Annotated in this window: 129 protein-coding genes, 1 other RNA gene, 4 pseudogenes, 1 CRISPR repeat array and 1 riboswitch; of the genes and pseudogenes, 73 read left to right on the forward strand and 61 right to left on the reverse strand. The window is 34.1% G+C overall.

Going from position 1 to position 110,920, the window contains the following annotated elements; genetic code table 11:
- The 11 genes and pseudogenes from BBG48_RS04440 to BBG48_RS04490 all read right to left on the reverse strand — a co-directional run.
- Positions 1 to 466 (reverse strand): annotated as a pseudogene (locus tag BBG48_RS04440) (DDE-type integrase/transposase/recombinase); the annotation flags it as partial.
- A 290-nt stretch (positions 467 to 756) separates the two neighbouring features.
- Entirely contained in the window at positions 757 to 1,959 is a 1,203-nt protein-coding gene (locus tag BBG48_RS04445) for an ABC transporter permease (protein WP_068913707.1), read from the reverse strand.
- Positions 1,959 to 2,384, reverse strand: coding sequence for an FMN-binding protein (locus BBG48_RS04450; RefSeq protein WP_068913705.1), 426 nt, complete (start codon positions 2,382 to 2,384; stop codon positions 1,959 to 1,961). The genes BBG48_RS04445 and BBG48_RS04450 overlap by 1 nt, the downstream gene beginning before the upstream one ends.
- Complete coding sequence (locus tag BBG48_RS04455; protein WP_004824231.1) at positions 2,381 to 3,100, reverse strand: ABC transporter ATP-binding protein; 720 nt, start codon at positions 3,098 to 3,100, stop codon at positions 2,381 to 2,383. The genes BBG48_RS04450 and BBG48_RS04455 overlap by 4 nt, the downstream gene beginning before the upstream one ends.
- Positions 3,101 to 3,111: 11 nt before the next feature.
- On the reverse strand, positions 3,112 to 4,260 hold the full coding sequence (locus BBG48_RS04460) for an ABC transporter permease (RefSeq protein ID WP_068913703.1): 1,149 nt from the start codon (positions 4,258 to 4,260) through the stop codon (positions 3,112 to 3,114).
- Positions 4,250 to 5,533, reverse strand: coding sequence for an ABC transporter permease (locus BBG48_RS04465; RefSeq protein WP_068913701.1), 1,284 nt, complete (start codon positions 5,531 to 5,533; stop codon positions 4,250 to 4,252). Before BBG48_RS04465 ends, BBG48_RS04460 begins: the two co-directional genes overlap by 11 nt.
- Before the next feature lie 8 nt (positions 5,534 to 5,541).
- Positions 5,542 to 6,738: a Fe-S-containing protein gene (locus BBG48_RS04470; RefSeq protein WP_243446739.1), complete on the reverse strand. Its 1,197-nt coding sequence runs from the start codon at positions 6,736 to 6,738 to the stop codon at positions 5,542 to 5,544.
- Positions 6,739 to 6,861: 123 nt separating this feature from the next.
- Positions 6,862 to 7,527 (reverse strand): iron transporter, encoded by a 666-nt coding sequence (locus tag BBG48_RS04475; protein WP_068913698.1) that lies wholly within the window; start codon positions 7,525 to 7,527, stop codon positions 6,862 to 6,864.
- Positions 7,528 to 7,536: 9 nt separating this feature from the next.
- A complete protein-coding gene (locus BBG48_RS04480) occupies positions 7,537 to 8,874 on the reverse strand; it encodes an FTR1 family iron permease (RefSeq protein WP_068913696.1) in 1,338 nt (445 codons plus the stop codon).
- 2 nt (positions 8,875 to 8,876) lie between these two features.
- Positions 8,877 to 9,554, reverse strand: coding sequence for an ABC transporter ATP-binding protein (locus BBG48_RS04485; RefSeq protein ID WP_068913695.1), 678 nt, complete (start codon positions 9,552 to 9,554; stop codon positions 8,877 to 8,879).
- A complete protein-coding gene (locus BBG48_RS04490) occupies positions 9,554 to 9,949 on the reverse strand; it encodes a DUF4418 family protein (protein ID WP_068913693.1) in 396 nt (131 codons plus the stop codon). Before BBG48_RS04490 ends, BBG48_RS04485 begins: the two co-directional genes overlap by 1 nt.
- Before the next feature lie 499 nt (positions 9,950 to 10,448).
- On the opposite strand from BBG48_RS04490, the gene BBG48_RS04495 reads away from it, so the two are divergent.
- Entirely contained in the window at positions 10,449 to 10,910 is a 462-nt protein-coding gene (locus BBG48_RS04495; RefSeq protein ID WP_068913691.1) for a relaxase, read from the forward strand.
- A 366-nt stretch (positions 10,911 to 11,276) separates the two neighbouring features.
- On the opposite strand, the gene BBG48_RS10965 is transcribed toward BBG48_RS04495, so the two are convergent.
- From BBG48_RS10965 to BBG48_RS04505, 4 genes and pseudogenes are all read right to left on the reverse strand, one after another.
- Complete coding sequence (locus tag BBG48_RS10965; RefSeq protein ID WP_158527901.1) at positions 11,277 to 11,453, reverse strand: hypothetical protein; 177 nt, start codon at positions 11,451 to 11,453, stop codon at positions 11,277 to 11,279.
- A gap of 190 nt (positions 11,454 to 11,643) precedes the next feature.
- The gene (locus BBG48_RS10970; protein ID WP_158527902.1) at positions 11,644 to 11,796 is read right to left on the reverse strand and encodes a hypothetical protein; all 153 of its coding nucleotides are present in this window, start codon (positions 11,794 to 11,796) and stop codon (positions 11,644 to 11,646) included.
- Positions 11,797 to 11,980: 184 nt separating this feature from the next.
- Positions 11,981 to 12,622, reverse strand: coding sequence for a hypothetical protein (locus BBG48_RS04500; RefSeq protein ID WP_243446740.1), 642 nt, complete (start codon positions 12,620 to 12,622; stop codon positions 11,981 to 11,983).
- A gap of 62 nt (positions 12,623 to 12,684) precedes the next feature.
- Positions 12,685 to 13,278: pseudogene (locus BBG48_RS04505) on the reverse strand (MobQ family relaxase); the annotation flags it as partial.
- Between the two features lie 77 nt (positions 13,279 to 13,355).
- Here BBG48_RS04505 and BBG48_RS11240 point away from each other — a divergent pair.
- Together BBG48_RS11240 and BBG48_RS04515 are read left to right on the forward strand one after the other, a co-directional pair.
- The gene (locus BBG48_RS11240) at positions 13,356 to 13,640 is read left to right on the forward strand and encodes an IS3 family transposase (protein ID WP_068913682.1); all 285 of its coding nucleotides are present in this window, start codon (positions 13,356 to 13,358) and stop codon (positions 13,638 to 13,640) included.
- Complete coding sequence (locus BBG48_RS04515; protein WP_068913680.1) at positions 13,592 to 14,497, forward strand: IS3 family transposase; 906 nt, start codon at positions 13,592 to 13,594, stop codon at positions 14,495 to 14,497. The genes BBG48_RS11240 and BBG48_RS04515 overlap by 49 nt, the downstream gene beginning before the upstream one ends.
- A 47-nt stretch (positions 14,498 to 14,544) precedes the next feature.
- Here BBG48_RS04515 and mobQ read toward each other — a convergent pair.
- From mobQ to BBG48_RS04565, 11 genes and pseudogenes are all read right to left on the reverse strand, one after another.
- Positions 14,545 to 15,301 (reverse strand): annotated as a pseudogene (mobQ, locus tag BBG48_RS04520) (MobQ family relaxase); the annotation flags it as partial.
- Between the two features lie 250 nt (positions 15,302 to 15,551).
- Positions 15,552 to 15,866, reverse strand: a complete 315-nt coding sequence (locus BBG48_RS04525) for a DUF3847 domain-containing protein (protein ID WP_068913678.1) — start codon at positions 15,864 to 15,866, stop codon at positions 15,552 to 15,554.
- A 113-nt stretch (positions 15,867 to 15,979) separates the two neighbouring features.
- Complete coding sequence (locus tag BBG48_RS04530; RefSeq protein ID WP_068913825.1) at positions 15,980 to 16,465, reverse strand: methyltransferase family protein; 486 nt, start codon at positions 16,463 to 16,465, stop codon at positions 15,980 to 15,982.
- Positions 16,466 to 16,499: 34 nt separating this feature from the next.
- A complete protein-coding gene (locus BBG48_RS04535; protein WP_068913677.1) occupies positions 16,500 to 17,006 on the reverse strand; it encodes a hypothetical protein in 507 nt (168 codons plus the stop codon).
- 48 nt (positions 17,007 to 17,054) lie between these two features.
- Complete coding sequence (locus tag BBG48_RS04540) at positions 17,055 to 17,573, reverse strand: ClbS/DfsB family four-helix bundle protein (protein ID WP_068913675.1); 519 nt, start codon at positions 17,571 to 17,573, stop codon at positions 17,055 to 17,057.
- Between the two features lie 32 nt (positions 17,574 to 17,605).
- A pseudogene (locus BBG48_RS11245) lies at positions 17,606 to 17,886 on the reverse strand (CD1845 family protein).
- A gap of 56 nt (positions 17,887 to 17,942) precedes the next feature.
- The gene (locus BBG48_RS04550) at positions 17,943 to 18,650 is read right to left on the reverse strand and encodes an N-6 DNA methylase (RefSeq protein ID WP_330410071.1); all 708 of its coding nucleotides are present in this window, start codon (positions 18,648 to 18,650) and stop codon (positions 17,943 to 17,945) included.
- The gene (locus BBG48_RS11460; RefSeq protein WP_330410072.1) at positions 18,647 to 18,853 is read right to left on the reverse strand and encodes a hypothetical protein; all 207 of its coding nucleotides are present in this window, start codon (positions 18,851 to 18,853) and stop codon (positions 18,647 to 18,649) included. Before BBG48_RS11460 ends, BBG48_RS04550 begins: the two co-directional genes overlap by 4 nt.
- A gap of 354 nt (positions 18,854 to 19,207) precedes the next feature.
- On the reverse strand, positions 19,208 to 19,558 hold the full coding sequence (locus BBG48_RS04555; protein WP_068913823.1) for a type II toxin-antitoxin system PemK/MazF family toxin: 351 nt from the start codon (positions 19,556 to 19,558) through the stop codon (positions 19,208 to 19,210).
- Between the two features lie 350 nt (positions 19,559 to 19,908).
- The gene (locus BBG48_RS04560; protein WP_319946250.1) at positions 19,909 to 21,399 is read right to left on the reverse strand and encodes a recombinase family protein; all 1,491 of its coding nucleotides are present in this window, start codon (positions 21,397 to 21,399) and stop codon (positions 19,909 to 19,911) included.
- Complete coding sequence (locus BBG48_RS04565) at positions 21,396 to 21,728, reverse strand: helix-turn-helix domain-containing protein (RefSeq protein WP_068913672.1); 333 nt, start codon at positions 21,726 to 21,728, stop codon at positions 21,396 to 21,398. The genes BBG48_RS04560 and BBG48_RS04565 overlap by 4 nt, the downstream gene beginning before the upstream one ends.
- Before the next feature lie 238 nt (positions 21,729 to 21,966).
- Between BBG48_RS04565 and BBG48_RS04570 the strand changes: the two genes are divergently transcribed.
- The 60 genes from BBG48_RS04570 (at position 21,967) to BBG48_RS04860 (ending at position 64,941) form a co-directional block, all read left to right on the forward strand.
- Positions 21,967 to 22,170, forward strand: a complete 204-nt coding sequence (locus BBG48_RS04570; RefSeq protein WP_147292827.1) for a hypothetical protein — start codon at positions 21,967 to 21,969, stop codon at positions 22,168 to 22,170.
- 87 nt (positions 22,171 to 22,257) lie between these two features.
- Positions 22,258 to 22,875, forward strand: coding sequence for a lytic transglycosylase domain-containing protein (locus BBG48_RS04575; RefSeq protein ID WP_068913667.1), 618 nt, complete (start codon positions 22,258 to 22,260; stop codon positions 22,873 to 22,875).
- Entirely contained in the window at positions 22,865 to 23,056 is a 192-nt protein-coding gene (locus BBG48_RS04580; protein ID WP_068913665.1) for a hypothetical protein, read from the forward strand. The genes BBG48_RS04575 and BBG48_RS04580 overlap by 11 nt, the downstream gene beginning before the upstream one ends.
- Positions 23,043 to 23,453 carry a Holliday junction resolvase RecU gene (locus BBG48_RS04585; protein ID WP_068913663.1) on the forward strand — a complete coding sequence of 137 codons (411 nt, stop codon included), beginning with the start codon at positions 23,043 to 23,045 and terminating at the stop codon, positions 23,451 to 23,453. Before BBG48_RS04580 ends, BBG48_RS04585 begins: the two co-directional genes overlap by 14 nt.
- On the forward strand, positions 23,432 to 24,064 hold the full coding sequence (locus BBG48_RS04590) for a TRM11 family methyltransferase (RefSeq protein ID WP_243446741.1): 633 nt from the start codon (positions 23,432 to 23,434) through the stop codon (positions 24,062 to 24,064). Before BBG48_RS04585 ends, BBG48_RS04590 begins: the two co-directional genes overlap by 22 nt.
- Positions 24,064 to 24,657 (forward strand): MT-A70 family methyltransferase, encoded by a 594-nt coding sequence (locus BBG48_RS04595; RefSeq protein WP_068913659.1) that lies wholly within the window; start codon positions 24,064 to 24,066, stop codon positions 24,655 to 24,657. Before BBG48_RS04590 ends, BBG48_RS04595 begins: the two co-directional genes overlap by 1 nt.
- Positions 24,658 to 26,052, forward strand: coding sequence for a DEAD/DEAH box helicase (locus BBG48_RS04600; RefSeq protein WP_068913658.1), 1,395 nt, complete (start codon positions 24,658 to 24,660; stop codon positions 26,050 to 26,052).
- 5 nt (positions 26,053 to 26,057) lie between these two features.
- Positions 26,058 to 27,284, forward strand: coding sequence for a DNA cytosine methyltransferase (locus BBG48_RS04605; protein WP_068913656.1), 1,227 nt, complete (start codon positions 26,058 to 26,060; stop codon positions 27,282 to 27,284).
- Entirely contained in the window at positions 27,281 to 29,812 is a 2,532-nt protein-coding gene (locus BBG48_RS04610; RefSeq protein ID WP_068913654.1) for an ERF family protein, read from the forward strand. The genes BBG48_RS04605 and BBG48_RS04610 overlap by 4 nt, the downstream gene beginning before the upstream one ends.
- A complete protein-coding gene (locus BBG48_RS04615; RefSeq protein ID WP_068913653.1) occupies positions 29,812 to 30,546 on the forward strand; it encodes an adenine nucleotide alpha hydrolase family protein in 735 nt (244 codons plus the stop codon). The genes BBG48_RS04610 and BBG48_RS04615 overlap by 1 nt, the downstream gene beginning before the upstream one ends.
- Positions 30,533 to 31,597, forward strand: a complete 1,065-nt coding sequence (locus tag BBG48_RS04620) for a YqaJ viral recombinase family protein (protein ID WP_068913652.1) — start codon at positions 30,533 to 30,535, stop codon at positions 31,595 to 31,597. Before BBG48_RS04615 ends, BBG48_RS04620 begins: the two co-directional genes overlap by 14 nt.
- Positions 31,598 to 31,607: 10 nt before the next feature.
- Entirely contained in the window at positions 31,608 to 31,799 is a 192-nt protein-coding gene (locus tag BBG48_RS04625; protein WP_068913651.1) for a transmembrane Fragile-X-F protein, read from the forward strand.
- Positions 31,800 to 31,811: 12 nt separating this feature from the next.
- Positions 31,812 to 32,285, forward strand: a complete 474-nt coding sequence (locus BBG48_RS04630; RefSeq protein ID WP_068913650.1) for a hypothetical protein — start codon at positions 31,812 to 31,814, stop codon at positions 32,283 to 32,285.
- Positions 32,286 to 32,287: 2 nt separating this feature from the next.
- Positions 32,288 to 32,794, forward strand: a complete 507-nt coding sequence (locus tag BBG48_RS04635) for a hypothetical protein (protein ID WP_068913648.1) — start codon at positions 32,288 to 32,290, stop codon at positions 32,792 to 32,794.
- 40 nt (positions 32,795 to 32,834) lie between these two features.
- A complete protein-coding gene (locus tag BBG48_RS04640) occupies positions 32,835 to 33,074 on the forward strand; it encodes a DUF3310 domain-containing protein (RefSeq protein WP_068913647.1) in 240 nt (79 codons plus the stop codon).
- The gene (locus BBG48_RS04645) at positions 33,064 to 33,396 is read left to right on the forward strand and encodes a nucleoside triphosphate pyrophosphohydrolase family protein (protein ID WP_068913645.1); all 333 of its coding nucleotides are present in this window, start codon (positions 33,064 to 33,066) and stop codon (positions 33,394 to 33,396) included. Before BBG48_RS04640 ends, BBG48_RS04645 begins: the two co-directional genes overlap by 11 nt.
- Positions 33,396 to 34,082, forward strand: coding sequence for a hypothetical protein (locus BBG48_RS04650; RefSeq protein WP_068913643.1), 687 nt, complete (start codon positions 33,396 to 33,398; stop codon positions 34,080 to 34,082). Before BBG48_RS04645 ends, BBG48_RS04650 begins: the two co-directional genes overlap by 1 nt.
- A 32-nt stretch (positions 34,083 to 34,114) precedes the next feature.
- Positions 34,115 to 34,339 carry a soluble NSF attachment family protein gene (locus BBG48_RS04655; protein WP_068913641.1) on the forward strand — a complete coding sequence of 75 codons (225 nt, stop codon included), beginning with the start codon at positions 34,115 to 34,117 and terminating at the stop codon, positions 34,337 to 34,339.
- Position 34,340: 1 nt separating this feature from the next.
- A complete protein-coding gene (locus tag BBG48_RS04660) occupies positions 34,341 to 34,637 on the forward strand; it encodes a hypothetical protein (RefSeq protein ID WP_068913640.1) in 297 nt (98 codons plus the stop codon).
- The gene (locus BBG48_RS04665; protein ID WP_068913638.1) at positions 34,634 to 35,437 is read left to right on the forward strand and encodes a primase C-terminal domain-containing protein; all 804 of its coding nucleotides are present in this window, start codon (positions 34,634 to 34,636) and stop codon (positions 35,435 to 35,437) included. Before BBG48_RS04660 ends, BBG48_RS04665 begins: the two co-directional genes overlap by 4 nt.
- 12 nt (positions 35,438 to 35,449) lie before the next feature.
- Positions 35,450 to 35,776 (forward strand): hypothetical protein, encoded by a 327-nt coding sequence (locus tag BBG48_RS04670; protein WP_068913636.1) that lies wholly within the window; start codon positions 35,450 to 35,452, stop codon positions 35,774 to 35,776.
- 18 nt (positions 35,777 to 35,794) lie between these two features.
- The gene (locus BBG48_RS04675; RefSeq protein WP_068913634.1) at positions 35,795 to 37,273 is read left to right on the forward strand and encodes a DNA primase family protein; all 1,479 of its coding nucleotides are present in this window, start codon (positions 35,795 to 35,797) and stop codon (positions 37,271 to 37,273) included.
- Positions 37,274 to 37,528: a hypothetical protein gene (locus tag BBG48_RS04680; RefSeq protein ID WP_068913633.1), complete on the forward strand. Its 255-nt coding sequence runs from the start codon at positions 37,274 to 37,276 to the stop codon at positions 37,526 to 37,528. It abuts the gene before it with no gap.
- 6 nt (positions 37,529 to 37,534) lie between these two features.
- Positions 37,535 to 37,774 (forward strand): hypothetical protein, encoded by a 240-nt coding sequence (locus BBG48_RS04685; protein WP_068913632.1) that lies wholly within the window; start codon positions 37,535 to 37,537, stop codon positions 37,772 to 37,774.
- The gene (locus BBG48_RS04690) at positions 37,771 to 38,013 is read left to right on the forward strand and encodes a hypothetical protein (protein WP_068913631.1); all 243 of its coding nucleotides are present in this window, start codon (positions 37,771 to 37,773) and stop codon (positions 38,011 to 38,013) included. The genes BBG48_RS04685 and BBG48_RS04690 overlap by 4 nt, the downstream gene beginning before the upstream one ends.
- Before the next feature lie 2 nt (positions 38,014 to 38,015).
- Positions 38,016 to 38,237 (forward strand): hypothetical protein, encoded by a 222-nt coding sequence (locus BBG48_RS04695; RefSeq protein ID WP_068913629.1) that lies wholly within the window; start codon positions 38,016 to 38,018, stop codon positions 38,235 to 38,237.
- 37 nt (positions 38,238 to 38,274) lie between these two features.
- A complete protein-coding gene (locus BBG48_RS10975) occupies positions 38,275 to 38,442 on the forward strand; it encodes a hypothetical protein (protein ID WP_158527903.1) in 168 nt (55 codons plus the stop codon).
- A gap of 13 nt (positions 38,443 to 38,455) precedes the next feature.
- Positions 38,456 to 38,785 (forward strand): hypothetical protein, encoded by a 330-nt coding sequence (locus BBG48_RS04705; protein ID WP_068913625.1) that lies wholly within the window; start codon positions 38,456 to 38,458, stop codon positions 38,783 to 38,785.
- Positions 38,786 to 38,799: 14 nt separating this feature from the next.
- Positions 38,800 to 39,312: a hypothetical protein gene (locus BBG48_RS04710; RefSeq protein ID WP_068913624.1), complete on the forward strand. Its 513-nt coding sequence runs from the start codon at positions 38,800 to 38,802 to the stop codon at positions 39,310 to 39,312.
- A 373-nt stretch (positions 39,313 to 39,685) separates the two neighbouring features.
- Entirely contained in the window at positions 39,686 to 40,276 is a 591-nt protein-coding gene (locus BBG48_RS04715; RefSeq protein WP_147292829.1) for a hypothetical protein, read from the forward strand.
- An 82-nt stretch (positions 40,277 to 40,358) separates the two neighbouring features.
- A complete protein-coding gene (locus tag BBG48_RS04720) occupies positions 40,359 to 40,571 on the forward strand; it encodes a hypothetical protein (RefSeq protein WP_068913620.1) in 213 nt (70 codons plus the stop codon).
- An 83-nt stretch (positions 40,572 to 40,654) separates the two neighbouring features.
- Entirely contained in the window at positions 40,655 to 41,338 is a 684-nt protein-coding gene (locus BBG48_RS04725) for a hypothetical protein (RefSeq protein ID WP_068913618.1), read from the forward strand.
- Between the two features lie 3 nt (positions 41,339 to 41,341).
- On the forward strand, positions 41,342 to 41,683 hold the full coding sequence (locus BBG48_RS04730; protein WP_068913617.1) for a hypothetical protein: 342 nt from the start codon (positions 41,342 to 41,344) through the stop codon (positions 41,681 to 41,683).
- A gap of 98 nt (positions 41,684 to 41,781) precedes the next feature.
- Positions 41,782 to 41,928: a hypothetical protein gene (locus BBG48_RS10980; protein ID WP_158527904.1), complete on the forward strand. Its 147-nt coding sequence runs from the start codon at positions 41,782 to 41,784 to the stop codon at positions 41,926 to 41,928.
- Positions 41,929 to 42,235: 307 nt separating this feature from the next.
- The gene (locus BBG48_RS04735; protein ID WP_068913616.1) at positions 42,236 to 42,448 is read left to right on the forward strand and encodes a helix-turn-helix domain-containing protein; all 213 of its coding nucleotides are present in this window, start codon (positions 42,236 to 42,238) and stop codon (positions 42,446 to 42,448) included.
- Between the two features lie 173 nt (positions 42,449 to 42,621).
- Positions 42,622 to 43,377, forward strand: a complete 756-nt coding sequence (locus BBG48_RS04740; RefSeq protein WP_068913615.1) for a recombinase family protein — start codon at positions 42,622 to 42,624, stop codon at positions 43,375 to 43,377.
- A 1-nt stretch (position 43,378) separates the two neighbouring features.
- On the forward strand, positions 43,379 to 43,789 hold the full coding sequence (locus tag BBG48_RS04745) for a hypothetical protein (protein ID WP_068913614.1): 411 nt from the start codon (positions 43,379 to 43,381) through the stop codon (positions 43,787 to 43,789).
- A 165-nt stretch (positions 43,790 to 43,954) separates the two neighbouring features.
- Positions 43,955 to 45,589 carry a hypothetical protein gene (locus tag BBG48_RS04750; RefSeq protein ID WP_068913613.1) on the forward strand — a complete coding sequence of 545 codons (1,635 nt, stop codon included), beginning with the start codon at positions 43,955 to 43,957 and terminating at the stop codon, positions 45,587 to 45,589.
- A 197-nt stretch (positions 45,590 to 45,786) separates the two neighbouring features.
- Entirely contained in the window at positions 45,787 to 47,193 is a 1,407-nt protein-coding gene (locus BBG48_RS04755; protein WP_068913611.1) for a phage portal protein, read from the forward strand.
- Between the two features lie 95 nt (positions 47,194 to 47,288).
- Positions 47,289 to 47,867, forward strand: coding sequence for a hypothetical protein (locus BBG48_RS04760; RefSeq protein ID WP_068913610.1), 579 nt, complete (start codon positions 47,289 to 47,291; stop codon positions 47,865 to 47,867).
- Complete coding sequence (locus tag BBG48_RS04765; protein ID WP_068913608.1) at positions 47,867 to 48,793, forward strand: hypothetical protein; 927 nt, start codon at positions 47,867 to 47,869, stop codon at positions 48,791 to 48,793. Before BBG48_RS04760 ends, BBG48_RS04765 begins: the two co-directional genes overlap by 1 nt.
- Before the next feature lie 18 nt (positions 48,794 to 48,811).
- Positions 48,812 to 49,129, forward strand: coding sequence for a phage head-tail connector protein (locus BBG48_RS04770; protein WP_068913606.1), 318 nt, complete (start codon positions 48,812 to 48,814; stop codon positions 49,127 to 49,129).
- Positions 49,126 to 49,506, forward strand: a complete 381-nt coding sequence (locus BBG48_RS04775; RefSeq protein ID WP_068913604.1) for a hypothetical protein — start codon at positions 49,126 to 49,128, stop codon at positions 49,504 to 49,506. Before BBG48_RS04770 ends, BBG48_RS04775 begins: the two co-directional genes overlap by 4 nt.
- Positions 49,507 to 49,517: 11 nt before the next feature.
- Positions 49,518 to 50,039 (forward strand): hypothetical protein, encoded by a 522-nt coding sequence (locus BBG48_RS04780; RefSeq protein WP_068913603.1) that lies wholly within the window; start codon positions 49,518 to 49,520, stop codon positions 50,037 to 50,039.
- Positions 50,036 to 50,440, forward strand: a complete 405-nt coding sequence (locus tag BBG48_RS04785) for a hypothetical protein (protein WP_068913601.1) — start codon at positions 50,036 to 50,038, stop codon at positions 50,438 to 50,440. The genes BBG48_RS04780 and BBG48_RS04785 overlap by 4 nt, the downstream gene beginning before the upstream one ends.
- Before the next feature lie 5 nt (positions 50,441 to 50,445).
- Entirely contained in the window at positions 50,446 to 50,868 is a 423-nt protein-coding gene (locus BBG48_RS04790; protein ID WP_068913599.1) for a phage tail tube protein, read from the forward strand.
- Between the two features lie 20 nt (positions 50,869 to 50,888).
- A complete protein-coding gene (locus tag BBG48_RS04795; RefSeq protein WP_068913598.1) occupies positions 50,889 to 51,218 on the forward strand; it encodes a DUF5055 domain-containing protein in 330 nt (109 codons plus the stop codon).
- Positions 51,219 to 51,250: 32 nt separating this feature from the next.
- Positions 51,251 to 51,670 carry a hypothetical protein gene (locus tag BBG48_RS04800; RefSeq protein ID WP_068913596.1) on the forward strand — a complete coding sequence of 140 codons (420 nt, stop codon included), beginning with the start codon at positions 51,251 to 51,253 and terminating at the stop codon, positions 51,668 to 51,670.
- Between the two features lie 5 nt (positions 51,671 to 51,675).
- Positions 51,676 to 56,268 (forward strand): hypothetical protein, encoded by a 4,593-nt coding sequence (locus tag BBG48_RS04805; protein ID WP_068913594.1) that lies wholly within the window; start codon positions 51,676 to 51,678, stop codon positions 56,266 to 56,268.
- A 14-nt stretch (positions 56,269 to 56,282) separates the two neighbouring features.
- Positions 56,283 to 56,660 carry a hypothetical protein gene (locus BBG48_RS04810; RefSeq protein ID WP_068913592.1) on the forward strand — a complete coding sequence of 126 codons (378 nt, stop codon included), beginning with the start codon at positions 56,283 to 56,285 and terminating at the stop codon, positions 56,658 to 56,660.
- On the forward strand, positions 56,661 to 58,877 hold the full coding sequence (locus BBG48_RS04815) for a hypothetical protein (protein WP_068913591.1): 2,217 nt from the start codon (positions 56,661 to 56,663) through the stop codon (positions 58,875 to 58,877).
- Positions 58,878 to 58,879: 2 nt separating this feature from the next.
- Positions 58,880 to 59,278 (forward strand): hypothetical protein, encoded by a 399-nt coding sequence (locus tag BBG48_RS04820; protein WP_068913589.1) that lies wholly within the window; start codon positions 58,880 to 58,882, stop codon positions 59,276 to 59,278.
- Complete coding sequence (locus BBG48_RS04825; RefSeq protein WP_068913587.1) at positions 59,279 to 60,007, forward strand: hypothetical protein; 729 nt, start codon at positions 59,279 to 59,281, stop codon at positions 60,005 to 60,007.
- Positions 60,007 to 61,908, forward strand: coding sequence for a hypothetical protein (locus BBG48_RS04830; RefSeq protein ID WP_068913585.1), 1,902 nt, complete (start codon positions 60,007 to 60,009; stop codon positions 61,906 to 61,908). Before BBG48_RS04825 ends, BBG48_RS04830 begins: the two co-directional genes overlap by 1 nt.
- Positions 61,909 to 62,268: 360 nt before the next feature.
- Positions 62,269 to 62,607 carry a hypothetical protein gene (locus tag BBG48_RS04835; protein WP_068913583.1) on the forward strand — a complete coding sequence of 113 codons (339 nt, stop codon included), beginning with the start codon at positions 62,269 to 62,271 and terminating at the stop codon, positions 62,605 to 62,607.
- Positions 62,607 to 62,762 carry an XkdX family protein gene (locus BBG48_RS04840; RefSeq protein WP_094754447.1) on the forward strand — a complete coding sequence of 52 codons (156 nt, stop codon included), beginning with the start codon at positions 62,607 to 62,609 and terminating at the stop codon, positions 62,760 to 62,762. The genes BBG48_RS04835 and BBG48_RS04840 overlap by 1 nt, the downstream gene beginning before the upstream one ends.
- Complete coding sequence (locus tag BBG48_RS04845; protein WP_068913581.1) at positions 62,762 to 63,088, forward strand: hypothetical protein; 327 nt, start codon at positions 62,762 to 62,764, stop codon at positions 63,086 to 63,088. Before BBG48_RS04840 ends, BBG48_RS04845 begins: the two co-directional genes overlap by 1 nt.
- Positions 63,085 to 64,350 (forward strand): glucosaminidase domain-containing protein, encoded by a 1,266-nt coding sequence (locus tag BBG48_RS11415; protein ID WP_094754446.1) that lies wholly within the window; start codon positions 63,085 to 63,087, stop codon positions 64,348 to 64,350. The genes BBG48_RS04845 and BBG48_RS11415 overlap by 4 nt, the downstream gene beginning before the upstream one ends.
- A gap of 59 nt (positions 64,351 to 64,409) precedes the next feature.
- On the forward strand, positions 64,410 to 64,634 hold the full coding sequence (locus BBG48_RS04855) for a hypothetical protein (protein WP_243446742.1): 225 nt from the start codon (positions 64,410 to 64,412) through the stop codon (positions 64,632 to 64,634).
- Entirely contained in the window at positions 64,627 to 64,941 is a 315-nt protein-coding gene (locus BBG48_RS04860) for a phage holin, LLH family (RefSeq protein ID WP_068913577.1), read from the forward strand. The genes BBG48_RS04855 and BBG48_RS04860 overlap by 8 nt, the downstream gene beginning before the upstream one ends.
- A gap of 83 nt (positions 64,942 to 65,024) precedes the next feature.
- Here the strand turns inward: BBG48_RS04860 and ssrA are convergent.
- The 11 genes from ssrA to yajC all read right to left on the reverse strand — a co-directional run bounded on the left by ssrA (position 65,025) and on the right by yajC (position 74,376).
- Positions 65,025 to 65,381, reverse strand: a transfer-messenger RNA (tmRNA) gene (gene ssrA / locus BBG48_RS04865).
- Between the two features lie 218 nt (positions 65,382 to 65,599).
- Entirely contained in the window at positions 65,600 to 66,331 is a 732-nt protein-coding gene (locus tag BBG48_RS04870; RefSeq protein ID WP_068913576.1) for a GntR family transcriptional regulator, read from the reverse strand.
- A 6-nt stretch (positions 66,332 to 66,337) separates the two neighbouring features.
- Positions 66,338 to 67,294 (reverse strand): tagatose 1,6-diphosphate aldolase, encoded by a 957-nt coding sequence (locus BBG48_RS04875; protein WP_068913574.1) that lies wholly within the window; start codon positions 67,292 to 67,294, stop codon positions 66,338 to 66,340.
- 34 nt (positions 67,295 to 67,328) lie between these two features.
- Positions 67,329 to 68,267, reverse strand: coding sequence for a 1-phosphofructokinase family hexose kinase (locus BBG48_RS04880; protein WP_068913573.1), 939 nt, complete (start codon positions 68,265 to 68,267; stop codon positions 67,329 to 67,331).
- Positions 68,267 to 69,403: an N-acetylglucosamine-6-phosphate deacetylase gene (nagA, locus tag BBG48_RS04885; protein WP_068913568.1), complete on the reverse strand. Its 1,137-nt coding sequence runs from the start codon at positions 69,401 to 69,403 to the stop codon at positions 68,267 to 68,269. Before nagA ends, BBG48_RS04880 begins: the two co-directional genes overlap by 1 nt.
- A 56-nt stretch (positions 69,404 to 69,459) precedes the next feature.
- On the reverse strand, positions 69,460 to 70,617 hold the full coding sequence (locus tag BBG48_RS04890) for an SIS domain-containing protein (protein ID WP_068913566.1): 1,158 nt from the start codon (positions 70,615 to 70,617) through the stop codon (positions 69,460 to 69,462).
- Positions 70,618 to 70,885: 268 nt separating this feature from the next.
- Positions 70,886 to 71,314, reverse strand: coding sequence for a PTS sugar transporter subunit IIA (locus tag BBG48_RS04895; RefSeq protein ID WP_068913564.1), 429 nt, complete (start codon positions 71,312 to 71,314; stop codon positions 70,886 to 70,888).
- 69 nt (positions 71,315 to 71,383) lie between these two features.
- Positions 71,384 to 72,415 (reverse strand): PTS system mannose/fructose/sorbose family transporter subunit IID, encoded by a 1,032-nt coding sequence (locus BBG48_RS04900; protein ID WP_068913562.1) that lies wholly within the window; start codon positions 72,413 to 72,415, stop codon positions 71,384 to 71,386.
- Complete coding sequence (locus BBG48_RS04905) at positions 72,405 to 73,214, reverse strand: PTS mannose/fructose/sorbose/N-acetylgalactosamine transporter subunit IIC (protein WP_068913560.1); 810 nt, start codon at positions 73,212 to 73,214, stop codon at positions 72,405 to 72,407. Before BBG48_RS04905 ends, BBG48_RS04900 begins: the two co-directional genes overlap by 11 nt.
- Before the next feature lie 150 nt (positions 73,215 to 73,364).
- Positions 73,365 to 73,841, reverse strand: coding sequence for a PTS N-acetylgalactosamine transporter subunit IIB (gene agaV, locus BBG48_RS04910; RefSeq protein ID WP_068913558.1), 477 nt, complete (start codon positions 73,839 to 73,841; stop codon positions 73,365 to 73,367).
- Positions 73,842 to 74,094: 253 nt separating this feature from the next.
- Positions 74,095 to 74,376, reverse strand: a complete 282-nt coding sequence (yajC, locus tag BBG48_RS04915; RefSeq protein WP_068913556.1) for a preprotein translocase subunit YajC — start codon at positions 74,374 to 74,376, stop codon at positions 74,095 to 74,097.
- 119 nt (positions 74,377 to 74,495) lie between these two features.
- Between yajC and BBG48_RS04920 the strand changes: the two genes are divergently transcribed.
- A complete protein-coding gene (locus BBG48_RS04920) occupies positions 74,496 to 75,485 on the forward strand; it encodes a tyrosine-type recombinase/integrase (protein ID WP_068913554.1) in 990 nt (329 codons plus the stop codon).
- Positions 75,486 to 75,544: 59 nt separating this feature from the next.
- On the opposite strand, the gene BBG48_RS04925 is transcribed toward BBG48_RS04920, so the two are convergent.
- From BBG48_RS04925 to BBG48_RS04960, 8 genes are all read right to left on the reverse strand, one after another.
- On the reverse strand, positions 75,545 to 77,275 hold the full coding sequence (locus tag BBG48_RS04925) for a phospho-sugar mutase (RefSeq protein WP_068913552.1): 1,731 nt from the start codon (positions 77,273 to 77,275) through the stop codon (positions 75,545 to 75,547).
- A 140-nt stretch (positions 77,276 to 77,415) separates the two neighbouring features.
- Positions 77,416 to 79,137, reverse strand: coding sequence for a vWA domain-containing protein (locus BBG48_RS04930; protein ID WP_068913551.1), 1,722 nt, complete (start codon positions 79,135 to 79,137; stop codon positions 77,416 to 77,418).
- 7 nt (positions 79,138 to 79,144) lie between these two features.
- Positions 79,145 to 80,041: an AAA family ATPase gene (locus tag BBG48_RS04935; protein WP_068913549.1), complete on the reverse strand. Its 897-nt coding sequence runs from the start codon at positions 80,039 to 80,041 to the stop codon at positions 79,145 to 79,147.
- Positions 80,042 to 80,067: 26 nt separating this feature from the next.
- Positions 80,068 to 80,628, reverse strand: a complete 561-nt coding sequence (locus BBG48_RS04940; RefSeq protein ID WP_068913547.1) for a 5-formyltetrahydrofolate cyclo-ligase — start codon at positions 80,626 to 80,628, stop codon at positions 80,068 to 80,070.
- Positions 80,629 to 80,699: 71 nt separating this feature from the next.
- Entirely contained in the window at positions 80,700 to 82,058 is a 1,359-nt protein-coding gene (locus BBG48_RS04945) for an aminotransferase class I/II-fold pyridoxal phosphate-dependent enzyme (protein ID WP_068913545.1), read from the reverse strand.
- A complete protein-coding gene (gene scfB / locus BBG48_RS04950) occupies positions 82,058 to 83,434 on the reverse strand; it encodes a thioether cross-link-forming SCIFF peptide maturase (RefSeq protein WP_068913544.1) in 1,377 nt (458 codons plus the stop codon). Before scfB ends, BBG48_RS04945 begins: the two co-directional genes overlap by 1 nt.
- A 98-nt stretch (positions 83,435 to 83,532) precedes the next feature.
- Positions 83,533 to 85,356 (reverse strand): translational GTPase TypA, encoded by a 1,824-nt coding sequence (gene typA / locus BBG48_RS04955; protein ID WP_068913542.1) that lies wholly within the window; start codon positions 85,354 to 85,356, stop codon positions 83,533 to 83,535.
- 127 nt (positions 85,357 to 85,483) lie between these two features.
- Entirely contained in the window at positions 85,484 to 86,041 is a 558-nt protein-coding gene (locus BBG48_RS04960; protein WP_068913540.1) for a DJ-1 family glyoxalase III, read from the reverse strand.
- Positions 86,042 to 86,281: 240 nt separating this feature from the next.
- Here BBG48_RS04960 and ggt point away from each other — a divergent pair, with 240 nt between their 5' ends.
- On the forward strand, positions 86,282 to 88,000 hold the full coding sequence (ggt, locus tag BBG48_RS04965) for a gamma-glutamyltransferase (protein WP_068913538.1): 1,719 nt from the start codon (positions 86,282 to 86,284) through the stop codon (positions 87,998 to 88,000).
- A gap of 177 nt (positions 88,001 to 88,177) precedes the next feature.
- A riboswitch (THF riboswitch) is annotated at positions 88,178 to 88,272 on the forward strand.
- A gap of 54 nt (positions 88,273 to 88,326) precedes the next feature.
- Positions 88,327 to 88,851 carry a folate family ECF transporter S component gene (locus tag BBG48_RS04970; RefSeq protein WP_068913535.1) on the forward strand — a complete coding sequence of 175 codons (525 nt, stop codon included), beginning with the start codon at positions 88,327 to 88,329 and terminating at the stop codon, positions 88,849 to 88,851.
- Between the two features lie 96 nt (positions 88,852 to 88,947).
- Here the strand turns inward: BBG48_RS04970 and era are convergent, their stop codons facing one another.
- From era to BBG48_RS05000, 6 genes are all read right to left on the reverse strand, one after another.
- A complete protein-coding gene (gene era / locus BBG48_RS04975; RefSeq protein WP_094754445.1) occupies positions 88,948 to 89,868 on the reverse strand; it encodes a GTPase Era in 921 nt (306 codons plus the stop codon).
- 25 nt (positions 89,869 to 89,893) lie between these two features.
- Entirely contained in the window at positions 89,894 to 90,934 is a 1,041-nt protein-coding gene (gene ispG, locus BBG48_RS04980; RefSeq protein WP_068913533.1) for a flavodoxin-dependent (E)-4-hydroxy-3-methylbut-2-enyl-diphosphate synthase, read from the reverse strand.
- A gap of 20 nt (positions 90,935 to 90,954) precedes the next feature.
- Entirely contained in the window at positions 90,955 to 91,947 is a 993-nt protein-coding gene (gene rseP / locus BBG48_RS04985) for an RIP metalloprotease RseP (RefSeq protein ID WP_068913531.1), read from the reverse strand.
- Between the two features lie 22 nt (positions 91,948 to 91,969).
- On the reverse strand, positions 91,970 to 93,118 hold the full coding sequence (locus BBG48_RS04990) for a 1-deoxy-D-xylulose-5-phosphate reductoisomerase (protein ID WP_068913529.1): 1,149 nt from the start codon (positions 93,116 to 93,118) through the stop codon (positions 91,970 to 91,972).
- A gap of 81 nt (positions 93,119 to 93,199) precedes the next feature.
- Positions 93,200 to 93,952, reverse strand: a complete 753-nt coding sequence (locus BBG48_RS04995; protein ID WP_068913528.1) for a WecB/TagA/CpsF family glycosyltransferase — start codon at positions 93,950 to 93,952, stop codon at positions 93,200 to 93,202.
- Between the two features lie 2 nt (positions 93,953 to 93,954).
- Positions 93,955 to 94,704 (reverse strand): PHP domain-containing protein, encoded by a 750-nt coding sequence (locus BBG48_RS05000; RefSeq protein WP_068913526.1) that lies wholly within the window; start codon positions 94,702 to 94,704, stop codon positions 93,955 to 93,957.
- A 175-nt stretch (positions 94,705 to 94,879) separates the two neighbouring features.
- Here BBG48_RS05000 and BBG48_RS05005 point away from each other — a divergent pair, with 175 nt between their 5' ends.
- Genes BBG48_RS05005 through BBG48_RS05020 form a run of 4 tightly spaced genes read left to right on the forward strand, consistent with a single transcriptional unit; the run spans position 94,880 to position 97,330 of the window.
- The gene (locus BBG48_RS05005) at positions 94,880 to 95,065 is read left to right on the forward strand and encodes a DUF896 domain-containing protein (RefSeq protein ID WP_068913524.1); all 186 of its coding nucleotides are present in this window, start codon (positions 94,880 to 94,882) and stop codon (positions 95,063 to 95,065) included.
- A 9-nt stretch (positions 95,066 to 95,074) separates the two neighbouring features.
- Entirely contained in the window at positions 95,075 to 95,542 is a 468-nt protein-coding gene (locus tag BBG48_RS05010; protein WP_068913522.1) for a chemotaxis protein CheW, read from the forward strand.
- Complete coding sequence (locus BBG48_RS05015) at positions 95,539 to 96,675, forward strand: sensor histidine kinase (protein WP_068913520.1); 1,137 nt, start codon at positions 95,539 to 95,541, stop codon at positions 96,673 to 96,675. The genes BBG48_RS05010 and BBG48_RS05015 overlap by 4 nt, the downstream gene beginning before the upstream one ends.
- Positions 96,668 to 97,330, forward strand: a complete 663-nt coding sequence (locus tag BBG48_RS05020; RefSeq protein WP_068913518.1) for a response regulator — start codon at positions 96,668 to 96,670, stop codon at positions 97,328 to 97,330. Before BBG48_RS05015 ends, BBG48_RS05020 begins: the two co-directional genes overlap by 8 nt.
- Before the next feature lie 85 nt (positions 97,331 to 97,415).
- On the opposite strand, the gene BBG48_RS05025 is transcribed toward BBG48_RS05020, so the two are convergent.
- The 3 genes from BBG48_RS05025 to BBG48_RS05035 form a co-directional block, all read right to left on the reverse strand.
- A complete protein-coding gene (locus tag BBG48_RS05025; RefSeq protein ID WP_068913516.1) occupies positions 97,416 to 98,111 on the reverse strand; it encodes a zinc metallopeptidase in 696 nt (231 codons plus the stop codon).
- A gap of 55 nt (positions 98,112 to 98,166) precedes the next feature.
- Positions 98,167 to 98,460: a hypothetical protein gene (locus tag BBG48_RS05030; protein ID WP_185959839.1), complete on the reverse strand. Its 294-nt coding sequence runs from the start codon at positions 98,458 to 98,460 to the stop codon at positions 98,167 to 98,169.
- 84 nt (positions 98,461 to 98,544) lie between these two features.
- Positions 98,545 to 98,991: a flagellar export chaperone FliS gene (locus tag BBG48_RS05035; protein WP_068913514.1), complete on the reverse strand. Its 447-nt coding sequence runs from the start codon at positions 98,989 to 98,991 to the stop codon at positions 98,545 to 98,547.
- 571 nt (positions 98,992 to 99,562) lie between these two features.
- On the opposite strand from BBG48_RS05035, the gene BBG48_RS05040 reads away from it, so the two are divergent.
- From BBG48_RS05040 to BBG48_RS05050, 3 genes are read left to right on the forward strand one after another with little or no spacing between them, the layout of a single operon-like run.
- Positions 99,563 to 100,243 (forward strand): ABC transporter ATP-binding protein, encoded by a 681-nt coding sequence (locus BBG48_RS05040; RefSeq protein ID WP_094754461.1) that lies wholly within the window; start codon positions 99,563 to 99,565, stop codon positions 100,241 to 100,243.
- Entirely contained in the window at positions 100,218 to 102,017 is a 1,800-nt protein-coding gene (locus BBG48_RS05045) for a COG1361 S-layer family protein (protein WP_068913510.1), read from the forward strand. The genes BBG48_RS05040 and BBG48_RS05045 overlap by 26 nt, the downstream gene beginning before the upstream one ends.
- A complete protein-coding gene (locus tag BBG48_RS05050; protein WP_068913509.1) occupies positions 102,010 to 103,416 on the forward strand; it encodes an ABC transporter permease in 1,407 nt (468 codons plus the stop codon). Before BBG48_RS05045 ends, BBG48_RS05050 begins: the two co-directional genes overlap by 8 nt.
- Before the next feature lie 94 nt (positions 103,417 to 103,510).
- On the opposite strand, the gene BBG48_RS05055 is transcribed toward BBG48_RS05050, so the two are convergent.
- From BBG48_RS05055 to ftcD, 7 genes are all read right to left on the reverse strand, one after another.
- Positions 103,511 to 104,053 (reverse strand): TerD family protein, encoded by a 543-nt coding sequence (locus BBG48_RS05055; RefSeq protein ID WP_068913507.1) that lies wholly within the window; start codon positions 104,051 to 104,053, stop codon positions 103,511 to 103,513.
- Positions 104,054 to 104,067: 14 nt separating this feature from the next.
- A complete protein-coding gene (locus tag BBG48_RS05060; RefSeq protein ID WP_199560382.1) occupies positions 104,068 to 104,925 on the reverse strand; it encodes a tRNA 2-thiocytidine biosynthesis TtcA family protein in 858 nt (285 codons plus the stop codon).
- A gap of 81 nt (positions 104,926 to 105,006) precedes the next feature.
- Positions 105,007 to 105,198 (reverse strand): 50S ribosomal protein L28, encoded by a 192-nt coding sequence (gene rpmB / locus BBG48_RS05065; RefSeq protein ID WP_068913504.1) that lies wholly within the window; start codon positions 105,196 to 105,198, stop codon positions 105,007 to 105,009.
- Positions 105,199 to 105,486: 288 nt separating this feature from the next.
- A complete protein-coding gene (locus BBG48_RS05070; RefSeq protein ID WP_068913502.1) occupies positions 105,487 to 106,806 on the reverse strand; it encodes a bifunctional folylpolyglutamate synthase/dihydrofolate synthase in 1,320 nt (439 codons plus the stop codon).
- 111 nt (positions 106,807 to 106,917) lie between these two features.
- Positions 106,918 to 107,535: a cyclodeaminase/cyclohydrolase family protein gene (locus BBG48_RS05075; protein ID WP_068913500.1), complete on the reverse strand. Its 618-nt coding sequence runs from the start codon at positions 107,533 to 107,535 to the stop codon at positions 106,918 to 106,920.
- Positions 107,536 to 107,547: 12 nt separating this feature from the next.
- On the reverse strand, positions 107,548 to 109,227 hold the full coding sequence (locus BBG48_RS05080) for a formate--tetrahydrofolate ligase (RefSeq protein WP_068913499.1): 1,680 nt from the start codon (positions 109,225 to 109,227) through the stop codon (positions 107,548 to 107,550).
- Positions 109,228 to 109,358: 131 nt separating this feature from the next.
- On the reverse strand, positions 109,359 to 110,252 hold the full coding sequence (gene ftcD, locus BBG48_RS05085) for a glutamate formimidoyltransferase (RefSeq protein ID WP_068913497.1): 894 nt from the start codon (positions 110,250 to 110,252) through the stop codon (positions 109,359 to 109,361).
- A 335-nt stretch (positions 110,253 to 110,587) separates the two neighbouring features.
- A CRISPR array of direct repeats spans positions 110,588 to 110,920; the repeat unit is 28 nt; unit sequence GGATCACCCCCGCGTGTGCGGGAAAAAT.

Here is a 110,920-nt window from a genome sequence, read left to right on the forward strand (position 1 = left end):
CCCAACAATTTCCTCTCTTAGACATTGATTGCCCTAATCCATATTCTTTAACTTTGTTTTGGAATTTTGGACTTGTATAATGAACGCCTTGGTCTGAATGTATAAATGCTTCTTTGCTTAGTTGTACTTGTTTATTGTTCATCAATTTTTCTACTGTATTTATTGCTATGTCTAACGTTAGTCTGTCACTTAATTCGTATGATAAGATCTCATTTGTTGAGCCGTCTTTTATTGTTGATAGGTAAGTTGTATTTTCTGAACCATATTGTATATATGTTATGTCAGTTAAAAGTATTTTTCCTGGTACCTCCTGCTTGAAATTCCTCTTTAGCTTATTGTTTAGTACTTTGTGTTCTTTAGTTGCTTTTGCCATGCGTCTATATGGATTTGCTTTTCTTATTGGACAAACTATACCATATTTTCTCATAATTCTTTGAACTTTGTTTCTATTCATTGTAATGCCATATTGATCACCTCTGTTTTATTATACATAAAAAGAACCATAGATGTAGACTTTTTTATTTGTCTACTTCTATGGATCCATTTTCGTTGAATAAAGAACAATTTTCTGACCTAGTTCAGTATAGGAAAAACTATGAAAACTATTATGGAAAAGAAGTGGAAAGAGCTTAATAAACCGAATATTTTCTATAAAGGGCTCTTGGAGTTGGTTAAATAAACACCGTCTAGTTCTAATTTTTAATTAAAAAATCAGAGACTATCCCTTAAGACAGTCCCTTTTAATATTTCTATATTTTAATCATTATCTCTTTGCATCAACAATAATTCTTCTTTATTCATTTTATTAATAGCGATAATTGAAGATATTGGTCCTAATAAGGTTCCTAAAATTATTACTATTATTAACATTAAAAGCATAAGGAATATATTTGGTCTTAAAAAAGGCATATTCAAAAGTGATGAAAAAGCATTGTTAAATGTTATGCTTAATACAAAGGAAACCACAGAACCTATGACTGCCCCTGTTCCATTAATCAGTATAGATTCACTAAGAACTATTTCACTGAGTTTTTTCTTTGTTGCTCCTAATACCCTTATGGTTGCAAATTCTCTTTTCCTTTCCTTAACTGATAAGGTATTTACAAGACTTAAAATAAAGAAAGCTAGTATCCAAATCAAAGCTATCAATATATATACATATACAAGCATATTTTTTGCTGAATCGGAAACTTCTGTCATTATATTTCTTGGCAATAAGGGATAAACTTTTTCTTTTTTAAATTCTTCTTTAATAAGTTTTTGAATTTTTTTAGGATCTTCATTTTTTTTAACTTTTACTAAAATAGAAGATATATCATCTTTTTTTGCCACTGGATGATTAATAATCTTTTCATATTCCTCAGCTAATCTATGAGTTTCTTCTATTGTCATAAAAACTGAATTGTCAAAACCCATGCCGGTTTTTGCTAGCCTACCTCTTATATCAAATTCTTGATTGAAAAATTTAATCTTATGATTAATATTCCCCACAATATTAGCACCTACAACAACTTGTCCAGCTTTAATTGGAGATTTGATCTGTTTTTCAAGCCATGGTTTAACGCTAAAGTCATCAGAAAAGTCAATTCCTATAACTTGAATGGGAAAAGAGCAGCATCCAGCAGAAAGTGTAGCTAGGTAAACTTGACCACAAGCCTTTTCAACTCCCGGTATTTTTTTTACTCTATTTAATATATCCTTGTCAAAAAAGAATGTATTAGGTTCTCCCCTTAATATTGCGCCTGTAATTTTGGAATCATAACCTTCCGGAACTACTATAATGTCTGCTCCCATCCTATCTGATAGAGATTTCATGCCATTTTTAAGAGAAAAAATTATAAATGATGACATGAATAATATAAAAGTTAAAATTCCTACAAGAAAAATTAAGGTAATTGACCTTGTCTTTTTATTTTCTATATTCTTTTTTGCTAAATTAACTGTGTATAAATCTTTCATTATTTTGCACCGGCAAGAGCATTGTTGCAAGCTTCTATAAATTGCTTGTAGGTTTCTGTTGCCCCCGAAATAACGTCCACTCCTTCAGGACTTCCTTTTTCCACTAATATATCTGGGTATGACTTTGCAAGATTTATAGCTTGTTGGGCTATCTTATATAGTCCTTCATTTTGGCTTTGACCATAAGATTCATCCTTTTCTTTTCCATCTCCATCAATGTTTTGCATTGTGCAAGATTCAATCTTATTGTCTTTAACACTTATATCCACCTTTACAAGTCCGCCTCTTTCATCTTTGGCAGATTCTCCTTGATATGTGCCGTCTTTATAGCTTACGCTTGGAGCTTCTTCTTTTTTATCTCCTCCACAAGCAACTAGGACAAGCCCCAGAGATAAAATTATTAATAAATTTAAAATTTTTCTCATATAAACTCCTTAAGTTTTTCGTCTTTTATTGTAGAATCAAGAACAGGTCTTTTTCTTTTCATTTTTTCTTCTTTTGTAATCTTACCATGTTCAAGAGTTATCATTCTTTCAGATTCTTCACCGACTTCAGGGTCGTGAGTTACAACAATAATTGTTGAACCTGCATTGTGAAGTTTTTCAAATATGTCAAGAACTATATATTCATTCTTTTCATCCAAATTTCCCGTAGGTTCATCAGCTAAAAGTATAGCAGGATGATTAATAAGAGCTCTAGCTATACATACTCTTTGTTGTTCCCCACCTGATAATTGGTTGGGTAAGTGCTTGGCTCTTTCAGCAAGACCTACTGCAGCCAAAGCTTCCATTGCTTCTTGTGCATCTGGCATAGAATGATAGTATTGTGACATCATTACATTTTCCAAAGCACTTAAATAATTAACTAAATGAAATTGTTGGAAAATAAGTCCTATCTTATCCCTTCTAATAACTGTTAATTCCTTAGGTGACTTTTTTGCTATATCTTCCCCATCCAAAATAACTTCGCCAAATGAAGGTTTATCCATGGCACCGATAATGTTCATCATTGTTGTTTTACCAGAACCTGATGGACCCATTATAGAAATCCATTCACCCTTTTCTACACTTAAATTAATTTTGTCAAGGGCTTTAAGTTCACCATAAATTTTTGAAACATCTACAAGTTTTAATATATCCATAAAATTCCTTTCTATTCTCCACGAAGCACTAAAGCAGGATCAATATCAACAGTTTTAGATACCGGTATTAAAGATGCAACTATAGTTATTACTACGCATACAATAATTGTCATAGGTACTAAAAGAGGTAAGAAACTTACCTTTCTGGCAAATACCGAAATACTTACTCTATTGGCAAATATATATCCCAACACAACGCCTAAAAGTCCACCAAAAACCCCTAAAAATGCTCCTTCACCTAAAAAGTCAACAATTACTGAGGAATTTGTGGCGCCCAAAGCTTTCTTAAGACTTATTTCTTTACGCCTTTCAGTTACAACAGCCATCATTGTTGTGGATACACATATCATCATTATGAATAATACTATTATCGTTACAATGAAGACAAGGGCTTGTAATTTGTTCAAAACTATATCTTGTGATGCGGTAACTCTTTTTACCATTTGTGGAGTTAGAGATGCATCCTTTTGCGAAATATTTGATACTATTTTTGAAAGTTCATTTTGTTCGGCTTCTATTGAATATTCTACGATATCAAAATTTTTATCTTTTACAAGCTGTGAAATATCATCAATACTCATAAAAATTAGTTCTTCTTCTTTACCACCTGTTGTTACAACTCCTGAAACAACAAAATTAGTATCTATAGAACCTTCACCATGAACCTTGGGAGTATTTATAATAATTTTATCTCCCTCTTTTAATTCCAAAGCCTTTGAAACTTCATTACCTATTAAAACTTCTCTAGATTTTTCAGGCCATGAACCGTCAATAAGCCAGTATGGAGAATTTTCTTTTGCTCCCTTTAAATCTGTACCTGCAAGCATATAAGGTTGTTCATTAATTTTAGCATTTATATAAATATATGGTGCCTGACCGACTAGCTTTCCTGATGGAATTAAAGATTTAATTTCATCTAACTGGTCATTGGTAATTTTTTTATCAGGATTAGTAGGAATTACCAACATGTTTGCACCATAGGACCTAAATTCCTTACCCATTTGTCTAGGAATATCATAATAAATAGTAACAAGTCCTGATAGAATTGTTGCTCCCATAGCTATAGCAAGCAGTGCTGTTAACATTCTTGCACGTCTTCTTGCTAAGGAAGTCATTATCATTTTTAAATAAAATTTATTTTTACTTTTTTTACCTGCCATGTAGCACCTCCGTTGGATTTAAATTCAAGAGGTATCTTATAGCTGGTATTGAACCCAATATTGTTACAAGAATAATAAGAATTGCTACAATTGGAACTACCATAGCTGTTGGAGCTATTGCTGAACCGAAAACTGTTAGACCAATAATCTGAGTAAGAAGCAACCCAACTCCATAACCTATAACTGTTCCAAATATCGCTGTCAAAATAATTTCCAAAAGAATTATACCGATTATTCTTCCATTTGACGCTCCTATAGCTTTTTGAAGTCCAATTTCATTTGACCTTTCCATTACAGATGCTGTAATAAGATTAGAAATACCAAGTCCTGAACCAATCAAAGTTAATACTGTAATTAAAACCATAAGAAGAGTTGTCTTATTTAAAATATCTCCTTCACTTTCTGCAACTTGACGAATCGGCTTAGCTACAGAATCAGTCATTACTTCTGTTATTTGATAGCAAATAGCTGAAACATAAGCTGTGCAATACCATACTTCCCATTCCTTAACAGTTAATGATAGTGGATTTTTTGCAGCCTTTCTTGCTAAATCATTATCCGGTGTAGTAAGAGCTGATACTTCAACTTTATTTACAACTCCAGTAACTCCAGCAAAATCTTGTGCAGTTTTTAAAGTAGAATATATAAATGCATCTTCATCAGAGCCTGATGAGAAAATACCCTTAACTTTTAATTTTTTATCTAAATAATTGCTCTTTAGCTGGATTTCATCACCAACTTTAAATCCATTTCTGTCGGCAAAAATCTTTCCAAGCATAACTGAGTCCTTATCATCTTCTGATAACCACTCACCTTGAACTTCCCACCAATTTTTAAGTCTAATCATACCAGTATCAATTGATTCTCCAGTAGGCAAATCCATATGCTTATTAAACCATGTTCCTACCATCTTAGTATGCTTAGAATCATTATTACAAGAAACCCAAGTGTTAAGATAGGGTGTATAATCTACAATATTGTAAGCCCAAAAAATAGTTTTAATATTGGGAAGCTCTGATTCCTTTAAATATTTTTGAACCTGCCCTTCTTTTTCTTGCATGCCATACAAATCATCAAGAAGGGAAGCTTCCTTAGGCAATACGTTAATATTTGCTCCATAAGTCTTTAATTCTTGATTAACTTTATCTCCAACACCGAGCATTGTGTTTAACATTGAAGTGGCAAGAGAAGCTCCAAGGGCAACTGTAAATGCAATAAGAGCCATCTTTCCTTTTTGTCTAAAAAGTGCTCCTTTAACTATTCTCCAAAACATAAGCCCTCCTACTTAAATACATAAGACAATGCGTCAAGATCCTTTGGCTCAATTTTTATCTTTTTATCATGGACAATGTATTGGAAAGGTATTGGATTACATCCACCCTTAAAACCTATTGTACCTCTATTCATTACAACGTCGCACAACTTACAAATAATATCATCGCCTCTTTCAAAATATCCTGATGGACCACATATCTCGCAGGCATCAAGTACAACTCCATAAGAACCTTCTGATTTTTTAATACAGAAAAATCTCATTTGTGCACCATCTTTTGCCTTATACAAATATCTGTGCAAATGCATATCTTCTAAGCTGCTTAAAGGAATAACAATCATTCCATTTTCAGTTTGATAATCCTCCGGTGGTGAAAGAGCCTGTTCCTTATTAGCATATGCCTTTCCAGCCGTTAATGAAAAAGTATTGATAAATAAAACGGCAAGGAAAAAAATTGCCCAACTTCTTTTATTCTTCATTCTATACTTTATTTTTCTTAACTGAGCTCTATTACTATATTCTTCAATAACTTTAATATTTTGCTTATATAAAATTACTGGAATAGCTGTCATAATTAACATTGTTGCAAATAAAAACACATTTTCATGATTAGCTATAAATGCAATAACTCTAAAAAAGCTAACATTTCTAGGGATGATTCCTTTAGAATAAAATCTTTGAATTATGACGTTAAATTGGCTGATACCTGAACATATCAAGCTCAAAAAAACAATAATCTTTAAGTTTTTACCTTCAAGTTTAACTGAACACTTATATATGGCAAGTCCTGATAAAATCATCATGATTATCCCAAAAGCAAAGCCTAAAATCCTAAAAAGTACAATAGTTGAAACAGCACTTTCGCCATAATATACAAATTTGTTTGATTGGTTAAATACATATGGTAAATAATAAAAACAAATTCCTACAAGATAAACAACAACCGATGATGAAATGAAATTATCATAAATTTTAGCATTTATCTTATCTTCAAATATCATAAAAATTAATATTAAAAATACTGAGATAACTATGGGCACCATAGACCAGAAATTCAATTCTGTTCTATTAATAAAATTAGGTATATTTCTTATAATTATTGAAACAATTGCTGCAATTACCCCTAAAACTAAAGAAATTATAATAACATACTTTTTATATTTGCTCTGTTTAGTTGTATAATAGGCAAGTATTAAAGAAATCATTAGAGAAAAGGCTATTCCCGTCTCCATAACTTTAATAAAAATTTTTAAAATAATTTCACCCCCTACAAATGCATAGAAGGGGAACGTGAATTCCCCTTCAAAATATTAAAAATTTTCAAAGTTTTACCATTGTGGTCCGTTCCATTCGAAATCAGACCATTCTGCAACAATTGGTTCTGTCCAGAATCTACCTGTTACACCAGTTTCTTTATCTACGTGTAGTAAGTAGTCATTTCCTGGTGCAGCTACTTCGAATTTTACATTATAAACACCAACACCTTCGTCAAATTTAATATTTGCACCATAGTGTGGACCATCAGATGCGTTCATTGGCATGAAAGCAACTTCTTGAACATGGTCTGAACCTTTCTTTTGTATATAAGCTTTTACTTTTAACCATGGAACAAAATCACCAGCACCATAACCTAATGTTGAGCCTTCTTGTGATGCTGTAATGTCGGCTTCAATATGGCAGTCAGCGTCTTCTTTAGGAATTGAGTTGCCTGCTGGTTCCATATCAACTGGTTGGAAATATACACCAGAGACTACTAGAGGTCCTTTAGTTTGGTCATCGCCAATTGGAAATTCTTCAAATCCTGCATCTTCTCCTGGAGCTGCAGCTTTAGCATCTCCTGCTTCTTGTTTGTTTTCTTCAGCTGGTGCTTTTTCTTCTGTAGAAGTTTTAGCTGTATCATTAGCTTTTGTTTCTTCTTTTTTACCACAAGCTGTAACTGTTAATGCGCACACAAGTGCCATAGCAATAAAAAATAAACTTTTCTTTTTTAACATAATATCCTCCTATTTTTTTTCTTGGCCGGCTTCAAGCTCAGCTCTAATTTTTTTGTTTCTATTATTTTGATATATAACAGAAACAATAGTTACTACTAATAGAATAATTTGTGGAATAAGATTTTCATACCTATCGTATATTCCTATAGCTTCAGCAGACCATCCATTCATCCAAGAAACTACAGTTCTGCCAATTACATCAGCTTCTTGTAATTCTCCTACACCCTTTCCTAAGAAAGACAAGCAAAGTATGAACATTAACCAAGAAGTAAATGTAAAGAATGGTTTTAATGGTAGCCTTACAGAAACTTTAGCAATTAAATAATATACAATTGCAAGTATTATGGTAGCAACCAAAAGTCCAACCCACATATGCATTGGATTTTCAGAAATGCTTGTTCTCATACCTTGGAAGAACAAAATAAGTTCTGCACCTTCTCTTGCTACAGCTAAGAATGAAGTGAAAGATAAGGCAAAATAATTACCCCTTGAAACAGATTGTTCAACCTTGTTTTTAATGTATCTATTCCAGACTTCAACTTCAGATTTAGAAAGCATCCAATTAGATACATAAAATAGTACGATAACAGCAAGAAACATTGCGATTCCCTCGAATATTTCTTGTCCCATTCCTGACTCAACTTCTCCCACTGTATTGGCGACAATATTAAATACTCCAGCTAGGACTACTGAAAAAACAACACCTAGCAAGGCTCCAATATATACACCTTTTAAATAAGTTCTATTATTAGTCTTTGTTAAATATGCAGCAATGGCAGCTACAACTAAAATGGCTTCAAGTCCTTCACGAAGTGTAAGTCCGAGGACTGCAAAAAATGTACCAAATCTTTTTAGCAGCTCTCCAATCAATTGACCCGTTGAAAGGCTATTTGCATCTTCTTGACCTTGGCTGCCGGACTTGGAATCTCCAGAGGTTCCATCAAGAGTATGAGCATCTTCATGAAGATAAGTTATAAGTGCATCAATTTCATCTTTAACTTCTTTTGGGTCTGCATCTTCTTTAATAGAGCTTTTTGCTCTATAAAATTGATGTTCAACCATTGAACCCCTTTTGCCTGAAATTGCAGACATAGTTGTTTTTTCAAATCCAATTTTTTCATAGAATTTAAAGTAAGCTACGTTAACCGCATCTGTGGCCGCTTTTTTAGCATCCTTATCTCCGGGCTTGTAAACTTCCACAGCTTTTTGTAAATGTTCTGACATAGCATCAGCAACTTCAACCCAGTTAGCATACTTTGTTTCTGCTGCAAAAGCAGACGTCAAAGTGAGGCTAATCATGATTAATATCATTGCAAAAATGCTAGTCCTTTTCTTTAATAAATTCATCTCTATACCCTTTTCTTTATTAAACTTCCATCTTCCATTTGGTAAAGTATATTACCATATTTTAATATATCAAGCTCATGAGTAACTATAATAAGTGCCGTACCTTTAGAATTTATTTTTTTTAATAAATCCATTATCTCCACAGTAGTGTTTTTATCCAAATCACTTGTAGGCTCATCTAAAATCAAAAGCTTAGGAGAATTAATCATGGATCTTGCTATAAGCACTCTTTTTAGCTCTCCTCCAGATAAATTTCTAGGAAAATCATCTTTCAGATGCAAAATTCCCATCAAATCAAGAAGCATAGCTGCTTTTTCATAAGCAGATTCATCTCTTTTAAATAGATAATAAGGAAGAGATACATTCTCTAAAACATTTAAATTTGGGAGTGTCCCCAAACTTTGTGGCACAAAACCTATGATTTCGTTCCTATATTTGCTAATTTCTCTATCAGAAAAATCTCTTATATTTTTGCCCTTAGCAAAAATTTTACCTTCTGTAGGTTTTAATAAACCGGACAAAAGATTTAAAAAAGTTGACTTTCCGGAACCACTTCTCCCAATTATATTGACAAACTCCGCCTCATTCAAAGTAAAGTTTACATTTTTAACTGCAAAGAATGTATTAGAACCTCTTTTAAAACTCTTACTTAAATTTTCGGTTTTAATTATTGATTCCATTATGAATTTCTTTCTTTCATGCAATAATAAATATTAATTAAAACCAATATTACTGACAACAATGTGCAAAATGGAATGGTTTTTGCCCTGCACGCCATATCAGCTTTCATACACCCACCGATAAGCACGTGAGCATTTAGTATCTCTAAAATACCAAGTGCTATATTTGAAATAGATAATCCTAAAGATATTTTTGAATCTTTAACTATAATAAAAATGATTGCTAACACTGAAATAGCTATACCAATACCCATAGTCATATTTCCCATCCAATGGCATTTCATAAACTTACCATTTTCCATAGGATGACAAACGGGTGTTATAAATTTTGGTGCAAGCACTAACAAAAGACCTATAATTACAGAAATATATCCAAAAATTTTCTTTCTACTCATTTGAATCAATTCCTTTCTACTTATCTTTACAAGTAACATTATAATATGAAAAGGTATTTATGTTTTTTAAAAATTACAGTAATTAAATGTGAATTGTTGATTGATAATTGATAATTAATATCACTTAACAAGAGTCCTTAATTATAATATATGATTTTTTTAATTTTTGCAATAGTTTTTTTTAATATATTTAATAAAATTTAAAAACTCTTGGCAGGCAAATTAAATGTTCAAAATTAATAATTATCATCATAGAGAAATGGAATAACTCTTAACTATTATCCATTATTTTTTAATTTTTTTACGAGTACCAAGAGTAAAGACTATCGGAGAAGATTATACTGAAGAGAAAATCAAAGAAAGAATAGATTTAGCAATTAAAAATAAAGCTAATCCTACTAAAAAGCGTGTAGGAAATGTCATTGATATAACTAATAATAAAAAAACTCAATCCTCTAAAGGCTATGAAGTTTGGGCAAGAAAACACAATATTAAAATAATGGCTGATTCAATAATTAGACTTAGAGAACAAGCAATAAATCCAATTACTCAACTTGATGATCTAATTAAAAAATCTGCCGATGATAGACAAGACTTATTAGATGAAATAAAGGAAATTGAAACTGAGATGAAGAGTATATCACAAGATATTGAAAATGTAAATACTATAAATTATTATCGTGAAGTCTATAAATACCATAAGAAAAATCCTGATGATAAACAATTTGCAGAAGAATATTATAGTGAACTTTCCGTCTATAAAATAGCTGCTAAAGAAATCTTAGAAAACTATAAAAAACTGCCGAATACAAAAGAAATATTAACTAAACTCGATAAACTACAAGAAAAAAGGAACACCCTTATGCAAGAGTATTCTTTGAATAAAGAACAATTTTTTGACCTAGTTCAATATAGGAAAAACTATGAAAATTATTATGGAAAAGAAGTGGAAAGAACTTAATAAACCCTTCGAATATTTTCTATAAAGGTCTCTTGGAGTTGGTTAAATAAACACCGTCTGTCAAGTTTCCTCTATATATTTCTTACGCTAAATAAGATAGTAGTTCTTTTTGCGAATCCTTGTCGTCAGGAAAAATTATTTTATTTTCTTTATTAATATCAATTTTTAAGTTTAAATTTTTTGCAGACTTAATGATTTCATCTACAGAATTATTCTCAAGAACTCCAGAATCTAATTTATATGCAATTTTTCTTCTAGTCCAGTTATTACAAGACTCAGCTACAGAAACTATATCATCTATAGAGAAGCACTCATTAGAGCAAAAATCTTTTATATCATCGGTTGTTGCTTCTCTATAATATTTGTTTAGGTTAAATATTTGATTCGCCCAATAATACGATTTAAAATATAGATTACCATATTGGTCATGTCTTGGATGGGGAAAAAGGACGTATAAATTAAGGACTTGTCACTTTTTTTCTCTCCGCCCCCGCAGGCCGTCAGGAAAACCAGAGCCAAAAGATATCTTCCTTTTTCCCGCAAAAGGTCCTCCTTCCCTGACATAAGAAAGAACAGGTTGCCCTGTCCCACTTGTTTTCATCTTTATCTCTTTTTTTGAAGGTGTTTTAGAATAAATTATTCTGCAATTTCTCCACTAATTTGATCATTGGTAGAAGATGGTTTTACAAAAGTTGGGAACCAACCTTCTTTAGCCGATAATCCGTCTTTGTTATCACCATAGGGATACCTTGTCGTCTTTTGCTGCTTCTGCTTCTGCTTCTGCGTCTGCTTTTTCCTTGTTGTTTTCAGCATTGGCACTGGCATTGTTTGCCGGAGCAGCATTGATGCCTGCATTGTCTTTAGGTCCGCAAGCAAATAAAAGCATGGAGCAATATCCTTACTTTCTCCCCAGGAAGCGTTTTGTCAAGTACCTTTTTATATTTATGGACGCTTATTCTATAAAGAATTTTAAGTTTTAGACAAGAAAAAAACAGTAAACCTTTTTTTGATTTACTGTTCTTGTTTTAGTTTCGTATAAATTACTATTTTTATAAATTACGCAAGTAAAATCACTCTAACCATGTAAGAACTTCTCTATGATATAGAATAAAGTAAAATACTAAGAAACTTATGATTATAGAAAATAAGTAAACATAGCGATTTTTCACTCTTCTAAAAAATAATACTCCGAAAGCAATAGTTCCTATTCCATCCATTAGTAACTGAAATAGAAAAGTATGTGTCATGTAAAATTTTATTGCTATAGCTACCGTTTCCGAAAATAATGCTCCTACAGGCAACGAATATAAAATAGAGTTATAAAATTTATCTCTATTCCAATAATAAAGTGCAAACGCTGCAATCGCACATGGTATAGACAAAATAGTAAACATTATAAATAAAGAAAAACGAAATCCATCCGAAAACATTGGAATAAACATACCAAGAATAACTTGCAATCCATAAAAGCTCAATGTCATTCCAAACATATATAAGGATGAGCTAATTCCTGCACACTTATTAGATGAACTTTTTACTACTATTACAGTATTTGAAATCATCCAAAATCCTAATAGTGTTTGAACAGAAGACCAACTCCATAAAGTATCTAATGAGCAGTAATCTAATAATCGAGTAATACATCCCACCAATATTCCAATTAAAAATATTTTTATATATGATTTTCTATCATCTCTTAACTCCATTTTCATTATATTTCATCTCCAAAAAATTTATAATTACTCATAATATTATAGCATAATTGGGAATAGTTTTATAGCTCTAACTCATTCCTCTTTACCTGTAACAGTTGCTTTTCTTGTTCCTGTAACTGCTCTATACAGGTTTTAACTTTTTCAGCCTGTTCAACTTCTTCTCGTATCTCTAATATTTGATTGTAAAGGCTCTTTTTGTCTTTTTTCAAGGTGGCAAGTTCTGATTTCCATTTGGATATATTTAAGGTCTTGCTTTCTCCTAAATGCTCTTTTAGATGTTTCTTTGCACTTTCAAATAAAATGAGTTCTGCCGTATGCTCGTTATAAAAATCTTCCTGTTTGCTTTTCTTGGTTTTGGTATAGGCTTTGTAGGTGTCCTTGTACTTCAAATATTTTTCTGATTGGTCTATGAGTTGTGTTTTTTCATCAATCTTTTTCTCGGTATCTTTTAAAGCTCTTGTGGTCTTATAATTCTTATCTCGTAAATCGGTAATGCTTTCTTTCAGTTCAGATAATGAATTGATGTTTTTCTCTTTTAGTAATTGACAACTCTCAATATATTTTTCCAAGTCTGCATTGTTGTTATCTGTATTTTTACGGATAAGATTTTCAAAGATGAATAACAGGTTCTCTTTGGGTGGGAGGGTGGATTTTGGTGCTACACTATAAAAGTAGACAAAAAACAAGAATAGATTTATCATAAAAATATACAAAAAAACAAGGAGGTTTTATGGCAAATAAAGGAATAAGATATGACGAGGAATTTAAAAAATCTATTGTAGAATTATACAATAATGGAAGAACACAAGCTTCTCTAATGAGAGAATATGATATTTCACAATCTGCAATATCAAAATGGATTAAACTGTATTCCTCTGTGGAAATTGATAATGGCCAAATCCTTACTGCTAAGCAAATTAAAGAGCTTCAACAAAACAACGCTAAATTAGAAGAGGAAAACTTAATATTAAAAAAAGCGATTGCCAGTTTCACGCCACACTCAAACAAAAATTAGATGCTGTCTACAAACTTAGAAAAGAACATAATATCAACACTCTTTGCAGAGTTTTGAATGTAAATAGAAGCACATATTACAAGCATTTTTTCTCAAAGCCTTCTAATCGAGAGATTGTAAATACTGATATCAAGAGTAAAATTTTAAAAATTTATGTTGATTTCAAAAACTCTATTGGTGGCTACAAAATTAAAAAAGTTCTCCTGCGTGATTATGGTATAAATATAAGTGCTGGCAGAGTGTACAGACTTATGAATTCAATGAACCTTCCTAAAGCTAGAAAGACAAAACCAAAATGCAAGTCTTCTCCAGCTGAAAATAAAGTCTGCAAAAACCATCTAAAACAGCAATTTAACCAAGATGCTCCTAACAAAATATGGGCAAGTGATTTTACTTACGTAAAAGTAAACAGTCATTGGTATTATTTGTGTGTTGTTATGGACTTGTTTTCAAGAAAGATAATTGGCTGGAATTTATCTTCAAAACACGATGTAGATCTTGTAAAAACAGCATTTGAAAAAGCATACGAAAAAAGAAAATATCCAAAATCGTTAATGTTTCATTCTGACAGAGGCTATAAGTACAACTCAACATCCTTTAGAAATCTGTTAGAAAGCTATGGAGTTTGCCGGTCTTTGTCTAAAAAAGGCTATCCTTATGACAATGCCTGTTTGGAGAGTTTCTTTAAGCAAATGAAATCAGAAGAGATAGAAAGGAGAACTTATAAGAGTGTAAAAGAGTTATATTTTTCTTGTTTCGAATACATCCAAAGGTACAATAATAAGAGACCTCACGGTTCACTTGGTTACTTAACCCCAAATGAGTATGAGCAAAAATATAAAGAAAGGAGTGTTTAATTTTTTATATTTTTTAGAAAAAATATTCCAAAAATGTGTCCAAAGTATTGACTGCTACGCAATTTTGTATTTTCGTTTTCTGTTTTTTCTTCTTTTCCAATTCCTCTTATCCAATTTAGTAATGCCTTTATTCTTCTTGAGATTTCTCTTAAAATCATATTGATCCACCTTATCCTGTATGCTATTTTCTTCAAGATATTTATTTGTAATGTCTGCCCATGCTTTTCGCCATTCTTCTGCTTTGTCTTGCTCGTTCCAATCGGTTGTATTGATTTTTCGTGTTTTGTAATTGCCATTTTTGAGTTTTACTTTTGCTCCGTTTTCGTCAAGGATATATTCTTTTTTTGATTTTGCTCCCCATGTTGTATCTTCATTTAGTGGTCGCATAGTAAGTAGGATATGGCAATGTGGGTTTCCATCATTTTTATCATGTAGGGCAATGTCGGCACACATACCCACTTTTACAAAATTTTCTTTTACATATTCTCTGACAAGATTTATTTGTTTTTCTCTGTCTAATTCTTTAGGCAAGGCAATTTCAATTTCTCTTGCAAGCTGTGAGTTTTTATTCTTTTCTACTTTCTCGACACTGTTCCATAATGTTCCTCTATCTGAAAATTCATGTGGTGCATTTTGTGGCAATAGAATTTCTGTATGTGCTATTCCACCTTTTCTTGTAAAGTCATTGACTATTCCGTCATATTCATTTTTTATTTTTTCGCCACTTCGATAGGCAGAAGCTGCTACTGCACTTTTGCCTTTGCCTCTTGAAATAATCTTTATGCAAAGATGATATATCGCCATAAAAGAAAACCTCCTTTCCATTTTTCGGTATGGTTATGGTGGCGATAGATAAGACTTCCTAAAAAAAATCGGATAGCTTTTTATCCGATTTCTTCCCCGAAGTACACAAGGGGTAGGAAATTTATTTCCGTAGGGGAATGTAGTTCCCCTGTATCAGCGTTAGCTGATATGCTTATCTAGCAAGAGCCTTCGGAGAACGCACGCACCTGTTAAGGTGTATATGTGCGCCCTTGTAAACAAGGGACTATTCTTAGATGTCCGTTTCTTCATCTTCGTTTTCTGTATTTTCTACTTCTATTTGTTCTCTTTTCTCTATTATTTTCTGTATTTTGATATTGGCTTCTTCTTTACGAATTAGAGATGTGATTAGCTGATAAAATTCATCTTTGCTTAAGTTCTTGCTTTCTGTAAAGATACTTTCAAAGACTGCTCCTTTTTCATATATTCTTTTATCTCTCTTTTTTCTTTCTTCCTGTTTCTGTTGACTGATGAGTTTTTTTCTTTTGTTTTGTAACTGCTTGATTTCTTCATCTGCCATTAAGATTTTTTCTTCTATGTTTTTCATTTTCTGTTTTCCTCTCTTTCTATTTTTAAATAAAAGAAAAGACGATAGATTTTTTGATTTTCCATCGTCCAATTCATTCATTATTTAGTTTTATATGCCTTGAAAATTTAATCTTATACCCGTCTAAACCAAGGTATAATCCTGTTTACTTTTTTACAGTATTTCACATAATCGTATCCAAATTTTTCTAATAGCCATTTTTCTTCTGTCCATTTCATAAGTATTGTCAAGGAAATGTAAAATACAACGGGAAGAATAAGAAGATATATATTGTGAGCTATTATCAAACCTCCTGTAAATATCATCAAAAATGCCGAATATATAGGATTTCGCACTATGGAATATGCTCCTTGTGTTACTAGGTTACCCTTTTTTATATCCAAAGCTATCTTTTGAATAATTACCGCATATACCCATAATGTCAATCCACCTAAAATAAATAGTGTTCCCAGAATAATTGCTATATATTTTACACCTTGCAAATTCCCTTGTTTTAAAAATCCGGTATTTCTTATAGCAATTCCTACAACTGTTAAAATAAAGCAACAAATAACATAAGCAGGACCTACTCCGAAAACAGGTAATTTTTTATTTTTCAATATATCACGCTCCCATACACTTAAAATCTGTAATTCATTTCCATAGAAAAACAACAACTACCGCATGAATTGCCGATATGATTGGTATTAGTAAAAAAGGTACAAGTAAGAAATGTTCGTGAATCGCCAAATGTTTCATCCAATTCTTGAATTCATAATCCTTGTGTCCCTCTGTACTGGGAATGACAATTTTCTCTTTATATTTGCCTTGAAACAATAGACAGTCTAACAACAAAAAATCCCCTGCATTCAATATACTCCACTGAATATACCCCATCCAAAATAAATTCCAAAAGCCAACAACTTCCGAATGTAAAAGACTTATCGCCGAATAAACAAAACAAGTCCCAATAATCGTTATAGTCAATAACAAATTTATTCTTTTCTCTTGTTTTGTCATCTGCTTAGGAGCTGATTTCTGAATAGACTTTGGATAGGAATCAAAAAATAATCTTGGATTTATAAGTACCAAACTAGCCACTATTCCATTAAAAATAGCTGCTATAGCAATTCCATAAAGAATTGCTCCCATGAAATCCATAAAACCAACTTCTTTTCAAATTTTACCTTTAATTACATCATCCAAAATTTATAGTACTATCTTTTTCCATTTCCTAATTTTTGTTCTAAATGTTCCAAATGGTGCAACAGTATTCACATGAATAAACTTATATACTTCCCATACTGCTGTTTTAGTTGCTTCATCAGCCCATTTTCTCATGTGAGGTTTAAATAATTCTTCCTCACTTAATGTATCAATCATTTCATAAATAGAGTCGATGTTTTCATTTAATTTTACTATCAACTCATTTAGAGATAAAGGAGCATAGGTATCTGTAAACCATTGATATAATTCACCCAATTGATTCCATTTAAAGTTTTCTGATGGTGTCTTTACTTTTAGTCCATTTCTTTCATTTTCTTCCCATTGAAGAACTAAGGTAGTCCACCCTAATTGATAAGCAAGATTTTCAGCCGGTGTTCTATCAACTTCGATTATTCTCTTATCTTTTAAAGATTCAGGAATATTATCAAATTCAGAAATATATTTTTCAAAGCTTTTATTTATCTCATTTTTCAATTCCTCTTTATCCTTGTATGTTCTCAAAATATCTCCTCCACAAGTTTCTAATTTGCTCTTCATATAGCCCTAATCTTACAATTTACCGCTTCAATTAAAGCAATGCAAAATGCTCCTATCATCGGTAAGCCATATGGACTTACTAAAAAAGCTATTACTAATGCTTGTATTCCTATTACAGTATCATGATAGATAAAACTTGCTACCCCCCTATTACACAAAAGGACATTAGAAAATATAATATCGTTGTTCCAATACCTAACAAGAATGTTAGAAAAGCTGTTAAAATTGACAGTACCAGTGAAACAGGAAAAAGTATAATTTTTAATATTATTCTCATCGTTCATCCTACTAGCTGGTGTACTGTTTACAACACTTATTTTTGTAATAAATGCTCTAAACAGCACAACAACTACTTAATTTTTTAGTTTTTAACTTTGGTAGAAGTTCTAAAACCCTTGTATTTACTTGACTATTTGCCTGTGTCATTATTATGACACGAAACCCACAGGCTGGGTCATATACTTTATTGGCTTCGTGTTTTCCCACTACTGCAATTCTTGTGAGTAGTTCTGAAACTTCTTGTGGTGTATAAAATTCTCCTCCGGATTTTCCTGCGTTGGACGCATACATTGTAATCAAATATTCGTACGCATCTCCAAAGGCGTCTATTGTATTATTTTTATAGTCGCCCAGTTTCATTTCGCCTACGCCATTTAGTAGTTTAGTGAGCTTGTCATTTCGTTTTGCAACTGTAGCTCCCAATTTATTAGAATTTACGTCAAAGTCATCTAGCAAGCCTACAAAGTCATGCTCACTGATATGACCTTTTGAGGACTCTTCTATATGTTTAAATACTTGTTCTATAAATTCGTTTAGATGTTCTTGTGTCCACTGTTTGTCTGCATTTGCTTTTTTTCTGAAATTTGAAAAAAGTTCTGATGGAAGGATAAAATATCCTTTTTCGTCTACTAGCCCTGCTCTTGCCTCCTGTACATCTTCGTCAGTCATGTCCTCATAGTTGAAATCCGGGTTTCCTGCCTCAATTTCACCTTTATTTACATAATTTGTCATGTTTTCTGAGATATATCTATAAAACATCATGCCATTACATAGGATTTAAAATCCCAGCCATCTACACTGCCTCTTAAATCATCAGCTATGCTCCAAATTGCTCTATGTAGTTCTGTTCTTTCTACTTCTTTTTGTTGTCTGTCATAATTTTCACTTCCTATATTTTTATTTGTTATTGCATGACGAATAATTTTTATTGCTTTAATTATATTGTATATTTCTAAAATTATCAATTTATACTATTATCTATTTAAAAAAATCACTATGTTTAAAAAGGTGCAGTTGAGTTTTACTGACAAAATACTTTGTACTTTATAGAAAATTTATACATAAAATTATAATTCATATGCAAAAATTTCAAAAGTCGCAAAATATGAAAACAATCAAAACCACATATCTACAAAGCTTTTTCCAACAATTGGATATTTCCAAATTGACATCCCTTTGTCTTTGTAATTAAAAGTTCCCCATAAAAAATCTTTAATGTACTGCATATCTCTTCTCCTTTATTTTGCATAAAAAATAGACCTGTTTAAAGTCTAGTGTCTAAAGACAAATAATTGCATAAAACCCGCACTCTCAAGCGACTAAACTAAAAACTTAAAAATCTTAAAAAAAGATTCTTTCAATTTCCCTATATCTTCATCATCTAAGTCATAAATTTTTTTACCATAAATTCTACTTTTATGAATTTCACGTATCTTAATAACCTTTACAAAAGCTTTGTCATATGTTGGATTTTCCTGATATTTAGTACAAACTATCGTAAAACCGTCTATGTACTTTTTGCCAGCCTTTTTACTTGTAATAGGAGCAACTAAAAACGTATCATCATTTGAAATGCCATTTAAAAGCACTGCATAGTGCTTACCGGATAATTCTCCGCCTTGATTATTTTTGAAATCAACTAAATATACACCTAAAACATCGTATGTCATATACAATATATACATTCGAAATCAAAATATCTGTAGCAAAGCAATTTGGACTGTACCTTAAACTCATATCTACTTGCATAGTGGATATTTTTTCAAAGTTTGAGCTGTAAATTTCTTTTATACTACCATTAGACCAAAAGAATACATTCCCTTTTTCAGTTTTTTTAATGAAATTATCATAGTTACTATTATTTGCTATATCATAAATAGATTAGACAATATTTTTTAATATAGTACAGCTTAAGTACACCTTATGAAGTGAAAAATACCATAAAAACACAACATCAAACAACATAAGAAAATATATAAAAACGGCTAATTTCAAATACTTTGATTGAAATTAGCCATTCTTATTTTACTATTGGTGGAGATAAACCCTCAATATCCGAACTCGTGATACTGAGGGTGTTGCTCCCTGTAATATTGAAAGTACAAGTGATTGTCCTGCTACCATCAGGTTTGTCATAAACGAATACAGAGTTTACTAAGGCATCTATGATACGAGTTTGATATTCTATATCGTTCACATCGCCATTCTTAAACGATTCGAGCCAAAAGATAATTCGCTCCTTCGTTAAGAGTGGCTTTTTCATTTCCTCCTTAGTAATTCGCCCCTCAATAGTCCTTTTTTCAACTTCTAATTCTTCTAACCTATCTTTTGTAGTTTCTGTAAAAATACCCTGCTCTATGGCTGATAATAAATTTTTTAATTTTTTATTTGTTTCCTTCAGTCTGTCTTTTAGACCGGTTAATACAGATGTGTCTTTTAATTCTTTTTCTACTATCTGCATTGCTCTTTCGACAATATTTTCGATAATCTCAGAAATTAGTATTTCCTGAACTGTAAATTGTACTATTTGCTTTTCAAGAGGTTCTTTCTTTTCGTTCTTTTTATTACATTTATGTTGTCGTTTTCTACAATTACATTTGTAATATCTATGGATTTTTCCTGTCTTAGAAGTACCACTTTCTCCTATCATTGGACTACCACAATGACCACAAAAAATCTTAGTAGATAATAAGTAATCAACCTTTGCTTTATTTTTAGCACGAGCCGAATAAGTGTGTTTTAGTGAAGCCTGTACTTTATTAAATAATTCTTTACTTATTATTGGCGGTATGGCGTTTTCTAATACAACATCATCGTGAGTATATATTCCTATATATCTTTCGTTCCTTAGTATTCTTCCTAAAGAGTTCTTGTTGAATTTATTGCCCCTTGAGGTCTTATAACCTTGCTCGTTTAAGTAATTCACTATTTGAGTGGCTGATTTACCTTCAGAATACATAATGAAGATTTCCTCTACTGCTTTTGCACCCACAGGTTCGATTTCATATTTTCTATCTTTTCCTATCTTATACCCAAGAGGTAAAGACCCCATAGCTATTCCTTGTAAAGCATTTTCTTTTAGACCTCTCTTTATACTTCTTGCGAGATTTTCTGAATAGTATTCGGCATATCCTTCGAGTACACTCTCAAGAATAATTCCTTCAGGTGTATCGGGCATAGGTTGTTTTGCATAGAAGATTTTAACGCCATTCTTTTTTAGCTTTGCTTTATATATAGCACTATCGTATCGATTACGAGCAAATCTATCAAGTGTGTACATTATTACAGCGTCAAAATGACCTTTTTCACTATCCTTGATAAGTTTTTGAAAAGCCGGTCGATTATCTGTTTTTCCTGAAATAGCTCTATCTATATATTCATCTACTATTGTTATAGCATTTTTCAATGCAAATTCTTGACATTCCCTAAGTTGCCCCTCGATAGATTCTTCTCGTTGGTTGTGGCTCGAATATCTTGCGTATATTACAGCTTTAATACGACCACCCCCTATATATCAGTATCTACCTTATTTTCAAACTCATAAACCATTGCCATAAACTCGTGTTTGGTTCTTCGAGATAGAGTTCTATAAATACGAAGTATATCTTCTTCGTCTGCGTCTGAATGTTTAATTGGAATTACTTCTTCGTCATCAGCGAAGAAATCCATCACGGAACAAGCAAGATGTTTTGCAAATTTTAACATCATTTCTTCGTTTGGTATAGAACCATTTTTAATCGCAGTTACCTTAGAAGTCGATATACCGAGGTCTTTACATACCCTTGTTAGGGTAGTGCCTTGCTCCTTACAAATTCTATTCAAATTATCACTAAAAGACATCGAAATCCTCCTTTCAAAAATAATTCGTAAAAATAGAATTTTACTATTGACAATTCGTATAATAAGAATTACAATAACAACAAGAAGTTCGGGATATGCGAATTGACAATAAAAGACCAGCCTCTCAAAAATGGCACTTTTTGAGAAGTTATTACGAAAAATTTCTTATAAGAATAATAACAATAATTCGTCTTTTTGTCAAGGCAAATTCATACTTCAAGAATTGGAGAAAGGAGGATTGCAGATGAATGTCAAAGAAAGAATGAGCGAGCTTGGGATTAGTCAGGTGGATATGATGATTGAACTTCGTGAGCGAGGTTATGAAGTTCAGCCACCTATGATGTCAAGTATTCTTCGAGGAGTTTATACCTATCCAAAAGCAAAGCTAATTCTTGCTGAGTGTAAAAAAATACTACTTGAAAAAGAAAACGAACTTGTCTGATTTTCAGATTTATAACCTCGCAAGACCATTGATTCAAGTGGTTACAAATTTTTATGAAAACGAAAAGAACGAGGAGGAATTTCAAAAATGGTTAAAAAACCGAAACTCAACAGATACAAAGTGAAGGTAATACAAGCGTGGACTATCATATTGATTCTCTTAGCAGTTGCTTTTATTATCGGAAGATTTACTGCCCCAAATAAAACAATAACGGTCAGTAAGCCGGTAGAAGTTCCTATATATGCGTCAGAAAGGCTACCTGACACTAAGGAAAACTTTCATTTCAATATCCCACTATCTCATAGCTTACAAGACTACCTGTATGAAGTATGTGCTGACGAAGAAGTACCTATCACTTTGATTCTCGCAATGATTGAAACCGAAAGTAACTTCAATCCTGAAATAATCAGCTCTACTAATGATTATGGGTTAATGCAACTAAACAAAATCAATCATGAATGGTTAAATCAAGAATTTAGAGCGGCTGATATGCTTAATCCTTATCAGAATGTGTTCTGTGGCACAAAGGTAATCGCAAGTTATGTAAGAAAATATGATGGCGATTTTAACAAAGCATTGATGGCTTACAATATGGGCGATTTTGGGGCAAACAGGGCTTGGGATAACGGAATAACTTCTACTAAATACAGTGAAAAGATACTTGATTTGATGAAGAAATATGAGGTGGAAATCAATGCTAAATGACATAACAGTTGAAACCTTTGTGGGTAAAATCGAGCGTCATATTAGCAAAGATTATGTGGATTTCTATAAAGCACAAATTCAAGACCTTACAAATTGCATAAAAGAATTAGCTAATTATATTGCTGATGAATCAATCCACGAAGAAGTTAAGGAGGTGTTATCCATTTATGGTTACAAATAGAAAATTAGGAACTGATTTCGAGCAAGCATTATGTGAATTGCTGTTTGAAAAAGGCTTTTGGGTACACAATCTTGCTCAAAATCAAGCAGGACAGCCCGCTGACATCATAGCGGTAATCAATTCAAAACCATATCTGATTGACGCTAAGGTTTGCTCTGATAACAAATTTCCTCTTTCGAGAATAGAGGAAAATCAAAAATTGTCAATGGAACTTTGGGGAGATTGTAGAAACAAAACAGGTTGGTTCGCTTTTCTGATAGACGATGAAGTTTTTATGATGGCTTATGCAAATATAAAAGAAATGCAAATGAGCAACAGCTTTAAAACTGTACTCACATTATCAGACATAGTTGATAAAGGAATGACTTTTGAAAAGTGGGTGCTGATATGTCAATAAAAGACTGGACAGGAAACAACAAAGCCACTTTCACTTGCAATGGTGCGAGTAATCACTCCGTTGAGGACAGGGAAGAAAATGATTTCTATGCGACTGACCCAAAAGCAGTTGAAATGTTGTTAGAACTTGAGAAATTTAACTCACCAATATGGGAGCCGGCTTGTGGCAAAGGTCATATAAGTAGAGTTTTACTAAACCACGGATACAGAGTTATGTCATCTGACATTATTGACAGAGGTTATAACGGAACACTTGTGATTGATTTTCTAAATTGTCAAGAAATAAAAGAACCAATTCATTTTGGGGATATTATTACCAACCCACCTTACAAATATGCAAAAGAATTTATAGAAAAGGCATTAGATGTAGTATCAGATGGTAAGAAAATTGCAATGTTTCTAAAACTTACATTTCTCGAAAGTAAATCAAGACGAGAATTATTTAATAAATATCCGCCAAAGGTAATTTATGTATCTTCGAGTAGATTACAGTGTGCTAAAAATGGGGATTTTGAAAAGTACAAAAACGGAACAGGGACAGCAATAGCATACGCTTGGTTTATTTGGGAGAAAGGTTATAAAGGTGATTCGATTGTGAGGTGGTTTAACTAATGTATGTTGATATTTTTAATACAAATAAAAACTATAACCTTATACTTGCAGACCCACCTTGGAAACAATCTAAAGGTGGCAAAAAAGCTGTTAGAGAAAATAGCAGTGGAAAACCTCTTGATTATCCTGTTTGTTCATTAGAAGAAATTAAAGAACATTTAAAGGTTGCAAGTGAACTAACTTCCGAAAACTCAATTCTGTTTCTATGGACGATTGACAAATATCTTTTTGAAGCAGAGCAAATAGCTAAAGAGTTAGGTTATAAGCTACACGCAAGAATGATTTGGAATAAAGTAACAGGAATACCGGTGGCATTTACAGTTAGATATGGACACGAATACTTGCTTTATATGTACAAGGGTAAGCTAATACCCGTTGATACTAAGGAGCGAGGAAAAATTCACACTGTCTTTACTGAGCAAGCCACTAAGCATAGCAGAAAACCTGAGGAGGCTTTCAACATCATCAATCGTTTATATCCTACGCTTGAAAAAATAGAACTCTACGCAAGGGAAGAACGACAAGGGTTTGATTGTTGGGGGAATGAAGTCAGTAAAACCTCTTGGATAGACAGTTTGTTAGGAGGTGTTTGATTGAATATAAAAGTATCTAACACTCTTACAATTGAAAATCCCACAAATGAGATAAAAGCGTGGTGTAGAAAAAATTTAACTATTGCAAATCCTGAGTATGGGAAAAAAGCTCGTATGCACCTTTGGCTTGGAGATACACCAAAAACCATTGCATTATATGAAATCAGGGGCGATACATTTGTTCTTCCTTTCGGAGTTCTTTCTTCACTCCCTGATGATGTCAAGAAAAACGCTTCATTTGAGAGCGAATTTCGCACCATAGAGCGAGTTAAATATAACGCTAATGTAAATCTCTATGATTACCAAAAAATCGCAGTAGACGCAATGATAGAAGCTAAATATGGCATACTACAAAGCCCTGCCGGCAGCGGTAAAACTCAAATGGGGATAGCACTTGCTACAAAACTTGAAAGAAAAACCCTATGGCTCTGTCATACGCTTGACTTAATTAAGCAAAGCAAAGAAAGAGCTGAAATGTATATCGACAAAAAACTGCTCGGAACTATTACTGAAGGTAAGGTCAATATAGGGTCAGGAATTACTTTTGCAACAATACAGACAATGTCGAAACTGAACCTTGATAACTATAAACACGAATGGGATTTAATTATCACAGATGAAGTTCACAGAGTTGCTGGAAGTCCGACCTCAATAACTCAGTATCAAAAAGTGCTTAATAGTTTATCTGCAAGGCATAAGTATGGGCTTTCGGCAACAGTACATCGCTCTGACGGAATGATTAAAGCAACATACGCTCTTGTCGGAGAAATTGCATATAAAGTTCCTGACGAATTGGTAGCAGACAAAATAATGAAAGTCGGAATATTACCGGTCGGAACAGGTATTGAAATCAGCAGAGAAGCCCTCAATACAGACGGAACTCTCAATTACACAAAACTTATAGGCTATCTTACTAAAAATGAAGATAGACAGCGAGTGATAGTAAACGCTCTACTCGAAAACGAAGGGCATTCTTGCTTGATACTTTCGGACAGACTTGAACACTTAGAAGATTTAATCGCCCGTTTACCTACTGTAACGCAGATGGACGCAGTAATGATAAGTGGCAAGATGACAAGCAAAAAAGGTAAAGCCGAACGAGAACAGGCTATCGAAGATATGAGGTCAGGCAAAAAGAAATACCTATTTGCCACTTACTCTTTAGCAAAAGAGGGTTTGGATATACCAAGACTTGAGAGATTATTTCTAACAACACCTCAGAAAGATTATGCGGTTATAACTCAAAGTATAGGACGAATTGCAAGAACTTTTGAGGGAAAAGCGGCACCTATTGCTTATGACTTCGTAGATGACATCGGTTATCTCGTAAAAAGCTACAAGAAAAGATGTACGACCTATCGGAAAAATGGTTGTTACTTCGTGGAAGGAGGTTGAAACCAATGGCAATAAAATTACTAATTGGCGGTTCTCCTTGCACGCATTGGTCTATAGCACAAAGAAACAGAGAAACAACAGCGGAGGGCTTAGGTTGGGAATTGTTTCGAAATTACCTCATTGCAAAAGACAAATTCAATCCGGACTTCTTCCTTTATGAAAACAACAAGTCCGCAAGCAAAGAGATTAAGGAACAAATTGCGAAAGAACTTGGTGTGGGAACAAACCCATTTGCAAGATTTACTTATATCAATTCCGCATTGGTTTCGGCTCAAAATCGCCAAAGGTTTTATGTTACTAATTTCGGAGAAATTGAGCAACCTGCTGATAGAGGTATTTTACTCAAAGATGTTTTGGAGACAGACGGAGAAAATGTGTCAAAAAGTGAAAAAAGCTATTGCTTAACAGCAACATACAACGGAGCGACCCTAAGTAATACTCTTGACCGGAAACAGAGGACAATGGTGGCGGAGCCGGTAATTTATCAGAGACCTCGTGGTAATAACCCCGGTGGAATAAAAACAAATAAAACTCCTACTATGACAGCCAACTCGTTTGTAGACAACAATCTTCTGATTGAAAAAGTTGGAATTATGTGGAAAATGGACGGCTCTCCCGGTGCTGACAGTCAAGGCAATCGAATACACTCAATAAACGGTAAGAGCGTAACTCTTACAGGAAATGCAGGCGGAGGAGGGGCTAAAACAGGGCTTTACGCTGTTCCCAATGATAAAAGCGACAAGGTAATAGAAGTTAAAAACGGACAAGTTGAGATAAACGGAAGATTCCATAAACTAAAACTTGAAGATGGTTTTTATATCTTTAGAAAACTTACTATTACTGAATGCGAAAGATTACAAACGCTTCCTGATGGTTATTGTAAGGCTGTTTCAAAAACTCAAGCTTACAAAGCTCTCGGTAACGGTTGGACGGCAGAGGTCATCATACACTTACTCAACCACGCTCTCTCAGATGTATCGAGAGATGAAGAAATAATTGTTCTCTCTCTCTATGACGGAATTGCAACAGGTAGATACTGTTTGGACAAAATGGGGTTCACTAATGTTACCTACTATGCGTATGAAATTGATAAACACGCTATGTCAGTGGCAATGGATAACTACCCTAACATCATTCAGTGTGGAGATGCTTTTGCAGTCCGTGAAGAAACTTGGAAACCACCTCAAACTCGCTCAGAGTGGCTTGATGAGTTATTAGGAGGTGGGCTATGAGAATAATCACTTATGACTGTGAAGTGTTCTCTTACGACTGGCTTGTAGTTTTCAAAGACAAAGAAACCGGAGCTTATACAGTAATTCACAACGACAACGAAGCTCTAAAAATGGCTCTCTCTGATGATATATACATTGGGTTCAACAGCAAACACTACGACCAATACATCATCAAAGCGATTGCAGCTGACCTTACTCCAAGCGAAATCAAGCAAGTGAATGATTACATTATCAGGGGTGGTCAAGGTTGGGAATGTCCTTTACTACAAGGCTTTTACTTCGGATTTCAAAATGTGGACATCAAAGATGATATGCAGATGGGGTTATCTCTAAAATCAATCGAAGGTCATCTTGGACTATCAGTACAAGAAAGCAAAGTGGACTTTACACTCGACAGACCTTTAACAAAGGAAGAACTTGAAGAAACCATCTTCTATTGTAAACACGATGTTGATTGTACTGAAAAAATAATTGACATAAGAAAAGACTACCTCAAAAACAAAATCCAAGTAGGCAGACTTGCTAATTTACCTGACGCCAAAGCGATGAGCTTAACCAATGCAAAAGTAACGGCTTCAATGCTGAAAGCGTCAAAGAAACCTCACGATGACGAGAGACAGTATAAATATCCTGAGAACTTGAAAAAAGAATACATTCCAACAGAAGTATTTGAGTTCTTTGACAAAATGTATGACCCATCAATATCTGATAAGGAATTGTTCAGTGGTAAACTCACTTTTCAAATTGGAGATTGTCCGGGAGTAATAGGATACGGAGGAATACACGCCGCTATTCCTAATTACTTCTTTGAGGAAAAAGATGGTCGAGTAATCAGGAACAAAGATGTGGCGAGTTACTACCCTCACTTGATGACAATTTACGGTTACACTTCGAGGAACATTCCTTCGGCGGAAACCTTTGAGAATGTGCTTGAAACTCGTATGAAAGCAAAGGCAAGTGGAGATAAAGCTACAGCAAACGCTCTAAAGCTGGTTGTAAATACGACCTATGGAGCATTGCTCAATCAGTATAACGACCTCTATGACCCTCTTATGGGTAGGTCAGTTTGTATAACAGGTCAGTTGTTCCTTTTGGAGCTGGCAGAACATTTGTACCAAGACATTGAAAGTCTCAAAATAGTTCAGCTCAATACAGACGGAATTATGGTCGAGTGCGACCGTACTGACTTAGACAGAGTGAATGAAATTTGCGATGAGTGGCAAAAGCGAACAGGTTTTGAACTTGAAGAAGATAGCGTAATCAAACTCGCTCAAAAAGATGTGAACAATTATGTAGAAGTGCAACCTGACGGAACTTCAAAATCAAAAGGTGGCTATCTTGTAAAAGGCATTTCAACAGTTGGAGCATTTAATATCAATAACTCGTGCGTCATAGTCGCAACCGCATTGAAGGAGTATTTCATCAATGGTACTCCGGTGGAAGAAACAATCGAAAACTGTAATGACATTTTCGAGTTTCAGATTATAGCAAAGGCAGGAGCGAAATATCGTGAAGCCTATCATCTTGTTGGCGATGAGCAAATTCCTGTTCAAAAGGTCAACCGTGTTTACGCAAGTAAAGACGAAAGACACGGAAAGATTTTCAAGGTAAAAGATGAGGACGATTCTACAGCGAAGATTGAAAGTCTACCTGAGCATTGTGTCATCGACAACGATAACAAATTGAGCATAAACGATATAGATAAAACTTTCTACATTGAGATGGCTAAAAAAAGAATAAATGATTTCTTAGGGATTAAACCTGAGAAGAAAACAAGGAGGAAAAATCAAATGGCAACAAAAAAATCTACAACAGCAACTGAATCTACCACTGTTTTTGAAACTATGAATGTGTACCAAAAACTAATCAAGGCGAGGGAATTGTTCTTAAACGCAGATATTCAGAAAACAGGAAAAAATATGCACCTGTCTTTCAAATACTTCGAGCTTGATGACATCGTTCCAGCGGCTACAAGAATTTTCAGTGAAATTGGGCTTATCGCAATTACTAATTTTACTGATACAACGGCTATTATGACCGTTGTCAATACTGACAATTCTGATGAAACGATAGACTTTGCTTCTCCATTTAATCAGATTCAGCCAATTATTTCAAAAGAGGGTAAAGCTGCTACTAACGAAATGCAAGCACTCGGTTCTTCCATCACTTATATGAGGAGATACCTCTATATGATGACTCTTGACATCTGCGAAAGTGACAGCATTGACGCAAATATTGGTAAACCGGTAACAGCCCCAACTGAGAGCAAAACCCCCGCTTCTCCTGAAAAGAGAGAAGAAATCAAAGAAAATCTGACAGTCCCTGCTGACAACGCTACCCCATTACAGATTAAAGGTTTGAAGGCGGTACTTAAAAAGCTGAAAGACGCTGACCCAAGTAAAGAAGAAATGATTGCCAAAATTGCGGTCGAAACTCAGGGCTTTACTGTCATCAGTAAAGCCGATTGTGAAAAGCTGATTGAAAGAGTAACTGAAATGGTGGAAGAACCCAGAAAAGAGGAAAAATAATGAGATACATTGCAATGTGTTCTTGTGGAAAAGATTCCTTAGCAATGGTTCTAAAACTAATTGAAACGAACACCCCTCTTACAGAAGTTCTCTTTTATGACACAGGGATGGAGTTTGATGTGATTTATAAAAATTGGAATAAATTAGTAAAGATTTGTAATGACAAACAAATAAAGACAACTCTTTTGAAATCGCCTATTCCTTTTGAAGAAAAAGCATTCGATATTCCTGTAAAAGCGAGAGATGGAACAATTCACAAAGGTTATTCTTGGTGTGGTGGTAGATGTCGCTGGGGAACTACGGACAAATTAAGGGCTATGGATAAATATTGTGAATCGGAGCCAACTATTTGTTATGTCGGAATAGCAGCAGATGAGAAGAAAAGAATCGAACGACCAAGAAAACCATATAAAAAGTTACCATTAGCCGAATGGGGAATGACTGAGCAAGATTGTCTGGAGTATTGCAGAAATAACGGATGGAATTGGGAAGAATACGGTGTTGATTTATACGACATTTTGGATAGAGTTTCTTGTTGGTGTTGTCGCAATAAAAATAAAAAGGAATTGCGTAATATATTTAACTATTTACCAAGATACTGGGGAAAATTAAGAGATTTTCAGTCCAAAACCAAACTTCCTATGAAAAGGTATTACAAGAACAAAATAGAATATGGCTCAGTGTTTGAACTTGAAATTGAATTTAGAAAAGAGGTAGAAAATGAAAGAAATTAAATGGCTTGAGGACAATCGTATTCAGATTGAACCACCGAAGAAAACGAAGAAAATCACAGGAACAAGGTTTGCCACAATATTGGGGCTAAATCCTTGGTCTACTGAATTTGAAATGTGGTGTACAATCACTAAGACCTATGAGAAACCGTTTGAAGATACAGTCTACACCGTTGCGGGGAAAACAATAGAGCCAAAGCAAGCAGAGTATATGAAAAAATCCTATGGAATGGATTTAATCTCTCCTGGGGACAGGTATGGTAAAGACTATTTCAACAAAACTTGGGGCGACTTCTTCCCTGATAACACCCACTTAGGTGGAATGTGGGATTATCTTGGTAAAGACGAAAATGGAAAAGTTGATACTGTACTTGAGATGAAAACCACAAAAAGAGCTGAGGATTGGCAAGGCGATATTCCTGAATACTACGCTCTACAAGCGGCTCTTTATGCGTACCTACTCGGCGTGGACAATGTTATTATGGTGGCTTCTTTCCTTGATGAAAAGGATTACGATAAACCTGACAAATTCAAACCGAGCATTAAAAATACCATTACAGTAGAGTTCAGCCTGTCAGAAAGATACCCTGATTTTGCTCAAAAAGTCGCAAAGGTTGAATCGTGGTGGAGTTCTTATGTAGAAACAGGTTTCTCTCCTACTTTTGATGAAAAGAAAGACGCTGAAATTCTGAAGGCTCTCAGAACAAATTCCATAGATACCACATCTGAGGACATTGGTTCTATAATCGCCGAAGCAGAGGAACTTAAAGCAGAAGTCGATGAGGTTGAAAAATCCATCAAGAGTAAGGTTGATAGGTTAGATACTCTTAACAAAGCTATTAAAGAACACGCTATCAAACAGTTTAGAGATGGAGACAAAAAAGTTGAGCTTAAAGGAACTAATTATCAATTCTCTATTTCAAGGTCTGAACCTAAGCCAAAAGCAATATATAACGATGACGCTATGAAGTCAGATGGTGTGTACGAAAAGTATGTAACTATGCAGACAGGAGAACCTACTTATAGATTAACAGTAGGTGCTATTAAGAAATAGGAGGAACAAAATGGGATTCGCAGAAATTTTAACCATCATATTTGTATTGCTAAAAGTTTTTGGAGTAATTAGCTGGTCTTGGTGGATAGTGTTTTTACCCGAAATCATTGCAGTAGCGATTTATATACTTTTAGTAGTTATACAAATCAACACAGCTCATAAAATCAAAAAACAGCACGATGATTTTTTCAATAACTTTTAAGGAGGATAGACAATGAAATTTCAAAAATTTGTAAAATCCATCGGTTCAGATGGAATCATATATGTTCGCAAGAATGATGAGCGTTGGTTAGCGTCAGGAACAGCATTTATGAAGATACCTGATAATATCAAGAGTATCACAGCAAAAGAGATACTTTCAATGCCTGATTATGTGGAGAGTGTAATAAATTACGACAGTTTCACAGACCCTTGTGAGCTGCACAAAGCGATTATGCCTACGCCAACAGGAGCAATCAGGGATTGCATAAGAATTTATGCCACCGAAAATGCTCTTAACACAATCGCTATTTGCAACAACGATTACTCACTAATTGAAAAGAAAGACCAAGTAGAGATGTATGTAAGAATTGACGCAACTACAGAAGGAAAGGCACTTGTGATAAAAAAACCTAAAACTCTCGAAGAAGAAGCAATAACAATAGGTGTGATTTTCCCAACAAGATACGATGAACAGGAGGACAAATAATTATGGCAAGAATACCAATGACAAGTGGATTTACTCTTATTCCTGAGGGGGAATATGTATTCCGTATTTATGACGCAACTTATGATGAAGATTTTGGAAAAATCGAAATCAAACTTGTAAACGCACAAGGGGCTACTCATACTGAGCGTTTCTCAATCAAAGATAAGAACGATGAATACAACGAAAAAGCTCTAAATGCGTTCTCATACTTTGCTAAAACGGCAATGAACGATTTTGGTCTTGATGACATAGAGCCAACTGACCTTATCGACCACTACATTTGGGCTGAGGTAGTTCACACAAAACTTCCGTCAAACAAAGACCCTAACAAAACTGTTACTTTTGCAAATCTTGGAGACAAAGCTCCGGCTGATGGATTTGACACTGAACCTGTTGGTCGTGCATTGACTTTGACAGGCGGAGAAGCTAAACCATCTCCTGCTACTTCCCCTAAGAAAGAAGCTCCTCCTCAATCCAAAGGATTAAACCTTGATGAATTGCTTGGATAATACGAGAGGGGTATTATCCCCTCTCCATAAGGAGGAAGCTATGGGAAAGAAAACTACTGATATGGTTGAACACCCTCCTCACTACGAAACAGGTAATTTTGAATGTATAGATGTAATGCTCGAAACGCAAGGTAAACAAGCTACAATGAGTTTCTGTATATGCAATGCTTTCAAATATATCTATCGTGCAAAACGCAAAAATGGGATTGAGGACATAAAGAAAGCCAAGTGGTACTTGGATAAATTCATCGAATTGGAGGAAAGAAAAGATGAAAGTTAGTGAATATCAAAATTTAGCCGCTCGAACCATTAACCCTGAATTAACAAACAACGAGTTAGAGAAACACGCTCTATTTGGTATGGTCGGGGAAATAGGCGAAATACATTCTATTTATCAGAAAACCTATCAGGGGCATAGAATAAACCCTGAACATTTGAAAAAGGAATTGGGAGATTTATTGTGGTTCATATCTGAATTTTGTACCGCTTCCGAGTGGACAATGGAAGAAATTATGCAAATGAACATTGATAAATTGAAAAGTAGATACCCTGAAGGTTTTGATACAGACAACAGCTTACATCGAAGTGAGGAGGACATTTAATGTTAAAAACTGAAAAAGTTGATGTTTGGGGGTTTGAACACGCCATCAGAGGAATGCGAAATCCGATGAATAGTTGGGAAAAGTCGGACAGCCATCTTTCGCTTTTGCCTACATCATTGTGGGGAGATGGGAAAAACTATCAATATAAAATTGGGGAAAATGACCTTGAACTTATGAGAAAACTTTTCAAAGCTGGAACAGAACACAGAAAATATCTCAGACAGATTATGGTTTCGATGGATATTATTGCCCCTCTTTATTGGTGGAAAGAGTTCGACACTTATAAGGTCGGAACAATCACAAACAGTTGTAGTACAATGCACAAAGTTATGTCAAAACCTTTTGAAAAAAGCGATTTTTCATTTGAAAAAGCTTTAGTTGATGAAGATTATTTTGACGAATTGTTTGAAGTCTTAAATGACCATAGAGTAGTCTATTTGAATTACGATGAACTCTTAAAAGAAGGAAAACTGGCGAAAAATGTTACTAAAAAGGAAATTTTCGATTCCTTAATTCAACTTCTCCCTTCTTCTTACAATCAAAGACGGACAGTAACGATGAATTATGAGAATGTGTTCTCTATCATCAAACAAAGAACTGGTCATAAGCTCGATGAGTGGCGAGAACTGATAGATATTTTGGAAAAGTTACCATATATAAAAGAAATAGGAGAACAAAGTGTATAAGTTAAAAAATATAAAAGAAATAGGAGAACAAAGTGTATAAGTTAAAAAATATAAAAGGCAGAGTAAACTCACTTCTTAGAACAGGAGAAGATTTTGTCAAGAATAATCTCTCAATCAGTGCGGCACAGCACATTATTGATACAGGAGAAATGGTAGAATCAGACCGACCTGACTACCCTATCTGTATCAATCACGAATGGTATTTTGAGGGCGAAGAAATTGTAAAGAAACCGAAAGAATCTAAAAAGGAGAAGTAAGATGGCGAGAGCATATTATACAGAGTATGTCAATCATTGTATGAAGTTCTATACAAGACACCCTAAACCTAAAACAGACAACTTAATAGAGGTGTCAAATTGGCAGGCTTGTGAATTAGCTCTTGCAGACTTTTCTTCTGAGGAAAAAGAAATACTGATTTTCGTCTACCAAGAAAGAGATACGATACCTGATAATGTATATAACATTTCTAAAAAGAAAGGTATCAATCAAAACAAGGTTTGGAATTTAATCATAAAGTTGGAACAAAAAATTGCAAAGATAAGAGGTCTGATATGAATGTGAACATAAATTATGGAAATATTCCTGATGAACTCAAACAACTAAATCAGTGGGTTTGCACCTTAGAGGGTAGCAAAGTTCCAATGAAATCTTGGGAAAACGAAGCGGCTTCATCAACTAATCCTCATACTTGGTCGTGTTTCACAGACGCTTTATCTTCTGTCGAAAAGCTATACTACGACTACTTAGGATTTGTGTTCAACGATAACGGGATTGTCGGAATTGATATTGACGCAGGTTATGATGACGAGGGTTTGATGAACGGTCTAAGTGCTGACATTATCGGTAAATGTGGGAGTTACACAGAGAAATCCCGAAGCGGTAGAGGTTTTCATATATTGCTTCGGGGAACTCTCCCCTTTAATGGCAAAAACAATCTTAATGGGGTTGAAATATATAAAACAGCAAGGTATTTCATAATGACCGGTCACACTCTCCTATTCGATAATATTGTAGAAAATCAGGAAGCTATTGATTACATTGTTGAAAAATACTTCCCTAACACAAGAGACAATTCAGATAAAGTGAATGTAGGTAGAGACAAAATTTACTCCCCTGTTTGGGAGAAGCCTGTAGTAGAGGGGAAAATAAAGCTACGACCTGTCTATCCTCGTATTCCTAATGGTAGTCGCAATATCTGTCTGACTTCTCTCGCCGGTATGTTGCATAATCAGGGTTACAGCAAGGCTCATATATATGACGAACTCTTGTATGCAAATACAGTCGCTTGCGACCCGCCTCTCGATAAAAATGAGTTGAGAACTATTTGTAATAGTGTAACGAGGTATAAGCGATAAGGAGTAATAAAAATGAGAACAAAAGATGTATTGAAAGACATAGAAGAATATTCTATTTTTATGCAATATTTATATTTAGGGGAGACAATAAAATTTAATAACGGTATGACCACATTAGAATTGGTTATGGACGAAGAATTAGAAATATATGCTAAAAATCTATTATTCCCTAATTTGCCGCCATTATTATATTCCAATGATTTGTCTCTCACGAATGTTTTATTTGGAATCATTCCGAAATTAAAAAAAGAAAAGCCAGAAAAACATAATTGTTTTTCTAATCGTTGGGAAGAAATAAAGGAGCTTTGTTTGATTCAATTAAGCCTTAATTTATCATAAAAGGAAGGAGATGGTAAAGTGCAGGAATTATTTCAAACAAGAAACGGACGAGTGATTATGGACGAGGACTTGTCTGTAAAAATGTATAAAATAAAACACTACCACCCGGAAAAAGCTGATGAAACTTCATCAGGTTTTGAATGGTCTGAAATGGGTATGGCAAATCTTTTCGGACTTCTCTATGCTCAGGAAGTTCGATATTGCCCTGAACATAAAAGTTGGTACACCTATTTTGAGGGTGTTTGGAGAAAAGATGAAGGAGCAATTCTCGTATCAGAAAGAATCAAAGATTTTGTTAGACTTATGATTTTATATTGTGGAGAAATTGAAGATGACGACCTTAGAAAGTCTTATACATCTTTCGTAAACAAGATGGGCGACAGGCGTATGCGAGACAGAATACTGAAGGACGCAACAGGAGAACTTCGTATCTCAGCTGTTGAGTTTGATAGTAACCCATATCTTATAAATTGTCTCAATGGCACTTACGACCTTAGCGACTTCTCTTTCAGAGAGCATAATTGGGAAGATTTTCTCACAATGCAAACCACATTTAAGCACACTATCTCTCGTGAGATTAAATGCGACCGATGGGAAAAGTTCATTGATGAAATAACAGAAAATGACAAAGAAAAAGCTGATTTCCTTCAGAGAGCGTTAGGATATTCAATGCTTGGACTAAGCAACGAGGAGTGTATGTTCATTCTTCACGGTAAAACGACACGAAATGGTAAATCCACCCTACTCAACACGATTGAAACTATGCTTGGAGACTATGCTAAAGTGGCACCGGTGGGAATGATATGTCGTGGAGATAGACAAAAAGACGCAGAAGCGGCTTCTCCTACCCTTGCAGGGCTTAAAGGTAAAAGGTTTGTAACGATGTCCGAAAGTAACGAATATGGAAAACTCGATGAAGAAAAAATCAAACAGCTTACAGGTGGAGAAAATATTTCAGCAAGGGCATTGTACCAATCAGGTATCACATTCAAACCACAATTTACTCTATGGCTCTCTTGTAACGACTTACCGATGGTAACAGATAAGTCCTTATTTGCTTCCGAGCGTATCAAAGTTGTGGAGTTTAACAGACATTTCAAGCCGGAGGAGCAGGACACACATCTCAAAGATGAACTCTGTAAGCAAGAAAATTTAAGTGGAATTTTTATGTGGCTTGTTCGTGGCTACATTCATTATAAAAAGCACGGTCTAACAATGGTAAGCCATCTGAAAGATGTTGTAAGTAAATACGAAAGAGATAATGATATTGTACTGCAATTCCTTGAAAATCGTTGTGAACAAGCTGAGGATAAGACTATCAGAGCAAAAGACTTGTATCAAGCCTTTAAGGTTTGGGCTAAATCTGAAGGTGCTTATATCCTATCAGCAAGAAAATTCAATTCTGAAATGGAGCGACACCCGGAATGGTTCGATAGAAAATCGACTTCAAGTGGATTTGTGATTTATTGGGGATTGAAACTTAGGGAGGTAATGTAAATGACTAATAATGAAATCAATACTGTTACTTTGAGCAAATCAAGCTATGACAATATGCGTGGTACAAATGACAGAGCGAGTATGTTGTTACGAGAAGTGGTTGGTAGTATGAGTATTGCTGATGACACCGATGATTTATATCTTGATGTTAATAGAATCATCAAAACCATAGAAATTTTATATCCTGATACTTATACGAAAAAAGTATCGGCTCTAAAAGGACAACGCACTAAGAATTTTATAAAAAGGGGGTAGAACTTAATGGCACAAAAACTACTCACAAGAGAAAAATACAAGAAATTGAAGAAAATGGATAGGCAAGAAGCTGAAGGTTTTATCCTTGCTTTATATCAGGAAGCCTATAACAATGGTAAAGCCGACAACCCTACTTTGGACTTTGAGAAACTCTACGAAAAACTTTTGGAAATCAAAGGGGTAGGTAAGGTTAAGGCTGATTGCATTGTTGAAACTATCAAAGAACTTATGGAGGAAAAGAAATGAAAAAATATAGAAAGAAACCTATTGTAATAGAAGCTATAAAATATGATAAATCTTCCATCGGAAAAGCCCAAGACTTTTGCAACAAAATGAAATACAACCCTCATAATAATGAATATTATATCGAAACTTTAGAGGGAACTATGCTAATCAGTGAGGGAGACTATATCATCAAAGGTGTGAACGGAGAGTTTTACCCTTGCAAAGCTGATATTTTTGAGAAAACTTATGAGGAGGTGTGATTATGATGTTAAGTCCGAAAGAAGATTTTAAGGATTGGATAGTTGATAATTGGTTTCATGTTGAAGATAGTTTAGGATTTTCAATTTCGACTTACCTACAAGACAATGATTTTGATAAAACAGATGTTGTCGATAGAGGTGATTTGACAGAGTTTATATCAGAAAGATTAAAAGAAGGATTGCTTAATGTAATCGACACTTATGAGGACTTTAAGTATGAATAATAAATTAGCGAGTTATCGAGCATACTTTTGTGACTATGTGTATGACCTATTACAAGATGACGAGGATAACACAAGAGCTAACGCAATCATAGACTTATACGATGAACTTCTGGATATTGCTGAAAAATTAAGCAGAGAAAACTTCGGTATGAAAACTACTATTAAGAATTTAAGAAGACAGCTTGATAAAAATTATAACCAATAACAAGGAGAAAAATATGGGAACTAATTATTATGCTATAAGTAAAAAAGCAAAACATGACAAACCACTGCACATAGGTAAATCATCTATGGGTTGGAAATTCTTATTTTATAAACTTAAGGATTACGAAAACTATTTCACTCACGAAACCATTAACACATATGAAAAGTGGAAAAAGTTGTTACAAGATAAGAATGTGTCGATTGTTAGCGAATACAATGATGATATTGATTTTGATAGTTTTGACAAAATGGTAGAGATAAAACAACATTGTAACAATCCCGATAATTTTAAGTATAATCTCAATGTTTATGGATATCGATTTTCCGAAGATGAATTTTGTTAATAAGGAGGTAGAAAATGAAAGCAGCATTTCCTAACTTGGAACTTATAGAACACAAAGCGACAGAGCTTGCATTACTTGATAAAGCACTCTCCTCTCCGCCTGAGTTTGACTTAATTACTTTCCCTCAGATTTGGGGCAGCACTTGCACTGGATTTGACCTCACATCAGATGGCTTACCTGCTGTTAGCGGCTCGGCAATGACAAAAGAATATACCACAGTCGCACACGAACTTAAAACTGATGTTTACTATATCTTCTTCGGTGGTCGTCCTTGTTATAAGGTTACAGAAGCAGGAAAGAACTTTTTCAGCGACTTAAACTCACGAAATATGGCTTCACTCAGTAAGGCAAAAGACAGATATATTGACCAGAAGTATAAACCCGGAGAAGAAATTTTGACAATTATCGCAGAGCTTAGAGGGGATATTGAAGAATTACACTCGTTACTCAGTTACGAATTTTATTGCGAGATGAGAGATAAAATTGATGAAATTGAAACTCTAATTTTAGAAGTAGTGAAACCTTAAATCAGTTTCGATTTACTACTTCACGATAGAAATTGACGAATTATCTTAATCGGATTGAAAAATTATAAAAAATGACATTTCTTAAATTGCATTAAAGAGATTGAAAAACAATCTTTTTATGAAAATGCTATGAAGTAGTAAAAGTAGTTCAAATATAGGTTTTGTGTGTAACTTCTTTATATAGAAAAAATCCCTATATATAAAAGTTATACGCAAAAGCCGATTTTCAACTACTTTCACTACTGTAAGAAGAATAATAAGAAGAAAGGAGAAACTAATGGATATTGATAAATTAGTAGAGAACAAGGAGACTGTTTCTGAGGAGACTGTTCAAGACGAAGATGTGCGTATCTCTCCGAGAACAGGAAAGCCTGTGCAAACTAAATATGCTCCTAAGAAAAAGCGAAAGTCTGAGAATTGGAAGAAGTCTCCTGTTATTGGTATGAATGGGTATGACCTTAAAGAGGGAGATAATACTAAGTATTTACAGATAAATCTTGAGCTTTTTAATATGCCTGAGATTGATTTGCATAATGTTGATGAAGTAAGTAAACGACTTAGTGATTATTTCGAGTTGTATGCGAAGTACGACACAAAGCCTACTGTTATGGGAATGGCAATGAGTTTGAATGGTATGGATAGAACGACTTTAAGGTGTGTTGCAAAGGATTTACCCATTGGTGGGAATGGATATAAGTCTGCGTTGCCGAAACCCGTTACCCTCGCTATAAAAAAAGCGTACTTTTTGCTCGAAAATTTGTACGAAAACTATATGCAAAATGGCAAGATAAATCCGGTTGCAGGTATCTTTCTCGGCAAGAACAACTACGGTTATCAAGACAAGACTGAATATGTCCTCACACCCAATAGTAACAATGAAGATGAATACTCAGCAGATGACATCAAGAAACGCTATCTTATTGCTGAGAAGTCAGGACAAGGTGGCGACTTACCTGAGGACTAAAAATCAAAATCGACTTTCGACTTTCGACTTTCGACTTTGAATACATTAGTTCACTTGCTCTCCCATTGTGGAGAGCTTTTTTATGCCAAATTTTAACGAAAATCAAGAAGAAAAGCCCCTGAAATACAGAAAAAGGCTCGAAAGTGCCTATCTTCAAGGGTTTGACGCTATTTTTACAATAAAGCAACCGGGAAGCTCTGCGAGGTTTGGGCGTGTTTTGTGTTCCTTCTTTATATATGCAAACGGACAACAAAACAACACAAAAAAGATTATAAATTTATCTAAAAAGTATTGACAAGCAAAACAAAAAAGATTATACTATTATCAAGTTAAGATAATTTTATAATCCTAATCGGATAAATTAAAGGAGGTATAAATATGTTATTTACAAATTTAAGGGCTTTATTAATTCAGGAAGCAAACAAAGAAAAAGAAGAAACAACATTGTTTATTAAAAAAGGTTATTGTTTTAGTTGGAGCGAAGAACACAGAAAAGAAAGCGACAACGGATTAAGACGCCACAGCACGGCAACAAGATGGGAGCAATACCAAAACGGCAACATAAGCCGAGAAAAAGCCGAAGAATTAGCAATAAAAAGAGCTATGAAACAACACGACAAACAATTAAATGAAGCGTTGAAGCTTCTCCAAAGTGTAGAAAATGCCGAAGAATTGAATTATATCAATATATCTATTGATTGGGTAAGCTCTCGCACTTGGGGAAATAACCCCCATGTTGAAGCGTTTATTGATGGGAAGATGTTCACAGGTTCGGCGAGTGGTTGCGGATACGATAAAGAATCGGCGGCAGTGGCTCAAGCTCTAAATAAAAGTTATAGAGTTTTGAAAGTTCTTTACACACTGAAGGAAAACGGATTACAAGAAGGTAAAAATACAAACGGCGATATATTGGGATATGGTTCAGGTTATGGAGTGTTTCCGGCTTTTGAGGGTGGCGTAGGTGTGAATTGCTTTTGGCAAATTTTAGAAAAAGTCGGTTATAAAGTTGAAAGCCACCACGGAAAAAGAAGCGATTTTTATAATATCACAAAGGAGAGTTAAACAATGAGCAATAAATTAAATGAATATATGCTGAAGCTGTCCGGCGGCTTCTCCGGAATGATGAAAAGAGCTAAACCGATGAAGGGCGATTTTGAAAGGTTATGTAATGAGTACAGAGAAAACAAGCGAATGATTGAAGAGTTAGAAGCAATGAACGAAATAACAAAGGGCGAAATATTGGAAATAATGGGCGATAATGAAATAATGATACAAGGAGCAGCAAAGGCAAGTTATAAAGTTGTTAATTCTTGCCGCTTCAATTCTTCAAAGTTCAAAGAGGATTACCCGGAATTATACGGGCAATATAGCAGCGAAACAAGTATAAAACGATTTATAGTTAGTTAGGAGGTATAGAAAATGTTTATATTAGGTTGTATATTAGCTTTTCCGATCGCACTACTTGCGGAAGTTGTGAAAATGAATAAGTAAAAAGGATGTAAACAATGAATAAATATGAAGAAGCTATTGATCTATTAAAATATTATTATGAGCAATCAAGAAAATACAAAAAATTACAAAAATATAATTGTGATAAATATATAAAAATACTTGAAGAATTGGTTAGTACTACAGCACAAAACAAGGAATAAGTAAAGATTAGCCGCCCGGAAAGGGCGGTTATTTTTATTTGCATTTACTTATCAAAGGTTGATGTATAATTTAATCTTGATTAGATGTAAATTGATAGTTGCGGACAGGTTCGCAGCTTTTTTTTTATTGCTTCGAGGGGCTACCCGGTGGGGGAATAGCACTAAGCGACAGGCTGCAAGGGAGTATGCTAAATACCCTCAAGAAATAAAAAGCCACTAAAAAGATTATTATACTATCCTTTTTGTATTGACATTCACTCTCCTATCTGCTACAATACAATCAAACACAATTTAAGGAGGTCTTACGATGGTTAAGAACAATATAGAAGTCGATGTGAAAATCAAATGCCTTGAAGCAGGTTTGACCCAAAATCAACTTGGAGAAGCGATTGATTCAACCGGTCAGTATGTAAACCGTATCATCAAGAAAAAAGATGGTATCGTCAATAAGACATTTGTGGATATGCTTGAAGCTCTTGGATATGATATTGAGCTTACTTATGTCAAGAGAGAAAGCTGATGAAGTAGTAAAAGTAGTTCAAAATCGGTTTTTGCGTAAAGTTTCTCTATATAGGAATTTTCTGTATATATAAAAGTTACCGCAAAATCCATAATTAAACTACTTTTACTACTTCAAAACGACATTTAAGATTAAAAGTTATCTGATTAGGATAATAAGGAGGTGTATATCTCGTGAAAAATGCCATTGGTTATATCAGGGTGTCTACTGAGGAGCAATCTTCTGATGACAAATATGGTATTGATACACAAAAAGAAGCTATAATAAATTATGCTGGCTCTGAGGGTTACAGAATTGTCCATTGGTGCGTTGATACAATCAGCGGTGCAAAAGATGGCAGAGAGGAACTTGACAAGATTCTATACAAACCTGACACTCTACCCTACCACGAAGCTGTAATTGTTTTTAAGAATGACAGGATTGCTCGTGATACGAAGTTGTATTTTTATTACTTCTACACTTTGGAAAAAAGGAACATATCTCTCCTATCCACAGAGGAGCACTTCTCTGAGGGAGACGATTTTGCAAATGTATATCGTTCACTCCTAATGTTTGTAGCGGAGCAGGAAAGGAAAAATATAGCACTTCGTACCGGTAAAGGTCGCTCTCTGAAAGCGAGGTGTGGCGGTTATGCTGGTGGAAATAAACCCTATGGGTATAATGTGATAGACGGAAATCTTGTAATCAATCCTGAGGAAGAAGTTATTGTACGATTGATATTCAATCAGTTTGACAATGGTGCCTCTTTAACTGATATTTGCGAAACACTACATAACAAAGGGTATCTTTCCAGAAAAGGAAAGAGATTTCAGATTTCTACAATCCGTAGTATTATTGGAAATAGAAAGTTATATCAAGGAAAATATAAATATGGGAATATGGATTGGGTAAATGGAGTACACTCTCCTATTCTTATTTCGGAGGTTTAGTATGAAAAAGATATTGAGTATGCTACTTATAATTTTTTTAATGGGAACTTTAGTTGCCTGCGATGATTCCGAATCAGTTTCGGAACAAAAAGTAACAGAAAATGTTATTTTTGAAAATAATACACTTAAAGCAACATATACAGGTATTTCAGAACAAGGTGTAATGCTTGTTAGGCTTGAGAATAAGACTGAAAATGAGATTACAGTTTTACCTATGGATTCATCTGTTGATGGAACTATGATACAATTTTCAAGTGGTACTCTTGCTACTATACAAGGGAACAAGATTTTTAATCAAGGTTGGATAATAGGCAGTGTTCCTAAAGAGAACATAGAGTTTAAGATGTCTGTCCTTGATGAACAGATGAAAGAAATATTTATAACTGATGTAATACAAATTTATATGGAGTAGATGAAAATGTTTATTATAGTAATTTTACTCATCTTCCCTATTGTTCTGTTATCTGAGATAATAAAGCAAAACGAAAAATCACATCGGAGAAGAAAATAATCAATGGTGCGTTATCGCAAAGAGAAATCTCTAAACGATAACGCATTTTTATTTTGAGGAGGAATTATGGAACAACTACTTGGAAAAATTTTTGAGAAAATTAAAAAGACCCCTAATGCTATAAATGTGTACGAGGACTTATACTTTATGTGTAAAGAAACAATGAAAACAAATGTGCAACTTGGGGTCAAATATGCTAAACTGCTCTCCTTTTCTATAGAAAGTCAAATTCTAAAATCAGAAAAGGAAGAAGATATAATATTTTTATTCGGACTTCATAAAAAAGTGCTACTTTTGGCTGCACCTTATGATTTTGATAGTTATTTATTATATGTTGAATGGGATAGAGAACCCGATAAGAAGTTTTATGCCCCAAGACGAGAGGTTTTACTCCCTACCGTTCAAGCAATGCAAGATTTAAGCGATGATAAGTTAGACTTACTTACAATCTCAATGCCACCGGGAACAGGGAAATCAACTTTAGGGATATTCTATCTTTCTAAAGTAATGGGTAACTTTCCTGACGGTCAAAATCTTGCTTCTGCTCATTCAGGTATGCTAACACGATCGTTTTACGAGGGAGTTAATCAGATAATCACTGACCCCGAATACCTATGGAAAGATGTTTTTCCGGGTGTTTATATTGCTGCTACAAACTCAAAAGAAGAAACGATTGACCTTAATAAAAAACATCGCTTCTCTACTCTAACTTGTAGAGCAATAAATGCTTCTTTAACAGGTGCTACAAGATGTGATAAGATTTTATATGCCGATGACCTTTGCTCAGGTATTGAAGAAGCTATGAGTAAAGACCGTTTGGATAAATTGTGGTCGTCATATACTAACGACCTTAAATCTCGTAAAAAAGAGGGAGCTAAAGAAATTCATATTGCCACAAGATGGTCGATTCACGATGTAATAGGCAGACTTGAATTACAATATGGAGATGACCCACGAGCTAAGTTCATTGTTCTACCTGCTCTTGATTCTGAAGGCGAGAGTAACTTCAATTATGGTTATGGAGTGGGTTTTAGTAAAGACTACTTTGAGGATATGCGAGTAAATCTTGATGAAGCGTCTTTCAAAGCACTTTTTATGAATCAACCTATTGAGCGTGAGGGTTTATTATATCATTCAGATGAATTGCGAAGATATTTTGAACTACCTCTCGGAGAACCTGACGCTATTATAGGTATTTGTGATACCAAAGACAGAGGTAGCGATTATGCTTTTCTTCCTGCGGCTTATGTTTACAGAAATGATTATTATATTGAGGATTGTGTCTGTGATAACGGACTGCCTAATGTTGTGGATGCAAGACTTGTAGATATTCTAATAAGACATAAAGTTGGTATGTGCAGATTTGAAAGTAATTCCGCCGGTGGTAGGATAGCTGAAAAAATTCAAACTGAAATAAAAAAGCGAGAAGGTATAACTCGTATTACAACAAAATTTACAAGTACAAACAAAGAAACTAAGATTATCGTCAATAGTGCTTGGGTTAAAGAACATTGCTTATTCAAGGACGAAAGCCTATATAAGAGAAACAGTGATTATGGCAAAATGATAAATATGCTTGTCTCTTATACAGTTGCCGGTAGAAATAAAAACGATGATGTTCCTGATGGAATGGCAATGCTTGCTGAATTTGCTCAGAGTTTGTCAGGAGCTAAAGTTGAAATCTTCAAAAGACCTTGGTAATCGAAAGTAGATTAAAAATTTACACGAATATTCTATATTATCAACATATTGTGGATAATATAGTTGACAAGCACAATATATTGTGATATATTTCAATGTGAAATAAACCAAAATTTAATGGGTGCATAATTGCACGAGGTAAATTAGACCTCGAACAATTATGTACCTTTTTTTATTTCGCAGAAAGGAGGTTAATCGTGGGGCATAACATTGATAGTGCAAAAACACCTTATCTCACAAGAGATTTGAACGGTCGTAGAATCATCTCATCAAGTGTGAGTAACATTACCGAATCAAATGTAATCGAAGTTTTGGATAAAGCATTTGCTACACACGAGCTTAACCGAAGCGAAATAGATTATCTTTGGAAATATTATCGTGGGCAGCAGCCTATCAGATATAGACAAAAGGAAGTGCGACCTGAAATATGTAATCGTATTGTAGAAAACAGGGCAAACGAAATAGTTTCGTTTAAGGTAGGTTATCTTTGCGGAGAGCCTATTCAGTATGTAAGTCGTAGTAGTGAAGAAAAAGTCGTTGAACAAATCAATAAACTAAACGAAATGATGTTCGCTGAGGACAAAGTTTCTCAAGACCAAGAATTAGTGGAATGGCAAATGATTTGTGGCACAGCTTTCAGACTTGTTTTACCCGATGATGTAAATGAAATTGATGAAGCACCTTTTGAAATTTATACGCTCGACCCAAGAGATACTTTCATTGTTTATTCAAATGATATTGGGAACAAACCATTGATGGCGGTTAAGTACAGTGTAGATGAACACGACTTGCTTAGATATTCAGTATATACGGAAAGTCAGTATTTCTTGATAGAAAATGGTTTAATTAAGGCTAATAAGTCACACGCACTTAATATGATACCAATTTTTGAATATCCAGCTAACAATGCAAGGCTCGGTGCATTTGAAATAGTGCTTCCGTTACTTGACGCAATCAATAATGTTGTCAGCAACAGACTTGATGGGATTGAGCAATTTATTCAAGCTTTTATAAAGTTTGTAAATTGCGATATTACGAAAGAGGAATACAAAGAGTTCTTAGAACTTGGTGCAATTAAAGTTAAATCAGTTGACGGTCAAAGAGCTGATGTAGATATGGTTACAACAGAACTCAGCCAAGACCAAACTCAAACTCTAAAAGAAGATTTATATAATGCTGTGCTTACAATATGTGGTATGCCAAACCGAAATGGCGGGTCATCTACAAGTGATACAGGAACAGCTGTATTACTCAGAGATGGCTGGTCTCTTGCAGAAGCAAGAGCTAAAGATTCTGAACATATATTCAAGAAGTCAGAGAAAAAAATGCTCAAGTTAATACTTAGGATTTGTAGAGATTTAGCAGGGTTTGATTTGTTGCTAAAAGACATCGATATGAAATTTACAAGAAGGAATTACGAAGCTATTCAAAGTAAATCCCAAGTTCTTGTATCTATGCTACAGCAACCTAAAATCCACCCTCGTCTTGCTTTTTTACATTCAGGATTATTTACAGACGCAGAATCAGCGTATGCAATGAGTAAAGAGTATTACGATGAATTGATGATTGAGGAACAAAAAAAAAATAAAAGAAACTCAAGTTGATTAGTGAGGGAACACTTATAAAACGCAAAGGTCAGACAAGACCATAAAACAGAAAAACTAAATGGAGTGAACCATATAAACGCAAGGAGGAAAATATGAATTTCAAAGATTTATTAGGAGACGCTTATAAAGAAGGTATGACACTTGAGGAGATTGAAGCTGCACTTAGTGAAATTACTCCACCCGGAGATAGCTTGGCTGAAATCGAAAGACTGAAAGCTGCTTTATCTAAAAGCAATAGTGAAGCAGCCGGTTATAAGAAACAGCTACGAGAAAAACTTACAGAGGACGAGCAGAAAGCTCAGAAAGACGCTGAGGAAAAAGCCGAACTTGAGGAAAAGTACAAGAAACTTCTTCACGAAACAGAGGTGTCGAAAACTAAGGCTAAGTTATTAGCTTTGGGTTATGAAGAAAAGCTTGCGGAAGAAACAGCTGAAGCAATGGCTAATGGAGAATTGGAAAAAGTATTTTCTAATCAGCAGAAACATCAGCAGAATTTGGAAAAGAAAATTCGAGCAGAAGTTTTGAAAGACACTCCACCGCCCGTTGGTGGAAAAGGAGATGATACGATGACGCTTGAAAAGCTACAGAAGATGTCTCCTGAGGAACGCTACGAGTTCTCAATTAAAAACCCACAAGAATATAAAACACTTTATACAGGAGGTAATGAATAATGGCACATAAGATTTATGATAATTTCTACCTATCAAATGAGGTAGAGGACCAGTTCAATTCACACTTGAACTTACAGCAGTTTTGTACAGTAGATAACTCTCTTGTCGGCACAGTCGGAATGAAAAGAAAAATCAATGTATATTCTGCTACCAGTGGAACAGAAAAACTGAAAATGGGAAAAGGTAACACTAAGTCAATCGAGGTTTCTCATACTCAGAGGGAATATGAAATCGAGATGGCTCAAAACCGTTTTGACTATTTTGATGAACAGGAAATGACAGACCCTATGCTTGTTCCTGTAGGTACAAAACATATGGGAACAGATATGTTTAATACTGTCAACGGAGATATTTACGGAGAGTTTAAGAAAGCTCCGATGGTAGTTGTTTCACAGGCGATAGGATTCGATTCATTTGTGGACGCAGTTGCTTCGCTTGATATTGAAAGCACCGACAATGACCCTGCGACTGTTGCACCGATGACATTTGCGTTCGTACACGGTACAGATGTTGCAGAGCTTAGAAAATCTCTCAAGGAAGAACTCAAGTATGTAGAATCTTTTGCAAGAACCGGCTATGTAGGTACAGTTGGTGGTGTAAATATTTACACTAAGAAAGACGCTACAAAAGGTACTATCGTAGTTGCTACTAAAAAGGCAGTTACAATTTTCAATAAGAAAGGTACTGAAATTGAGCAGGAAAGAGACGGCAATATTCGCAAGAATAGCATTTTCTCAAGAAAATACTATCAGGTTGCACTGACAAACGAAACTAAGGCTGTAAGAATCATCAAAGGAACGGCTGAAATATCGTCGGACACAGAGGTTAAACCTGATAAGGTTTACTATGCGAAAACAGATAGCGGATATATCGTAGGAACACCTACAGCAAATCCTAAGACTGAGAAATTCTACGAAATTAAGTAGTTAAAGGAGGTGGATAATATGACTTATAGTGAAAAGTTGACCGTTCTGAGAACAATGGTAGGCGACCTCGATACTGATGAAGTGTTATCCACCTATCTAAAAATCTCAGGGGCTAAAATTTTAGCAAAAGCATATCCTTATGATGAGACAGTGGAAGAAGTTCCTAAGAAATATTCAGTTCTTCAATGCGAAATTGCAGCATATCTACTTAACAAACGAGGTGCTGAAGGACAGATTTCACACTCGGAAAATGGAATATCTCGTGCGTATGAAAATGCCGATGTTCCCCCTTCAATGCTCAAAACAGTTACGTCATACTGTGGGGTGGTTAAATGAAAACATTGAATAGGAATAAAACAAAGTTTTACTATGCTTTGTATGAGAGTAAGCAACCTGTTAAGGACGAATATGGAAATCCTACAAGTGAATATGAGATAGTACATTCTGACCCTAAAAAATATTTCGCTAATATATCAGCGGCTAAGGGAGAAACACAAACAAGACAATTCGGAGAAAGCGAGGATTACGACAAAGTAATAGTTATGGACAATAACTTGCCGAGGATTGATGAGTATTCTGTTTTGTGGATAGATAGATTACCTCAGTTTGATAATGATGGTAAAACTACTACACCTTACGATTATGAGGTTAAGGAAGTTGCAAGTAGCTTGAATAGTGTTTCCATCGCAGTCAGCAAGGTTAATGTTTCATAGAGGTAGTCATAATGGGTAAAAAAGTCATCGTTTGTGGCTTGTCTGAAGGAGAAATAGATAAAGCCATTAGAGAGCTTGAAAAATATAAACAGGAAATAGTAACTAAGACTGACCTTTTAAGAAATAAGGTAGCCGAGTTAATTGAAAAGAAAGCACAAATGGGATTCAACGGAGCTATTTTAGATGATTTGGTAAAAGGTGGAGTTCGATACGCTAATGTTGATGTTTCAGTAGACAGTAAGGGTTCTACTACACTTGTTGTAGCAAATGGAGAGGACGCAATATGGGTCGAGTTTGGAGCAGGTGTATATCATAATAGCGGTGCAGGAAGTTCGCTACACCCACGAGGTTCAGAAGTTGGATTTACGATTGGTAGCTTCGGTAAAGGTTTCGGAAAGAAAGGAGTATGGGGTTTCTATGAAGATGGAGAATTAAAGCTCACGCACGGAACACCTGCAATTATGCCAATGTACGAAGCAATGAAAACTACTTGTCAAGAAATCGCAATGATAGCTAAGGAGGTGTTCAGATGATTGATGTGGAAAATGAAGTTTTTGACATAACATCTAACAAAGTCAGAGAACAATATCCTAAAGTCTATATGACAGGAGAATATGTTAAATCTCCTCCTTCGTTTCCTTGTGTATCAATTCTTGAGGTAGACAATCAAATATACCGAAATACACGAACATCAGGTTCTATAGAAAACCATTCACAGGTTTTATATGAGGTAAATGTCTACTCAAACAGAAAAACAGGCAAAAAAAGTGAAGCTAAAAACATATTGTCAATTATTGATAAAGAGATGGAAAAATTAGGCTTTACAAGAGTAATGGCAAGCCCTGTGCCTAATGAACAGGACGCAACAATATATCGTATGGTTGCAAGATACCGTGCGGTTGTATCAAAAGAAAAAGTAATTTATAGGAGGTAAATAAAATGGCAATTAGCACCTACAAAATCTTTTTAATGTACAAGGATAGTTCCGATTGGCAGAAACTCATTGACATTAAAGAGTTCCCTGACCTTGGAGGAACACCTGAAATGTTGGAAACAACTACTCTTTCAGACAAAATGCAAACTTATATTCCGGGTATTCAAAGCCTTGACGCTATGGAGTTCTCAGCGAACTATACTCTTGAAGAATATAAGAAGTTAAAGGCACTTGAGGGTACAGAGAAAGAATATGCAGTATGGCTTGGTGGTACAGAAGCTGGAGATAACCTTACTCCTACCGGCTCTCAGGGTAAATTCAAATTCAAAGGTCAGCTTTCTGTATTCCCCGTTGGCGGCGGTGTAAATGAAGTCGTTGGTATGACTATCACAATCGCACCATCTACACCAATTTCACAAGAAGCATAATAATTCGGAGGTAAATAAAAATGGCAAAACAATTAAGATTTAATTTCAAAGAAAAAGATTACACTTTGGAGTTTACAAGAAAAACCGTAACAGAAATGGAGAAAAAGGGCTTTATTGCTTCTGAGGTTGAAGATAAGCCGATGTCCACTCTGCCTGCTCTCTTTGAGGGTGCTTTTCTTGCTCATCATAGATTTGAGAAGAAAGAAACTATCAATGAAATTTTCTCAAAGATGACAAACAAGGAGGAGCTAATCGGTAAGTTGGCTGAAATGTATAACGAACCTATTATAGCTCTTGTTGAAGAACCGGCAGAATCAGAGGGAAACTTGAGCTGGACAGCGAGCTTCTAAGTAGTTCACTGTCCACCCATAATACAGATGATGTGGGAAGCGAGCGTGATAATCGCTTCGCTTCCCTTTTCCCATATACGGATATTTTCAACAAAAAATTTCCTTACTATCTCTCAATAGGTATGACCCCTGAGCAATATTGGGAACAAGATTGCCTGTTGGTTAAGTATTATAGAGAAGCTGAGGAAATCAGGCGAGAACGCAAGAATCAGGAAATGTGGTTGCAAGGAATGTACTACTATGACGCTCTTATGAGAGTATCTCCTATTCTTCGTGCTTTCGCTAAAAAAGGAACAAAACCTCAACCTTATGTAGAGGAAGCATATCCTATTAGTAAAAAAACTATAGAAGAAAAAAATGTTAAAAAGGAAAGAAACAATCAGCAAAAAGCACTCCGTTATTTGCAAGCATATACGGTTGAGAACAATAAAAAATTTGAAGAAAGGAAGTGAGTAATATGTCCACAACGATAGAATCTCTTGAGCTACAAATACAGTCAAATTCAACATCGGCAACAAACGGCATTGACGCTCTTTCCGCTTCATTATCGAAATTAAAAAACGCAATTAAGGGCGGTGTGGGATTATCAAGCGTAGCTAATCAGGTACGCAATCTTAACACCGCCCTTAATGGCTTTGATGAATCTTCCATCTCAAGAATTGATAGGTTATCAAATAGTTTATCAAAATTATCTTCTCTTGGAAAAATTAAGATTTCTTCATCTATAGCAAGTCAGCTTAAAAGTATCGGAGGAGCTACGGCTATTTTAGGTACTACTGATTTTTCAGGTCTTGATAGATTAGGGGTAGCATTATCCCCGTTGACATCAATAGGAAAAGCAACAGGCTTGAAAAGTGTTATTAGTCAGCTTGGTAAACTTCCTAAATTGGCAAAAACCCTAAATAGCATAAATTGGAATCAATTTACATCTCAGATAAAAATGCTTTCGGACGCTTTGAAACCGTTGGCTAATCAGTTAAATGTGGTATCAAATGCTTTTAATAGACTGCCTTCTAACATAAGACGAACCGTTAATGCTACTAATACTCTCCCTGACGCTAATCAAAGAGCTTCAAAGAGTTATGTTGATTTGTGGGCAAAAAGCAGAATGGCTATGAATACCATTCGATTAGCAGCAAGAGCAATAGCAAGTTGGATAACTGAATCCAATACTTATGTTGAAAACTTAAACTTGTTCACAGCGTCTATGGGGAAATATGCAGCAGAAGCAAAAAGTTTTGCTGAACAAGTTGGCGAAATAATGGGAATTGACCCCGGAGAATTTATGCGAAATCAAGGTGTGTTTATGACAATCACTGAAGGTTTCGGAGTGGCAAGTGAAAGAGCATACATTATGTCCAAGAACTTAACTCAACTTGGATATGACTTATCTTCTTTCTTCAATATTTCATTTGCTGATTCTATGCAGAAATTGACTTCGGGTATATCAGGAGAACTTGAACCACTTCGTAGATTAGGTTATGACTTGTCGCAGGCAAGACTGAAGGCAGTTGCTCTATCGTTAGGTATAAAAAAATCATTTAATGATATGACACAGGCTGAAAAAGTGCAGTTAAGATACTATGCAATTATGACACAGGTTACTAAGGCTCAAGGCGATATGGCTCGTACACTTAATGCTCCTGCTAACCAGCTTCGTATTTTGAAATCACAGTTGGTTCAAGCAGCTCGTGCATTAGGTAATATTTTCATTCCTGCTCTAAATATGGTGTTACCTTATGCTATCGCTTTGGCAAAAGTCATTAGAATAATTGCTGATTCAATCGCAAATCTTGTAGGGTTCAAACTTCCTGAGGTGGATTACAGCGGAATAAAAGTCGGTGGAGACGCTATAGGAGACTTAGCTAAAAATGCTGATGACGCGGGAGATGGTTTAGGTAAAGCTGGGAAAAAAGCAAAGAAGTTGAAAGACGCTTTGCTTGGAATAGATGAATTAAATATTATTTCGGAAAATGAAGCAAATGCTCTTGATGATTTAGGAGATTTGGGCGTTGGTGGTGGAGACTTAGGTTTTGAGCTACCTGAATATGATTTCTTATCAGGGGTAGTAAATGCCAAAGTTGATGAAATAGTGTCAATGATAAAAGGTGCATTAAGCGAGATTACGGCTGTTATATCAGGTTTCTTATTGGCGATAGGAACAATTCTTGTTGTAACAGGGGCAAATATTCCACTCGGACTTGCGTTAATGGCAGTCGGTGCCATTGGGCTTGTGGCTACCATAGTACAAAATTGGGGAGAAATGACAGAACGATTAGCAAGAACTCTTACAGTCATTACAGCACTCTTAGGTGGTTTCTTATTAGCCGTAGGAGCAATTTTGGTTCTATCGGGAGCAAATGTACCTCTTGGTATAGGTTTAATGATAGTAGGTGCGGTTTCTTTAGCAACGGCTGCTATTATAAATTGGAAGTTCTTAAATAAGGACTTGATGAACGCCCTATCAATCCTAACAAGTATCGTAAGTGGTGCGTTGCTTGCGGTTGGTGCTTTGATGGTTTTTACAGGAGCAAATGTACCTCTTGGTATAGCTTTAATGCTTGCTGGTGCTGTGGGATTAGCCACAGCTATAGGACTTAATTGGGATAGTATGTCCGAACCTATGAGGAAAGCTATTGGTACGCTTGAAGCAATCGTAGGTGGTGCATTATTGACATTTGGTGCTATTCTCGCTTTAACAGGTGCAAATGTTCCTCTCGGTGTCGCTATGATAGCAGCAGGGGCAATCTCACTTGTTTCGGCGGTTGCGTTAAATTGGAATAGCTTAACAGGAGATTTGAAAAAATCTATTGCTACAATAACAGCATTAGTAAGCGGAGCATTGATTGGAATAGGTGCTGTACTTGCTTTCACGGGCGTGGCGACACCTCTTGGTATTTCAATGATAGCAGCAGGGGTTATAGGAATTGTCAGCACGGCTGCTTTGAATTGGAGTTCTATTACGGAAAAGGTAAAGAAAGTGCTTAAAGAAATCGGCATAGCAATGGGTGTATCATTATTGGCATTAGGTGCGGTACTTGCTTTCACAGGTGTTGCTCTACCTGTAGGAATTGGCTTAATGGCAGCTGGGGCTACATCACTTATATCAGGTGTTGCACTTAATTGGGATTCGCTAACTGAAAAAGTAAAAAAAGTATTAAAAGAGATAGGGATTATTGCGGGCGCCGCTTCTTTGGCTCTTGGAGTAATTCTCTGCTTAACCGGTGTTGGAATACCTCTCGGTGCGGCACTTATAGCAGCAGGAGCAGGTTCTCTTGTTTCCGGAATAGCTCTAAATTGGGACGCCATAGTTACAAAAGTTGGAGAAGGTCTCAATGCCATTGCTAATAAATTCGGAGAGTTTAAGGATTGGGTCGGAGACAAACTCAGCCAAGCAGGAAATACAATATCAGAGTGGGCTGGTGGTGTTAAAGAGTTTTTTGTAAAAGGTAAAGATGGTAAAAATGCTATAGACAATATAGCAGATACCGCTACTGAATGGGGAAAAAGTTTCTTAGATGGGCTTGGGAGTTGCTTCTCAAACGCTAAATCTTGGGTTAGTAATAACATTGTTTCTCCGATAACAAAAGCTATTGATAAAACCCCTATTCCTGAATTTGCAATTAAATTGAAAAATACAGCTTCGGAATGGTGGAGTAATGCTAAAAGCTGGTGGTCTGAAAACACAAAAGATGGACTTAGTTTAGAGACAGGCGTTCAACTTGTTAAAAGTGGCTGGAACTCAGTTACAAGTTGGATTGGGAACTTACCTCTTGTAAAACAAGGAATAGACCTTGCTAAATCAGGTTGGAAGTCTGTAAAAGATTGGGTTGGTGATATTCCGATTGTGAAGCAAGGAATAGGTCTTTTGAAATCAGGTTGGCAAACAGTAAAAGGTTGGGTTGGTAATGTCCCTACCCTATCTCAAGGAATATCACTATTGAAGTCAGGTTGGCAGAATGTAAAGAATTGGATAGGCAACATTCCTACTCTTTCACAAGGGATAGGTTTACTAAAGTCGGGGTGGACTACGGTTAAGAATTGGATTGGTAACATTCCTACCCTATCTCAAGCCATCAATCTGATAAAAAGTGGTTGGACTACAGTCAAAAATTGGGTTGGCGACATTCCAATACTATCTCAAGGAATATCACTCTTGAAGTCGGGGTGGACTACAGTCAAAAATTGGATTGGTAATATTCCTGTTATTTCACAAGGTATCAGCTTGATTAAGTCAGGTTGGAATACAGTGAAAAGTTGGATTGGAGACCACATTGTGCCAACAGGAATTTCACTATTCAAAAGTGGTTGGACATCTTTAAGCTCGTGGATAGGCGATAAGGTTTCAGTCGGTATTTCGCTATTCAAAGATGGTTGGAAATCTATCAAAGGTTTCTTCGGTTTATCTACCGGAGGATACAACACCGGACACGGGTTCAAGATGTTTGCTAAAGGTGGTTACATCGGTTCAGACGGAAAAAGTGGTTCTTGGAACTCAATCCCTATGTATGCAAACGGAACTTCAAATGCAAGGCTTCACGGTTCTTTGTTCGTAGCCGGAGAAGCAGGAACAGAGATGGTCGGACATATCAATGGACAGACCGAAGTTCTAAATCAATCTCAAATTAAACTTGCTATGAGAAGTGCCGTGATTTCAGGTATGGCTCAGTTCGCAGGATATTTTAGAGCTATCAATAGTCAAATAGGTATAAGTGCTAATGCGATTATACGCTCTGTACTATTAAACACTGATGTACTGAACTCAGCCATCGTTAATACAGGTGGTTATGACCCTACAAACTCATTAGCTCAATTCGTGTATGATGATTCGCAAAGAGCGTACAATCACTCGTTGTCAGATGAATCTATGGCTCGCACTATGAAAGAGTTCTATAGAGAATATGTAGAACCTACTCTGAAGGAAATAGCAACTGACACTAAGAGACAGGCTGATAAGGAAGAACAAACAGTTGTTCAAATTGGAAACAGAACTATTACGGACGCTGTTGTAACACAACAGAGAGCAAATGGGTTCGTATTTGCAGAATAAGGAGGTGGTGGTAAATGTCTTATATTGCAATAAACGGTTATCAATTACCACCTCCTAAAAGAGGTGTAAGCGTAGTCGTAACTACGGTAGTAAATGCAGGTAGAAACGCTAACGGCTCAGTAGTCGGTCAAAGGGTCGGTAGAGACCAATATAAAATTGACGGACTTGAATGGGCGTGGCTAACAGCTGATGAATGGGAAGGAATACTCTCAGCATTAAGCGATTTTTTCGTAAATGTAACATTTAACGACCCTGTATCTAATTCTAGTAAGACATTGAAAATGTACTGTGGGGATAGAACAGGCGAACCATATTGGGTTGATGGGAGTGGTAGACCAACTCATTACAGAAATTGTAAAGTGAATTTGATTGACACAGGGGAGGGAAAATAAATGCAGAAAGTTTCTAAGACTTATAAGCAGAGTATGAAATCTCCTCTCCGAGAGAGAGCGTTTATAATGCTCTCTTTCGGACTTGTCAATCAAGAAGCTCAGGCAAAGGCTTCTATCAACAATGGGGATTACTCTTATTATTCAAATTTAGATTTATTCGGAGAGCGTAACGATGACACAATATATGCCACACTTGAGGAGAATTTCACAAAAGTTGATGGTTCTATGTATTTCTTACCTCGTGAAAATGTAGGTGGATATTACAATACAGGCTTGGTCTCTAATAAACTACTTACCGAAGCTCTTTGTGAAGTAATCATAAATCTAAATACAATAGAAACTGATTTCAAAGGATTGACTATTCTTTTCGGAGACAATTACCCTATTGACTTTGATGCAATAGGTAGTACCGGTCAGACTATTCAATTCAGAGATAATACAAAATCAGAATGGACTACGGAAGAAGTTTTACAAGATACTACATCTGTAAGATTTGTATTTTACAAAATGAAGAATCCTAACAGTAGGCTTAGAATATATGCAATTAAATTTGGTTACGGATTAGTCTACTATAATGATTCAGTATTGGATTCATCTCTTGATAGTTATGTATCGCCAATAGGTGCAGATATTCCTCAAGTGGACTTCTCAGTGCAACTTAAAAACTACGACCACTATTTTAATGTAGACAATCCTAATTCAGCTATAAATTACCTTGAAACAGGGCAAGAAATGGATATAATGTACGGTTATCAGTTGCCTAATTCGGACAAAATTGAGTGGATTCAAGGAAATCATCTTCTTTGTTCAGCTTGGGAAAGTGATGATAATACAGCTACTATAAGGTGTCAAGACATCTTCCGAAATATGGATTCAGAGTACACTAAAGGTCTGTATAGTGAAAGTGATAAAAATTATTACATTTTGGCTCAAGAAGTTCTAATGGACGTTGGGATAACAAAATATTATATTGACCCAAGACTTAAAAACCTTTACACCAAGAATCCGATTCCTCGTGTAAAACATAAAGAAGCCTTGCAAATTATTGCAAATGCTTGTAGATGTACCCTTGCTCAGTCAAGATTTGGAGAAATACAAATTAAGTCGAATTTCATTCCTGAGGTTACTATTACTACCAATGGCGAAACTTCTTTCTCCAAAGCAACAAATATAACTAAAGATAGTGAGAAAGTCGAATATGGCACTCTTGCTAAAAACTACACTAAAACAGATGGAACAATGTTTTTCATACCACGAACAGGTATTGCTGAATTAGAAACGGGTTATATTTCGAGCGAAATATCTGCTGATAATTGTCTGTTTGCAAATAATCCTATTATCACTTTCTCAATGGAAGGTGTTAGAGCATATCACGGAATGAAACTTGTTTTCGGGCAAAATCTACCAAAGAGGTTCATTATCAGAAGCTACAATGAGGGAGTGCAGGTCAATGAGTATGTTATTAAAAGTGATGAAATAGATAAAACTATGGTGGTTTTGAGGGATTTTGACGATTGTAATAAAATTCAGATTGAGTTTATCGAAACTGAGATACCATATAATAGGATAACTCTAAATCATTTCAGTTTAAGCGATGTAGCCGATTTTACAATGAGTAGATTAGATATGACGTCATCTCCTAAAGCAATAAAACAGGAGCTTGTAAAAGAGGTAATCGTACCTTGTTACACTTTTCAAAGAAACAATAAGGAAGAAAATCTTGTTTACGAAGATGTAGACATAACTATAGGGCAAATAGAAACATTCTATATCCAAGACCCATCTTATGGTTATTTTGTAAAACTCAATGAGCAAACAGGATTAGCAGATGTGATTGATTGGGGCAACTATTATGTAACCGTGAGATACAAAGTCACAGGTTCATACAAACTTGAGATACAAGGTTATCGCTATAAAATTATAGAACGATATGCTACAAAGCACTTAAACTCAAGAGGTAAAACTATCAAATGGAAAAATCCACTAATTAGCAATATGACAATGGCTAATGAACTTGCGAATTGGCTTGGCAATTATTATACAGCCGGTATTGAGTATGAATATGATACAAGAGGAAATCCTGAAATAGACGCAACAGACATTGTCTATCAGGAAAATGAATTTCACGACAATATGAAAGTAAATATTTACAGACATACTTTGAAATTCAAGCAATCATTCTCAGGTAGAGTTACAGCTCGAAGAATTGGAGGATAAAAATGTGGAAACAACCTAAGACAGATTGGAACAAAGATGATTACTTTAATGCTGAGGATTTCAACAGGATTAAAAACAATTTAGTTTACCTGAGGGGGCTTTCTGTCAAGTTATACAAGGAGTTTAACATTTCTTCAGTTGGGATTGATAAAACTTACAAGGATTACTTCTATGCCGATGAAATCAATCTCTTAGAAAGCAATTTTGAAACGATAAACCAAAAGACTTTGAACGCAGCGTATGGAGAAAAAGTGATTTACAAAGATAATGGTAACACAATGACTTACAAAGAATTAAATAGGCTTGAAAATGCTATCTTCGATTTGTACGGTAAGTTTATGAATCAAGCAGATGGGAGAAGGCATTTTACATTTAATTTAGGAACGAGAGGAGGTTTATAAATGGCTTGGGCGATATTACCAACAAATTATAAAGACATAGTTTGGAGTGGACTAAAAAGATACACTCAAATCGACAATGATGACGGCACAATATCGTTTAGAGATGATACTCATTATACTTACAAAGAGCAATCCTTTTTTGGTGCAAAAGAAGCAAATCAGATAAACGAAGCCATCAATTACATTATGACAAAGTTGGAAAACGGAACGAATCTATATACAGAGTTCCAAACTTTTTTCAACAATCAAAGGCAGTTGTTTATCAATGCTAAAGATGAGGTTATCACAGATATAACACATAAAACTGATTCAGATTATGATTTATTCAAAGGGCATTTAGATGATTTGAAGCAGCAAGGTAATTCTTCTTTAACCGAAATAGAGAGCAATTATCAGCAAAGAATGAGCATATATGAGAATCAGCAAAAAGCATTGTTTGATTTGTGGTTTTCAGATATCAAGGCTCAGTTATCAGGAGATGTAGCCGGAAACTTACAGAAACAAATTGAAACATTGGGTACAAAGATAGATGGATTTTTACCAAATGATATTACTTTCTCTACTGACGGAAAAACTATCACGGAAAAAGTAAATGATAAGAAAATAGTTACCGAATTTATTTCGGACACAACAATCGTTCAAAAATTATATGTAAATGAAGTCTTAAATTTGACTAAGACAATTACATTTTTGAATGGTGGTAAAAACATTAAGGAGGTAGTGGAATAATGAGTTGGGCAGAAGCTAAATGGATTGTAGATAATATTCTACAGAAAACAGGACAACAGCCAAATAATATGAGGAAATTTGTGGCTATTCCTTTATCGAGTACAACAATAGGTTTAACTTTTTTAGAACCGGAAGATAGTTATTTGGACAACAACCTTATTTGCTCTGTAGGTGGAGTAATGATAAGAAAGTCAGAAACAGGTTTTCCGGCTACACCAAACGATGGAGACCTTGTATTAGTAAACACTGAACTTGGAAAATATAATACAGACAATTTTATTGTTGAAGGATTGATTGAAGGTAAAACATACTACTTCTCTGCTTTTCCTTTTTCAACTCAGGGCGTTTACAATACTTCTTCTAATGAAGTAAATCGTGAAACAGCTGTTCCTTCTAATGGAGAAAGTGTTACTGTAAATATTACTATTGATGACACCTCCGCTTTTGGAAATGTTGAAGTGAAATGTGTTGATGAAACAAGCTCATCTTCTACTCAAAGTGCTACATTATCAGCGATAAAAAGAATAGCGACATTTACTGTTACAACAGGACATAGGTATCATATAGAATATGGAACTGTCGATGGGTATTCAAAACCAAGTAATACATCTCCAAAGACATCTGTTGCAGGTGGAAGTAGTTCTTATACAGGAGCTTATTCATATTTTACTTCCACAATCAATGTAACCTACCCTATAGGAGCTACGGTTAAATGCGTAAATGGAGATATCATTTATATAGCTCCGACAACATCAGGAAATCATTCTTTCAAGGTTCATAAAAGCGGCATTTGGACTATCACTGCAACCAAGAGTGGGGATTCTGTTTCAACAACAGTTTCTATTACAGCTACAGGACAGACTAAATCGGCTGAATTATCTTTTGTAAAGATATATGGAATATCTCGTAATGTGTCGTCATCGTCTCCAAATTGGACAAGAACTGATGACGCTATCGGTAAAACAGCAACCGCTTCTGTAGGAACACAACCGGGTAACAGTAATTTTAATAATTGCTACCCTTGGTCTGAAATGACAAGACAAACACTTTCAACGGGCGATGTAATGGTAAAAATACCTGAGTTTTGGTTCAATCGCTCTGTGCAAAATGGAATTGAAACCATTCAAATAGCAGATAAGGCAACACAAGGTTTTGTGAAACACCCCGGTTCAGGTAGTTTTGTAGGAGCTTATAAAACATCAAGTAACAATAAATCCGTGAAAAATGCAGCCCCAACGGCGAATCAAACAAGAGCTACTATGAGAAGTAATGCAAAAACCAAAGGTACAGGTTGGGGAATTATCGATTTAGTTACTGAATCGGCAATACAGATGTTGTACTTGGTTGAATTTGCTACAAATAATTCGCAAAGTGCAATAGGTATAGGGTATTGCGATGATAACTCGTCTGCTATCTCGTCAGGAACTTGTGACAATGTTCCGGGGCTTACAGGTAGACCTGCCGGTACTGATGGTAAAGTTGATGTTATCTACAGAGGTATCGAAGGAATATGGGGTAATGTTTGGGAATTGGTAGATGGAATAAACATAAATAACGGAGAGTATTATGTTTGCACAGACCCAAGCAAATACGCAGATGATACAAGTAGTAATTACACGAAGTTAAGCTACAAGGGTGTAACAAACAATGCTTGGATTACATCTGAAGGTATAGATGGAACACTACCTTGGGCTATGCTACCTTCAGCAACGAGTGGTGGTTCTGAAAGCACATATTATTCAGACCATGTTTATGCTTCTTCAAGAGGTTGGTTTGTGGGCTGTCGTGGCGGTGCTTGGAGCCATGGTTCTTTTTGCGGTATGTTCTTTGCTCACTTGTGCCTTTCGTCGTTTGACACGAGCTCGGGCATCGGCTCTCGCCTACTTTATAAGCCCTCCTAAGGGGGTATGGGGGATTTCTCCCCCATTCTATCAAGAACTTTGTTGAAAAACTTGGAGTAAAACTTAAAGGCAATTATCAGTTGTTTCGTATTCAAGAGAATAACAAAGGTCGTAAGATTGATTTTGTAGGTAGATGTTTCGGCAGAGGATTTACTACAATCCGAAAAAGACAAGCATTAGCCCTTATGAGACAAAGTAGATACATACAAAAACTTATAAGAAAGAACAAACCAATCTCGTATCGAACTGCGGCAGGATTTCTCTCAAGATGTGCCTGTTTCAAACATACGAAATCAGCGGGTCTTAAAAAGAAGTATTATGACACGATAAATATTGAAAAATTAAAGGAGGTTATCAGAAATGAGAGTAAAAGGAGACATCTCTCCCAATGTATGCAGTATTGAACCCTTTGGTGGAGAGGTAGGAAAAGTTGAAGTTAGGCTTAGGGAGAATATTAAACCCTATGAAGAAAAGAACGAGGAAACCGGCGAAGTGATTTCAGGATTTGAATACGATGAGTATTTGTTCGTACTCGATGATACAGAAAATCTTTCAGAAAACATACAGAACAATTTTTCAGATTGGCTAACGACCGGTAGAACTTTAGAAATTGACCCAAGAGCTACACTTTATATTACAGCAAAAACTACAGCTATTGATGAATATACAGAAGAACTGATACAGGGAGGTATTTTATAATGAGTACATTGGTAGAAAGTTTGAAGCGATTGTATCTTAGAGGACGATTGACAAAAGAACAAATTGGAAAAAGAGTTACAAAAGGTACAATTACAGAAACAGAGTATGAGTACATCACAGACGAAAAATATGCAAACACGGAGGAAGCAAGCTAATGATTTCAGAGCAAACATTGATAATGAATATGGTCGGAGCAATATTTGCCAGTGGTGGATTTTGGGCTTTTCTAACCTACATTATTCAGAGGAGAGATAATAAGGATAGTGCGGAGACACAGATGTTAAAGGGTTTAGGACACGACAGGATATGTCATTTAGGTTCTGAATACATCAAAGAGGGTTGTATTTCAAAAGATGACTACGAAAATCTGCACGATTACTTGTTTATCCCTTATAAGAAACTCGGAGGTAATGGAACGGCAGAAAAAATAATGAAAGAAATTGATAAATTACCATTATGTACATTGGAGGATAGAGCGTGAGTAAAGATATTTTCATAAGTAAAATTGCTGAATATGTTTCTAAATACGCACCTAAGTATGGTATTAAAGTACACTCTCCTATCATTGCTCAGGCGATATTGGAGAGTGGCTTCGGAACATCGGAACTTGCTAAAAATGCTCACAATTATTTTGGTCTAAAATATCGACAAGGGAGATGTAAAACTTGCATAGGTGTTTATGGAAAAGTAGGAACGGAGCAAAATAAAGACGGAAGTTATACGGCTTCACAAATGAATTGGTGTAAGTTCAAAGATATGGAAAATGGTGTAATCGGATATTTCGACTTCATCAATATTTTTAATTACGCCAATCTCAAAGGGGTAACAGACCCTAAAAAATATCTCGATAATATAAAGTCAGATGGGTATGCAACATCACACAAATATGTAGACAATCTGATGAATATTATAAAGCAATACAATTTAACAAAGTATGACAAAAAGGAGGAAGTAAAAATGGGAAAAAGTTCACTTTCGAGCTACACAAGGATTACATCTAATAAGAGTAGTCCAAGAAATCACTCTATTGACCGTATTACCCCACACTGTATAGTAGGTCAGTGGTCGGCAAAACATAGTTGTGATTATTTTGCAACAACAGGCAGACAGTGTTCTTCAAACTATGTTATCGGTAAAAATGGAGACATCGGACTTTCCGTTGATGAAAACGATAGAAGCTGGTGTTCCTCAAGTGCCGAAAATGACAATCGTGCTATTACAATAGAATGTGCGTCAGATACAGCACACCCTTATGCGATGACAAATGCCGTATATCAATCTCTCATCAATCTTTGCGTTGATATTTGTAAAAGACATGGTAAGAAGAAACTCTTATGGTTTGGAGATAAAAATAAATCGTTATCTTATAAACCTAAGAATGATGAAATGGTTATAACTGTCCACAGATGGTTTGCTGCAAAATCGTGTCCGGGAGATTGGCTCTATTCAAGACTTGGTAATCTTGCCACAGAAGTTACAAAAAGACTTGGTGGAACAATTACAGAAAACAAACCACCTGTACTGCCTACTGATAAAATATTTAAGCCTTATTTAGTTAGAGTTCTTGCTGATTCTCTAAATATTCGTAAAGGTGCAGGAACAAACTATGCTATCGTTGGTGCAATCAAAGACAAAGGCGTATATACCATTGTCGGAGAAAGTAATGGAACAGGGGCTTCCAAGTGGGGAAAACTTAAATCCGGGGCTGGCTGGATTTCGCTTGACTATGTGAAGAAAGTCTAATGCGTAAGAAAAATCGCCCTATAGAGTTTTCTAAGAAAATTTTAGTCGTTGCAGCGGTTGTGAATGTAGCGGTCATTATCTTTACATTCATTATGATATGGAGAACCAACGATTTAACCCCCCTCTCATATCTGATACCGGCAGTAGCTGCTGAAACGGCTACCGGAACAGGATTTTATTACGCAAAAGCTAAAGTTGAGAACCGTATCAAACTTATGAAGCAGTATAAGGTTGAACCTACGGGCGAATCGTTTACAGAAAAAGGAGGATATTATAATGGTTGATTTAACACAGGTTGTAGTAGCGGTTTTAACTCTTATCATCTCGATGGTATCAGCTTTCCTCGTATCATATCTCAAAACTAAGATTGATGCGGAGAAACTTGAAAACATTAGATTTTGGGTCAACATCGCAGTAGAAGCGGCAGAGCAAATTTACGCAGGCTCAGGTAGAGGAAAGGAAAAGAAAAAAGATGTTTTGAAATTCTTACAAAGTAAAGGCTTTACCTTGAACGCCGAAGAAATTGAAAAAATTATCCAAGCTGCTGTTCTTAACTTAAAAAGCAATAAAAAAGAAGAAGCCCATAATTAGACTTCTTCCATTATAAAAACAAATCCAAAACAATGTTTGACGAAAAATAAAGTGTCTAATACAGAGTTCGGATTTGCACAATCTGGTGGAGATGACGGGAGTTGAACCCGTGTCCAAAATCTTTCCACATAAAGCCTCTACGTGTGTAGATACTAAGTTGAGTTTCGCTATTGCAAGAGTGCTTAGTATCAAAACTTTTGCAAAGCTACAATCGAATTGATGCAGTGTAAATCCCGATTATCTATTTACAAGGTGGCCTGCTATCGACGCCTTATCCCAAGTCGCAGGGGTCAAGGGCAAGACGAGCTGCAACTAGGCAGCTAGTGCAAAATTATCTTCTGCGTTTAACTTTAGTGTCCCTCGTGATTAACGTGTTCAAGAGACTTTGGCACGACACGCAGCCTTATACTTCAAAACCCTGTCGAATCCTTTACATCCCCATATATTTAATATTATAACACATATTTTTTTTTATAGTTAAAAATAATTTTACAAATTTATTAAATTTGGCAAATTACAATGCTAAATTTGTTTAAAATTTTAAATACTGACCTCTTTGTTTTTCTGTTTGTTGTAATGATTAACATTAAAAAAATACTCTAAAATATCATTATTAAATAGACATTTTAGAGTATTTATATTTACTAAAAATTGTATTTTAATTCGGGATTGTAATTTGTGTCTGATATATAAATTGGTCTGACCTTGCCAGTGTATGTGTCATTTCTATGATTGCACCTTTTGCATCATAGCTGTATCTTGTAACGCTCAGGCAGGCTGTGTTGTGAGATACTTTTAATGTATCCGCCTGTTTTTGTGTTAAATTTATTGCTGAATACTGCTCTACTACTTTAAAAATCTTTTTATGAAAATCCTGTTCAAATATATCATACAGCGGCTTTTTTACAAGATTTTCTCTTGTCAATGTAGAAAATTTTGAATATGGTAAATAGGTTGTCTCAAGTAGCATTGGTACACCGTCTGCCAGTCTCAATCTCTTAAACTTTATGACCTTGGCATTATTCTCAAGGTTCATATTTTCCTGCACATATTTTTTTGCAATTTCAATACTGTAGTCCAAAATTTCAGATGTCGGTTTTTTCCCCATGGCGATGGTTTGGTCTGTAAAGCTATAGTATGATGACAAGTCCTGCTTGGAATTATTCGGCTTTGCTACAAATGTACCCTTGCCTTGGATTTTTATTATATATCCATTAAGCTCAAGCTCTGATAATGCCTGTCTGACAGTAGTCCTACTGACCTCATACATATCGCAGAGTTGTCTTTCTGATGGGATTTTTTCAAAAAATTCCATCTTGCTTATCAATTCAATTAATTTGTCAACTAATTGAAAATAAAGTGGTGTAACTGTATCAATTTTCTTATTCAATTAAATCTACTCCCAAGGTGTAGCAGTTTCTTTCAATGCTCTATTTAAATTTTCTATATTTTGTTTGCCTTCAGAATTTATCCAGTCAATTCCTTGCTGTTCAGATTTTAAAAATTCGTCAACACCGCCTGCCCAAGTAGCTCTGCCACAAAGTACACCATTAAATTTAGAGCCAGCTCCTTTTGCAAAATGTAATGTGTCTATAAACATTTCATTAGTTACACCGGCAGACAAGAATATAAATGGAACTTTGCATAAATCACTTTGTTCTTTAAAGGCTTTTTGTGCCTCTTCCTTTGAATAAACAACTTCGTCTCCAAATCCTTCAACAAACTTCATATTTACAGGTACTTCAAGCTTTAATACGTCTATGCCGTATTTTTCATCCGAGAAGTCTTTTATTGCATCATTTACTTTATGCGGTTTAACTTTTGCATATTCTTTTGATTTTGTATCTTGAATATTTGCATCATATGAAACTATTTCTAAGAAAAATGGTAAGTCATAGGCTTTGCATTCAGCACCAACTCTTTCTATAAATGCTTTTTTTTGGTCGTTTATTTCATCGCCCTCGTCCACATCGTAGTACAATAAGATTTTTACAGCATCTACTCCAATTTCTTTTAATCTATATACTGATAAATCGGTTATAAGTCTTGGTAATCTACCTACTTCTGTATGGTCATAGCCTGTAATTTCATAAGACATTAGTAGTCCGCAATTGGCATCTTTTACTTTTATTGCAGCCATACCGTAGATTGGGTCTAGCAATATTGCAGAGGCGTATTTTGTAAGATTTTCAGACACTGCTTTTTTAAATGCAATAATTTTTTTAGTCCTAGTTTCTGTATCAAGTCCGGTAATCATTGACTCTATAGCTCCTCTTTGGTCTATGGCAAGAGCCGCAATTACTTTATTTTCATTTGATAATTTTCTTAAATATTGTTTTTTATTTTCGCTCATAATCTTCTCCTAATGAAAGTTTATTATATACATATTAATTTAAGCTACTGACTTTTATCTGTTGTTGTAAATCTTTAACTACCTCTAAATCTATATAACCGGTTTTTTGGTTCATCGCATTAGACATACCACAAGCGTTAGAAAGCTTTAATGCATCTTCAAAGCTCATTTCATTGTCTATTCCATATGCAAGTCCTGCCACTGAGGAGTCACCTGAGCCAACCGGATTTACAACTTTAATCTTAGGTATGTCAACTTTATACAGTCTATCACTACTCTTAACTATAGCTCCATCTGCTGAAAGGCTTACAATTACATTATCTACTTGATTGATGTCATTTTTTAATGACGCTTTTATATCAAAATCTTCTTTTAGCTTTTGAGATTTATCCAATAAATCCTTAAACTCATCCTGATTTGGCTTTATAAAATCCGGTTTTGTACTAAAATTATTTACTACATCTTCAAGCAATTTTCCTGATACATCTGTAATAACTGTGCAATTTTTTTCTTTTGCTATTTTTACTAAATTTTCTACATAAGAATTATCCAAGCCTTTAGGCGATGAACCTGATATGCAAACTACGTTTACTTTATCGCAAAGCAATTCATATTTTTTTAAAAACTTAGCTAAATACTCATCATTTGGCACTTCACTGTATTCCAAAATCTCTGTTTGCTGATTATTGGATAAAATTGCTATGCAATTTCTTGTAGGCTTGTCTGTAAAGAGAAAATCATTTTTAATATTGTCTTTATCTAATTGATCTTTTACAAAATTACCTAAATCTCCACCTAAAAATCCTGTAGCAATAACCTCTGCTCCTAGAAATTTTAATACCCTTGCTACATTTAAACCTTTTCCACCTGCTGTTTTAATTGTATTATTGCATCTGTTAGTGGCATCAAGCTTAAAATCATCAAGCTTGTAGGAAATATCGACTGACGGACTGAGTGTAACGGTTAATATCATTAAATTCTCCTTTGTCCGTTTACATATACTTCAAGGACGTTAAGTTCATCGTCTAATATATTTATATCAGCAAATTTGCCCTCTTTAATACTGCCTATTTCGTCATCAAGTCCAACAGATTTTGCCGGTATAAGGCTTGCCATTTTTACTGCATTTAGCTTATCTACTAAGCCCCAGTTATATACATTTTTAACTTCGTCATTTAATTTTGCAACAGAGCCTGCTAATGAACCATTTTCTATTGTGGCTGCTCCATTTTTTACTACTACATCAAATTCGCCAAGCTTGTAGTTGCCTTCAGGCATACCGCCTGCCATCATGCAGTCTGTAATAAGTAGGGTTTTATCTGTAGATTTGGCTCTTATTACTACATCAACTGCTGCCGGATGTAAATGGTGTCCATCGCATATAACTTCGCTGTAGGCATCTGTAGTAAATGCTGCACCTACCATACCCGGATTTCTGTGATGAAGTGGGCTCATACCGTTGTAGGTGTGAACGAAAATATTTGCTCCTGCATCTACTGCTGCCTTTGCTTGCTCATAGGTTGCATCGCTGTGTCCAAGTGCAACTTTTACGCCTTGGTTTACAGCATAACTGATAAATTCCTCTGTATGCTCTCTTTCAGGAGCAATTGCTATTTTTTTAATTAAATTTCCTGATTTTTCTTGCCATAAATCTAATTTTTCAGTGCTTGGGTCTGACATATATTTTGTATTTTGTGCACCCTTGTGCTTTTCTGTGAAAAATGGTCCTTCTAAAAATATTCCTTGGACTTTTGCTCCTTCGCATTCGTCCTTATATTTTTTTACATTTTCGCAAGCCGCATTTAATTTTTCTACGCTGTCTGTCAAAGTGGTGGCTAAAAATGAAGTCACTCCGTTTGCAAGTATACCTTTAGATATTTCAAGTAAACCCTCCTTATCAGCATCCATGATGTCATGGTTGTGATATCCGTGTATATGGGTATCAAAGTATCCCGGAGCTACAATCTTTCCTGTGTAATCTTTTACTTCCACACCATTTTCGGGAGAATTAGTTATCTCAGTAATTTTTTCGTCTTCAACTTTTACATATCCATTAAAGATTTTATCTTCCAAAAATATTTTATCTGATTTTATATAAAATTTTGTCATTTTAATTTCCTTTCAAAATAAGTTGTCAAACATATTTTAAAAATCTCAATCTAATACTAATCCAAATTGTGGATTGTAACTCCTTTTACAACTCTGTTTACTGTGCCGGTCGCACTTGGGGTATCGGGAGTATTTTTAACCTTTAGGCTGGTCATTACTGCTACAGTCTGTGCTACAACTATATAAGGCATCGCAAGATATACGTCCGGCAATTTTTCATCAGAATTTAATACAAATTGTTCAAAATCTGCGTCAAGCTTATCGTTTGTAATAGCAATTATATTTTTAGCTATTTTATCTCCATGGATTTCATTTATGATATCCACGTCATATTGTCTAGTATAGAAGTCTGTAGAGACAAAATCAAATACCAATGTATTTTCATTTACAAAGGATTTTGGACCATGTCTAAAGCCCATTGACGAGTCAAAGCAGGTTGCAATCTTGCCAGCTGTAAGCTCTAAGATTTTTAATTGAGCCTCTCTAGTAAGCGCAGCAAGTGAACCTGAGCCAAGATATACTATTCTGTCAAAATCTTTTTCTAAATATTTGCTAATTTCTGTTTCTCTATTGACTATATCTTCAGATAATTGACTGATTTTTTCTATAAGGTTTGATTTTTCTTCATCACTATGAGCTTTATCAAATACCATCAAGGCACTTAAAAACATAGAGCTAAATGAACTTGTCATTGCAAAGCCTTTGTCATTTGTACCCTCAGGCATTAACAATACATAAGCATTGTCTTTATCTTTTAAATCCATAGCCAATTTCCCATCAGGAGCACAAGTTATAGCCAAATGGTAAATGTTATCTACTAATTGGTTGGCAAGATTTACCGCTGCAACACTTTCAGGAGAGTTTCCACTTCTTGCAAAGGATACAAGTAGAGTCGGCACATTTAGTAAATACTGCTTAGGATTGCTAACTATATTGGTTGTAGCAATTGTCTCAAATACAAATTTATCATCTTGTAAATTATTTAGATAAGGAAATAAAGTGTCTCCTACATAAGCAGATGTGCCCGCTCCTGTAAATATAACTTTTATCCTTCCATGTTCATCATTAAGTTTTTTTAAAAAAGTGTTTATAGAATTTTTTTCATTTTTATAATTTTCTAAAGCTTTTCTCCACATCTTAGGTTGTGATTCAATCTCTCTAACTGTGTTAATAGCCTTTAGCTGTTGTAATTTTTCGTCTGTAAAATCAAACATAAGTCCTCCATTTAAAAAATTAAAATTGGATACTACCAGTCAAAATATATTTACCCTAAATTTCGATAATAATCTCCCAGTTATCTAAATAAGAATTATAAAATTGATGAAAATATATAACTGGTAATTACCTGTTAATAAATATTAACTCAATTTTTAAAAAAAGTAAAGTGCCTAATGATAATTTTTATTATAAAAAAGCTAAATATTTCAATTTTTATTCAAAATAAAAAACCTTAACTTTTTTAGCTAAGGTTTTTATAATACATTATATTCCGTCTGTCTCTTCTTGTTTATTTTCTGCCGGCTTTTGATAGAATGTTATTCCGTTTTGTCCGTCATCAATAATACTTTTTACATCTGCGTCCATATCTTCAGTGTCTTCTTTTATAAGAGCAGAATAAACCAGTGGGAAGTTCATGCCTGTAAGCACTCTTACAAATTTATTCGCTCCAAAATTTAGCACACTTCTTGAAAATGGAGTGCCACCAAGTAAATCAGTTATAAAAATTATTTTTTCATATTTTTTAGATAATTCATCGTAAGTAGCTTTTAGATTTTTATCTAAATCTTCATAGCTTTGGGATTCAAGATAATCTACCACCCTTATGTTATCCATTTCCCCTATTACTAATTTTAAGCCACTGTATACACCCTTAGAGTATTCGCTGTGAGCTGTTAGAATTACACCATACATAATATAATCCTTTCTTTTTTAAAAAATACAAACTCTGCAAAAAGGCAAAGTTTGTATTTTAATTTTTTATTAGAATATTCCTAATTTTCCACCAATTATACCAAGTATCAATAATAATGCTATACAAGAAATAGGTGTCATCTTTTTCTTAGTCATTAGTAAATATAAGCCTAGAGTAAGAAGAAGTGGGATTAAGTGAGGTACTATACCATCTAATATATTTTGAATGTTTATAGTTACTGGAGTTTCAGTATATTTATTGTATGTTACTTTAGAGTAACCATTTCCTAAATCTTCTACAGCAGAAGTAGAGTCTATAGGAGTTTTTTCACCTTTATCATTCAAAACCACTTTATCATTTTCATCAAACTTGTATAAATCTTTATCAAATTTTTCTACATCTTCATTTGCCACTACTGCCTCATACTTTGTAGGAGTAAATGTAGTACCGTTTGGTATTTGAGTTTTAATTGTAGTCCCACCATAAAGTGCTGTTAAAGAACCAACAACAATTACACCAAGTATAGATGCTGCTCTTGTAAACTCTTTTGCATTTTGAGTAAGAAGAGATATAGCATTTGTACCCATCTTGTAAGACCAGTTCATCAGCCAGTATCTTATAGCAAACTGAGCAACGTTGAATATTAACAAGAACAAGAATGGTGCAGCAATATTTCCCTGCAATGCCATATTTGATGTTATACCAGCTGTAATTGGTACTAGTGTGAACCAAAATAGTGCATCACCTATACCGCCAAGAGGTCCCATTGCTGCTACTCTGACAGCACGAATTGTTTGAATATCTGCCTTATTTTGCTCTAGTGATAAAACTATACCCATAACAAAGGTTACTAAGAATGGGTGTGTATTAAAAAACTCAAGGTTGTGTGCCATGGAGGCAGCCATATCATTTTTATTGTCTCCATGGATTTTCTTTAGTCCAGGTAAAATGCCGTATAGCCAACCAGCAGCCTGCATTCTTTCATAGTTAAAAGATGCCTGTAAGAACAAAGAACGCCAAACCATCTGATTTAATGTCTTTTGGTCTAATTGTGGAGCTGGAGTAAGATTTTCGTATTGGGAAGGAATATTATATGCCATCTTCTTCACCTCCTGATATATTTGTGTTGCCCACATTATTTTTTAATTTAACCTGCATCTGATAGTCATAGATAGCTACGGCAAATCCAATTACTGCTATTAGTAATATTGCAGAACCACTTAAAGCAGGTATAGCTCCAAATAAGTTAGCTATAGCAAAACCTGCAAAATAAAATGGCCACAATTCCCTTGATACCATAACCTTTAATAGGATAGCAAAACCTACAAACCTCATCATACCGCCGGCTGCGGACATACCGTCCATGAACCATTTTGGTATTCTTTTTGACAATTCTTCTCCATAGGTTGCACCTGCAAAGAAGAATATTAGAACAATTACACCAAATATTGCACCAAGTGCTGCCATAGCTAAGTAGTTAATACGTTCTATGGCTTTAGGGTCTGCATTTTCTGCTGCCTTATCAGCAACAGACATTACAGGTGCCATTGCTGTAAATATCAATGTAACTGCATATTGTCCAAGTAAAGCAAATGGAACTGCTGCCGCTACTGCTGCTGCCGGTTCAAACCCTGCCGCTATAGCAAATACAGCTGCCATTATACCACCGATAACCGCATTTGGTGGCTGAGCACCTCCTACCGGCATATTACCAATGGTCATCAATTGGTAAGTAGCACCAACAATCAGACCGGTTTGCACATCTCCAAGTATAGCTCCTATAACAGGCCCCATAACTATTGGTTGATACAATGATTCCAAAAAGCTGAATTGGTCTATAGCTGCTATAAATGTTACTGCAAATACTAAGAAAATCTGAATAGCACTATATTGGTCCATAAATTACCTCCTTCTTAAATAAATTATACTTATTTAATATATATAACTTCGCAATAAAATTAATAATAAAATATAATAATTATAGTAAAAAAAGCTTTATAATAGCAATAATTATATATGAATTATTTTTTTGCGAAAGTTATAAACAATTTAACTAAAAAGTTTTTCTATATCTTCTGTGCCTTCTGAAGGAACTCTTCTTATTTCAAGCTCAACGCCTAACTCTGTAAGCTTTTTAAATGCGGCTACATCTGAGTCATCTACAGCGATAACCTTTGCAACCTGTCTTTTTCCCTCTGCCATGTGCATATTTCCGATATTTACTTTTTTGATAGGCACTCCGCCTTCAACTAATCTTAGTACATCTTGAGGTGTTTCACAAACTATAAATATAAGTTGTCTATCAGCAGCTTTGCCTATAACATCTATAGTCTTTTGTATAGAAAAATATCTTGTAGCGACACCGTTTGGAGCAGCCATGTCCATTAGACCTTGACGCATTTTGTTAGTAGATACTTCATCATTGGCAACTAGGATTAAATTAGCTCCAAGCACGTTAGTCCATTGAGTTGCAACCTGTCCATGTAATAATCTGTTATCAATTCTTGTTAATAAAATATTTGGCATGATTTTTCTCCTTAAAATATTTCATTTATATTTAAAATATAGTAATTTTGTAAACGTATTCAATTTAAGTTCATTATATTTTAAAATAAAATTTTTTTCAATAATCTTTTTCTGCTGATTTATTGGATTTTCAACTGGTTCTTTTACATTTTGTCCTTGTGGTCATTACCAATATATTGAATTAGTAATGTTTAATCCTTGGTAAATTTTTTTTAAATTAAACTGGTATTTTTTTGCGAATAATAAAAAATTTTTAATCCATTATCTTAGTTACTACATATCTACTTATAGTGATTATATTATCCTTTGATACCATCACCTCTAATGTATCTTTATTAACCTTGGTGACATTTCCATAGATGCCCCCGCAAAATTCAATTCTTTTACCGGGTTTTAAATTTCTATGTAAATCCTCATAGTATTTTTTCCTTTTGCCTATATTTTTGTAATTCAATAAATAATAAATTACAGCAAATACAATTAGAAACATTGCTAATACTAGAGATGTATTTACAATACTTGATAATGTAAACATTAACACTCCTTTCACTTCACTTTTATTAAAATATATAATGTGCTACCTATTTGATTAATTTACCCAAATATTTTATAATATAAAACGTTAATACTTTATTAAAACATTTTGGAAAAATTATGAATATTAAAAAACTTGTAGCTAAATTAGATAATAAATACAGTTATGAAGATGTTATGTATATAAAAGAGTTTTTGAGTGCACTAGACTCCGCAGGTAAAAGTGAAAACACTGTTTCAGCATATTTTAGAGATTTAAAAGTGTTCTTCGACTTTAAATTTGACGAGCCTTATCTTAAAAATTTAAAATTAAACGAACTAGCACCCATTAATATCAATATGTACTACAGCTATTTAATTTCTGAGAAAAATAACAGCTCACTTTCTATCACTAGAAAAAAATATGTGCTTAAATTATTTTTTGAGTTTTTAGTAGAGCAAAAAATACTAAAGGACAGCCCTATCCCTAAGGAGAGTGTAATAAAATCCGCAAATAAAATTAAATCTAAAAATCCCACTTATCTTGAGATAGATGAAATAAGAAAGTTAAATAGCATTATTATTTCACACTATGAAGACGAATTTGTAAAAGCTAGAAATTTTTTTATAATAAATTTATTTTTGCACACTGGACTGCGAATATCAGAATTACTTTCGCTGGACATAAAAGATATGGAGCTAAGCAGTAAAAGGCATTATTTATCAGTCATCGGCAAAGGTGACAAGGAGAGGATAATCCCAATTGATATAATTGCTTTATCTGAGGAGCTTAGCAATGAACAGAATTTAATACAAAATTACTTTGATTTTAGAAATACTATGAAATCAGACGACAATGCTCTATTTATTTCAAATAGAGGAAAAAGGCTAACTCCTAGGTATATTCAGCAAGAATTAAAACATTTAACCGCACTTGCTGGCATTGACAAAAAAATTACACCTCACAAGCTAAGGCATACTTTTGCTACCTTTTTTTTGAGAAATGGTGCAAATATAAGGCTGGTGCAAGAGGTCTTGGGGCACGCATCTATTTCTACCACACAAATTTACACGCATACTGATAAGCAAGATTTGATGAAAGCTATGAAAGAAAGTAATATTAAATATTAAAACAAAAATATCCAAGGAATATAAAAAATTTTTTTATAACTTGGATATTTTTTATTAATTTATTTTACAGTATCAAGCAGAGCTAATACAGTTTTTTCAATTGTATTTAACAGCTTTTTTGCTTTTTCCATGCTGTCTGATTTAGTGTAGATATACAATTTTATTTTTGGCTCTGTGCCTGATGGTCTTAGGGTAAACCATGAACCGTCTTGGTATTTAAATTTTATTGCATTTGTTTTTTCTATATCTATTTTAGAGGTTTGATTTTTTTCTAAATCTGTTTTTTCGCATTTATCATAGTCAGTGATTTCTACAAGTTTAGAATTTCCAATTGTCTTTGGATAGATATTTCTTATTTCATCCATCATTCTGCCAATTCTTTCTTTGCCTGTGATGCCCTCTTGTACTATGGATACTGTATTTTCTGCGTAGTAACCATATTTTTCAAATAATTCATTTAATACATCAATTAGAGTTTTTCCTTGTTTTTTATAATATGCAGCCATTTCAGCCATCAGCATTGCTGATGATACTGCGTCCTTATCTCTTACAAATGCACCTGCGTTGTAGCCGATTGACTCTTCATAGCCAAATACATAGGTTTTTTCGCCGGTTTTTTCCCATATATTTGGCAATTCAGATATGTTTTTAAATCCTGTCAATACGTCAAAGGTTTCTACACCAAATGCAATAGCAATAGCTTGTCCCATTTCACCTGTAACTATAGATTTTACTATAGCAGCGTTTTTAGGTAGCTTATTTTTATCCTTCAATGAATTTAAAATATAGTTTATTAACAATACACCTGTTTGGTTTCCATTTAATGCTATAATTTTGCCTTCATGTACCACTTCTACAGCTAGTCTATCAGAGTCCGGGTCTGTTGCTATTAATAAATCAGCTTTTACTTCTTTTGCTAAATTTTCGCAATATTCAAATGCCTTTAAATTTTCCGGATTAGGATATTCAATAGTCGGGAATGTGCCATCAGGGTTTTCTTGTTCTTTTACTACATGAACATTATTAAAGCCCTTTTGCTTTAATATAGTTCTAACAGCAATATTTCCCGCACCATTAAGTGGAGTGTAAGCAATAACTATATCTTTGTCAAGTTCGCTGTCAGCTCTCATGGATAATGACATAACTTGGTTGTAATATGCCTCATCAACTTCTTTACCTACATAAATAAGCAAGCCTTTATCAATTGCTTCTTGCTTGTCAATTAATTTTTCAGAGTCAAATATATCTCTTTTTTCAATTTTTTCTAGCACCATATTTGCGATATTGTCTTTAATCTGAGAGCCTTCTTGCCAATAAACCTTATATCCGTTGTATTCTTTTGGGTTATGGCTGGCTGTAACATTTATACCTGATGCACAATTGAAATATCTAACTGCAAAAGAAAGCTCCGGTGTCGGTCTTAGTGTTTCAAATATATATACCTTTATCCCATGAGTAGCCATGACTAATGCTGCTATTTCAGAAAATTCTTTGGAATTAAGTCTTGAGTCGTAGGCTATAGCTACTCCACGTTTTACATAGTCTGCTCCGTGAGTTTCTATCACTTCGGCTAAGGCATGAGTAGCTCTTGCTATTACATAAGAGTTCATCCTATTTGTGCCTGCTCCCATTTTGCCTCTAAGTCCTGCTGTACCAAAGGATAAATCTTGATAAAATCTGTCTTGTATATCTTTTTCATCACCTTTTATTAATTCTAATTCGGCTTTCATTTTTGGGTCAAGGTTTTCATTTTCCATCCATTTTTTATATTCGCTCATGTAATCTTTCATCAAACAGCCTCCACATTTTTTGATTTTAATAGATGTATAATTTAATTTCTATTATATTAAATAATAACTATTATACCATATTAATAATAATTATAAAACAAGAGCATTCAATCTTAATAGACTAAATGCCCTTTATCGTTTTAATTATGAATTAAAAGAAAATCTTTTAAAATTTTTCCAACCTCTTCACTGAACCTTTCAATATTTTTGATATATATAAAATCTGTACCATATATTAATCTAAGCACTGGCATATCCTTATCATCACCACTAAATATACCAATAATTTTTAAATTTTCATATCGTAATCTTCTCAAGGTATCAGCGGTGTCTTTTACTGCCATTTCTCCTTGGTATGGTGTTTTCATTCTTTGACCGATTTCAAAAATCACCTGCACATCATACGGCTTAGCATCAGTAAACACTATCATTATTCGATTTTGCTCATTTTTTTGCTTAGTCATTTTGCCTATTACATCTATAGCAAGTCCGTCTCTGTTACCTCCGCTACAGTAATAATCAAAGCATCTTTTGCAATCCTTGTCCTCATAGGTTTTAAGATATTTTATTATACTGTAATCCAAAAAGTTGTTAAAGCTGGTAACGGAATTTTTTATTCCTAATTCCTGCAAGGCTTTAGATACAATATAGGCTTGTATGGATAAATCTGATTGCTTATCCAACAATGAGGCACTGGCATCTAAAACTATGTCTACTATAGGAGGCTGTATCTCATGTTTTCTTTCTTTTTTAAATATATGTCTATTGTTAAAAGCCTGCGCTTTATACACATCTCTTGCCACTAACTTACCGGCAGAGGAGGTAAATATCTCCATATCGTCTTGATTTAATATTTGTAAAAGTATAGTTTTTAATTTTTTTATTTCATTTTCATATACAGCAACATTTTTATTGTATTGAGTGATATTTTTATTTACTTCCTCTGTTACCTGCTCATTTCTGTATTTATCGTGTATTGTCGATGGCTCTGCTTTGGTAAAAAATAGCTTATGACCTTTGTGTATACCCTTTACATATCTTTTTTCCAGCTCTTTTGTAGTCACTAGATTATATAGTGGCTCACCATAATAGTTTGCAATTTTTTCAAAATTTTTCTCTTCATTTCTCTGACTGCCTTTTTCGTTAATGGTATGAGAGTCTTTGGAAAAATTTATCTCAATTATGCTTTCATTAGGGTTAAATTCTGATGATGTATAGGTGTCAAAAAACTCAAATATTTTTTGTTTTTTATTTGTCTGATTTTCTAAAAACTTTTCTAATTCAGGTTTTTGTAGCTCTTTTTCAGTATTTAACTCTTTTTCGGTCTTAAAAAATTTGTTTAAGATATTAACAAACTCTTTTATAAATTCTATTGTATTATCAATACCTCTAAATTTTTTAACGTCCATTATCAGTTCAACCACTCTCCTATCAAAAGTAAGTGGTAAGCCTAGTATATATGAATAATAGCAAAGCCTGATAGCATTGTAGAGCTTATCCTTTTGCTTGACATTATTTAGCTCAAGGAGTTTTTCTTTATAGTTTTTTTCTCTGATGCTGTATATATTCTTTATATACTCAATTTCAGCGTTTACACAGGTTTCCTCTATGCAGACAAAAAATAAATAAAGTATTTCCTTGTATGAATTAATAGATTTTTTTAAAGTGGTAGAAAATTCTTCTATCATAGAGTAATCAAGGGTAGCGTAGAGTGAGCCTAAGATAGCTGAGCCATACAGCAAATCATAGTCGAAATAGTCCTCAGTAAGCAGGCTTGTATCTACATTTTTGCCATAAGCCTTTGTAATAGTCCAAACTATATTTGATACTCTATTTTTTTCGTAATAGGTTAAATCTTTCATTTCGCACCTAAAGTTTTAGATTGTCTGAAACATTTAAATTAATCAAATCTGTTACAAGCTGTCTTTCGTATTCATCAAATACCTTCCCTGAGATAAATATTTCTAATGCTTTTTTTATGTTTAGTCCGTTTCTATTTAACTTTACCGCAGAAAATAGTCCTCTTAAATCGACTGCTCTTGATGAAATTTGACCATTTTTAGCCTTGTCCTGAATAGACAAAAATAAATCTGATAAAATCGATATGCCCTCTTCGTTCACATTTTCAAATTTACTTCTAAAAATTTCCAGCAACAAGCCTTTGGATATATCAGGCATTTGTATTACTGCAAATCTTGATACAAGTGCCTCATTTAGCTCCTTTGTGCCTAGATAGCCATAGTTTATAGTAGAAATAAATCTTGCCTCTTCTTTTAACTTAACAATGTCATAGCCTGATACATCTATAAGTCTCCTATAGTCTAAGGCTGAGTATAATACTGAAATCGCCTCATTTTTAGCCATATTTATCTCGTCTAATACACCAAAGCCACCGTATCTTGCTACATTTGTAATAGACCCCGGTCTAAATACTACCTCTCCTTTTTTATAGGTATCAACTCCGATTAAATCGTCCGCATCGATATAATTGTGAAAAGATATCGTCCATTTTGGGCGACCAAAGGCAAAAGCCAAATTGTCACTGAGGATATTTTTACCAGTTGCTTTTCCCCCTACTAGTAGCAAATTTTGCCCATTTAAAAGGGAGTAGATACATTTTTCCCATACATCTACTCCAAAGAAAAAATCAGTTGGTTCAAAAATCCTGTCTTGAACTTCTTCATCAACCTTATAAAAATCTCTAAATTTTTGTAAATCATTTAATAAATTTTCACTTATTCCATAGCTTTTTAATTTATCAATCATATTAACCTCTTAAAACCACTTTACAATTATACAAGCTTTCTTTTATCAGTAATCACAATGTCTACTGGTAAGTCATATTCATTTGTGTCAATTTTTTCTACTATGCATTCGTCAAAGCATATACCAATCTTATATGCTTTTGTTTTGCCAAAAAATCTGTCATAAAAGCCTTTGCCATACCCTACTCTATATTTTTGCAAATCAAAGCATACGCAAGGCGTTACTATCAAATCTATTTTTGCTGGGTCGATTTCTTCAATTAGCTCTTTTTTTACCTCAAGTATCCCTTTGTATCCATGCTCAAGATTATCAAACGATTTAATAGCTGTAGCTTTCATTATGCTTTCTTTAGCATTTTCCACATAAGGTAGGCATACCACTAATCCCATATCTATACATTTTTTTATTAGATTGTGCGTATTTACCTCACTACCAAAGCTGGCAAAAAGCATGATTGTATCAGCTTTTTTAAAGACTTCCTCATTTTCCAGCTTTTTTATGATTATTTCACTTTTTTTATCTATCTCCTCTTGAGTTAGGTTATCTCTAATACTAAGCATTTGTTTTCTAAGCTCTTTTTTAGTCATAACTTTTCCTTATTAGTTAAACTGAATAAAAAATATTTTTATATCATATTAGATACACTTTTTAATAAATTTTACTCAATAATTCTAGTTGGCGATGTAGAATTTATATATTTAATTTGCGTTAAGTGCTTATCTTCTATTATTTCTCCCTTTTGTATAAAAATACTACCCGGAGGATAGATAAATAAATTCTTCTCAGATTTTTTGCCAATGTTTTCTTTTATATAGCTATACAGCTCATTTTCTGCGCCTAAGTCCGGTTTTTCATTACTAATTTCAAGTCTGCAAATGTATTTTAATGCGTTTGCCAGTCTTTTAATGTCACCCTTAGTGTGAAAAATATTCAAAATAAATACCATATTTTTTTCTGAAATCATTTCAGGTATTATTTTAAACTTTTTTGACAAAATTTCATAAGCAAAATTAATGTCAAAATCCTGAAAGTTTACAACTATTCTTGTAAAATCGTCATTTGGCAAAATGGTTAATTTTGTTGAATATATGTTAAAATCCATGCTCTTTTTAAAATATTTTACAAGTTTTTCTTGCTCTTTGTAAATCTTACTGCAATATCTTACTAATAAATCAGCTACCAGTTCCATATTTACAAGCATAGGATATGATGGACTGGTAGTTTGATATATGTTTATACTTTTTTGCAAATTTGCAAGCTCTTCGTTGCTCAAACTATCATTTGCTAATAACAAAGCGGTTTGATTAATACTTGGCAAGGTCTTGTGAAAGCTACATACTGCGACGTCTGCTCCCTGCTCTACAGCAAATTTTGGAAATCCATCATAATAGGCAAAATGTGCCCCATGTGCCATATCCACAATTAATTTCATATCATACCTATGCACCAGTTTAGCAACAGCTTTAATGTCTTGCACTATGCCATAATATGATGGAGATGTAATTACTACTGCTTTTGCCTCTTGATTAGAAATTAATATTTGTTCTAATTCTTTCAAATCAATTTTTTCAGGGTAGTTATAAGTTGAATTATATTTCGTATTTATAATCACCTTTTGTAATTGTTTGATTTCACAAGCATTGTGCACTGATTTATGTGAAATATCTTGGATTATTATTTTTTCTCCAAAAGATGTAAACGTAGAAATAGAGGCTAAAACGCCAACACTTGAGCCATTTACTAAATAAAAGGCTCTTTTTGCACCGTAGATTTTTGCAATATTTTTTTCCGACTCCAAAATTACTTCTCTTGGATCAGCAAGATTGTCTGTATATTCTATCTCTGTTGTATCAAGGCTAAAAAAACTTTTTTCAAATTTTTTTAGCCTGTTGTATACAATTTTTTGCTCCTTTGTATATCCGTTTTTACTCTGCAAATGATTATGCCCCGGCATACAAAAGTAGATGTATTTTTTATTAGTCAATTCATTCAATCTATCATAGATTGGCAAATTCATTAATTAGCTCCATTTATCGCTTTATAGGCTTCTACCATTATTGCACATTCAAGTCTTTTTCTTTGCATTATGCAACCCGTTTCGTATGGCTTTTGTATATCCTTGTTGAAATGTAGTGCATTTGCATGACATCCACCTGAGCAGTAATATCTTGCCCAGCAATTTTTACATTCGTCCTTAGTAAATACATTGGCAGATTTAAATGTTCCCCTCATTTTTTCAGGTAACTGGAGATTTTCATCCAAAATATTTCCCATTTTAAATTCTTCTTCTCCAACGAATTGATGACATGGATATATATCTCCTGTAGGTGTGATTGCAAGATATTCTCCACCTGCACCACAGCCCCTTACTCTTTTTATAACGCATGGACCTTGCGATAAATCTACCATAAAGTGAAACAGTTTAAATGGCTCGTCCTTTGCCTGCATATCTGCATAATCTTTTGCTAAGCTCTCGTATTCAGCTAAAATTGCTGGCAAATCCTCTTCTCTAATAGCAAATTCGTCCTCACCAACAACAGGCTCAATAGATGTCAATTCAAAGCCTAAATCCTTATAATGTTTAACGTCTTTAGAAAAATCTAGGTTATCCCTTGTAAATGTACCTCTTACATAATAATATTTGTCTTTAGGTCTTTGTTCTATTAATTTTTGAAATTTTGGCACTATGTATTCATAGCTACCTTTACCGTTTATTAGAGGTCTGTTTTTGTCGTTTATTTCTCTTCTGCCATCAAGAGACAGCACTACATTGTGCATATTTTCATTGATGTAATTAATTATATCATCATTTAAAGCTAAGCCGTTTGTTGTAATAGTAAATCTAAAATATTTACCCTTTTTTTCTGCCTGAGCGTTGCCGTATTCTACTAATTTTTTTACTACTTCAAAATTCATCAGTGGCTCTCCGCCAAAAAAGTCTACTTCAAGATTTTTTCTTTTGCCACTTTTTTCCAATAAAAAATCAAGAGCTTTTTTGCCTACTTCTTCGCTCATAAGCTCTCTATCTCCGCCAAAATCTCCTTGAGATGCAAAGCAATATGTGCATCTAAGGTTACAGTCATGAGATACATGCAGACACATCGCCTTTATGACGTCCTCAGCCAATATTGAAAGGTCATCTATATAGTCACCTTCTACAAAAAGTTGACTATTATTTTTTAAATCCATCAATTCATCATAGGACTCTTTTAAATCCTGCTTGCTATACTGCTTATATTTTTTCGTTATATATGAAAACTCCTTATCATAGGCGTCTTCTACTATATCATAGCTGATGTCATCAAAAACGTGCACTGCACCGGAATTAATATCCAGCACAATATTTAGACCGTTCATTTTATACTTATGTATTATATTATTTATGTTTGCCATCTTTTATCCCTATTAAATATACAAATTTTGTGTTGTTTAAAAATTTAATAATCGAAGACTTATAAACTTTACATAAGTCTTCGATTATTTATTTAAATTTAATTATTCTTTCTTGATTTTGCTCTAAGCTGTTTATCAAGTATTTTCTTTCTAAGTCTCATAGATGTTGGAGTAAGCTCAACTAATTCATCATCAGTGATAAATTCCAGTGCCTCTTCAAGAGACATCTTTAATGGAGGTGATAATCTAAGTGCCTCATCACTGCCTGATGCTCTCATGTTTGTAGCCTGTTTTCTCTTACATACATTTACTTCTATATCCTCAGGGCGTGAGTTTGAGCCTACTATTTGACCTGCGTAAACTTTTTCACCTGCTCCTAAAAATAATGTACCTCTTTCCTGAGCGTTGTAAAGTCCATAGGTTACAGAAACTCCGCTTTCAAAACATACTAATGAGCCACGGGTTCTTGTATCTATATCACCCTTGTAAGTGTCATATTTATCAAATAAAGTATTGATTATCCCGTTACCCTTCGTATCAGTCAAAAATTCAGAACGATAGCCTATTAAGCCTCTAGTAGGTATAGAGAACTCCAGTCTTGTAAATCCTCCCTTACCCTTGGTCATGTTCTTCAGTTCGCCTTTTCTCATGCCCAGCTTTTCCATTACAGAGCCTACATTTTCTTCCGGTACATCTATTACAGCTATTTCCATTGGCTCTAATTTTTTGCCATCAACTGTTTTAAATAAAACTTCAGGTTTAGATACTTGGAATTCATATCCTTCTCTTCTCATTGTTTCCATAAGTATTGAAAGGTGAAGTTCCCCTCTTCCCGATACCTTAAAAGTATCTGCTGAGCCTGTTTCTTCTACTCTTAAAGATATATTAGTCTTTAATTCTTTGTTTAATCTTTCTCTTATTTGTCTTGAAGTGACAAATCTACCCTCTGTACCGGCAAATGGAGAGTCATTTACCATAAAGTTCATAGCAATAGTAGGCTCAGAAATATTTACAAATGGTAAAGGTGTTAAATCTGACGGGTCTGTAATAGTATCACCTATATTTAAATCTTCTATACCTGATACGGCAACTATCGAACCCATTTTTGCCTCTTGAACTTCCACTTTATTTAGTCCGGAATATTCGTATAATTTACCAACTCTAACCTTTATCTTTTTAGTTTCGTCTAAATCATTCACCAAATAAAGGTCTTGGTTATCCCTAAGCACACCATTTTCAACTTTACCTACACCTATCCTACCAATATATTCATTGTAATCTATAGTAGAAATAAGCATTTTAGCAGGAGCATCGAAATCACCGGTAGGAGCTGGTATATATTTTAGTATTGCCTCATAAAAGTCCTGCATATTATCTTTTTTGACATTTAAATCATTAGTAGCCCAGCCATTTACAGCCGATGCAAATATAAATGGAGAGTCAAGATAAGACTCCGTCTCATCTAACTCTAATAAAAGCTCCAGGACTTCCTCAACAACTTCTTCTGCTCTTTGTTCAGGTCTATCAACCTTATTTACACAAACTAAGACAGGTAATTTTAAATCAAGAGCTTTACTTAGCACAAATCTAGTCTGAGGCATAGGACCTTCAAAAGCATCTACAACAAGTATTACTCCATTAACCATCTTTAGTACACGTTCTACCTCTCCACCAAAGTCAGCGTGCCCCGGAGTGTCTATTATATTTATTTTTACATCTTTATAAGTTATGGCTGTATTTTTTGATAAGATAGTGATACCTCTTTCACGTTCCAAATCATTTGAGTCCATAACTCTTTCTTGCACCTGCTGATTTTCTCTGAAAATCCCACTTTGACGAAGTAGTGCATCAACCAATGTAGTCTTACCATGGTCAACGTGTGCTATAATAGCTAAATTTCTAATATCTTCTCTTGCTTGCAAAATAATTTCTCCTTTTGGTAGGCTTAAAGCTACTCACTTATTTAAAAACAAATATAACTTCAAAAGTCACTTTTGAAGTTATATTATTACTACAAAATTGATTTTTTAAAACACTTTTTCAAAAAAATTACATTAAATCAAAAAGAAGTTGTTTTTCAATCTCTTTTCTTTTTTCAAACCCTGCTATCTCTTCAATAATAGCAAGTGCAAAATGTACTGCTATAGCAGGTCCTCTTGATGTCAAAATATTTTTGTCCTTAACTACATTTTGTTCAATGTAATTAAACCCACTTTGCCTCTCTCTAAATACTCCTGGGAATGAAGTAATATTTCTACCCTCTAATACTCCGGCATCATATAAAATAGTAGGAGCAGCACAAATAGCATATAGATTTTTATCTTGGTCATTTGCATTTTTAATGAAATCTAATAAAGTTTTATCAGCTCTCATTATTTTTGCATTACCTATACCACCCGGAAAGACATATACATCATAGTCCTCAGCTTTAATATCTTTAAATAATTTATCTGCCTTAACCAAAATATTGTGAGAACCCATAACCTCAAGCTTGTCCATTATTGAAACCATATCTATAGATATGTCGGCACGTCTAAGATAGTCAACAACTGTAAGAGCTTCCACTTCTTCAAAGCCATCTGCCATAAGCAAAGCTACTTTTTTCAAATTCGCACCTCCAAAAATTAATATTAGTTTTAAACAATATATTGTTTATTTTATCACATTTTTAGTAAAATTTCAAATATATATACAATTAAATAAATTTATGAACTTTTTTGAATAATGTGTGTATTTTCTTAAATTTATAGTAATTTTTTTAAAATTCTGTTGCACTAAAGTTAAAAAGGCTTTATAATATATTTGCAAACCTTTTCAATCATAATTTTTTAAGGAGGGATTTATTTTATGAAAAGAATTACCAAACGACTTCTAAGCTTGGCATCAAGTGCAACACTGGCATTATCCATGATTTTTTCAGTAGCTGACAGCTCATTTGCTGCTGCATACAGACCACAAAAAGACACAACTACCGGTCTTGTAATGTCAACAAATTTTTTGGCAAATGAAGTAGGTAAAAAAGTTTTAGACAATGGTGGAAACGCTTTTGACGCAGCAGTAGCAGTAGGATATATGCTGGCTGTAGTACATCCATCAGCAGGAAACATCGGTGGCGGTGGATTTGCAGTAATACATACAGCTGACGGTAAAAACACTACACTAGACTTTAGAGAAGTTGCACCACTTAAAGCACAAAGAGATATGTATCTTGATAAAGACAAAAACCCGATTGACGGTTTAAGTGTTACCGGATACAAATCCGCCGGTGTACCTGGAACAGTAGCCGGATTAAATGAACTACTTGCAAAGTATGGTACAAAGAGTCTTGATGAATTAATTCAACCAGCTATAGATGCTGCAAACAATGGTTTTGCTATCTCAGAAAGACAAGCGGAAACATTTGTTGAAGAATATGACAGACTAAAAATTCATCCATCAACTGTTAAATACTTCTTCAAAGCAGATGGAAAATCCACTTACAAAGATGGAGAAATATTAGTACAAAAAGATTTAGCAAAAACTCTTGAAAGAATTAAAAAAGATGGAACAAAAGGTTTCTACGAAGGTGAAACTGCTGATTTAATAGCTAAAGATATGGCTAAAAACGGCGGACTTATCACTAAAGAAGACCTTAAAGCATACAAACCTATATGGCGTGACCCTATAAAAGGAACATATAGAGGATATGATATCATATCTATGGGACCTCCTTCTTCAGGTGGAGCACACGTTATACAAATATTAAACGTACTTGAAAATGCTGACGTAGCAAAAATGGGATTTGGCTCAAGCGAAAAAATTCACCTAATGGCTGAGGCTGAAAGATATGCTTACGCTGACCGTTCTGAATATATGGGCGACCCTTCATTTGTAAAAATACCACTTGCAAAAATAACATCTAAAGAATATGCAAAGAGCATATACGATGCTATCCAAAAAGCTGGAAACGTAGCAACTCCAAGTGAAAAGATTAAACCAGGACAATTAATGAATGAACCTATGCACACTACTCACTACTCTATCGCAGACTTCAAAGGTAACGCTATAGCAGTGACATACACTATCAACTATACATTTGGTAGCGGTGCTACAGTAGATGGTGCAGGATTTTTACTAAACGATGAAATGGATGACTTCTCAATTAAACCGGGCGTACCAAACGTATATGGTCTAGTTGGTGGAGATGCAAATGCTGTAGAGGCAGGCAAAAGACCTCTAAGCTCTATGACTCCTACAATAATCCTTAAAGACGGTAAAGTTTACATGGTAGTTGGTAGCCCAGGTGGAGCAAGAATAATCACTACAGTATCTCAAGTAATTTCTAACGTTATCGACCATAATTACAATATCAGTGAGGCTGTTGAAGCATCAAGATTCCATATGCAGTGGCTACCTGATGAACTAAGAGTAGAAAAAACTACATTAGTTAAAGACGTTCAGGATAAACTTGAAAAAATGGGATACAAGATTGCAGTAAAAGATGATATGGGTGACGTTAATGCTATTATAGTAGACAATACCAACCATACTATGTACGGTTCTAAAGACCCTAGAACTGAATTCTAATACCTATTTATAGTAATACCAATATTAATTTAGTCAATTTTAAATTATAATAAAACCTTACAAAAAATATCTGTCCAAATGGGCAGATATTTTTACTTTTTATTTATATTTTAATTTTTTTAATTACTTTGATTATAATTATTGATTTCATGATATTTTAGTGGTATACTATAACCAATCAGAGTAGGTAAAGAGCGTCAAGTGTTAAGAAATGGGAAGTAGTTCTTAAACGAAGAATGTCAATTCTACGATTCTTTATCGCATCCGCTGTACTTATAATGCCTGCTTTGAAAATTATTTATAATTTCATAAGGAGGATTTTTTTATTGCAAAAAACATTTTTTGACACAAAAACAATAGTGAGAGCGGCGTTTTTTATTACATTAAACATCGTTTTATCTCGTATGTTATCTATTATGATAACTCCGCAGCTAAAGATAGGCTTTAGCACTTTACCTCTAATTCTTGCAGGTCTTTCCTGTGGTCCGGTTATAGGTGCAATTGTAGGCGTCATATCAGACATAATCGGTATAATGATAAACGCACAAGGTCAGCCACATCTAGGATTTACTTTTTCAGCTATGTTATCCGGATTAATTCCCGGCTTGGTTGCTATGTACTATATCAAGGACAATCATAAAAGAAAGCTTGTAGGTATAATTATCAGCGTAGTTATAGTATTTGCTTTAACTCATGTCGTATTAAACACAATTTGGTTAAGTCAAATATTAGGCAAGGCTGTTACAGTAATGTTACCTCTTAGAGCTTTTAAAGCTTGCGTAGAGGGTGTACTGACAATAATTTTATGCTATGCACTTTATGATTTTGTGATGATAAAAAAATCTATTTAATTTAGTTTTATTTTAAAGACTAAATTATAATGTAAAGTTTGTAAAAAAGAGATGTATTAATCAATTGATTAATTACATCTCTTTTTTATAATTTATTTATTTCTCAGTTATATATCCAAAATTTTTAATATAGTTTGCGTTGTCTCGCCAATTTTCTTTTACTTTTACCCATGTTTGTAAAAACACCTTTGCTCCAAAGATATTTTCCAGCTCTACTCTTGCAGCTTTGCCTATGCCTTTAAGTTTATTGCCATTTTTTCCGATTATAATTTTTTTATGAGACTGCTTTTCGCAATAAATCACTGCTGAGATTTCTATTAAGTCTTTTTGGGCGTTGTCTGTGAGTTTTTCAATTTCTACTGCTACTCCATGAGGAATTTCCTGCTCAAGATATAAAAGTATTTTTTCTCTTATTATTTCGCTGATTAGTACCTTATTATTTTGGTCTGTGGAAATGTCATCTCCATAATACTTATGAGAATATGGCATATATTTTTTTACTGTCTTAATTAGCTCGTCCATATTTCTATTTTTTCCGGCACTTATAGGTATGATGTCATCAAATACGCCAAGCTCATCATACATTTTGATGTTTTCTAATATTTCCTCATTTTTAAGTAAGTCGATTTTGTTTATTACAAGTATTCTTGGTACTTTGCTGTTTTTTATATTTTCTATCAATTGCTTATCTGTAGAACCAATATTTTTGGTTTCATCAACTATCATCATGATTAAATCTGTACCTTGAAATGACAGCTTAAACTCACTTTCCATGTATTCTCCCAATTTATTTTTCGGCTTTTGCACTCCAGGTGTATCAAGAAAAATTATTTGAGAGTCTGTGTCGTTGTAAATGCCTTTTATTCTTGACCTTGTTGTCTGAGCTTTATTGCTTGTAATAGATATTTTTTCACCTACTATTGCATTAAGTAGTGTTGATTTGCCTACATTTGGTCTGCCTACTATTGTAACAAAGCCTACTTTTGCTAACTCATTTTTATTTATTAAATCCGACAATTTATATTCCTGCCTTTGCTCATATTTATTCTATCAATTTTTTTAACTCCGGTATTATGTCTTGCTCTTTAACTTTTTTTATTATTTCACCTTTTTTAAATAGTAAAGCCTCTCCTTTTCCACCTGCTATACCTACATCTGCATCTTTTGCCTCACCCGGACCGTTTACAATGCAACCCATCACTGCAATAGAAATATTTTTGTTGCTATTTTTAAACTCCGTTTCTACTTTTTCGGCTAACCCTATTAAATCTATTTGTGTTCTAGCGCAAGTTGGACAAGAAATAATTTGTGGTCCATAGGAATATCCAATATTTTGTAATATAAGCTTACCTACTTTTATTTCTTCTACAGGGTCGGCTGTGAGTGATACTCTTATTGTATCTCCTATGCCGTTAATTAGTAAATATCCAATGCCCATTGATGACTTGACTGTACCTGAGGTTTTTGTACCTGACTCAGTTATTCCTACATGAAGTGGATAATCAGATATGCTTGCAAATTCTTCGTAGGCTTTAATTGTATCAATTATATTTGAGGCTTTCATTGAGATTACTATGTCATAAAAATCATATTTTTCTAACAATTTTATATTATATATAGCGGACTCTACCATTGCATGAGGAGTTCTTGCAAATTGTTTTTCTATATTTTTTTCCAAGGAGCCCATGTTGACCCCTACTCTTATAGGTAGGTTATATTGCTTGGCTTTTTTTGCCACTTCTTTAACTCTTTCATCACTACCGATATTTCCCGGGTTTATCCTTAAAGCATCTATACCATTTTCAGCAACTTCAAGGGCAAGCTTATAATCAAAATGTATGTCTGCAACTATTGGTATATGAATTTTATTTTTAATTTTGCTTATAGCTCTTGCTGACTCTAAATCGGGGATAGATGCCCTTACTAGCTGACAACCCTCATTTTCCAATCTAAGGATTTGCTCAATTGTTGCGTCTACATCTTTAGTTTTTGTATTTGTCATAGATTGTATAATTATCGGACTATTCCCGCCTATTGACAAATTTCCACAATTTATTTTTTTAGTTGGTTTTCTGTTAATCATTTTTTCACGTTTATATAATTTTATTTAAAAATATTTAGCACGTCTTTATAAGTTATAAACAGCATAAATGCTATTAAAAGTGCCATTCCTGCCATATTTACTGCATACTCTGCCTTTTTGCTTGGTTTTTTGCCTGTTACTAATTCAAAAAACGCTGTTAAAAATCTAAAGCCATCTAACGCAGGAAATGGTAATAAATTCATTATTCCTAAGTTTAGTGATATAAATCCAATATAGTATAAAATTGTAGAAATGCCCTTTTCTGCACTTGTACCAATTTGTCTAACTATGCCTACAGGTCCGCTGACGTATTTTAAATCCACCTTGCCGGTAAATAATTTTCCAACAAATTGCAACATTTGTACTGATAAATCATAGGTTTGTACTATTGAATATTTAGCTGCTTGTAATGGGTGCATTTCGTAGCTTGGGGAAATACCTATTGTTTTTCTACCACTTGTATCGTTGGATTTTCCAGTAAGCTGTATTTGTTTTCCATCTCTTACAATATCAATTTTTAAATCAACTGGCTCACTATTTATTACCTCAGACACTTGTCTCCACTGGGTGATAGTTTTGTCATTTATAGCTATTATTCTATCGCCCACTTGCATTCCCATCTGCTGTGCCGGTGAGCCCTGCACTATATCACCCGCTACATTTACAGGTATCCCCATAAATAAAAATAATATGAAAGTGATAACTATTGTAAGCACAAAATTCATAAATGGTCCTGCAAAAATTATCGCCATTCTTTGAAGAGGGGTTTTATTGGAAAAGGCATTTGGGTCTTCACTTGCCTCGTCTTCGCCTTCCATTGATACATACCCGCCCATCGGTATGGCACGCAAGCTATATTGCGTTTCAGCTTTCATTTTTTTATATAGTAATGGTCCCATTCCTATAGAAAATTCGTGAATAGTGACCTTGTTCCATTTTGCGACCGAAAAATGCCCTAACTCATGTATTGCAACAACTATCCCAAATACTAAAAGGGCTATAATAATTTTCAAAAATCTTCCTCCTAAAATGACTTTATTTTACATAAGCTTTTACATATTCTCTTGCCCATGTGTCAGCATCAAGAATTTGCTGTAAGCTTGGTTCTTTTATAAAATTATGTTTTTCTATTGCACCATTTACAATTTTACTTATATCATAAAATCCAATTTTGTCACCTAAATATAAATAGACCAGCTCTTCATTGGCAGCATTAAGCACACTTGTAGCTGTACCTCCTGATTTTAAAGCCTCCTTTGCAATTTTAATGCAGGGAAAAGCCTCTTGTCTAACATCTTCAAAAGTCATAGTTTTACCTAATAAATCAAGTGCATCCATGGACACTATGTTTCTATCAGGATAATTTAAAGCATATACAATAGGTCCTCTCATGTCAGGCACTGCTACTTGCATCTTAATAGAGTTGTCATTAAACTCAACCATTGAATGAACCAAGCTTTGTCTATGGATGTATACCTTTATGTTTTTCGTACCAAACAAATGATATGCCTCAATAATTTCAAAGCCCTTATTCATTAAAGTGGCACTGTCGATGGTGATTTTTCTGCCCATGCTCCAATTTGGATGCTTTAATGCGTCAACAGCTTTTTTTGTGGCAATTTGTTCAATAGTCAAATCTCTAAATGCCCCGCCTGAGGCAGTCAAAATTATATTTTTTATACTCTTAGTATCTTCCCCAACTAGACTTTGAAAAACTGCACTGTGCTCAGAGTCTACAGGGAGTATCTTTACTCCGTTATCCTTTGCCGCCTTCATCACAAGGTCTCCAGCTGTAACTAGAGTTTCCTTGTTCGCCAGTGCTATATCAATTTTCTTTTCAATGGCTTTCAAGGTTGGAATAAGTCCTATCATACCAACCACTGCTGTGACAAGTAAATCACTACCCTCATAAGTTGCCACTTTTATTAAACCATCAAGTCCGTTTACAACGTCTATGCCCTTTATATTTTCACATTTAAGCATTTGTTCAAATTCATCGGCACTATTTTTATCAAAGACGCATACTAGTTTTGGAGCAAATTCTTTAACCTGCTCCAACAATAGTTTTACATTTTTATTCGCACTTATTGCCAAGACATTGAACTTATCCTTGTTATTTCTTACAACATCTAAGGTCTGTGTGCCAATTGAGCCTGTAGAACCTAATATCGAAATGTTTTTCATAAAAAATTCCTAATTATTATTTTAAATACAAAACAAAAATTCATTATAATTTTATATAATTTTCTTTTATTTAAGCTTAATTTATTTCTTTTTATACATAGCAGATTTTATAATAAATTTTGGTAATTTGCTCATTCTCCCTATTCGTTTTGGTTCTTGAATTAATCTATACAGCCACTCTAAGCCGGCTTTTTGATAAACTATCGGGGCTCTTTTAAGCAAGCCTGAATATACATCAAATGAACCACCAACACCTACAAATATTTTTGCATCTATATCCTTCATATAAGTATCTATAAATATTTCCTGCTTTGGACCGCCAAAGGCAACAAAGAGCATATCCGGTCTTACCTGATTTATTTCTTTAATTACCTGCATTTCTTCTTCATTTCCCTTTGAGCCGGTATGGATACCCTTATAGTAGCCGTGGTGAGTGCCGGCAATTTTTAAATTATGGTATTTCTTCAAAATATTTTCTGCCGCTTTTTTTGCAATTCCATCCTTAGAGCCTAGCAAATATACACTTTTACCTTCTTCATTTGCATATTTAAGCAGATTTTCCATAAGGTCAATTCCGGCAACTCTTTGCTTAAAATTTTTACCTCTAAGCTTAGAGCCGATTAAAACCCCCACTCCGTCAGCCACAATCAAATCAGCATTTGCAATAGTCCTACATATAACATTATTCTTTTCACATGTTAATAACAGCTCAGGGTTCGCAGTTACTATAAACAATTTTTTATTTTCTTCTATAGAGGTTTTGGCTTTTTTTACTGCCTCATCCATCGTTACATTGTCAATATCCACTCCAAGGACATTTATCTTTTCATTCATAATTATTTTAACTCCAAAATTGGTTTTATATTTAGTTCTTTTGCGATGTCATAAGCTTTTTGCACATATTCATCAGCTAAAAATTCCGGTCTGTGACAATCAGAATTTACAATATACCTCAGCTTGTAATCCTTAGAAATTTTTAAAGCATCAATGCTTGGGTAATCCGCCCCATGTCTAAGCCCATTTGCATTTATTTCTACAGGCATATCATATTTTTCGCAAGCCTCATAAATTATCCTCATAGCTTTTTCAGCATATTTGTCAAAAATCCCATGGTTATAGCCATTTAACCCTAAATCCGGATGGGCAAATAAAGTATAAATTCCACTTGCGATTGCCTCAGCGGACTCATTTGCATACATCAAAAGAGCGTCCTTATCCTTAGGATTAAAGCTGTCATATTCTTTGTGTTTTCCTATTGTATGTTGCCCTAGAACAAAAATCTTATATCCAAATTTAGCCCTATATCTTTCATAATCCTTTAAAGAGTAAAGATAATGTTCACATTCAAAACCCTTTATTATATCTATCTTGCCTGAGTATTTATCAATAGCTTCATCTAAATCATAATTAAACTGTTCAAACTCTTCATAACGCATCCTGTATCTATCTTCATTGTCCTTGTGTGGTACATGGTCGGTAATGGCTATGGTTTTAAGTCCTTTATTTATCGCCTCAACAATATAATCCTCAGCATTGCCTACAGCGTGATTACACCATTTAGTGTGTGTGTGATAATTTGCTAACATTTTTCACCTTAAAATTTAAAACTAAAATTTTTAATATTTACATAAAATACATTATACCATAAATACTTAAATTAGTGCAGAAATTATTATTTGTATAAAATAAAATGTTGAAATTGAGCAAAAGTGTGGTAAAATATACTTAGTAATAACTTAAAAATATTTTAGTGAGAACAAAATGAAAAATTACAAAAATCTTATGGAAGACGAGCTTATAGCTCAGATTAATTTATACTCTAAAAAAAGCAAAGCCGAAGGACTAAATGACAGCGAAAAACAAGTCCAACAGGAGCTTAGAAAAGAGTACCTACGAAGAATTAGGCAGTCATTAAAATCAGAGCTGGATAAAATAGATATTGTATAAGGGGGACTTATGAACGATAAAACCTGCATTGTATTTAGAATTGGTTCTCAAAAATTTTGTGTTGACATTGAAAAAGTAAAAGAAGTATCAGCCGGTAAAGACTCCATCTATGTTCCCGGGTCTCCGGAGTATATAATAGGAGTTATCAACCTAAGAGGAAGTATCGTACCTATAATCAACCTAGCAAAAAAGCTTAAAATTAATTCAGATGTTACAAACACACAACACCCTATTATCGTTACGGAAATGGACGAGTTGCAGCTAGGATTTTCAGTGGATGATGTAGTTGGTATAATCCATGTCAAAGAAGAAGAATTTTCTCAGACCCCTTCTATTCTCAATGTGAGAAGTAATTTCCTCGATGGAGTAATAAGAAGAGATGAAGAAATGATAATACTGCTTGATTTAGATAAAACTATGAGCGATATAGAGCTAGAGCAAGTTAGAACATTGCAAGAGGAACAATCGATACTATGATTTCAGAAAATAACAGCACTTCGATAAATCTTGCACTGCAAGGTATAATCGAATCTGTTCAGCAAGGTAAAGAAGAAATATTTGCAATTTCAGAAAAGATTGGAATTGATAATAAAAAAGTTTTAGTTCAACTGGAAAAGCTTAAATCAAAAGTAAATAAACAGACTAAAGATAGAGACGAATTGAAACTTTTAGCTCAAGAAAGTAGAAAAAAATTGTCCGATGTGAGCAGCAATTTTAATTTATACTCTCAGCAAGATATCGAACAAGCCTACATTGAGGCAAATAAGCTACAGTTAAAATTAACAAAAAAAGAAAATGAATTAAAGCTATTGCTCAACAATATTGAGAGCTTGGAAAGCAGACTCAGCGAAAATGAAGAGCTCCATAGTAAATCCACTGATATCTTAAATAAAATAGACGTTATCAGCGAATATCTAAGCTATGATTTTTCAAAAAAAGACAATGAACCTCAAAATAACACCATAAAATGGATAATGCTTATGGAAAATGAAAAGGGTCGCATATCAAGAGATATACATGATGGTCCGGCTCAGTCAGTAGCATCATTGGTAATAAAGACAGACATAATTAAAAAACTTCTTACAAAAAACACATCTATGACAAATATACAAAATGAGCTTAACGATTTAAAATATCAGCTCAGAAGTGTCATCAATGAAATTAGAAAAATTATCTACGATTTAAGACCATCTTCATTAAATGAGCTTGGAATAATTGACAGCATAAAAGGACTAATTTCAAAGACTAAAGAAAATAAACAAATTAACATTGAATTTCAACTAATAGAAAATTCACAAATCAAAAGTACCACATCCCAAATAACTTGCTACAGAGTCATACAAGAGTGCCTTACGAATATTGTAAAGCACGCCAAAGCAGAAAATGTCAACATTTGCTTGGTTATAGAACCAAACTATATAAAAATTAAAGTCAATGATGATGGTATCGGGTTTGACATGACAGAGGCAAAAGGCAAAGATAACTCCTTTGGTCTGTCCTCTATTAAAGAGAGAATCACCCTTATGAATGGCGAAGTAGATATAACTTCTACACCTGATGGTACAACAATAAACGCATCTATCCCAAATTTAGGAGAAATATATGTATAACAAAAATAAAATTAGAGTAATGATTGTAGATGACCACGAGCTGATTAGAGAAGGTCTTTCAAGAATTATAGACATGGAAGAAAATATAGAAGTAGTATATAAGGCAAAAAGTGGTCAAGAGGCTATTGATAGCCTTAAAAACATATCCGTAGATTTAATACTATTAGATATAAATATGCCAAACATGAATGGTATTGAAACTCTAAAAAAACTTAAAAAATCACATTCTAAAATAAAAGTAGTAATGCTTACAGTCTACGATGATGTAGAATATGTTTCTCAAAGCGTAAACCTTGAGGCTGACGGCTATATCCTGAAAGACTCCGACTCAGATACCTTAATCAAAACCATTAAGATTGTCTATGAAGGCGGTAGCTATATTGAGCCTACATTAGCATCTAAACTAATAAAATACATCACCGATGATAAAAGCCAAGATAGACATCAAAATAACATGGCTTCACTTACAAAAAGAGAAATACAAGTCATAAAACAAATAGCCCTAGGACTAAACAACAAAAATTTAGCACTGACACTTAATATCAGTGAAAAAACAGTGAAAAATCATGTATCAAGTATATTAAGAAAGCTTGACCTGCAAGACCGTACACAAATTGCAATATTTGCTATCAAAAATAAAATAGTAGAGCTATAAAATAAACCTGCATATTAAAAGAAATCATGACCAATCAATTATCCATTCGTTGATTAAATCATGATTTCTTTTTTTATTTTTAAAACTAATCTCTGTTCCTTCCGCCGCCAAAAATTATTATTATACGAAGTAATGACAATATAGATGCTGCAACTCCGGCAACATAGGTAAGTGCCGCTGCTCTTAAAACCTGCTTTGATGCCCCTACTTCACCTCTAGTAATTATACCTGATGACTCTAAAAGGTCAAACGCTCTGTCAGACGCATTATATTCAACTGGCAGTGTTACTAGCTGAAATATCAAAGTTGATGAAAATAATAAAATGCCTAATGGTATCAAAAAATTAGCTGAGCCTAAAAAATAACCTAGCAATAAAATTGGAAAAGCTATATTTTGTCCAATGTTTACTACCGGCACTATAGCTGTCCTAAGATTGTAAGGTGCATATCCTTGTAAGTCCTGCACTGCATGACCACATTCATGTGCAGCAACACTAACAGCCGCTATAGAACTAGAATTAATGACTGATTGAGATAAAGAAATTGTATTGTTTCTTGGGTCAAAGTGGTCAGTCAGTGAGCCGGCAATAGGTACAATTCTTATATTCGATAAACCATTTCTGTCTAATATTTTTCTAGCAGCCTCTGCTCCTGTCATTCCTGAAGAAACTCTAATCGCAGAATATTTTGCAAATGTAGCTCTTAATTTAGTGCTAGCAATCCCTGCAATACCAGCACCAATTAATATAAATATGATTGTCCAATCATAGAAAAAAGGCATATAAACACTCCTTAAAAAAATTAATTTTATAAATAATTGAAAATTTTTTCAGCTATTAATCTGCCCTACCATTTATTTTTGATGAAAAAGCAGATTTTATTTCTTCAAAAGTTGCAAAAAATAGCTCACATAAAAGCTTAGATATTTTTTTATGAGCCTTATATCTGCTCAATGCTCTTCTTACCCTAGCTGAATAGCTATCAGAAATAAGAGATAACCCGCTTATTATAAATATAACCCCCGGTGCGACTGGTAAAAGACAACCAAGTATTCCAATAAAAATCAAGAAAATCCCCGTAATTTTTCTTTTGATGCCATTTTTTTTAAGTCTAATAGTTTTAGTTTTCATTTATTACTCCATATATAAAAATAGGTTTATATTTTAGTTTATATTTGGAATTATACCTATTTTTATTTAAATAAAACTTAAATACTAAGCCTTGCCAAAATCTCCTAGACTTCCTTGTACGTTAATGTCCTTTTTACCATATGTCCCTAAATTTGTTACATTTTTATTAATTTCCGACTTAAAATTTGCACCAACTGACGACCACGCATCCCTTAGCTGGGAAAAAATATTTATAATAGAGTCTATTTTATCTGTATTTTTATCAATAAATTGCTTTGTTAATTGGTTATTAATGTATAGATATATTGATTTGGTCTTTTGAGAAAATTCGTCTGTAGATAAAGACGCCATTAAATTTGATATTATATCTCTTATTTTATCTAAGATTTCATCAGAGCTGTCGTATTCTTTGCCGTCTATTGACTTCTTTAAATCCTCAGTAAGTTCAATTAAGGCTTGATATTGTAAAGCTACAAGGTCACATTCATTACTGGTAGCTATTTTCATCAATAAATCATCTTTATAAGACATTTTTGCCCCCTATTAATCTATATGTTAAAAAATTTTCATGCAAAATTATTTAAATTAAAGTTTTTTTAATCAAAGTGTTATATAATTAAACCAGCATTTAGTAATTAAAAAATGTAAACACATAAAAATACTTGCAAGCTGACCCGGTCTTTGACCCCACACTCGCCTGCTGGAGCTTTTGCTTGAGGTTTGCTCTCACTAATTGCTCTCTCACTTTAAAGTGGCAGGACTTACTTCTAAGATGCACCATGCTCACTTTAGGCTTTTTGCTAAAGCTTACGTGGATTCTTTTGCCTGCATCTGGCTTGAACTTTCAACCGCAGACCTTGCAAATATATTTAGAGTTTAACATAATTTGACAAAAGTGTAAATAATTGTAAGCTCATTTTAACCTAAATAAATTCAATATGGTATAAAATGTTAAAGTAAAATTTTATTATGATAATCATTATTAAGAAATCATTTAGTAATTGGTGGTGATAGTTTGCAAGAAAATCAAACCGAAAATTTGAAATCAAAGGACGAAAATAAACCTTTTATACATATAAGTCATGTAAGAAAGGTCTATCGTATGGGCACCGAAAAGGTCGTTGCCCTTGATGATGTGTCATTAGATATCTATAGAGGAGAGTTCGTATGTTTCCTAGGTAAGTCAGGCTCAGGTAAATCAACCTTTTTAAATATGGTAGCAGGACTTGAAAAACCTACCAAGGGTGAAATATATATTGGCAAAGTTCCTATTCATAAATTAAATGAGGAGCAAATAACTTTATTTAGACAAAAAAATATCGGATTTATCTTCCAGTCATATCAGTTAATACAAACTCTTACAGCCATAGAAAATGTCGCTTTGCCACTAATATTTAGAGGGATGGACTCAAGTAAATCAAAGCAAATTGCCCAAAAATATTTAGACCAAGTTGGACTACAAGGATATTACAAAAGAAAACCTGGTCAAATGAGTGGCGGTCAACAGCAAAGAGTGGGTATAGCTAGAGCATTAGTCGGCAAATCAAAAATAATATTTGCTGATGAACCTACAGGCAATTTGGATTCAAATACTACAGTAGATGTTATGAACCTAATAATGGAGGTAATTAGAAAAAATAATCAGACTCTAATACTGGTAACCCATGATACACAAATAGCAAATTACGCAGATAAAGTAGTAGAGCTAAAGGACGGAAATATAATAAATATCAAATACAACGGGAAGGAAAAAAACAATGAACCTGCACAAAATCAAATTTAAACCTATTTTAGTAGCTATGCTTATGATTTTTAATTTATTTAGTATAGCATATGCTGATGGCGAAGATATCTCTGATATTAACAACTGGGAAAAAAAACAGCGACAAGAGGAAGAAGAAAAACGACAGCAGCTATCTAGAGATTACAACGTAGGAGTTACCCTTGAGGCAAGTTTCCCTACCCTGTCAAAAGATAAAAACTACGATATCAGCATCGTAGTAAATAACAACGGCGGAGTAAATATAGAAAAAGCAACAATGAAAATTTCTTCATTACCAGAAGGCATCTCATTAAAAAGCGAAAGTAGCCTTACTCAAGATGTTGGCGTAGTAAACGTAGGTCATAAAAGCCAAGTAACATATAACATAGTTACAAGTAATAGCATCAAAGACGGCACTTATCCTATTACCTTTGAACTCAAGGCGAAATATGGCACACAATATGACAATTATAAAGACTACTCCACTACAAAAACATTTTATATAAAAATCAAAAATGACAAGGTAGCTACTGATAATACAAACTATAAACCATTTATAATATCAGACGTATCCCATGTAGCCTCTATTAATGAAGGAGAAGTAGCAGACCTATCATTTAAAATTACAAATCCAAACAGCGAAGCTATAGACTCAGTCAAGATAACAGTAGAGCCTGAAGAGGGACTGGTAAACAGTACACAAGCTATATTCATAGAAAATAATTTTTCAGCAGGAGCTAGTAAAACTTATACAGTTAAATTATTTGGAAAAGATAAAGCACAAAAGAAAAACTATTCCGTAAAAATGACTGTAGAATCCGCTTTACCTCCTTCATCAACACAAAATACTTCAGACGATGACAAAAAAACAAAATCATTACCTTCATCGTCTCAATATACAGGCATATTTTACAATGCACCTAAAGAAAAAGACCCTTCATCAGATAAAGATAGCACAAAAAATAAGCCAATGATAATGGTTCAAAATTACACTTACGGAAATCAAGAGGTACTTCCAAACAGTAAATTCCCACTTACAATGACATTTATTAACACAAGCTCAAATAAAGCAATGACTAATATAAAAATTTCATTATCAGACGATGGTACATTTACACCTGTAAACTCTTCCAATTCATTTTTCATAGGCAAATTGTCACCAAAAGAGTCTGCCTCAAGAAACCTAGTCTTATCAGTAAAACCTGATGCAGAAACTAAAACTTATCCATTAAATATTGACTATATTTACCAAGACGAATCAGGAAATGAAATCACTGCAAAAGATACCATCTCAATACCAGTAATGCAAAAAACCTTACTCCAAATTGATGAAATTACTAAACCACAAGATGTAATGATCGGCGAGCCTGTAACAGTTAGCACATCATTTTATAACCTAGGCAAAACTAAAATATCAAATATTAAAGTAGTTGGAAGTGGAGATTTTGAAGTAAGTGGAGAACCATCATACTTTGTAGGTTCATTAGAGGCTGGAAAGTCTGACTCCTTCTCATTAACAGTTACTCCAAAGGATGAAAAAAAAGTCACAGGCACATTTACATTTACCTATGAAACCCTAGATGGTCAAACCCATACAGTAGAAAAACCATTTGACTTTGAAATGTCACCAATAGAGCTACCACCTATGGATGATGAAATGATGCCTAAAGAGCAACCCAAGAAAAATTATGTAGCATATATAATTGGAGGTATTGCAATCATAGCTGTAGTGGCAGTAATTATTAAAAAGAAAAAGAATAAGAAAAAAATGCAGGAGCTTGATTTAGATGAATAATATAGAGCTATTAAAAATGGCTATTACCAACCTATTTCGAAGAAAAGCTCGAAGCATACTTGCTATACTAGGCGTTGTTATAGGTACTGCATCAATAGTTACAATGGTATCTATAGGACTTGGTATATCAAAAAACTTCAACGACTCTATAAAAGGTAACTTTGAGCTACACATGATTAGAATATACGGAGTTACACCTAAAAAAGTAGAAGGTCAAAAGCCACTAAAATTAAACGATGATGCAATAAAATCAATTAAAGAAATTAACGGCGTCACATCAGTTACTCCTGTAAAAAGGCTATCAACAAGAATAATCTTAGGTGATTATTCCGGAGATATTAACCTTACCGGAATGGACCCTGAATTTTTTGAAAAAATGAATCTTGAATTTAAAAAAGGTAGAGCATTTTCTGCATCTGAAAAAAATAAAATAGTTGTTGGAAGTCAAATCCCAATAATGCTTGAAAAATATAAAACCGGAGAATATGTAAATTACGACCCAGATGGAAATTATAAAGACATAAAATTAATATCCACAAAAGTAGAAATAACCAAAGACCCAGATTATAAGATATCCTCTCAAAGAAAACGCATGATGTCCTCCGGTTCAGGTATTAGTGCTGGAGAAAATGGCAATACACCTAAATATGAAATATTTAGATTAGAATCCGTAGGAGTAATATCAAAGGATTCTTTCGCCTACGATGCCTTCACCTCCTTAAAAACCATTGATGAAATAATAAAATCCAACACCAAAGCTGAAAATGAAGCAAGTAACAGTGGCGGAGGTCAAAATAACCAAAAAAATCTAGATTATGAAGAAATATCTATATATGTAGATAACATAGAAAAAGTGGAAGATATCAGCACCACTCTTAGAGAGTCAGGCTACCAATTTTACTCTATAATGGATGAAATTAAGCAGACTCAAAAAATGTTCTTTATGATACAAGCTGCACTTGGCGGTATAGGTGCAATATCACTAATAGTAGCAGCAATAGGTATCACAAATACCATGATAATGTCAATCTATGAAAGAACAAGAGAAATCGGCGTAATGAAAGTCATAGGTGCTAGCCTAAAAGACATTGAAAAATTATTTTTGAGTGAGGCTGCGGCAATTGGACTAATCGGTGGATTTTTAGGTTCAATATTTAGCTTGATACTTTCATTTATAATGAACTTTTTCTTTTCCAACTCAGCTATGTCCAGCGGTCTTATGCCCGGTATGGGTATGGGAGGACCATCTGACCAAGCACAGTCATATATCTCATATATGCCTTGGTGGCTGATAATATTTGGTATACTATTTTCTACAGCTATCGGCATACTTGCTGGATATATCCCAGCAAAAAAAGCAATGCAACTTTCAGCCTTAGAAAGTTTAAGAAATGAATAAGATTTAATCTTTACTAAATACAAAAAACACCACACAACCTCAAAATTGTGTGATGTTTTTTATTTTATCTTACTTATAGTAAACCAATCAAAGGCTATCCATTTAAAATATTGTATTTACAAAGCAACTGGTTAAAGTTCATATTGCAATTTTTCATAGCAAGATTAAATGTAAAGACTCCCGAATTTTTTACTATCTCAAATAAATAGCAAACCTCGTAATCACAGTCTGACATACTTTTGTGATATAGCTCTTGTCCATCAATATCAAAAACCAATTTTCTTTTGCCAATGGAAAAGTCAATACTACAAATATTTTTTACCCCCGCAGATTTAACAGCTATAAACCTGATATATTTGCAGTATGTAGGCAATTTAGATAAATTAATTAAAATTGTTTCCTTAGTTATGTTTTTTTTATCAACACTTTGATTATCACTTATATGAAACAGCGCACCTGTACGTGAACTATGGTTATTGTAAAAAATTAAATCTCTTTCATTTACTAGTAAGCCTCTTTTATCAAGTATCGCAGCCATTAAATCTACATCAAAATTTTTTTCTTCTGTAGCTGATTTACACTCAATTGTAGAATAAAGTAAATCACTTTCATCCAAAACCTCATGTTTTACGTACACGTCCTCACCAACTTTTAATATTCTTCTAAAAAACTAAACTTCTTCCCGTTGTTATTATAACCTAATACACAATCCATGTAAACATTTTTAGTCGAAGAAAAAATACTTTTCTCAACCAATGGATTTGTCTTTTTCATCTCTTGTATAAGATTTTTAATTTCATAACGCTTTGAGCCGGTCTTTTTAGCAGCTACCATACAGGCACAATTGAGCATATTTAATCCGGCATTTTTTGTATATTTTATTACACTGTCCTCGCGTATATAATACATCGGTCTGATTAATTCAATATTTTCAAAGTGAGCTGACCTAACCTTTGGCATCATAGTCTTATAAGAACCTGCATAGAGAACATTTAGCATTACGGTTTCTATTACATCATCATAATGGTGTCCAAGTGACAGCTTGTTGCAATTTAACGATGTTGCAATGTTGTATAAAGCTCCTCTTCTCATTTTTGCACACATATAGCAAGGGTAATCCGAAGAAATTTTATCAGCAACCTCAAATACATCTGTATCAAAAATTTTTATAGGAATTTGAAGATACTCACAATTTTCTTCCAAAAGCTTTCTTATATCCTTGTGATATCCAGGGTCCATGACAATGTATTCCACGTCAAACTTTATGTCGCTATATTTATGAAACACCTGAAATAGCTTTGCCATAAGCACAGAGTCCTTGCCTCCTGAAATCGCTACAGCAACCCTGTCTCCCTCTTGTATCAACTCAAAATCTCTAATTGCCTTAGTAAATTTACTCCATAGCTCTTTTCTATATTTTTTTATTATATTTTTTTCTATTTGCTCCAGTGATAGTCTTTCACTGTCCACATCAATTGTCTGACAAAAATTTGTTGCTAAGCTCAAAATCGTACCTCTATATAAAATTAGTCAATTACAAAAAAGTTTATAATAAAAAAGACTGCTTACGCAGCCATTTTATTTTTTGTATTACATAGCTCTTTGAACTTTATTAGAACGCAAGCAAGCTGCGCAAACCTTCATTCTTTTTGGAGTACCATTAACTATTACTTTAACTTTCTGAAGGTTTGGTTTCCAAGTTCTTTTTGTTCTTCTAACAGAGTGAGATACATTATTACCACTTCTAGTACCTTTGCCACATACTTCACACACGAATGCCATCTATATACACCTCCCGAATTTATCTATTTTTTATCCATTAAATCTAAATCTTATTGATTTTACCACATTAATCAAAAAAAATCAACTGTAAATGCACAGATAATTTATTTTTTTGTATTTTTAATATAATATATATAATTTTGCGTTTGTAAGCACTGTTTAAGATAAGTTATAAAATAAACTGTATTATCCAACATTAATTTAACAAGCTAACAGAGTTCGCCACTACATTAAAATTTTATTTGATATCATGGTCGAACTTTGTTCGCTCAAAATTTCATTTGTCAGTTATACAAATTTTCTTATTATCTTTCTCATGTCTCCAATAAGATACAAAGAACCTGCAACTAAAAGCATATCGTCATTATCGCAATATGCCCTTGCTTTTTTAAACGCCGTTTCATAATCGTCCTCAGCCTCAGTTTTTATATCCAAATTTTTAGTCTTAACAAATTCGTCTATTTTTATTTTTAAATCCTCTGCACCGGTAGCTCTGTCACTATGTGGAGATACAGTTATAATATTTTTTGCAAATGGAGCAATAATTTCTATCATTTGAGTCACTTGCTTATCTGCCAAAATGCCTAAGACTAAAACCATTTTTTTATAAGAAAAATATTTTTCAATACTTTTTGCTAGGTTTGTAATTCCATCAATATTGTGTGCCCCGTCAATTACTACTAAAGGCTCTTTTGACATTATCTCTAGTCTACCTATCCATTTGACATTTTCAAGTCCTTTGAGGATTTGCTCTTTAGTTATATGTTCACCAGTAGAGTTTAATGTTTCTATAATATTAATCGCTACTGCTGTATTTAAATATTGGTGTACTCCAAGTAAACCTAGTTTTACATCATATTCATCATTTTTAGTTTTTATAGTAAACTGCTGGTGTGAAGAATTTTTTTGGGCATCGTCCTTAGTTTTTATTATATCCCCTTTCGATACCTGAATTATTTTTGAATTATTTTCTGCTGCTGCTTTTTTAAATACATCATAAGCCTCTTGCTCTTGTGGATATAGCACAACAGGTACATTCTTCTTAATTATACCTGCTTTTTCATAAGCAATCTTAGCAAGTGTATCTCCAAGTATATTCATATGGTCAAAGCTGATAGAAACAATCGCACTTACAACCGGTGTCATTACATTTGTAGAGTCTTGTCTGCCTCCCAGTCCTACCTCTATTACTGCATAATCCACTTTTTGCTCATAAAAATACAAATACATTGCACAAGTTATGATTTCAAATTCTGTAGGCTCTTCATACCCAAGTTTTTTTATTTCACCAACTGCTTTTGCTACCTTAGTCACCATATCAGCTAGGTCGTCTTTAGGAATATTTACTCCATTAATTTGTATTCTTTCTTCAAATTCTTCTAAAAATGGTGATGTATACATACCTACTTTGTAGCCGGCTGCAATCAATATTTCTGTGGTCATAGCTGTTACAGAGCCCTTGCCATTTGTACCTGCTATATGGATACATTTTATTTTATCCTGAGGTTCGCCTAGAATTTCTAATATTTTTAGTGTTCTTGGCAAACCTAGATTTATTCCAAATTTGTGAGCACTTTCTATATAATCCATTGCTTGAGTGTAATTCATAATTTTCTCCAAAAAATATATATAATATAATTATTTACATATTATACTATACTTTTTTAAAAATAAAACGCCGAATTTTATTCGACGTTTTATAATATACAAATGTGAAAACTAAAGTTCTACTTTCGCAAGTATATCCTTTTCTATTTGGTCTACTTTGCTTTCAAGTTCTTTTACTTTTTCAGTCATTTCTTTTACAAATACTTCATCCTTTATAGAGCCAAGGTTGATTTTTACGTTGTAAAATGCTCCATGGACAGCGGCTCTAGCTTGCATAGCTGCACAAGCACCATCAGTTACAGCATTTGAATTTCCTTTTTCAATTACTTTTTGAGCAAGCTCTAGCAATTCAAATGCGTCTTTACCAACGTTAAATGGTGTAGTAGATGCACCCTTAAATGCGTCTTGCACTTTAGCTGTTCTTTCTTTTTTCTGCTCATCAGTATCCTTAGGCATTTTGAAAGCAGCCATTATTTTGTTGAAAGAATCAGAGTCTTCATCAATATAATTTACAAATTTTTCTTTTAATTTAGCTGCCTTTTCCTGTACTTCTTTCATTTCAGCTTCGACTTCTTCATAGCCTTTTTTGCCTATAGTTAGGCTTGTAACCATTTCTATAAGAGCTGCCGCACTAGCTGCTGATAAAGCGGATATGCTACCACCACCTGGTGCTGGAGAGTCAGACGCTGTTTCATATATAAAATCTTTAACAGATAATTCTCTTAACATTTTTCCTCCAATTTAGAATAATCCTGTAATTGTTCCCTTTTCATCTATATCCATTCTGTTTGCAGCAGGTACTTTAGGAAGACCAGGCATTACCATGATGTCTCCAGCCTCACAAACGATGAATCCTGCACCGGCAGATACTCTAACATTCTTGATGTTGATTTCAAATCCGGTAGGAGCACCAACTAGAGCTGCGTCATCAGAGAAAGAGAACTGAGTTTTAGCCACGCATATTGGCAATTTATCTAAGCCAAGTTCTTCAAGACGTTTAACTTGTTTTTTAGCGGCTGTTTCAAATACAACACCTTTTCCACCATAGATTTCTCTGATGATTGTGTTAAGTTTGTTTTCAATAGTATCATTTATATCATAAAGTGGTCTGTATTCTGATTTTTCTGTTTCAAGCATTTTAACTAGCTTTTCAGCCATTTCTATGCCGCCTTCGCCACCTTTTTCCCAGCATTCGTTAAGAGAAACTTCAACACCATATTCGGCGCATTTCTTTTCAAGTAATTTGATTTCAGCCTCTGTATCGTTAGCAAATTTGTTTATAGCAACTAATACTGGTAAACCGAATTTTCTCATGTTTTCGATTTGTTTTTGTAGGTTTGCAAATCCTTTATCAAGAGCCTCAAGATTTTCAGCACCTAATTCAGTCTTTTTAACTCCACCGTGCATCTTTAATGCTCTTATTGTAGCAACTATAATTGCCGCATCCGGTTTAAGTCCGCCATATCTGCACTTGATATCTAGGAATTTTTCACCACCAAGGTCAGCACCGAAACCTGCTTCAGTGACAACTATATCACCAAGTTTTAGACCTAATTTTGTAGCTATTATTGTGTTGCATCCATGAGCTATATTGGCAAATGGTCCACCATGGATTAATGCTGGAGTATTTTCAAGAGTTTGCACAAGATTAGGTTTTATAGCATCTTTAAGTAGCATAGCCATTGCACCATTTACCTCTAAGTCTGCTGCTGTTACAGGCATATTATCAAGATTGTAACCTATAACTATTTTCCCCAATCTTTCTTTTAAATCCATTATATCATTTGCAAGACAAAGAATAGCCATAACTTCTGATGCAACAGTAATCATGAAACCGTCTTGTCTTGTAAATCCGGAGGCTTTGCCACCAAGACCTACTACAACACTTCTAAGAGCTCTATCGTTCATGTCGATAACTCTCTTCCAAACTATTTGTCTTGAATCTATTCTTAAAACATTTCCTTGTTGGATATGGTTGTCTATAGCTGCAGATAATAAATTGTTAGCAGTTTGAATTGCGTGCATATCACCAGTAAAATGTAGATTTATATCTTCCATAGGAACTACCTGTGCATATCCACCACCAGCTGCTCCACCTTTAACACCAAAAACTGGTCCAAGAGATGGTTCTCTCAATGCTATGATAGCTTTCTTGCCTATTTTATTTAACGCTTGTCCAAGACCTATAGAAGTAGTAGATTTTCCTTCACCGGCTGGAGTAGGAGTGATAGCTGTAACTAGTACAAGCTTCCCATCTTTATTTCCTGCCACTCTTTTTATAGCGTCAAACGACACCTTTGCTTTGTATTTTCCGTAAAGCTCTAGATCGTCATCTTCAATTCCAATACTTTTTGCTACATCTGTTATTGGTAACATTTTAGCCTGTTGTGCAATTTCTATATCGCTAGGTACATTGCTCATAAATTAAACTCCTTATTATTTTTATATGAATTAATTTTAAATAGCTTTGTTTAAGTATTATAAACTAAAGCTTGAGATTATGTTTGACTAAAGCAAAATTCACTCAAGCTTTAATTTAGTTTTTTATTAAATTAACCTAGAAGTCTCTTTTCCATTATTTGGCTAAGGTCAAAGTTTTCTATTTGTAGATAGTATTCAGCAACAGCCATTAAAGATGCCATTGGAACTGTACCTATAACTTCAGAACCCACTACATTTACGCCATATCTTCTAGCTTCCATTTTTACCATTTCAAACGCTTGGTATACAGCAGTTTTTTCATAGTTTACAAGGTTCATAGAAACCTGAGTCTGATTTCTTTCTTCAAGCTTAAGACCGATAGCTTTTACAAACCTAAGTCCACCACCTATAAATCTTACTTTTTTAGCAATAGCAGTAGCTATTTCAAGATTTGGAGTATCAAGGTTGATATTGAACGCTACTAGAGAAACTCTAGCACCTATAGCAGTAGCACCGCTTTTTTCATTCATCTTTCTTGGACCATAATCAGGTTCCCAACCCTCTTGGTTAATTTTTTCAAAGAAACCTTCGTATTGACCCTTTCTTACATCAGCAAGATTTTTTCTTTCAGGCTTAGTAGCAGCATCTTCGTATAGATAAACAGGAATTCCAAGTTCCCCTACTTCTTTGGCAACTTCATTAGCTAACTGTACGCATTCTTCCATAGTAACATCTTGTACTGGAGTAAATGGAACAACGTCAGTAGCTCCCATTCTTGGGTGAGCCCCTTCATGCTTAGTCATGTCTATTAGCTCTGTAGCAACCCTTATTGCATTTATAACAGCTTCTTTAACCTTTTCCGGTTGTCCTATCATAGTAACAACTGTTCTGTTGTGGTCTTGGTCAGAAGAATAGTCAAGTAATTTAACTTCTTTAACTTTTCTTACTTCATCAACTATTTTTTCAACTTTATCTTGGTCTCTACCTTCGCTGAAATTAGGTACACATTCAACTAATTTTGCCATTTTTCCTCCTCTTTGATGCGTTATACATCAAATAATTTTAAATTTTATATTTTTTTAAATCTATTTACTTTTATTTACTTGCCACAGCCATATTACCATTAACAAATAAAAAAATCGTCTAATTGCAAATTTTTTTTTAAAAAAATGTTTTCATAGCAAAAAACGATTTGACGCAATTTTGACGATATATTTTGATAAAATAGATTTAAAATTAACAAACATAGCCTTTACTTTATATGTTTTATTATACTTAATTAATTTGTATTTTTCAATCGATTTATTGGAATTTAATTTTAAAAAAACTTGCAAACAAGTAAAGCTAATCATTAATAAAAAGTCAAACCCCGCGTGTGCGGGAAAAATCAATTTTGCTCTTTGAGAAATTTCTTGACTTTAGGATCACCCCCGCGTGTGCGGGAAAAATCAAATACATTAAATGTAGATTCTGATTTGCTTGGGATCACCCCCGCGTGTGCGGGAAAAATTAGGGGATTTCATTTCTGCACAAAAGTTTTAGAGGATCACCCCCGCGTGTGCGGGAAAAATAATCAGTAGGGCAATTGATAAAACTTGATGATAGGATCACCCCCGCGTGTGCGGGAAAAATGGATATAACTGGTCAAAGATTCCGCTTATACCAGGATCACCCCCGCGTGTGCGGGAAAAAT

It is taken from the genome of Criibacterium bergeronii, from assembly GCF_001693775.2.
Taxonomy (GTDB): domain Bacteria; phylum Bacillota; class Clostridia; order Peptostreptococcales; family Filifactoraceae; genus Peptoanaerobacter; species Peptoanaerobacter bergeronii.

Coding starts and splice junctions, on each gene's coding strand:
- BBG48_RS04445 (WP_068913707.1), bottom strand. CDS start 1,959: ATGAAAGATTTATACACAGTTAATTTAGCAAAAAAGAATATAGAAAAT.
- BBG48_RS04450 (WP_068913705.1), bottom strand. CDS start 2,384: ATGAGAAAAATTTTAAATTTATTAATAATTTTATCTCTGGGGCTTGTC.
- BBG48_RS04455 (WP_004824231.1), bottom strand. CDS start 3,100: ATGGATATATTAAAACTTGTAGATGTTTCAAAAATTTATGGTGAACTT.
- BBG48_RS04460 (WP_068913703.1), bottom strand. CDS start 4,260: ATGGCAGGTAAAAAAAGTAAAAATAAATTTTATTTAAAAATGATAATG.
- BBG48_RS04465 (WP_068913701.1), bottom strand. CDS start 5,533: ATGTTTTGGAGAATAGTTAAAGGAGCACTTTTTAGACAAAAAGGAAAG.
- BBG48_RS04470 (WP_243446739.1), bottom strand. CDS start 6,738: ATGATTTCTTTAATACTTGCCTATTATACAACTAAACAGAGCAAATAT.
- BBG48_RS04475 (WP_068913698.1), bottom strand. CDS start 7,527: ATGTTAAAAAAGAAAAGTTTATTTTTTATTGCTATGGCACTTGTGTGC.
- BBG48_RS04480 (WP_068913696.1), bottom strand. CDS start 8,874: ATGAATTTATTAAAGAAAAGGACTAGCATTTTTGCAATGATATTAATC.
- BBG48_RS04485 (WP_068913695.1), bottom strand. CDS start 9,554: ATGGAATCAATAATTAAAACCGAAAATTTAAGTAAGAGTTTTAAAAGA.
- BBG48_RS04490 (WP_068913693.1), bottom strand. CDS start 9,949: ATGAGTAGAAAGAAAATTTTTGGATATATTTCTGTAATTATAGGTCTT.
- BBG48_RS04495 (WP_068913691.1), top strand. CDS start 10,449: ATGGCTGATTCAATAATTAGACTTAGAGAACAAGCAATAAATCCAATT.
- BBG48_RS10970 (WP_158527902.1), bottom strand. CDS start 11,796: ATGCTTTTATTTGCTTGCGGACCTAAAGACAATGCAGGCATCAATGCT.
- BBG48_RS04500 (WP_243446740.1), bottom strand. CDS start 12,622: ATGAAAATGGAGTTAAGAGATGATAGAAAATCATATATAAAAATATTT.
- BBG48_RS11240 (WP_068913682.1), top strand. CDS start 13,356: ATGGCAAATAAAGGAATAAGATATGACGAGGAATTTAAAAAATCTATT.
- BBG48_RS04525 (WP_068913678.1), bottom strand. CDS start 15,866: ATGAAAAACATAGAAGAAAAAATCTTAATGGCAGATGAAGAAATCAAG.
- BBG48_RS04535 (WP_068913677.1), bottom strand. CDS start 17,006: ATGGATTTCATGGGAGCAATTCTTTATGGAATTGCTATAGCAGCTATT.
- BBG48_RS04550 (WP_330410071.1), bottom strand. CDS start 18,650: ATGATGTTTTATAGATATATCTCAGAAAACATGACAAATTATGTAAAT.
- BBG48_RS04555 (WP_068913823.1), bottom strand. CDS start 19,558: ATGACATACGATGTTTTAGGTGTATATTTAGTTGATTTCAAAAATAAT.
- BBG48_RS04565 (WP_068913672.1), bottom strand. CDS start 21,728: ATGTCTTTTAGTGATAATTTGAATAGAATTTGTAAGGAGCAAGGCACT.
- BBG48_RS04575 (WP_068913667.1), top strand. CDS start 22,258: ATGGTTAAAAAACCGAAACTCAACAGATACAAAGTGAAGGTAATACAA.
- BBG48_RS04580 (WP_068913665.1), top strand. CDS start 22,865: ATGCTAAATGACATAACAGTTGAAACCTTTGTGGGTAAAATCGAGCGT.
- BBG48_RS04585 (WP_068913663.1), top strand. CDS start 23,043: ATGGTTACAAATAGAAAATTAGGAACTGATTTCGAGCAAGCATTATGT.
- BBG48_RS04595 (WP_068913659.1), top strand. CDS start 24,064: ATGTATGTTGATATTTTTAATACAAATAAAAACTATAACCTTATACTT.
- BBG48_RS04605 (WP_068913656.1), top strand. CDS start 26,058: ATGGCAATAAAATTACTAATTGGCGGTTCTCCTTGCACGCATTGGTCT.
- BBG48_RS04610 (WP_068913654.1), top strand. CDS start 27,281: ATGAGAATAATCACTTATGACTGTGAAGTGTTCTCTTACGACTGGCTT.
- BBG48_RS04615 (WP_068913653.1), top strand. CDS start 29,812: ATGAGATACATTGCAATGTGTTCTTGTGGAAAAGATTCCTTAGCAATG.
- BBG48_RS04620 (WP_068913652.1), top strand. CDS start 30,533: ATGAAAGAAATTAAATGGCTTGAGGACAATCGTATTCAGATTGAACCA.
- BBG48_RS04625 (WP_068913651.1), top strand. CDS start 31,608: ATGGGATTCGCAGAAATTTTAACCATCATATTTGTATTGCTAAAAGTT.
- BBG48_RS04630 (WP_068913650.1), top strand. CDS start 31,812: ATGAAATTTCAAAAATTTGTAAAATCCATCGGTTCAGATGGAATCATA.
- BBG48_RS04635 (WP_068913648.1), top strand. CDS start 32,288: ATGGCAAGAATACCAATGACAAGTGGATTTACTCTTATTCCTGAGGGG.
- BBG48_RS04640 (WP_068913647.1), top strand. CDS start 32,835: ATGGGAAAGAAAACTACTGATATGGTTGAACACCCTCCTCACTACGAA.
- BBG48_RS04645 (WP_068913645.1), top strand. CDS start 33,064: ATGAAAGTTAGTGAATATCAAAATTTAGCCGCTCGAACCATTAACCCT.
- BBG48_RS04650 (WP_068913643.1), top strand. CDS start 33,396: ATGTTAAAAACTGAAAAAGTTGATGTTTGGGGGTTTGAACACGCCATC.
- BBG48_RS04660 (WP_068913640.1), top strand. CDS start 34,341: ATGGCGAGAGCATATTATACAGAGTATGTCAATCATTGTATGAAGTTC.
- BBG48_RS04665 (WP_068913638.1), top strand. CDS start 34,634: ATGAATGTGAACATAAATTATGGAAATATTCCTGATGAACTCAAACAA.
- BBG48_RS04670 (WP_068913636.1), top strand. CDS start 35,450: ATGAGAACAAAAGATGTATTGAAAGACATAGAAGAATATTCTATTTTT.
- BBG48_RS04680 (WP_068913633.1), top strand. CDS start 37,274: ATGACTAATAATGAAATCAATACTGTTACTTTGAGCAAATCAAGCTAT.
- BBG48_RS04685 (WP_068913632.1), top strand. CDS start 37,535: ATGGCACAAAAACTACTCACAAGAGAAAAATACAAGAAATTGAAGAAA.
- BBG48_RS04690 (WP_068913631.1), top strand. CDS start 37,771: ATGAAAAAATATAGAAAGAAACCTATTGTAATAGAAGCTATAAAATAT.
- BBG48_RS04695 (WP_068913629.1), top strand. CDS start 38,016: ATGATGTTAAGTCCGAAAGAAGATTTTAAGGATTGGATAGTTGATAAT.
- BBG48_RS04705 (WP_068913625.1), top strand. CDS start 38,456: ATGGGAACTAATTATTATGCTATAAGTAAAAAAGCAAAACATGACAAA.
- BBG48_RS04710 (WP_068913624.1), top strand. CDS start 38,800: ATGAAAGCAGCATTTCCTAACTTGGAACTTATAGAACACAAAGCGACA.
- BBG48_RS04720 (WP_068913620.1), top strand. CDS start 40,359: ATGCCAAATTTTAACGAAAATCAAGAAGAAAAGCCCCTGAAATACAGA.
- BBG48_RS04725 (WP_068913618.1), top strand. CDS start 40,655: ATGTTATTTACAAATTTAAGGGCTTTATTAATTCAGGAAGCAAACAAA.
- BBG48_RS04730 (WP_068913617.1), top strand. CDS start 41,342: ATGAGCAATAAATTAAATGAATATATGCTGAAGCTGTCCGGCGGCTTC.
- BBG48_RS10980 (WP_158527904.1), top strand. CDS start 41,782: ATGAATAAATATGAAGAAGCTATTGATCTATTAAAATATTATTATGAG.
- BBG48_RS04735 (WP_068913616.1), top strand. CDS start 42,236: ATGGTTAAGAACAATATAGAAGTCGATGTGAAAATCAAATGCCTTGAA.
- BBG48_RS04745 (WP_068913614.1), top strand. CDS start 43,379: ATGAAAAAGATATTGAGTATGCTACTTATAATTTTTTTAATGGGAACT.
- BBG48_RS04750 (WP_068913613.1), top strand. CDS start 43,955: ATGGAACAACTACTTGGAAAAATTTTTGAGAAAATTAAAAAGACCCCT.
- BBG48_RS04760 (WP_068913610.1), top strand. CDS start 47,289: ATGAATTTCAAAGATTTATTAGGAGACGCTTATAAAGAAGGTATGACA.
- BBG48_RS04765 (WP_068913608.1), top strand. CDS start 47,867: ATGGCACATAAGATTTATGATAATTTCTACCTATCAAATGAGGTAGAG.
- BBG48_RS04770 (WP_068913606.1), top strand. CDS start 48,812: ATGACTTATAGTGAAAAGTTGACCGTTCTGAGAACAATGGTAGGCGAC.
- BBG48_RS04775 (WP_068913604.1), top strand. CDS start 49,126: ATGAAAACATTGAATAGGAATAAAACAAAGTTTTACTATGCTTTGTAT.
- BBG48_RS04780 (WP_068913603.1), top strand. CDS start 49,518: ATGGGTAAAAAAGTCATCGTTTGTGGCTTGTCTGAAGGAGAAATAGAT.
- BBG48_RS04785 (WP_068913601.1), top strand. CDS start 50,036: ATGATTGATGTGGAAAATGAAGTTTTTGACATAACATCTAACAAAGTC.
- BBG48_RS04790 (WP_068913599.1), top strand. CDS start 50,446: ATGGCAATTAGCACCTACAAAATCTTTTTAATGTACAAGGATAGTTCC.
- BBG48_RS04795 (WP_068913598.1), top strand. CDS start 50,889: ATGGCAAAACAATTAAGATTTAATTTCAAAGAAAAAGATTACACTTTG.
- BBG48_RS04805 (WP_068913594.1), top strand. CDS start 51,676: ATGTCCACAACGATAGAATCTCTTGAGCTACAAATACAGTCAAATTCA.
- BBG48_RS04810 (WP_068913592.1), top strand. CDS start 56,283: ATGTCTTATATTGCAATAAACGGTTATCAATTACCACCTCCTAAAAGA.
- BBG48_RS04815 (WP_068913591.1), top strand. CDS start 56,661: ATGCAGAAAGTTTCTAAGACTTATAAGCAGAGTATGAAATCTCCTCTC.
- BBG48_RS04820 (WP_068913589.1), top strand. CDS start 58,880: ATGTGGAAACAACCTAAGACAGATTGGAACAAAGATGATTACTTTAAT.
- BBG48_RS04825 (WP_068913587.1), top strand. CDS start 59,279: ATGGCTTGGGCGATATTACCAACAAATTATAAAGACATAGTTTGGAGT.
- BBG48_RS04830 (WP_068913585.1), top strand. CDS start 60,007: ATGAGTTGGGCAGAAGCTAAATGGATTGTAGATAATATTCTACAGAAA.
- BBG48_RS04835 (WP_068913583.1), top strand. CDS start 62,269: ATGAGAGTAAAAGGAGACATCTCTCCCAATGTATGCAGTATTGAACCC.
- BBG48_RS04840 (WP_094754447.1), top strand. CDS start 62,607: ATGAGTACATTGGTAGAAAGTTTGAAGCGATTGTATCTTAGAGGACGA.
- BBG48_RS04845 (WP_068913581.1), top strand. CDS start 62,762: ATGATTTCAGAGCAAACATTGATAATGAATATGGTCGGAGCAATATTT.
- BBG48_RS04860 (WP_068913577.1), top strand. CDS start 64,627: ATGGTTGATTTAACACAGGTTGTAGTAGCGGTTTTAACTCTTATCATC.
- BBG48_RS04875 (WP_068913574.1), bottom strand. CDS start 67,294: ATGAGCGAAAATAAAAAACAATATTTAAGAAAATTATCAAATGAAAAT.
- BBG48_RS04880 (WP_068913573.1), bottom strand. CDS start 68,267: ATGATATTAACCGTTACACTCAGTCCGTCAGTCGATATTTCCTACAAG.
- nagA (WP_068913568.1), bottom strand. CDS start 69,403: ATGACAAAATTTTATATAAAATCAGATAAAATATTTTTGGAAGATAAA.
- BBG48_RS04890 (WP_068913566.1), bottom strand. CDS start 70,617: ATGTTTGATTTTACAGACGAAAAATTACAACAGCTAAAGGCTATTAAC.
- BBG48_RS04895 (WP_068913564.1), bottom strand. CDS start 71,314: ATGTATGGTGTAATTCTAACAGCTCACAGCGAATACTCTAAGGGTGTA.
- BBG48_RS04900 (WP_068913562.1), bottom strand. CDS start 72,415: ATGGCATATAATATTCCTTCCCAATACGAAAATCTTACTCCAGCTCCA.
- BBG48_RS04905 (WP_068913560.1), bottom strand. CDS start 73,214: ATGGACCAATATAGTGCTATTCAGATTTTCTTAGTATTTGCAGTAACA.
- agaV (WP_068913558.1), bottom strand. CDS start 73,841: ATGCCAAATATTTTATTAACAAGAATTGATAACAGATTATTACATGGA.
- yajC (WP_068913556.1), bottom strand. CDS start 74,376: ATGTTTACATTATCAAGTATTGTAAATACATCTCTAGTATTAGCAATG.
- BBG48_RS04920 (WP_068913554.1), top strand. CDS start 74,496: ATGAATATTAAAAAACTTGTAGCTAAATTAGATAATAAATACAGTTAT.
- BBG48_RS04925 (WP_068913552.1), bottom strand. CDS start 77,275: ATGAAAGATTACATGAGCGAATATAAAAAATGGATGGAAAATGAAAAC.
- BBG48_RS04930 (WP_068913551.1), bottom strand. CDS start 79,137: ATGAAAGATTTAACCTATTACGAAAAAAATAGAGTATCAAATATAGTT.
- BBG48_RS04935 (WP_068913549.1), bottom strand. CDS start 80,041: ATGATTGATAAATTAAAAAGCTATGGAATAAGTGAAAATTTATTAAAT.
- BBG48_RS04940 (WP_068913547.1), bottom strand. CDS start 80,628: ATGACTAAAAAAGAGCTTAGAAAACAAATGCTTAGTATTAGAGATAAC.
- BBG48_RS04945 (WP_068913545.1), bottom strand. CDS start 82,058: ATGAATTTGCCAATCTATGATAGATTGAATGAATTGACTAATAAAAAA.
- scfB (WP_068913544.1), bottom strand. CDS start 83,434: ATGGCAAACATAAATAATATAATACATAAGTATAAAATGAACGGTCTA.
- ggt (WP_068913538.1), top strand. CDS start 86,282: ATGAAAAGAATTACCAAACGACTTCTAAGCTTGGCATCAAGTGCAACA.
- ispG (WP_068913533.1), bottom strand. CDS start 90,934: ATGATTAACAGAAAACCAACTAAAAAAATAAATTGTGGAAATTTGTCA.
- BBG48_RS04990 (WP_068913529.1), bottom strand. CDS start 93,118: ATGAAAAACATTTCGATATTAGGTTCTACAGGCTCAATTGGCACACAG.
- BBG48_RS04995 (WP_068913528.1), bottom strand. CDS start 93,952: ATGAATGAAAAGATAAATGTCCTTGGAGTGGATATTGACAATGTAACG.
- BBG48_RS05000 (WP_068913526.1), bottom strand. CDS start 94,704: ATGTTAGCAAATTATCACACACACACTAAATGGTGTAATCACGCTGTA.
- BBG48_RS05005 (WP_068913524.1), top strand. CDS start 94,880: ATGAAAAATTACAAAAATCTTATGGAAGACGAGCTTATAGCTCAGATT.
- BBG48_RS05010 (WP_068913522.1), top strand. CDS start 95,075: ATGAACGATAAAACCTGCATTGTATTTAGAATTGGTTCTCAAAAATTT.
- BBG48_RS05015 (WP_068913520.1), top strand. CDS start 95,539: ATGATTTCAGAAAATAACAGCACTTCGATAAATCTTGCACTGCAAGGT.
- BBG48_RS05020 (WP_068913518.1), top strand. CDS start 96,668: ATGTATAACAAAAATAAAATTAGAGTAATGATTGTAGATGACCACGAG.
- BBG48_RS05025 (WP_068913516.1), bottom strand. CDS start 98,111: ATGCCTTTTTTCTATGATTGGACAATCATATTTATATTAATTGGTGCT.
- BBG48_RS05030 (WP_185959839.1), bottom strand. CDS start 98,460: ATGAAAACTAAAACTATTAGACTTAAAAAAAATGGCATCAAAAGAAAA.
- BBG48_RS05035 (WP_068913514.1), bottom strand. CDS start 98,991: ATGTCTTATAAAGATGATTTATTGATGAAAATAGCTACCAGTAATGAA.
- BBG48_RS05040 (WP_094754461.1), top strand. CDS start 99,563: ATGGGCACCGAAAAGGTCGTTGCCCTTGATGATGTGTCATTAGATATC.
- BBG48_RS05045 (WP_068913510.1), top strand. CDS start 100,218: ATGAACCTGCACAAAATCAAATTTAAACCTATTTTAGTAGCTATGCTT.
- BBG48_RS05050 (WP_068913509.1), top strand. CDS start 102,010: ATGAATAATATAGAGCTATTAAAAATGGCTATTACCAACCTATTTCGA.
- rpmB (WP_068913504.1), bottom strand. CDS start 105,198: ATGGCATTCGTGTGTGAAGTATGTGGCAAAGGTACTAGAAGTGGTAAT.
- BBG48_RS05070 (WP_068913502.1), bottom strand. CDS start 106,806: ATGAATTACACTCAAGCAATGGATTATATAGAAAGTGCTCACAAATTT.
- BBG48_RS05075 (WP_068913500.1), bottom strand. CDS start 107,535: ATGTTAAGAGAATTATCTGTTAAAGATTTTATATATGAAACAGCGTCT.
- BBG48_RS05080 (WP_068913499.1), bottom strand. CDS start 109,227: ATGAGCAATGTACCTAGCGATATAGAAATTGCACAACAGGCTAAAATG.
- ftcD (WP_068913497.1), bottom strand. CDS start 110,252: ATGGCAAAATTAGTTGAATGTGTACCTAATTTCAGCGAAGGTAGAGAC.